The 115,343-nt window shown below is 54.8% G+C and carries 95 protein-coding genes, 3 tRNA genes and 1 rRNA gene (1 of these 99 running past the window's edge); 44 read left to right on the forward strand and 55 right to left on the reverse strand.

Going from position 1 to position 115,343, the window contains the following annotated elements:
* The 3 genes from VV869_RS17285 to VV869_RS17295 all read right to left on the reverse strand — a co-directional run.
* Positions 1 to 76, reverse strand: a 16S ribosomal RNA gene (locus tag VV869_RS17285); the annotation flags it as partial.
* Positions 77 to 577: 501 nt separating this feature from the next.
* A complete protein-coding gene (locus tag VV869_RS17290) occupies positions 578 to 805 on the reverse strand; it encodes a hypothetical protein (RefSeq protein WP_261600961.1) in 228 nt (75 codons plus the stop codon).
* Positions 806 to 905: 100 nt separating this feature from the next.
* Positions 906 to 2,345, reverse strand: a complete 1,440-nt coding sequence (locus tag VV869_RS17295; protein WP_337736170.1) for an aminotransferase-like domain-containing protein — start codon at positions 2,343 to 2,345, stop codon at positions 906 to 908.
* Positions 2,346 to 2,923: 578 nt separating this feature from the next.
* Here VV869_RS17295 and VV869_RS17300 point away from each other — a divergent pair.
* The 7 genes from VV869_RS17300 (at position 2,924) to VV869_RS17330 (ending at position 13,809) form a co-directional block, all read left to right on the forward strand.
* On the forward strand, positions 2,924 to 3,745 hold the full coding sequence (locus tag VV869_RS17300) for a hypothetical protein (protein WP_337736171.1): 822 nt from the start codon (positions 2,924 to 2,926) through the stop codon (positions 3,743 to 3,745).
* Positions 3,746 to 3,772: 27 nt separating this feature from the next.
* Positions 3,773 to 7,624 carry a zinc-dependent metalloprotease gene (locus tag VV869_RS17305; RefSeq protein WP_337736172.1) on the forward strand — a complete coding sequence of 1,284 codons (3,852 nt, stop codon included), beginning with the start codon at positions 3,773 to 3,775 and terminating at the stop codon, positions 7,622 to 7,624.
* 182 nt (positions 7,625 to 7,806) lie between these two features.
* On the forward strand, positions 7,807 to 8,826 hold the full coding sequence (locus VV869_RS17310) for an ABC transporter permease subunit (RefSeq protein WP_337736173.1): 1,020 nt from the start codon (positions 7,807 to 7,809) through the stop codon (positions 8,824 to 8,826).
* Positions 8,827 to 9,873 carry an ABC transporter permease gene (locus tag VV869_RS17315; protein WP_261600966.1) on the forward strand — a complete coding sequence of 349 codons (1,047 nt, stop codon included), beginning with the start codon at positions 8,827 to 8,829 and terminating at the stop codon, positions 9,871 to 9,873.
* Between the two features lie 135 nt (positions 9,874 to 10,008).
* Complete coding sequence (locus tag VV869_RS17320) at positions 10,009 to 11,817, forward strand: extracellular solute-binding protein (RefSeq protein ID WP_337736174.1); 1,809 nt, start codon at positions 10,009 to 10,011, stop codon at positions 11,815 to 11,817.
* 14 nt (positions 11,818 to 11,831) lie between these two features.
* Complete coding sequence (locus VV869_RS17325) at positions 11,832 to 12,830, forward strand: ABC transporter ATP-binding protein (protein WP_337736175.1); 999 nt, start codon at positions 11,832 to 11,834, stop codon at positions 12,828 to 12,830.
* Entirely contained in the window at positions 12,823 to 13,809 is a 987-nt protein-coding gene (locus VV869_RS17330) for an ABC transporter ATP-binding protein (RefSeq protein ID WP_337736176.1), read from the forward strand. Before VV869_RS17325 ends, VV869_RS17330 begins: the two co-directional genes overlap by 8 nt.
* Before the next feature lie 31 nt (positions 13,810 to 13,840).
* Here VV869_RS17330 and VV869_RS17335 read toward each other — a convergent pair whose 3' ends face one another.
* The 8 genes from VV869_RS17335 to VV869_RS17370 form a co-directional block, all read right to left on the reverse strand.
* Positions 13,841 to 14,641, reverse strand: coding sequence for a helix-turn-helix domain-containing protein (locus VV869_RS17335; protein ID WP_337736177.1), 801 nt, complete (start codon positions 14,639 to 14,641; stop codon positions 13,841 to 13,843).
* Positions 14,642 to 14,865: 224 nt separating this feature from the next.
* Positions 14,866 to 14,950, reverse strand: a tRNA-Leu gene (locus tag VV869_RS17340).
* A 67-nt stretch (positions 14,951 to 15,017) separates the two neighbouring features.
* Positions 15,018 to 16,031 (reverse strand): LacI family DNA-binding transcriptional regulator, encoded by a 1,014-nt coding sequence (locus tag VV869_RS17345; RefSeq protein ID WP_337736178.1) that lies wholly within the window; start codon positions 16,029 to 16,031, stop codon positions 15,018 to 15,020.
* Between the two features lie 226 nt (positions 16,032 to 16,257).
* Positions 16,258 to 16,995, reverse strand: a complete 738-nt coding sequence (gene chbG, locus VV869_RS17350) for a chitin disaccharide deacetylase (RefSeq protein WP_337736179.1) — start codon at positions 16,993 to 16,995, stop codon at positions 16,258 to 16,260.
* A gap of 58 nt (positions 16,996 to 17,053) precedes the next feature.
* Positions 17,054 to 18,367 carry a 6-phospho-beta-glucosidase gene (locus VV869_RS17355; RefSeq protein WP_337736261.1) on the reverse strand — a complete coding sequence of 438 codons (1,314 nt, stop codon included), beginning with the start codon at positions 18,365 to 18,367 and terminating at the stop codon, positions 17,054 to 17,056.
* A 12-nt stretch (positions 18,368 to 18,379) separates the two neighbouring features.
* Positions 18,380 to 18,688, reverse strand: a complete 309-nt coding sequence (locus tag VV869_RS17360; RefSeq protein WP_337736262.1) for a PTS lactose/cellobiose transporter subunit IIA — start codon at positions 18,686 to 18,688, stop codon at positions 18,380 to 18,382.
* A gap of 60 nt (positions 18,689 to 18,748) precedes the next feature.
* Positions 18,749 to 20,083: a PTS sugar transporter subunit IIC gene (locus tag VV869_RS17365; RefSeq protein WP_337736180.1), complete on the reverse strand. Its 1,335-nt coding sequence runs from the start codon at positions 20,081 to 20,083 to the stop codon at positions 18,749 to 18,751.
* A gap of 119 nt (positions 20,084 to 20,202) precedes the next feature.
* Complete coding sequence (locus VV869_RS17370; RefSeq protein WP_337736181.1) at positions 20,203 to 20,511, reverse strand: PTS sugar transporter subunit IIB; 309 nt, start codon at positions 20,509 to 20,511, stop codon at positions 20,203 to 20,205.
* A 413-nt stretch (positions 20,512 to 20,924) separates the two neighbouring features.
* Here VV869_RS17370 and VV869_RS17375 point away from each other — a divergent pair, with 413 nt between their 5' ends.
* Complete coding sequence (locus VV869_RS17375; RefSeq protein ID WP_337736182.1) at positions 20,925 to 22,217, forward strand: carbohydrate-binding protein; 1,293 nt, start codon at positions 20,925 to 20,927, stop codon at positions 22,215 to 22,217.
* A 223-nt stretch (positions 22,218 to 22,440) separates the two neighbouring features.
* Here VV869_RS17375 and VV869_RS17380 read toward each other — a convergent pair.
* Both VV869_RS17380 and VV869_RS17385 read right to left on the reverse strand, forming a co-directional pair.
* Positions 22,441 to 22,525 (reverse strand) — tRNA-Leu (locus tag VV869_RS17380).
* Positions 22,526 to 22,705: 180 nt separating this feature from the next.
* Positions 22,706 to 24,439, reverse strand: coding sequence for an AMP-binding protein (locus VV869_RS17385; RefSeq protein WP_337736183.1), 1,734 nt, complete (start codon positions 24,437 to 24,439; stop codon positions 22,706 to 22,708).
* A gap of 420 nt (positions 24,440 to 24,859) precedes the next feature.
* Between VV869_RS17385 and VV869_RS17390 the strand changes: the two genes are divergently transcribed.
* Complete coding sequence (locus VV869_RS17390) at positions 24,860 to 25,354, forward strand: RDD family protein (protein WP_337736184.1); 495 nt, start codon at positions 24,860 to 24,862, stop codon at positions 25,352 to 25,354.
* A 73-nt stretch (positions 25,355 to 25,427) separates the two neighbouring features.
* Here the strand turns inward: VV869_RS17390 and lptG are convergent, their stop codons facing one another.
* A complete protein-coding gene (lptG, locus tag VV869_RS17395; protein WP_337736185.1) occupies positions 25,428 to 26,498 on the reverse strand; it encodes an LPS export ABC transporter permease LptG in 1,071 nt (356 codons plus the stop codon).
* Positions 26,498 to 27,598, reverse strand: coding sequence for an LPS export ABC transporter permease LptF (gene lptF / locus VV869_RS17400; protein ID WP_337736186.1), 1,101 nt, complete (start codon positions 27,596 to 27,598; stop codon positions 26,498 to 26,500). The genes lptG and lptF overlap by 1 nt, the downstream gene beginning before the upstream one ends.
* A 193-nt stretch (positions 27,599 to 27,791) precedes the next feature.
* Between lptF and pepA the strand changes: the two genes are divergently transcribed.
* From pepA to VV869_RS17420, 4 genes are all read left to right on the forward strand, one after another.
* Positions 27,792 to 29,300 (forward strand): leucyl aminopeptidase, encoded by a 1,509-nt coding sequence (pepA, locus tag VV869_RS17405; protein WP_337736187.1) that lies wholly within the window; start codon positions 27,792 to 27,794, stop codon positions 29,298 to 29,300.
* A 50-nt stretch (positions 29,301 to 29,350) separates the two neighbouring features.
* The gene (locus VV869_RS17410) at positions 29,351 to 29,803 is read left to right on the forward strand and encodes a DNA polymerase III subunit chi (RefSeq protein ID WP_337736188.1); all 453 of its coding nucleotides are present in this window, start codon (positions 29,351 to 29,353) and stop codon (positions 29,801 to 29,803) included.
* 28 nt (positions 29,804 to 29,831) lie between these two features.
* On the forward strand, positions 29,832 to 32,693 hold the full coding sequence (locus tag VV869_RS17415; RefSeq protein WP_337736189.1) for a valine--tRNA ligase: 2,862 nt from the start codon (positions 29,832 to 29,834) through the stop codon (positions 32,691 to 32,693).
* 330 nt (positions 32,694 to 33,023) lie between these two features.
* Positions 33,024 to 33,425 (forward strand): DUF2061 domain-containing protein, encoded by a 402-nt coding sequence (locus VV869_RS17420; protein ID WP_337736190.1) that lies wholly within the window; start codon positions 33,024 to 33,026, stop codon positions 33,423 to 33,425.
* A 99-nt stretch (positions 33,426 to 33,524) separates the two neighbouring features.
* Here VV869_RS17420 and VV869_RS17425 read toward each other — a convergent pair whose 3' ends face one another.
* Both VV869_RS17425 and VV869_RS17430 read right to left on the reverse strand, forming a co-directional pair.
* The gene (locus VV869_RS17425; RefSeq protein WP_337736191.1) at positions 33,525 to 34,538 is read right to left on the reverse strand and encodes a M48 family metallopeptidase; all 1,014 of its coding nucleotides are present in this window, start codon (positions 34,536 to 34,538) and stop codon (positions 33,525 to 33,527) included.
* The gene (locus tag VV869_RS17430; protein ID WP_337736192.1) at positions 34,535 to 35,680 is read right to left on the reverse strand and encodes a YjgN family protein; all 1,146 of its coding nucleotides are present in this window, start codon (positions 35,678 to 35,680) and stop codon (positions 34,535 to 34,537) included. Before VV869_RS17430 ends, VV869_RS17425 begins: the two co-directional genes overlap by 4 nt.
* 241 nt (positions 35,681 to 35,921) lie before the next feature.
* Between VV869_RS17430 and VV869_RS17435 the strand changes: the two genes are divergently transcribed.
* On the forward strand, positions 35,922 to 36,827 hold the full coding sequence (locus VV869_RS17435; RefSeq protein WP_337736193.1) for a bifunctional helix-turn-helix transcriptional regulator/GNAT family N-acetyltransferase: 906 nt from the start codon (positions 35,922 to 35,924) through the stop codon (positions 36,825 to 36,827).
* Between the two features lie 80 nt (positions 36,828 to 36,907).
* Here VV869_RS17435 and rraB read toward each other — a convergent pair whose 3' ends face one another.
* Positions 36,908 to 37,306 carry a ribonuclease E inhibitor RraB gene (gene rraB / locus VV869_RS17440; protein WP_337736194.1) on the reverse strand — a complete coding sequence of 133 codons (399 nt, stop codon included), beginning with the start codon at positions 37,304 to 37,306 and terminating at the stop codon, positions 36,908 to 36,910.
* A gap of 884 nt (positions 37,307 to 38,190) precedes the next feature.
* Between rraB and VV869_RS17445 the strand changes: the two genes are divergently transcribed.
* The 9 genes from VV869_RS17445 (at position 38,191) to VV869_RS17485 (ending at position 47,948) form a co-directional block, all read left to right on the forward strand.
* Entirely contained in the window at positions 38,191 to 39,636 is a 1,446-nt protein-coding gene (locus VV869_RS17445) for a YfcC family protein (protein ID WP_337736195.1), read from the forward strand.
* Between the two features lie 698 nt (positions 39,637 to 40,334).
* Complete coding sequence (gene arcA / locus VV869_RS17450) at positions 40,335 to 41,555, forward strand: arginine deiminase (RefSeq protein WP_337736196.1); 1,221 nt, start codon at positions 40,335 to 40,337, stop codon at positions 41,553 to 41,555.
* Between the two features lie 145 nt (positions 41,556 to 41,700).
* Positions 41,701 to 42,612: a carbamate kinase gene (gene arcC, locus VV869_RS17455; protein WP_337736197.1), complete on the forward strand. Its 912-nt coding sequence runs from the start codon at positions 41,701 to 41,703 to the stop codon at positions 42,610 to 42,612.
* Between the two features lie 121 nt (positions 42,613 to 42,733).
* A complete protein-coding gene (locus tag VV869_RS17460) occupies positions 42,734 to 43,738 on the forward strand; it encodes an ornithine carbamoyltransferase (protein ID WP_337736198.1) in 1,005 nt (334 codons plus the stop codon).
* A 421-nt stretch (positions 43,739 to 44,159) separates the two neighbouring features.
* Positions 44,160 to 45,089: an aspartate carbamoyltransferase gene (gene pyrB, locus VV869_RS17465; RefSeq protein ID WP_261600994.1), complete on the forward strand. Its 930-nt coding sequence runs from the start codon at positions 44,160 to 44,162 to the stop codon at positions 45,087 to 45,089.
* Between the two features lie 16 nt (positions 45,090 to 45,105).
* Positions 45,106 to 45,570, forward strand: coding sequence for an aspartate carbamoyltransferase regulatory subunit (gene pyrI, locus VV869_RS17470; RefSeq protein ID WP_337736199.1), 465 nt, complete (start codon positions 45,106 to 45,108; stop codon positions 45,568 to 45,570).
* Between the two features lie 204 nt (positions 45,571 to 45,774).
* Complete coding sequence (locus VV869_RS17475) at positions 45,775 to 46,815, forward strand: hypothetical protein (RefSeq protein ID WP_337736200.1); 1,041 nt, start codon at positions 45,775 to 45,777, stop codon at positions 46,813 to 46,815.
* A 169-nt stretch (positions 46,816 to 46,984) separates the two neighbouring features.
* On the forward strand, positions 46,985 to 47,452 hold the full coding sequence (locus VV869_RS17480; protein WP_337736263.1) for an arginine repressor: 468 nt from the start codon (positions 46,985 to 46,987) through the stop codon (positions 47,450 to 47,452).
* 109 nt (positions 47,453 to 47,561) lie between these two features.
* Positions 47,562 to 47,948, forward strand: coding sequence for a RidA family protein (locus tag VV869_RS17485; RefSeq protein ID WP_337736201.1), 387 nt, complete (start codon positions 47,562 to 47,564; stop codon positions 47,946 to 47,948).
* Between the two features lie 87 nt (positions 47,949 to 48,035).
* On the opposite strand, the gene idi is transcribed toward VV869_RS17485, so the two are convergent.
* From idi to nudF, 8 genes are all read right to left on the reverse strand, one after another.
* Positions 48,036 to 48,563 (reverse strand): isopentenyl-diphosphate Delta-isomerase, encoded by a 528-nt coding sequence (gene idi, locus VV869_RS17490; RefSeq protein ID WP_337736202.1) that lies wholly within the window; start codon positions 48,561 to 48,563, stop codon positions 48,036 to 48,038.
* Between the two features lie 89 nt (positions 48,564 to 48,652).
* On the reverse strand, positions 48,653 to 49,381 hold the full coding sequence (locus VV869_RS17495) for a 1-acylglycerol-3-phosphate O-acyltransferase (RefSeq protein ID WP_337736203.1): 729 nt from the start codon (positions 49,379 to 49,381) through the stop codon (positions 48,653 to 48,655).
* Between the two features lie 145 nt (positions 49,382 to 49,526).
* A complete protein-coding gene (gene parC, locus VV869_RS17500; protein WP_337736204.1) occupies positions 49,527 to 51,791 on the reverse strand; it encodes a DNA topoisomerase IV subunit A in 2,265 nt (754 codons plus the stop codon).
* 125 nt (positions 51,792 to 51,916) lie between these two features.
* The gene (gene parE, locus VV869_RS17505) at positions 51,917 to 53,800 is read right to left on the reverse strand and encodes a DNA topoisomerase IV subunit B (protein ID WP_337736205.1); all 1,884 of its coding nucleotides are present in this window, start codon (positions 53,798 to 53,800) and stop codon (positions 51,917 to 51,919) included.
* Between the two features lie 141 nt (positions 53,801 to 53,941).
* Positions 53,942 to 54,523 carry an esterase YqiA gene (gene yqiA, locus VV869_RS17510; protein ID WP_337736206.1) on the reverse strand — a complete coding sequence of 194 codons (582 nt, stop codon included), beginning with the start codon at positions 54,521 to 54,523 and terminating at the stop codon, positions 53,942 to 53,944.
* Entirely contained in the window at positions 54,523 to 55,347 is an 825-nt protein-coding gene (gene cpdA / locus VV869_RS17515; protein WP_337736207.1) for a 3',5'-cyclic-AMP phosphodiesterase, read from the reverse strand. The genes yqiA and cpdA overlap by 1 nt, the downstream gene beginning before the upstream one ends.
* A gap of 30 nt (positions 55,348 to 55,377) precedes the next feature.
* On the reverse strand, positions 55,378 to 55,806 hold the full coding sequence (locus tag VV869_RS17520) for a DUF1249 family protein (protein ID WP_337736208.1): 429 nt from the start codon (positions 55,804 to 55,806) through the stop codon (positions 55,378 to 55,380).
* A 26-nt stretch (positions 55,807 to 55,832) separates the two neighbouring features.
* Positions 55,833 to 56,465 carry an ADP-ribose diphosphatase gene (gene nudF, locus VV869_RS17525; RefSeq protein ID WP_337736209.1) on the reverse strand — a complete coding sequence of 211 codons (633 nt, stop codon included), beginning with the start codon at positions 56,463 to 56,465 and terminating at the stop codon, positions 55,833 to 55,835.
* Positions 56,466 to 56,717: 252 nt separating this feature from the next.
* Between nudF and tolC the strand changes: the two genes are divergently transcribed.
* Positions 56,718 to 57,998, forward strand: a complete 1,281-nt coding sequence (gene tolC / locus VV869_RS17530) for an outer membrane channel protein TolC (protein WP_337736210.1) — start codon at positions 56,718 to 56,720, stop codon at positions 57,996 to 57,998.
* 138 nt (positions 57,999 to 58,136) lie between these two features.
* Here the strand turns inward: tolC and hldE are convergent, their stop codons facing one another.
* From hldE to VV869_RS17550, 4 genes are all read right to left on the reverse strand, one after another.
* Positions 58,137 to 59,567, reverse strand: coding sequence for a bifunctional D-glycero-beta-D-manno-heptose-7-phosphate kinase/D-glycero-beta-D-manno-heptose 1-phosphate adenylyltransferase HldE (gene hldE / locus VV869_RS17535; protein ID WP_337736211.1), 1,431 nt, complete (start codon positions 59,565 to 59,567; stop codon positions 58,137 to 58,139).
* Between the two features lie 45 nt (positions 59,568 to 59,612).
* The gene (glnE, locus tag VV869_RS17540; protein WP_337736212.1) at positions 59,613 to 62,474 is read right to left on the reverse strand and encodes a bifunctional [glutamate--ammonia ligase]-adenylyl-L-tyrosine phosphorylase/[glutamate--ammonia-ligase] adenylyltransferase; all 2,862 of its coding nucleotides are present in this window, start codon (positions 62,472 to 62,474) and stop codon (positions 59,613 to 59,615) included.
* A 139-nt stretch (positions 62,475 to 62,613) separates the two neighbouring features.
* Entirely contained in the window at positions 62,614 to 64,215 is a 1,602-nt protein-coding gene (locus tag VV869_RS17545; RefSeq protein WP_337736213.1) for a methyl-accepting chemotaxis protein, read from the reverse strand.
* Between the two features lie 334 nt (positions 64,216 to 64,549).
* Positions 64,550 to 66,067 (reverse strand): CYTH and CHAD domain-containing protein, encoded by a 1,518-nt coding sequence (locus VV869_RS17550; RefSeq protein ID WP_337736214.1) that lies wholly within the window; start codon positions 66,065 to 66,067, stop codon positions 64,550 to 64,552.
* 184 nt (positions 66,068 to 66,251) lie between these two features.
* On the opposite strand from VV869_RS17550, the gene VV869_RS17555 reads away from it, so the two are divergent.
* The 3 genes from VV869_RS17555 to VV869_RS17565 all read left to right on the forward strand — a co-directional run bounded on the left by VV869_RS17555 (position 66,252) and on the right by VV869_RS17565 (position 68,973).
* A complete protein-coding gene (locus VV869_RS17555) occupies positions 66,252 to 66,932 on the forward strand; it encodes a TIGR00153 family protein (protein ID WP_337736215.1) in 681 nt (226 codons plus the stop codon).
* A 32-nt stretch (positions 66,933 to 66,964) separates the two neighbouring features.
* Positions 66,965 to 68,236, forward strand: coding sequence for an inorganic phosphate transporter (locus VV869_RS17560; protein WP_337736216.1), 1,272 nt, complete (start codon positions 66,965 to 66,967; stop codon positions 68,234 to 68,236).
* A 137-nt stretch (positions 68,237 to 68,373) separates the two neighbouring features.
* The gene (locus VV869_RS17565; RefSeq protein ID WP_337736264.1) at positions 68,374 to 68,973 is read left to right on the forward strand and encodes a TIGR04211 family SH3 domain-containing protein; all 600 of its coding nucleotides are present in this window, start codon (positions 68,374 to 68,376) and stop codon (positions 68,971 to 68,973) included.
* 85 nt (positions 68,974 to 69,058) lie between these two features.
* On the opposite strand, the gene VV869_RS17570 is transcribed toward VV869_RS17565, so the two are convergent.
* Both VV869_RS17570 and VV869_RS17575 read right to left on the reverse strand, forming a co-directional pair.
* Positions 69,059 to 69,967, reverse strand: coding sequence for a general secretion pathway protein GspB (locus VV869_RS17570; protein ID WP_337736217.1), 909 nt, complete (start codon positions 69,965 to 69,967; stop codon positions 69,059 to 69,061).
* Complete coding sequence (locus VV869_RS17575) at positions 69,967 to 71,715, reverse strand: ExeA family protein (RefSeq protein ID WP_337736218.1); 1,749 nt, start codon at positions 71,713 to 71,715, stop codon at positions 69,967 to 69,969. The genes VV869_RS17570 and VV869_RS17575 overlap by 1 nt, the downstream gene beginning before the upstream one ends.
* 136 nt (positions 71,716 to 71,851) lie before the next feature.
* On the opposite strand from VV869_RS17575, the gene VV869_RS17580 reads away from it, so the two are divergent.
* Positions 71,852 to 73,078 (forward strand): multifunctional CCA addition/repair protein, encoded by a 1,227-nt coding sequence (locus tag VV869_RS17580; protein WP_337736219.1) that lies wholly within the window; start codon positions 71,852 to 71,854, stop codon positions 73,076 to 73,078.
* Positions 73,079 to 73,185: 107 nt separating this feature from the next.
* Here VV869_RS17580 and VV869_RS17585 read toward each other — a convergent pair whose 3' ends face one another.
* Genes VV869_RS17585 through folB form a run of 3 tightly spaced genes read right to left on the reverse strand, consistent with a single transcriptional unit; the run spans position 73,186 to position 74,845 of the window.
* Entirely contained in the window at positions 73,186 to 73,989 is an 804-nt protein-coding gene (locus tag VV869_RS17585; protein ID WP_337736220.1) for an undecaprenyl-diphosphate phosphatase, read from the reverse strand.
* A 20-nt stretch (positions 73,990 to 74,009) separates the two neighbouring features.
* The gene (gene folK / locus VV869_RS17590) at positions 74,010 to 74,495 is read right to left on the reverse strand and encodes a 2-amino-4-hydroxy-6-hydroxymethyldihydropteridine diphosphokinase (protein ID WP_337736221.1); all 486 of its coding nucleotides are present in this window, start codon (positions 74,493 to 74,495) and stop codon (positions 74,010 to 74,012) included.
* Positions 74,492 to 74,845, reverse strand: coding sequence for a dihydroneopterin aldolase (folB, locus tag VV869_RS17595; protein WP_261601018.1), 354 nt, complete (start codon positions 74,843 to 74,845; stop codon positions 74,492 to 74,494). The genes folK and folB overlap by 4 nt, the downstream gene beginning before the upstream one ends.
* 224 nt (positions 74,846 to 75,069) lie before the next feature.
* On the opposite strand from folB, the gene plsY reads away from it, so the two are divergent.
* On the forward strand, positions 75,070 to 75,693 hold the full coding sequence (gene plsY, locus VV869_RS17600) for a glycerol-3-phosphate 1-O-acyltransferase PlsY (RefSeq protein WP_337736222.1): 624 nt from the start codon (positions 75,070 to 75,072) through the stop codon (positions 75,691 to 75,693).
* Positions 75,694 to 75,780: 87 nt separating this feature from the next.
* Here plsY and tsaD read toward each other — a convergent pair whose 3' ends face one another.
* A complete protein-coding gene (gene tsaD, locus VV869_RS17605; protein WP_337736223.1) occupies positions 75,781 to 76,800 on the reverse strand; it encodes a tRNA (adenosine(37)-N6)-threonylcarbamoyltransferase complex transferase subunit TsaD in 1,020 nt (339 codons plus the stop codon).
* 183 nt (positions 76,801 to 76,983) lie between these two features.
* Here tsaD and rpsU point away from each other — a divergent pair, with 183 nt between their 5' ends.
* The 8 genes from rpsU (at position 76,984) to VV869_RS17645 (ending at position 83,916) form a co-directional block, all read left to right on the forward strand.
* Positions 76,984 to 77,199 (forward strand): 30S ribosomal protein S21, encoded by a 216-nt coding sequence (gene rpsU / locus VV869_RS17610; protein WP_005301411.1) that lies wholly within the window; start codon positions 76,984 to 76,986, stop codon positions 77,197 to 77,199.
* 28 nt (positions 77,200 to 77,227) lie between these two features.
* On the forward strand, positions 77,228 to 77,671 hold the full coding sequence (locus tag VV869_RS17615; RefSeq protein ID WP_337736224.1) for a GatB/YqeY domain-containing protein: 444 nt from the start codon (positions 77,228 to 77,230) through the stop codon (positions 77,669 to 77,671).
* Between the two features lie 120 nt (positions 77,672 to 77,791).
* Positions 77,792 to 79,546 carry a DNA primase gene (gene dnaG / locus VV869_RS17620; protein ID WP_337736225.1) on the forward strand — a complete coding sequence of 585 codons (1,755 nt, stop codon included), beginning with the start codon at positions 77,792 to 77,794 and terminating at the stop codon, positions 79,544 to 79,546.
* Between the two features lie 92 nt (positions 79,547 to 79,638).
* Entirely contained in the window at positions 79,639 to 81,483 is a 1,845-nt protein-coding gene (gene rpoD, locus VV869_RS17625) for an RNA polymerase sigma factor RpoD (protein WP_337736226.1), read from the forward strand.
* 198 nt (positions 81,484 to 81,681) lie between these two features.
* Positions 81,682 to 81,757: transfer RNA gene (locus VV869_RS17630), tRNA-Ile, on the forward strand.
* A 205-nt stretch (positions 81,758 to 81,962) separates the two neighbouring features.
* Positions 81,963 to 82,217 carry a hypothetical protein gene (locus VV869_RS17635; RefSeq protein ID WP_337736227.1) on the forward strand — a complete coding sequence of 85 codons (255 nt, stop codon included), beginning with the start codon at positions 81,963 to 81,965 and terminating at the stop codon, positions 82,215 to 82,217.
* Positions 82,218 to 82,321: 104 nt separating this feature from the next.
* Positions 82,322 to 83,335, forward strand: coding sequence for an HNH endonuclease domain-containing protein (locus tag VV869_RS17640; protein ID WP_337736228.1), 1,014 nt, complete (start codon positions 82,322 to 82,324; stop codon positions 83,333 to 83,335).
* Entirely contained in the window at positions 83,335 to 83,916 is a 582-nt protein-coding gene (locus VV869_RS17645; protein WP_337736229.1) for a class I SAM-dependent methyltransferase, read from the forward strand. Before VV869_RS17640 ends, VV869_RS17645 begins: the two co-directional genes overlap by 1 nt.
* Positions 83,917 to 83,942: 26 nt before the next feature.
* On the opposite strand, the gene VV869_RS17650 is transcribed toward VV869_RS17645, so the two are convergent.
* The 7 genes from VV869_RS17650 to VV869_RS17680 form a co-directional block, all read right to left on the reverse strand.
* Positions 83,943 to 85,499 carry a replication endonuclease gene (locus VV869_RS17650; RefSeq protein WP_337736230.1) on the reverse strand — a complete coding sequence of 519 codons (1,557 nt, stop codon included), beginning with the start codon at positions 85,497 to 85,499 and terminating at the stop codon, positions 83,943 to 83,945.
* Between the two features lie 240 nt (positions 85,500 to 85,739).
* Positions 85,740 to 85,982: a helix-turn-helix transcriptional regulator gene (locus tag VV869_RS17655; protein ID WP_207103353.1), complete on the reverse strand. Its 243-nt coding sequence runs from the start codon at positions 85,980 to 85,982 to the stop codon at positions 85,740 to 85,742.
* 83 nt (positions 85,983 to 86,065) lie between these two features.
* Positions 86,066 to 87,037, reverse strand: coding sequence for a hypothetical protein (locus VV869_RS17660; protein WP_337736231.1), 972 nt, complete (start codon positions 87,035 to 87,037; stop codon positions 86,066 to 86,068).
* 480 nt (positions 87,038 to 87,517) lie between these two features.
* Complete coding sequence (locus VV869_RS17665) at positions 87,518 to 88,333, reverse strand: macro domain-containing protein (protein WP_337736232.1); 816 nt, start codon at positions 88,331 to 88,333, stop codon at positions 87,518 to 87,520.
* A complete protein-coding gene (locus tag VV869_RS17670) occupies positions 88,317 to 89,333 on the reverse strand; it encodes a retron St85 family RNA-directed DNA polymerase (protein ID WP_337736233.1) in 1,017 nt (338 codons plus the stop codon). The genes VV869_RS17665 and VV869_RS17670 overlap by 17 nt, the downstream gene beginning before the upstream one ends.
* 1 nt (position 89,334) lies before the next feature.
* Positions 89,335 to 90,339 carry a retron St85 family effector protein gene (locus tag VV869_RS17675; protein ID WP_337736234.1) on the reverse strand — a complete coding sequence of 335 codons (1,005 nt, stop codon included), beginning with the start codon at positions 90,337 to 90,339 and terminating at the stop codon, positions 89,335 to 89,337.
* A gap of 452 nt (positions 90,340 to 90,791) precedes the next feature.
* A complete protein-coding gene (locus VV869_RS17680; protein WP_337736235.1) occupies positions 90,792 to 92,027 on the reverse strand; it encodes a site-specific integrase in 1,236 nt (411 codons plus the stop codon).
* 612 nt (positions 92,028 to 92,639) lie between these two features.
* Here VV869_RS17680 and nirK point away from each other — a divergent pair.
* Positions 92,640 to 93,815 carry a copper-containing nitrite reductase gene (gene nirK / locus VV869_RS17685; protein ID WP_337736236.1) on the forward strand — a complete coding sequence of 392 codons (1,176 nt, stop codon included), beginning with the start codon at positions 92,640 to 92,642 and terminating at the stop codon, positions 93,813 to 93,815.
* A 159-nt stretch (positions 93,816 to 93,974) separates the two neighbouring features.
* On the forward strand, positions 93,975 to 95,087 hold the full coding sequence (locus VV869_RS17690) for an alpha/beta hydrolase family protein (protein ID WP_337736237.1): 1,113 nt from the start codon (positions 93,975 to 93,977) through the stop codon (positions 95,085 to 95,087).
* A gap of 5 nt (positions 95,088 to 95,092) precedes the next feature.
* Here the strand turns inward: VV869_RS17690 and VV869_RS17695 are convergent, their stop codons facing one another.
* The 4 genes from VV869_RS17695 to VV869_RS17710 form a co-directional block, all read right to left on the reverse strand.
* Complete coding sequence (locus VV869_RS17695) at positions 95,093 to 96,217, reverse strand: helix-turn-helix domain-containing protein (protein ID WP_337736238.1); 1,125 nt, start codon at positions 96,215 to 96,217, stop codon at positions 95,093 to 95,095.
* A 148-nt stretch (positions 96,218 to 96,365) separates the two neighbouring features.
* Positions 96,366 to 97,379, reverse strand: coding sequence for a peroxiredoxin family protein (locus tag VV869_RS17700; protein ID WP_337736239.1), 1,014 nt, complete (start codon positions 97,377 to 97,379; stop codon positions 96,366 to 96,368).
* An 18-nt stretch (positions 97,380 to 97,397) separates the two neighbouring features.
* On the reverse strand, positions 97,398 to 97,931 hold the full coding sequence (locus VV869_RS17705; protein WP_337736240.1) for a TlpA family protein disulfide reductase: 534 nt from the start codon (positions 97,929 to 97,931) through the stop codon (positions 97,398 to 97,400).
* A 13-nt stretch (positions 97,932 to 97,944) separates the two neighbouring features.
* Positions 97,945 to 98,631 carry a cytochrome c biogenesis protein CcdA gene (locus VV869_RS17710; protein ID WP_337736241.1) on the reverse strand — a complete coding sequence of 229 codons (687 nt, stop codon included), beginning with the start codon at positions 98,629 to 98,631 and terminating at the stop codon, positions 97,945 to 97,947.
* A 220-nt stretch (positions 98,632 to 98,851) separates the two neighbouring features.
* On the opposite strand from VV869_RS17710, the gene VV869_RS17715 reads away from it, so the two are divergent.
* From VV869_RS17715 to VV869_RS17725, 3 genes are all read left to right on the forward strand, one after another.
* Positions 98,852 to 101,266: a winged helix-turn-helix domain-containing protein gene (locus tag VV869_RS17715; protein ID WP_337736242.1), complete on the forward strand. Its 2,415-nt coding sequence runs from the start codon at positions 98,852 to 98,854 to the stop codon at positions 101,264 to 101,266.
* A 638-nt stretch (positions 101,267 to 101,904) separates the two neighbouring features.
* A complete protein-coding gene (gene pykF / locus VV869_RS17720) occupies positions 101,905 to 103,317 on the forward strand; it encodes a pyruvate kinase PykF (RefSeq protein WP_337736243.1) in 1,413 nt (470 codons plus the stop codon).
* Positions 103,318 to 103,598: 281 nt separating this feature from the next.
* Positions 103,599 to 104,264, forward strand: coding sequence for a GntR family transcriptional regulator (locus tag VV869_RS17725; protein ID WP_337736244.1), 666 nt, complete (start codon positions 103,599 to 103,601; stop codon positions 104,262 to 104,264).
* A gap of 32 nt (positions 104,265 to 104,296) precedes the next feature.
* On the opposite strand, the gene VV869_RS17730 is transcribed toward VV869_RS17725, so the two are convergent.
* The 8 genes from VV869_RS17730 to VV869_RS17765 all read right to left on the reverse strand — a co-directional run bounded on the left by VV869_RS17730 (position 104,297) and on the right by VV869_RS17765 (position 113,310).
* Positions 104,297 to 104,425: a hypothetical protein gene (locus VV869_RS17730; protein WP_255388636.1), complete on the reverse strand. Its 129-nt coding sequence runs from the start codon at positions 104,423 to 104,425 to the stop codon at positions 104,297 to 104,299.
* A 221-nt stretch (positions 104,426 to 104,646) separates the two neighbouring features.
* Positions 104,647 to 105,144 (reverse strand): acetolactate synthase small subunit, encoded by a 498-nt coding sequence (gene ilvN, locus VV869_RS17735; protein WP_337736246.1) that lies wholly within the window; start codon positions 105,142 to 105,144, stop codon positions 104,647 to 104,649.
* The gene (locus tag VV869_RS17740; RefSeq protein WP_337736247.1) at positions 105,144 to 106,862 is read right to left on the reverse strand and encodes an acetolactate synthase 3 large subunit; all 1,719 of its coding nucleotides are present in this window, start codon (positions 106,860 to 106,862) and stop codon (positions 105,144 to 105,146) included. The genes ilvN and VV869_RS17740 overlap by 1 nt, the downstream gene beginning before the upstream one ends.
* 588 nt (positions 106,863 to 107,450) lie before the next feature.
* Positions 107,451 to 109,274: an AMP-dependent synthetase/ligase gene (locus tag VV869_RS17745; RefSeq protein ID WP_337736248.1), complete on the reverse strand. Its 1,824-nt coding sequence runs from the start codon at positions 109,272 to 109,274 to the stop codon at positions 107,451 to 107,453.
* Between the two features lie 335 nt (positions 109,275 to 109,609).
* Positions 109,610 to 110,566 (reverse strand): transcriptional regulator LeuO, encoded by a 957-nt coding sequence (leuO, locus tag VV869_RS17750; RefSeq protein ID WP_337736249.1) that lies wholly within the window; start codon positions 110,564 to 110,566, stop codon positions 109,610 to 109,612.
* 339 nt (positions 110,567 to 110,905) lie between these two features.
* Positions 110,906 to 112,018, reverse strand: a complete 1,113-nt coding sequence (locus VV869_RS17755; protein ID WP_337736250.1) for an MJ1255/VC2487 family glycosyltransferase — start codon at positions 112,016 to 112,018, stop codon at positions 110,906 to 110,908.
* The gene (locus VV869_RS17760; RefSeq protein WP_337736251.1) at positions 112,015 to 112,524 is read right to left on the reverse strand and encodes a phosphatase PAP2 family protein; all 510 of its coding nucleotides are present in this window, start codon (positions 112,522 to 112,524) and stop codon (positions 112,015 to 112,017) included. Before VV869_RS17760 ends, VV869_RS17755 begins: the two co-directional genes overlap by 4 nt.
* A gap of 126 nt (positions 112,525 to 112,650) precedes the next feature.
* Entirely contained in the window at positions 112,651 to 113,310 is a 660-nt protein-coding gene (locus VV869_RS17765; protein ID WP_337736252.1) for a TetR/AcrR family transcriptional regulator, read from the reverse strand.
* A gap of 475 nt (positions 113,311 to 113,785) precedes the next feature.
* Between VV869_RS17765 and leuA the strand changes: the two genes are divergently transcribed.
* Complete coding sequence (gene leuA, locus VV869_RS17770) at positions 113,786 to 115,336, forward strand: 2-isopropylmalate synthase (protein WP_261601040.1); 1,551 nt, start codon at positions 113,786 to 113,788, stop codon at positions 115,334 to 115,336.
* A 2-nt stretch (positions 115,337 to 115,338) separates the two neighbouring features.
* A protein-coding gene (gene leuB / locus VV869_RS17775) for a 3-isopropylmalate dehydrogenase (RefSeq protein ID WP_337736253.1) crosses the window boundary here: on the forward strand, positions 115,339 to 115,343 show its beginning. The gene runs 1,084 nt beyond the window's last position; 5 of the gene's 1,089 nt are visible here — the first part of the coding sequence; it begins with the start codon at positions 115,339 to 115,341; its stop codon lies beyond the right edge, outside the window.

A 115,343-nucleotide genomic window follows, 5' to 3' on the forward strand; every position in this document is an offset into this window, starting at 1 on the left:
GTCGCTGCCGCTCGACTTGCATGTGTTAGGCCTGCCGCCAGCGTTCAATCTGAGCCATGATCAAACTCTTCAATTAAAGTTTTGGTGTTTCCGAAGAAACGGCTCAGTGATTACTGATTTCTTGTCTCCGCTTTTTAAAAAAGCAGAAGCAAAAATAAATTGACTGTGCCGATATAGCCGAAGCTATGTCGTATTGGTCACTCAGTTCACTGATAAATCTTTTGACTATCATTTCACGAGTGCCCACACAGATTGCATGGTCAAATTGTTAAAGAACATTTCCTCATTCGCTTTTGCTCTGAGGAGGTGCGCGATTCTAAGGATTCAAAGGGAAGTGTCAAACACTTTTTGAAACTTTATGTTTAAGGCTTTCACCATCCCGACTCGCTGCTTGCTTTCTTGCTTTAAGAAGCCGCTCTCCGTGTCGGTGAGGCGGCATTATAGAGAGTTCAAATCGCATGGCAAGCCATTATTTAAAAAAAACATCCCCAACCGCCCCAACCGCTCATAAATAAAACAATACTGAACTTTTAGCTCAACAAACAAACGAATTCGTTGTCTGCTTTTCAACGTCTGCTCAATGTGCGTCGCCGTGTTCATTGGCTTCGTCCTTTGCCGCTGCATAACGAAACGACACCACACCAATGGCAAACAACGCAAAAGGGATCAACGCCGCGGTATATTCAACCCAAAGTTGTTCCGCCAAGCTTTTTGAAAGGATCAAATGACCAAATACCACCAAAGCCGCACAGATGATGGCGACGCCAATTAACTTCACTTGATCACGTTGAGGTTGCACTTTCATCGTTTCTCTCCTGGTTTTAAATAACCCGGTGATCAGAACACAGTCCTGAATGCTCGAAGTAGTACAGTTCTTCAGGAAATAACTTAGTACAGCCCCGCGATCAGTCTTTTTCGCATAATTCCGTTAAGTAAGCCGCCAATTGATATAAAGCCGCTTGATTTTTCTCATCCCAAGGATAGGCGCAATTAATCCGCATACAGTGCTGATAGCGCTGGTCAGCAGAGAACAATGTGCCCGGTGCAATACTGATCTGATACCGATCCAACAAATCTGCGAGAATTTCAGACGTGTTAATCTGTTTCGGCAGAACCACCCACAGGAAATAGCCGCCAGTCGGACGGGTGACCTGAGTCCCGGCCGGAAAACTCTGTTCGACCGCCCCCAGCATTTGTTGCTGCCGCTGCTCCAGGGTCCGTCGTAAGCGACGGAGATGGTTATCATAACCCCCATGTTGAAGGTACTGCGCCAGGGCCAGTTGATTGGGCGCCCCCACCGAAAGCGTGGACATAAACTGAAGCTCTTCAACTTGCCGGGCATAACGCCCCGCCGCGACCCAACCCACACGGAGGCCGGGCGCCAGGCACTTAGAAAATGACGAGCAATGTAAGACCAGTCCCCGATCATCCAACGCCTTCATCGGCATCGGCTTCTCTGTACCAAAATAGAGTTCGGCATACACATCATCTTCAATCACCGGAATATCATTCCTGGCCAGGACCTCATATAAGGCCTGTTGCCGACCCGCCGGGATCGTCGCCCCCAGCGGATTTTGAAACTTGCTCATTAACCAGCAAGCTTTCACATCATTTTCGACAATGGCTTGCTCAAGACCTTCCGGCGACATGCCTTCACGCGGATGTGTCGGGATTTCTACCGCTTTCAGTTTGAATCGTTCAATGGCTTGCAGGGCACCGTAAAACGCCGGCGACTCAATCGCCACACAGTCTCCCGGCTGGGTCACCGCCGCCAGACACAGCCCCAACGACTCCATCGCCCCCGAGGTAATGACGATATCATCCAGTGAAACATCGATCCCGTCTCTTAAGTAACGCTGGGCAATCGAGCGCCGAAGCTCCAGACTTCCCGGTGGCAGGTCGGAGATGGCGCTATGGGCCGGCATGCTTTTAATCGCCTGCCCCAGTAAGCGTCCGATGGTATGAATCGGAAATAGCGACGGATCCGGAAAAGCCGAGCCGAATGGCACCACATCCGGCCGTTTACAGGCCCGCAGCACTTCAAAGACATGCCGGTTGATTCGAATCGAGCGATTCACAACCTGAGGGATCACCTGCTCCGGCTCAGCCAGACGATTAAAATGCGCCGCAACAAAATATCCCGCTTTAGCCTTGGCATAGATCCACCCTTCGGCTTCCAAATGCTCATAAGCCTTCAACACGGTCATGACACTGACAGACTGCGCCTTACTCATCACTCGGACCGAGGGAATACGCTCGCCCGGCAGCCAAATCTTTTCTTTGATTTGCCGCTTCACCTGATCGACGATGCCGCCATAACGGCTATTGGGTACATGCGATGACAAGGAGCCCACTCTCTTATTGATTTTCAGATAGTTAGAATATTAACGGCTGAATCAAAACGGTCAGAGTAAGAAGGCCGGGTTTCTCTGCTAAGTGTGATAGAGGACAGAAAAAGAGGGCAGATCCATCCGCCAATCAGCCCAAGGCTGCGATGTTCCGTTCATGAAATTCCCTGTTTGCCCTGACATCACCCAGTGCGGCATCAGCGTCGAACCGTCCCTTATCCAGCGAAAAGCAGCCACCACGACAATTTTCTGCGGTTCACCAACATCAAACCCCGACATCAAGATGAAATACTAAAAAATAACCGATAAGCAGGGATACCCACTAGATGTAAAATCAGCACGCGATGAACTCCTGATTTTATGATTTTCATAGCATTCTGTGAGGTTGAGCACTCTGCGCCAGGTTTCATTATTCAGTACCCGACGAATTAACTGGTGATACTTTCTCAATAGCGATTTCTTGCTTTAAGCATGTCGATTAGTATTCCTGCTCTAATCATAACTAAAACAATACGATTCTCATGCGGCCATATGGAGTGCCGCAATGCATACACTCACAGGGAATAGAGCAAGTCATGAAGTACAACTTGGCAATCTATGCCATGGTGCCTGCTTTGCTATCGACAGGAATTTATGCGCAAGAGCCAGTTCAACCGTTGCCGCCCACGACAAAACAGTGGGGCGCAACCTTTGGAATGGACTACAGCAGAAATGCCTATGACAGTAACAGTTATCTGGCAGACCGTAATCTCACGGCATCCGCGACCATCACTTATAACCTGAGTCAATCCACCAAATTCTCTGCTCTCATCTCCGGCCGACACAGCTATGACGGTGAGCGGGGAGATTATTGGGATGATATCTGGCTGACTGCGACCCGGAGCAACCTCTGGTCACCGACGGACACCTTGTCGATGTCTGTCGGCGGACGTGTACTGCTCCCGATCTCAGACACCGCTTCGAAAACCGATCTGCAAACTGCGATTCGCGGCGATATTCAATTTTCCCTGACCCTGGATCATCTACTGCCGGGACTGGCGATTCACGACTCCGTTCGGTTGCAGAAAAACTTCCACCGATACACCACCGCTGGTGATCAGCCACTCGAGGAATATCGGCTCAGTAACCTGTTTGCACTCGAGTATGCCGTCGATAAATGGTTCTTCAGCACCAATTTTGTCAGTGCCGAATCCTGGAGCTATCGCGGCACCCGCCATTCGCCCGAGCTGACCCATGCGGCCGAAGTCGGGTATCAAATCACCGACGCCTTTAGTGCCGCGCTCGGCATGACCAATAGTGCGACCTACTACGACCCGGATCGAGGACCGAATCCGCTCAACGATTTGTTTGATCTGGAAAAGCCGACTTACTACATCACGCTGAATTACACCCTGTAATCAAAGAATAAAAAAGGTAAACACAACATGTATAAGAAATTAGCGATTGCAGCCATGGTGAGCATTGCGCTCTATGGCTGTGGTGCCGAAGAGCGGGGTTATGACACATTGCCTCGGGCTTCAGAGCAAATCACCAAAAATTCTCTGGATACCGAATCACTGTGGCTGTATATGCCATCCACCGGTGCAACCCCGCGTTATGCCGCCACTCAGCGTGGTTTCTTCCAGGGCACCCCGAAGCTGGTCAAGCTCCGTTTTGACAAACAAAACGGGATTGTCGCCGAGGAAGTCGACCGCGATACCATCAAGCCCGGCGAGGAAAGCCGCTACGCTGACGTGATCAACCAGGCTCCGGTCTTGAAAATTCCCGGCGTCTTCCAGCAATACCGCTGCGCCGAAGATAATTACGACGAGTGCACCAACAAGGAAGAGCTGAACGAAGACGCCGATCTGAACTGGGAAGAGACCACCCATTTCACTCCGGATTATGCCGGCATTGAATCTTTGGCCGTCGATACCCTGAATGCCTGGTTTACCGCTGACAACGTCGAAGAAACCGCTGATCCCCGCGTGATCCACTGGGAATATGATGCGGCCAACGGCACGATTAATGTCGAGGTGGAGCGCACCTTTACTGCCAGTGTGGATGACTTCTACCAGTTTGGCGATCAGTTCGAAGATTTGTCTTTCAAAACCCGTTTTTTCTACTCTTTGGTGAAATTAGACAAACTGGCCAGCAAAGATTACCAGACCGTCCACTACCCGGACCGGGACTCCATGCGCTTTGGTTTCTTCAAAGATACCAAGAATGAACGCTCCCTGATTGGCGAGAGTGACCGCCAGGGCCACAAGTTCAACCTGCTGAACCGATTCAACCCCAACAAAGCGTCAATCGACTACTACCTGAGCGACAGCTACTTCGAGCCAAAGAACAAGTTCTATCTTGATGTCACGCTTGAAACGATCGCGGAAATCAACACCACCCTGGCCGGGACCGGCGTACCGCCGATCAAGATTGTTAACCCGAGTGATAAAGCAGGGGTGCATACCGGCGACTTGCGCTACAACGTGCTGAACTTAATCACCGACCCGGTCGATAACGGCCTCCTGGGCTATGGCCCGTCGGCAACAAACCCGCTCACAGGGGAAATCGTTCATGCCCATGTCAACCAATATGCCGGGGTGATCCGCTCCACATCGCGTCGGATGTGGAACGAGCTGGCCAAATATTATAACCGCGGTGAAATCGAACGGCCGGATACCTTTGTGCCGCAAACCACTCCGGACCAGAACACATCCGCAACCTCGTCTGCATCCACTGCCGGTTTAACGGGGATGGGTGGCGTCGAAAATCGCCTGACGACCCAACTACTGGCAGAATCTCCGGCATCAACGGAGCCACAGGTTCAATACGAACCTCAGTTTATCAATGGCGCTCCGCGCTGGCTTTCTCCGGACGAGCAAGACCCGAAAAGCTTCAGCAAAGCACTGGCCAACCATCAGCATCAGCTCCATAAAATGGCTGAGCAGAACATGTATGCCGCTGAGTTTATGTGGGTGAGCACCCAGTCAAAAGGGCTAATCAAAGGCATTGACTATCTGGCCGGCAACTATTTCGACAATTCGGGACTCGACCAGAGTGCGCCGGACTATGCCGATCATGCCAACAAAACGCTGAAACGCTGGGATCAACTCAATGCGGACCAGCAACAGAAAGTCAGTGACGCCATCACCGAGCACATGTTCAAGTCAACATTGGTGCATGAGCTGGGCCACAACTTAGGCCTTCGCCACAACTTCATGGGCTCCGTCGACAAAGACAACTTCTACCACCAGGATGAAATTGCCAAATTCGGCTACGACAAAGTGCCGGCCTACAGCTCCATCATGGACTACGGCGCCTCAATTTTCGATGAGCTGCCCATCTACGGTAAATACGATATTGCCGCCCTGACATTTGGCTATAGCCGGAAAGTTGAAGTCAACCAGCCGGGGAATCCGGGCGAGTCGGCAACCACCAAGCAAGTCAGCCTGACACACATTGATGAAACCTTACGTCAGAACCAACAGGCCTACCCGTTGGGCGCGTTGAATCAGGTGCAAACCGAACTGGCATTCGGTGAAAAGATGAAACCTTATATCTTCTGTACCGACGAAAACGTAAAGAGCACAACGACCTGTAACCGCTTCGACGAAGGTACTAATATCCTGGAGGTGACGCGATTCCGGATCCAGAAATACTGGGATAATTACGAGCTGGTCAACCGCCGAGACGGCCGGGATGCGTTTTACGACGGTAAGCTGCAGGAATACACCTTTGGTCGCTGGAATCAGTTTAATGAAATCCGGGAAGTGGTCGAAGACCTCGGTGAAATTGACTATCAATTGGCGCAGTTACGTGGTGCCGAAGACAGTTACGGCCAGAATGTCGCCAACTACTACACCGACAACTGTACCCGCGCCTCAACCCGTAACAATTTGCCACAGGGCGCCCAGATGGTGTGTGACACCTTTGACGCAGCACTGGAAGCGGCAGACTTTTTCGTCAAAGTCATGAGCACGCCCGATCACGTCTGCGAGCTGGAAGTCACGCCTTCCGGCAGTCAGCCGATTTACCGGTTTGTGCCTCTGTCCGACCTCTGGAGCAGCTACGGACCGGGGATCCAGCATAAGACCGAGCTGCCGCGATCGTGTTTTGATCCGGATTTAGTCGCGGCCATGGCAAACGGGTACGATAAAATCACCGTGCTTTCCGAAACCCGGGACGGCCGCTCGCACGCCAATATGCGCGCCAACAACCCTTACCAGACCTCGGCCACAGCCGTCGATCTGCTCGGGATCTGGCCGGACAAACTTCTGGCTGCCCAGATGCTGGTCAAACGCAGTGATCATCAACGCAGCCGCGATAAGTCGAATATGGCCCTGTTGGATGTCTCCGATCCGCGCAGCGGCACCCAGGGCACCCCTCAGAAAGTCCAGTCATACCTCGGCTACCTTGGCTTTGACTACGACCAATACCCGACGCCGATTTTTGTCGACCGCGACGGCAACCGTAAGGCCACCATCACGCCGTACCGGCCGGATCTCAAACGGGCGATTGATGTGCCGCCATATCTGTCGTGGCTGAAGTATTACTTCCAGATGTCGCAAACGACGGTCACCCCGATGTATTCGGCCTTGATCCACAACCTGGTTGCGTTTGGCTACGCCGATGAATACGGCCTGTCCGACAGCTCCAAGTATCTGATCGACGCGATTACCCTCACGCAACCGGGCTACGGGGTCGATACGGAAAATGGCTATGAATTCAGCCTTAAAGCCAGGAACTATGTCGTGACGCGCCGCAACCGACTGGGATTCAACATGGCCGAAAAAGCGCTGTTGATCAACGGCAAGCAGGAGGAGCTGGTGAAACTGGAAAACGCCCATTCCACCACCAAGCAAAACCTGAAAGCAAACGGGATCCGCAACCTGAACGACTTCACCCTGTTTATGCTGCGCGATACCGAAGCGGTCAACCTGCTGCAGACGACACCGTATTTTGAGTCCCTGTTCAGAGGGCCCAAGTTTACCTACGACAAGGCCAATGACTGTTATTCACCGGCATCAAACAGCACCCGCTGTCATAAAAAAGATGACCTGCTGACTGCCTGGAATGCGATCCGCAGTTACAAGGATGAGGATCCGGCGTATCTGGAAATGTTGCTCGCCAGCGCGGATAACTATGCAGCATGGATTGCCGAAGCCATCGAGGCCCGGCCGGAAGAAGCCAAAGTCTACGATATCGACCCGGAAATCATCTGGTTGTGGAGCACCCGAGAATACATCCAGTATCGTTATGCGCTAGAGCAGCTACCGGTCCTTTCGACTTACTACTAAGTCACCCAACCCAGCCGGATATCTCAGATATCCGGCTTTTTGACTCATCTGCGGTACGCAACACACAGAGCCTGATTTCACCTGCAGGGTGGAACCAGCGCACGTCCCCGGATGAAACCGGCCCAGGGTACTCAACACCCGGTTGCCGGAAAGCCTGACGATAGGATGTAAAGGAGTCTGCTTTGCTTGCATATTTTAGCCGACGATTACTACTGATCATTCCCACCTTTATCGGCGTGACCCTGCTGGTCTTCGCCCTGACCCGGTTTGTCCCCGGCGGTCCGGTGGAACGAATGATTGCCCAGATGCAATCCCAATCCATGGAAAGCGGCGGCGGAAACCAACAGGGATCGCAAACGCTGTCTGAGGAGCAGATTGCCGAACTGAACGCCTTCTACGGGTTGGACAAACCGATGTTTGAAGCCTACACCGCATGGCTGGGCAAGCTGATCACCCTGGATCTGGGAGAATCCACCCGCTATTACGAGCCGGTGTGGGACATGATCAAAGAACGCCTGCCCGTCTCCCTGTTCTACGGCCTGCTGACGTTTCTGATCAGCTACCTGGTGTCGATTCCGCTCGGGATCCTCAAAGCCATGAAACACGGCTCCCGGTTTGACCATGTCAGCTCGGTGATGGTGTTTATCGGCTACGCCCTGCCCAACTATGTGGTCGGGGTCTTTCTGCTTTCTTTCTTCGCCTTTCACCTCGACTGGTTCCCGATGGGCGATTTTGTCAGTGATGATTTCGACGACCTGCTGTGGCCGGACAAAATTGCCGATCTGTTCGCGCATGCAGCCCTGCCCCTGCTGTGCTATATCATCGGCGATTTCGCCATTCTCACTATGACGATGAAAAATAACCTGCTGGAAAACCTGGCGGCAGATTATGTCAAAACCGCCATTGCCAAGGGGCTGCCCTTCCGGCAAGCCGTCCGCAAACACGCCCTGCGCAACAGCCTGATCCCGATTGCCAGTCATCTGGGGAACGTAGTTTCGGTCTTCGTTGCCGGCTCGTTTCTGATTGAGGTGGTATTCAATATCGACGGCATCGGCCTGCTGGGGTACGAGTCAATTATCGAGCGGGACTACCCGGTGGTGATGGGGATCCTGGCGATGTCATCCCTGCTGTTGATGCTGGGCAATATCCTCTCGGATCTGTGCGTTGCCTTGGTCGATCCACGGGTTAAATTCGGGAGTTAAATGATGGCGTTCAATCCACTGACCCTAAAAAAAATCAACCGCTTCCGCTCGATCAAACGAAGCTACTATTCTTTTGTACTCCTGACGGCCCTGATCCTGCTCTCCTGTGTCGCTGAGCTACTGGTCAACAGCCGGGCGCTGGTTGTCGCCTATGAAGGCGAACTGTTCTTTCCGACCTACACCGAAGTGAACACTGGAGAAACATTCGGCCTGAACTACGGCTACGAGGCCAATTATCGCGAACTGAAGCAACACTTTGCCGCACAAGGCAAAGGGAACTGGGTTCTAATGCCGGTGGTTCCCTGGAATCCTTACGAACAGGACTTTGACGGGACAAGCTATCCGCCGAATCCGCCGTCGCTGGACCGCCAGCATTATCTTGGTACCGATGAGTCCGGGCGCGATGTTCTGGCCCGGCTGTTCTACGGTTTCCGCATTGCCATCTGGTTCGCCATGCTGACCCTGATCCTGTGTTACACCATCGGCGTGTTGGTGGGGTCGCTGATGGGATACCTCGGCGGTAAATTCGACCTGGTGATGCAGCGCGTGATCGAGGTGTGGTCCATGGTGCCGTTTCTCTACGTCATCATGATCATGGTCTCCATTATCCAGCCCAGCTTTTTCCTGTTTGTCCTGATCAATGTGATGTTCGGCTGGATCAGTATCACCTGGTACATGCGAACCATGACCTACAAAGAAAAAGCCCGGGAATACGTCCTGGCTGCCCGGGCGCAGGGCGCCAGCCTGTGGCGGGTGATCGTCAGGCATATCCTGCCCAATACCATGGTGATGGTGATCACCCTGGCGCCATTCGGCATCGTTGCCAATATCACCACGCTAACGGCACTGGACTATCTCGGGCTGGGCCTGATGCCGCCGACCCCGAGCTGGGGCGATCTGCTGCAACAGGGGAAATCAAATCTGGATGCGTACTGGATCATCGGCTCGGTGGTGTTCGCTATTGTGTCGATCCTGACCATGGTGACCTTCATCGGCGAAGGGATCCGCGAAGCGTTCGATCCGAAGAAATATACCCGGTATGTCTGATACCAAAACCGCATGCGATGGATGGCGACACAGACATTAACCGAGACAAGCATTGGTAAACACTTCCCTTTATCAACACAACGACCGTGCAACGGTTGCAAGGCGCGACCGTTGACAGGTATGGATGGAATGAACATGAGACAATCTTTGATGGCCTTGCTGCTCACAGCCCTGACGGTGCTGTGCCAGAGCGGAGGGCTGGCCACAGAGCTCCCGCCGGGGCTCAAGTGGATATCCAATTCGGATCAGCCACTGTTTGCCGACAGCCGGGCCAAACCGGGCGGCACTTACCGGCTCCATATTTCAAGCTTTCCGCTGACCCTGCGCACCATCGGCCCCGATGCCAACGGCAGCTTTCGCCCCTTCCTGCTTGACGGCAACCCGACGCTGCTTCAGCAACAGCCCAATACCCGGGCGTTTCTGCCGGCAATTGCCAAACAGTGGGCCTTTGGTGACGATCACCAAACCCTTTATTTCCGGCTCGACGAACAGGCCCGCTGGAGCGACGGCGAGCCCATCACCAGCCGGGATTTTGCCTTTGTGTTCGACTACATGAGAAGCGAACATGCCAAGGCACCATGGTACAAGGAGTATTTCACCAACAAAGTGGCGGGGATCACCGTCTATGACCCATACACCTTTGCCCTCCACTCTGCCGATCCACTGGCGGACGATGAGTTGCTCATGCGGTTGAACCTGATGCCCAAACCGGCGCACTTCTATCCGGGCGGGCAACTGCCGAAAGACTTCGTCCGCCGTTACAACTGGAAAGCCGAGCCTGTGACCGGGCCATATTACGTGAGCAAAATCCGCAAAGGCCGGGCGATTCACCTGGAAAAAGTCGACAACTGGTGGGGCTATACCAACCGGTATTACCAGCACCGCTACAACGTCGACAAAATTATTCTCAAGGTGATCCGCGATACCGACATTGCGCTGAAATACTTTGAGCGCGGCAAACTGGACGCTTACAACATGATCTTTCCGTCGCTGTGGCATAACAAAGCCAAAGGGCCGCTCTATGATCAGGGCTACATCCACAAATCCTGGCTTTATAACCAGTCGCCGCAAGGCGCGGCCGGCGTGTGGCTGAATCTGCAAGCGCCTCTGATGGCCAATGACGCGATCCGTCACGGCATCGCCCATGCGCTGAATGTCCCGAAAATGATTGCGGTTGCGCTGCGCGGGGATTATGTCCACCAGCAAAGCTTCGGCTCCGGTTATGGTGACTACGATAACCCGGAGATCCAGGCGAAAGCCTTTGATCCGGCCCAGGCTGCCGAGTATTTCCGGCAAGCCGGGTTCAAGCACCTGGACAGCGACGGCATCCGCATCAACGATCAGGGAGAGCGCCTGAGCATCACCCTGACCTATCTCACCAAAATGCATACGGCACGGGTGGTGGTGCTGAAAGAGGAGGCCAAAAAAGCCGGACTGGAGATTGAACTCAAACTGGTGGATGGTGCCACCGGGTTCAAATCCCTGCTGGAGAAAAAGCATCAGGCGGCATTTCTGGGGATGGGGACGGGCGCCCTGCCGGTGTACTGGCAGTTCTTCCACTCCGCCAATGCCAAGCCGCAGACCAACAACTTTACCAACTACGCCGACCCGGACATGGACCGCCTGATAGAAGCATTTGACACTGAGTTCGATGTCCGCAAAAAAGCCGGGCTCTCGCGCCAAATCCTGCAAAAAATTGCCGATTGCGACTGCGTCATCCCGACCTATGCCGTGCCGTTTTCCCGCGGTGCCCACTGGCGTTATGTCAAATTGCCGCAAGGTCTGGGGACCGAATTGTCTCAGGATATCCTGGATGCCAACCGGATCGAACTCGGTCTGTTCTGGATCGACCTGGATGAGAAAAGGGCCACCAAGCAAGCGTTGGAGGATGAGCACACCTTTGAGCCCGTGACGACGACCGACCGACGATTTATCCAGGGATGAAGGAAGCCACCATCATGTGTGATACAGAAAACAATATCCTGACCATCAAGGATTTAGAAACCACCTTCACCACAGACGAAGGGGATATCAAAGTGCTGGACGGCGTCTCATTCACGGTCGCCCAAGGCAAAACCATCGGGGTGGTCGGTGAATCCGGCTGCGGCAAAAGTGTCACCGCAGCATCGATCATGGGGCTGCTGCCCCGCCCATACGGCCAAGTGACCGGTGGCTCTATCATGTATCAGGGCACTGACCTGGTCAGCATGGCTCCGGCCGATCTCTATCAGACCCGCGGCGCCAAGATCTCAATGATTTTCCAGGATCCGATGACCGCCCTGAACCCGGTCCACACCATCGGTCGCCAGCTCTGTGAAGTGTATGAACTGCACCGGCCGGAATTATTCAAAACCGAGCGCAAGCAAGCAGCCCTGTCGATGCTTGAGCAAGTCGGCATCCCGGCCGCTGCGCAACGCTTCCATGTCTACCCGCATGAGCTTTCCGGCGGGATGCGCCAGCGGGTCATGATTGCCATGGCCCTTGCCTGCAAACCGGATATTCTGATTGCCGATGAGCCGACCACCGCGCTTGATGTGACGGTTCAGGCCCAGATCCTGGCGTTGATGCGCACCATTCAGGCCGAAAACAATATGGCCATCATCTTCATCACCCACGATCTGGGCGTGGTCGCCGAAATGTGTGATGACGTCGTCGTGATGTATGCGGGCCGGGTGGTCGAACGCGCTGATGTGTTCACGCTGTTCGAATCCCCGCAGCATCCCTACACCCAGGGGCTGCTTCGCGCGATCCCCCGCCTTGAAGGCCAACCGAAAACCAAACTGGAAACCATCCCCGGCTCAGTGCCTTCACTGCAGGAAATGCCTTCCGGTTGCCGGTTCCGCAACCGTTGCCATGACCAAAATGAGCGCTGCGGCGAAACCGTCCCGCAGCCGCAGAGCGTCTCCCCGGGGCACGATGTGAGCTGCCTGATGATCAATGAGGTAAATCATGGCTGAAACAATTCTGAAGTTAGTCGATCTGAAACAGCACTATCCGGTCCGCGGCTCGCTGTTTGGGAAAGCCAAATCCGTCTATGCCGTCGATGGCGTGTCTTTCGAAGTCAACGCCGGGGAAACCCTGGGACTGGTCGGCGAATCCGGCTGCGGTAAAAGTTCGGTCGGGCGGACCCTGTTGAAACTGCACGAACCCACGGCCGGGCAGATCATCTACAACGGGCGGGATATCACCGGCCTGAGCGCCTCGGACATGGTTTCCCTGCGCAAAGAGATGCAAATTATCTTTCAGGATCCGATGGAGAGCCTCAACAGCCGCCACACCATCGGGACCATCCTCGCCGAGCCGTTCGAGATCCACGGCATCGGCCTGCCGGATGAGCGGGAAATCTGGGTTCAGGAGTTGCTGCAAAAAGTCGGGCTACCGGCTTCTGCGGCCAGCCGATATCCACATGAATTTTCCGGCGGCCAGCGCCAGCGGATCGGCATCGCCCGGGCTATTGCCCTGAATCCGAAGCTGATTGTCTGTGACGAGGCCGTATCGGCGCTCGATGTGTCGGTCCAGTCGCAAATCATCAATCTCCTGCTGGATCTGCAAAAGCAAATGAACCTGGCCTTGATTTTCATTGCCCACGACCTGTCGGTGGTGCGACATATCTCAGACCGGATTGCTGTGATGTATCTGGGGCGTATCGTCGAAATCAGCGATACCGAAACGCTGTTCCGTCATCCGCAACACCCTTATACCCAAGCACTCATCGCCGCGATCCCAATCCCGGATCCGCGCCAACGGGGCAAACGCGTCATGTTGCAAGGGGATGTGCCGTCACCAATGAACCCACCGCCCGGCTGCCATTTTGCTTCCCGGTGTACGCACGCCACCATACACTGTACCCAAAGCTACCCGGCACTCACGGAGTCGGCCCCGGCTGAAAACGGCACCCGGCATTTCGTGGCCTGCCACCTGGCCAAGCCCGCCTGAACCACGGAGAAGCCAACGACGCCGGGGGCCTTCACGTCCCCAGCGCTTCACACCGATCAATCGCAGTTTTCACGTCCTGAAGAAACGAATGGGGCAATGAGCCGATCCCTTCAGAGAACACCAACGGTTGGTGCTGGGTGACAAATAGCAGGACATTGCGCAGCAGATCCGCCTCCGTCTCACTGTTTTGCATATTTTCACTGTGGTACTTAAGGATCTCTTTGGCCAGCATTTGGTTCAGCTCTCCAAGCTGCGCCTCGGTTAAATACATTCGGGAGAACCCGACTCGGACACAATCCGGATTATCCAGGGCCTGCTCTTTGAGGATCGTCTTGTACTTGTGACTCAACTTGGAATTTTCGGAAAAGCGGTAGTAAAACGGCCCTACCAGCTGGATCTTGTTGTCTTCGGCCAGTTTCACCAGACCCAGCATTTCCAGAGCACGCAGGTAGCCGTAAGTCGAAGATTTGTTCAGACCATACTTCTTACGCATGTACGTATAGCTGTCCTGTTGCCGCAGGTGTCGCAACTCGCGATAAAAATCATATAGCTGGGGAAACTGGTAAAAAATTTCATCCTGGGTATGGCTGAAAAAACTGTCGTTATCATGCTGCAGCTTGATCGCCAGTTTCTGCAACTCGTCCAGGGTCGTTCCTACTTCCATGCAATAATCGAGCAACTTCTCCAGAGTAATATTCGGGCTGTACAAGTGACGCTTGAAGGTCGACAAGGGCACCCCGAGCCGTTCGGCCAGCTCTTTATAGGTGAGCCCCTTGGCCTTGATGATATTTCTCAGTGCCGCCAGTAGATACTCTGAATTTGCTGCGCGCATAAGACCCCAACTCCTTTATCATTATTTTGTGTGAGTGGCTTGTGATCGGTAAGAGATGTGACACTTTTGGCAGGCGTCGACGCAATTACCCTTCCAATAACCTACTTAATTACAATTGACAGAGTCAATAACACTGAAGATAAAAGCAGAAAAAGACGAAGCGGGAACCCGGAGCCAGAAACAACAAAGCCCCAGCTTTCGCTGAGGCTTTGTTGTTTGGAAAATGGTGCCCGAGGACGGACTTGAACCGTCACTCCCGAAGGAAACGGATTTTGAATCCGTCGTGTATACCAATTTCACCACTCGGGCAATGCAACGTATTATACGCAGCTCGATTTGAGATACAACGCTTCTCCTGTGGAACCGGACTGATTGATTAGAAACCGTCCGCTTTCAGCCTCGAATGGACACTGTCTCGCAATCGAAGCTCTGGCTGAAAATGGCAGCAAGTCGCACTGGGTTGTCCCTGAATTTGACTGATCAGCAACTCAACCGCTGATTGCGCCATTTCACGGATTGGAAAATGCACTTCCGAAATCGGCGGATACAGGCTGGCGCACAAGCCGACACTGTCAAAGCTGATCAAAGACAGCTGCTGGGGAATCGCAACATTATGCTGATGGAAAAACAGTAATGCCCCGAGTGTCATCTCTTCACTACAAGAAAAAACCGCGGTTATTTCCGGACAGGCGCGATAAATGGCCTGAGCTGCCCGATACCCGCTCTCGCGGCTGTAATCCCCCTCTTCAGCCCAGCCCGGATCCTGGATGATCCCGGCTTCCTGTAAGGCTTCAACGTATCCTTGATAGCGCTGAAAACTACTGGCTCGGCTCAAAGATCCGGAGATACAGGCAATTTTCCGGTGGCCTTGCTCGATGAGGCAACGCACCGCCTGTTTGGCAGCCAAGCGGTGGTCAAAGGTAATACAACGGGATTCCAGGCCGGATACCTGCCGATCCAGCAAGACAAACGGAATGGGCTCCTGCGCCAGTTCACGCAGTTCATCATCCGACAGGTAGCGACTGTTCAGGACATACCCGTCACAGCGTAAATGATGAAACCGCCGGATCGCCTCCCGCTCCCCCTCAGCAGACAGGTGCCCCTGCGCGGTGATCAGGAACTTACCGTGTTTATCCAACTCGGACTGAACCTGCTCCATCATCTCCCCGAAGAACCCACCGGTGTAATAGGTGACCAGGAGCCCAGCCATATTGGAGGAAGCGGTCGCCAAAGAGCGAGCGATGGCACTGGGGCGGTAGTTGAGCTCAGCCATAGCCAACTCAACCTTGCGTTTCGTATCCGCGCGGAACTTACCTTCACCATTGATGATCCGTGAGACGGTGGAGCGGTGCACTCCAGCCAGGGATGCAACATCTTGAATACTTGCCATATAAAGGGCTACCTTGGTCTGCCAACGCCGAAACATTCTCTCAGGGTATGAAAACACTGATTCCCCGACAAAATATCGGTATCGTCATCAATGAGCAACGAAAAAATAGCAGGCTGCCAGGTGATCGCCTAGTGACAGGGGGATAGGCGCTGGCAGCCGCTATTGGACTCGATTTATGGGCGCCCGGAACAACCCGAGGCGACAGGCGCTCCGTTTAAAACAGCGGTCAGCGAGCGAAGATTGAAAAGTCACTGACCCGGATATCCAGGATATCCAGAGCCTCCTTCAGAGCCGGATCGGTAAGAATCGCCAGCTCCTGCGCCCGCTCGACGTGATAGGAGCTGATATCGAGCAATGGCTGATCCACATAGGCCGGATGCGTCATGATTTCCAACACATCGCATTGTCCCTGATACGGTTTGATCAGAGACAGCAAGCGCTCGACACTCAGATCAGGGCCATAAAAATGATGGTCGAACTGATAGCGATATTCACTGCCCGTGCCGTCCAGATAACCCGTCGCCCGAAGCGGCACGGGGTAATCCTGCATCACTTCCGCCACAACCGGAAAAATTTCCGGGTGCGAATGGGCATGGTGGTGACTGTCCACGTGGCTGAGTTTCATGCCGCTGGCTTGAAATGCGTCGAGCTGGGCAATGACTTCGTCAGCGATGTCCCGGCTGGAAAACCCACGTCGATGCCAGAACTGATCAGGGCGATGAAATTGACCATCCTCCCCCACCAGGGATGACGCTGCCGTTAACGGGCGCCCTAAGGTAAAGCGCAAATGCAGTCCCACGTTCAGCGCCGATGTTTGCCGTGCCAGGGCCACAGCCTGAGGCTCCGCCGGCATCCCGACCATCATCGTCGTCGAACGCACCACCCCCTGGCGGCAAGCCTCAACGATTCCCAGATTGACGCCGGGTGTCAGACCATAATCATCTGCATTAAATATTACGTGCATAACCTTTCCAGATAGCTAAGCGGCAAATGCACAGGCCATTTGCCGCTGATACGTCCGCTTACTGATGAAACTGCGGTAGATAATCATGATTGGTTTTGAGGATCTCATCCAAGATCAACTTCGCCTTATGAATATCCGGAACCAGCGGGTTACTCACCAGCGCCATCAATCCTTTGTCATAATCACCATGAACTGCGGCTTCTACGGTCAGCTGCTCATAGGCTTTCACTTGGCTGATCAAGCCCAGAACCTGCGGCCCTAACCGGCCCACTGCAATCGGGCGAGCCCCCCAGCTGCCGACCACGGCGCTACACTCAATCACCACATCATCCGGAAGCGACGGAATAGTGCCGTTATTACGGATATTCACAACATGAATAGACTTCTGATCGTTATAAATCGCATCCACCAGGTTCAGTGAAGCATCCGAGTAATAAGCCCCACCTCGCTTCTCGAGCTGCTCCGGCTTCTCCGCCAGAGACTCATTCTGATAAAGTTCAAACAGTTCCTGCTCCGTCTTCATCACCTGCTCAGCACGGGTGCCTTCCTTCTGAGCCGTGGCTTTCTCCTCGGCCAGCATCACCTCGGTCTGATAGAAGTAGCGGTGATAGGGGCAAGGGATCGCGCCTAGGGCATTCAGGAAGTCCGGGTCCCAAGGCTCTTCACTGATATTTTTCATGCTGTAGCTGGCGCCGTCTCCGACCTTCTTCAGCACTTCCGCCGTAATATCCCGGCCATGTAACCAAGCCCGGTGCGCCCAAACCAAATGATTCAGCCCTGCACATTCCAGCGTCAGCTCATGTGGCTGGCAGTCCATCATCTCGGCAATCATCATTTTCATGGAAACCGGCACATTACATAGCCCGATGGTCTTCACCCGGGTATATTTCTGTACCGCTTCCGTCACCAGACCTGCCGGATTGGTAAAGTTCAGCATCCAGGCATTGGGCGCCAACTCTTCAATATCTTTACAGATGTCCAAAATGACCGGGATGGTCCTGAGTGCCTTGGCAAAACCACCCGGCCCAGTTGTTTCCTGGCCAATCACATCATATTTCAGTGGGATCCGCTCATCATTGGCTCGGGCCTGGAGCCCCCCCACACGAAATTGCGTCATTACGAAATCAGCACCTTGGATCGCAGCCCGGCGATCCATGGACGCAGTCACGGTAATATCCGCCCCTGCTTTGTCCACCATACGCCGAGTCAGTGCCTCAATCACAGCCAGCTTCTCTTTCCCCGCTTCCACATCAACGAAATGCATCTCTTTCACCGGGATCCGATCGAGCCGTTTTAAAACGCCTTCAACCAACTCAGGGGTATAACTACTGCCACCTCCGATAATGGCGAGTTTCAGCGGAGATTTAGTCATCATATGTCCCTATTATTTCGCCAGGTTTTCGTACATACCAACCATCTCGGTCACCAGTTCATGGGCCAGAATCGTGGTCATCAGGTGATCTTGTGCATGCACCATCACCAAGGTCATCGGCACTTTCCCTTCGCCCTGATCGGCTTCAATCAGCAGGGTTTGGGTCAGGTGAGCTTTATTCAGGCATGCTTTTGCTTGCTTCAGTAAATCACGAGCCTGATCCAACTCATGCTTTTTCGCCTTGCCCAACGCTTCGTAACACAGACTGCGCGCTTCACCGGCATTGACGATAATTTCCATTACAACGGCTTCTTGATCCATCATTTCTCTCCTCAAATGGCTAAAATGGGGCTACGGATGAACCCGTAGCCCAAAACTAAATTATGCGGTTGCCGGCGTACCTTCCGCGGCATCCTGTTGCTCTTGCTCTGCAGCAACTTTCTTCTCATCTTCAAGCAATTGTTTTTCGAACATCTTGAAGAATGGTAGGTAAATCAGCAGGTCAATAATGAGCAGGCCAACAACCAGTAACACAGGGGCAAATGTCCAACCTGTACCCCAAGAGGCACCGATGATCGCAGGTGTCGTCCATGGTGTTGTAGCAACACCCATACCAACAAAGCCCATCTTCACGGCGGTGAATGCAATGACTGCGTTGACGATCGGAGCGAATACGAAAGGAACAAATAGCATTGGGTTCATCACGATTGGCGCACCAAAAATAATTGGCTCGTTAATCTGGAAGAAACCAGGCACTGCACTCATTCGACCCAGGCTACGTAGATGAACAGAACGACTGAACACCATCAGAATCGCCAGGGCTAAGGTTGCACCCGAACCACCAATGAAGATGTAGAAATCCCAGAATGGCTGAGTAAAGATATTTGGAATCGGCTCACCCGCAACGAAGGCCGCAGTGTTCGCACCAATGTTAGTCAGGAAGATTGGTGACAGCAGACCAACAACGATCGCGGCACCGTGAATCCCTGCAAACCAGAGTAACTGTGACAACAATAGTGCACCGATGATTGCCGGTAGAGTATTAGACGCAGAGACAAGCGGTCTGAACAGATCCATCACCACATCAGGGATCAGCATGCCAGACTGGCTTTGGACGAACAGGCTGAGTGGGTACAGCGTCATGAAGATAATTAAAACCGGGATCAACATCTCGAAACAACGCGCAATCGCAGGGGGTACCTGCTCTGGCATTTTAATCGTGATATTGTGTTTTTGCAGGAAGCGAACCAGTTCAACAGCAAAGAAAGCACTCAATACCGCAGTAAAAATCCCGGTTCCGCCCATGTGGTTCGCTGGTAAGGCACCATCCGTCACAGGCGCACAAATCAGAAGGAAACTCATCAGCGACAAACAGGCACACGTAATGCCGTCCATCATATAGGCACGTGCTAAACTATAAGCCACCCCCAGGGACACAAAGATCGTCATAATGCCCATTGACATATTGTAAGGCATCATGATGGCGTCAAAGTTTTCTGTGGCAAAGTCTAACCAAGCGCGGCCAAAGGCATTCGTTGTATCTTCCGCAAACGGCGGAAAAGCAAATATCAGAATAAAACTACCGACAATAATAAATGGCATTGCGGTAATAAAACCATCACGCATAGCACGCACATGTATTTGAGAACCCACCTTCGCCGCCATAGGGGCGACTTTGGTTTCTACGACATGCATTAACTTATCGTAAAGCTTCATAATCATTAATCCTTTGATTTAAAGATAAAGAACCCCGCCCCGCATTGAGTAATGCAGAGTCAAAATAAATCTGTCCTTAAATTTAATTGAGCCGAATATGATTCGGCTCAAGGCATGGGTTACTTATTCATGAGCGACAAGGCCTGATCGAGCACCTCTTCTCCCTTCATCATGCCGTAAGCCATCGGTGAAATGGCATCCACTTGTTTCCCATGCAGGCTCGCGGTTTTTCGCAAGTCTTCAAGCTGGAAGCGGACCTGAGGCCCGAGCAAGCATACATCATACTGCTGAATTTTCTCTTCAAACGTCGCCACCGGATGGGCTTCAATCTGGCATTCCATCCCACGCGCTTCCGCGGCTTTCACCATTTTCTGCACCAACATACTGGTCGACATACCGGCACTACAACACAAAAGAATCTTTTTCATCCCACTCTCCACTTTTTAATTATTCCGCTTTTTTAGCGACGTAAAAATTGTAACCAAATTAGAGAGAAGTAAAAAGCGCAACCGGTTGCATTAACGTGAAGAAGTTCTCAAATCACAAAATAATTAATATTTCAAAAAAGAATAGGTGCACGAAAAACACAGAGTTCAAAAGAACTGAATTAGCAAGAAATCCGAAAACTTAAATCAAAAAATGCGAAGTGAATCCAAACAATTTTGCAAATGAAATTTTCAATTTAAATACATTGTTTTATAACGCGCATATCAATTATACCGCTGTAGATCTCCCTCATCCCTTCTTGAGCTAATGATAGACAACAGTGGATATCCACTTCGACTCGGATACCGTCTCCACACCAAAATGTTGAACCCTCTATCCAAATAGGAATATAGCCATGAAGAAAACTTTACTTTCTGTTTTATGCTCAGGCACCTTGCTTGCTGCTGCCATGTCAGCGCAAGCGGCCCCGAAAGGCACCATCTATCTGACCTTTGACGATGGCCCGGTCAATGCCACCATTCCAATGGTGAAGGTCATGAATGATGCCGGCGTGAAGGGGACCTTCTATATTAATGCCTGGCACCTGGACGGTATTGGTGATGAGAATGAAGACCAGGCATTAGAAGCCCTGAAGTACCTGCTGGATACCGGCCATGTTGTCGCCAACCACAGTTATGATCACATGGTCCATAACTGCCTGGGTGAAAACGGCGAGAATACCGCTGCCGCATGTAACGTAACCGGGAACCACCAAATCGACTCCTATCAGGATCCGGTCTATGACGCCTCCATGTTTGATAAAAACCTGACTGTCATCGAGTCCTATATTCCAAGTGTTCATTCTTACCCGAATTACAAGGGTGACAGCCTGGCGCGTCTGCCATACACCAATGGCTGGCGCGTTGCGAAGAACTTCAAAGGAGATGGCTTGTGCGCAACTTCTGACGATCTGAAACCTTGGGAGCCGGGCTATGTTTGTGATCCGGCAAACCCATCTGACAGTGTCAAAGCCTCCATCCAGGTAGCAGATATCCTGACCAACAAGAATTATCAATTGCATGGCTGGGATGTAGACTGGGCACCGGAGAACTGGGGGATCCCAATGCCGGCCAACAGTCTGACCGAAGCAGACGTCTTCCTGGGTTATGTTGATGCCGCCATCAACGCCTGTGCGCCAACCACCATCGAGCCGATCAACTCGAAGACCCAAACTTTCCCGTGCGGTACCTCCCTGCATGCCGACAAGGTGATCGTCCTGACCCACGATTTCCTGTTTGAAGATGGCAAGCGGGGCATGGGCGCGACCCAAAACCTGCCGAAACTGGCGAAGTTTATTAAGATCGCAAAAGAAGCGGGCTATGTCTTCGATACCATTGACAACTATTCACCACAATGGACTGTCGGGACCGCCTATGCTGAAGGGGATTACGTCCGTCACGATGACATCCTGTACAAAGCCGTCACCGCGCATACAGCGCAGGCCGACTGGGCACCGTCATCAGCTTCCAGCCTGTGGGTGAACAGCATGCCTGCAATCGTCTGGCGTACCAATGTCAGCTATGAAGTCGGTGATGTCGTCACCTATAAAGGTGAGCGCTACAGTGTCGAATCTGCACATATTTCGCAAGCGACCTGGACGCCAGATACAGAGCCGACATTGTTTACCAAACTCCCGGCGATGTTCTAACCCGACTGAACAACGTGGGAGCCACGTCGCTCCCACGGGATGACGTCAACATGAAAAGAGGAAGCCGCCCTGGCTTCCTCTTCGTGATACTGAATTTCCCATTTGCGAAAAAAACCATCTCCGACCGGGATCATCACGCCAGTATTCCAATCCCCAGGCCGGGTTTCCGGGCCGCAGAAACAACAAAGCCCCGACCGAAGTCGAGGCTTTATTATATAAGATATGGTGCCCGAGGACGGACTTGAACCGTCACTCCCGAAGGAAACGGATTTTGAATCCGTCGTGTATACCAATTTCACCACTCGGGCAGGTGCTGGCCATTATACGGATACGGGGTTGATATACAATCATTTTTATCACGCCTGGCGACAATTCGCTGTCGAGTGATGAAAGTTTATCCAACTTGGCATTCCCATCCCATCAAGTGTTGCAAAAGCAAGCCCCGGCGACTTGCCGGGGCGATGGGCAATAGATGGATGAGAACCCGATCAGGTCGCTGCCTGAGCCGTGGCGGCTTGCTCCTGCCGTTCCTGCTCAATTTCCAGATCCCGCATTTTGAACTTCTGCAGCTTACCGGTGACCGTCATTGGAAAATGTTCGACAAACCGGATCACTTTGGGAATTTTAAAGTGGGCCAGTTCATCCTGACAGAACGCCTGCAACTCCTCGGCACTCATCTCTTCCCCGGGGTGTAGTTGAACCCAGGCCACCACTTCTTCCCCATAGAACGGCTGCGGAACCCCGAACACGGCTACCTGCTGAATTTTCTCATTGGAATACAGGAACTCTTCAATTTCCCGCGGATAAATATTTTCACCGCCGCGAATAATCATTTCTTTAATGCGTCCGGTGATCCGCACATATCCGTCTTCATCCATAACGCCAAGATCCCCGGAATGCAGCCAGCCTTGCGGGTCGATCGCTTCCCGGGTCGCCTCCTCATTGCCATAGTATCCCCGCATCAGGTTATAACCGCGAAAACAGATTTCCCCCGGTTGTCCCAACGGCACTGTCGCCCCCGTTTCAATGTTGACAACTTTCACTTCCTGGTGCGGCAGATTCTTACCCACCGTTTCAGTGCGGCGCTCCAGTGAATCATCAATCTCGGTTAAATGGCTCAGCGGCGCCGCTTCCGTCTGGCCATAGCCGATCAGGATCTCCCGGCAGTTTAACTCTTCCATCACCCGCAGCATCAATGCCGGCGGGCAGGTCGCCCCGGCCATGATCCCGGTCCGTAATGAACTGACATCAAAGTGCTTGAACTCAGGATGATCCAACTCGGCAATAAACATGGTCGGTACCCCGTGCAAGGCGGTACATTTTTCCTGATCAACGGCTTTCAGCACGGAAAGCGGATGGAAGTGTTCGGCCGGGATCACGATGCAGGCCCCGACCGACAAACATAGCAGGTTCGCCAGTACCATACCGAAGCAGTGATAAAACGGCACCGGCACACATAAGCGATCATGTTCGGTAAAGTGCATCGCCTGCGCCGAGAAGTAGGCATCGTTGAGGATATTCAAATGACTGAGCACCACGGCTTTGGGAAACCCGGTCGTGCCCGAGGTGTACTGAATATTGATGGGATCGTCGCAATCGAGGGCATCGCTCACCGCATCCAGCTGGGCATCTGAAATGCTGCGCCCGGCTTCGATCACATCCCCCCACACCGCAAATCCCGGTGCCGGTCGCTCCGTTTGCATCGGTTGCTGCGGATCATAGACCACCACATGGCGCAAGAAAGGAAACTCCGCATGCACCGGCGGAGAAGCCAAATCAAAGGTGTCCCGTTGCAGCGCCGGTAATAACTCGGTCAGAATGTCGAGATAACTGCTGTCCCGGAACGACGGGATCACAAACATCCCCTGAACTTCAGAGCATTGCAGCGCATAGGCCAGCTCTCGTTTGCGGTACGCCGGATTGATGTTGACCAACACAATCCCGACTCGGGCTGTGGCCATTTGCAACAGGATCCACTCCAGATTATTGGTCGACCAGACTCCGACCCGATCCCCTTTGCTAAATCCGGCGGCCAGCAGCCCCTTCGCCAGCAGATCAATTTCATCGGCCAGTTCACGGTAGGTGAGGCGACGCTGTTGTGGTATCGCCACTACGGCCTCCTGATCCGGAAATGCCTCGGCAATTTCAGCAAATTGCTGCGAAATTGTTTTTCCAAGCAACGGCTGGGTGCCGCCTCGATGAAAATAACTCTTAGCTGCCATATGATCTCCCTATTCCCTTTATTGGTAGGCACATTGTCAGAGTGTTCCTGTGCGAAGACTGCATCACCAAGGGCTGCTCTCCCCTCAGTGTTTAATGCGGTGCAACTGATCAGGCCTGATTCTGCGCGATACCTTTCCCCGCCCCCAGCCATCGGATGGAATATGGACGGTGGCAGAGCCACGGAAAAACAGCAGGCATTCGCAAAGCCGTATAGAGAACATAGCCAGCTTCTCGGCGACCGGGCGGACAACTCCGGCGGGGAATTCCGAAAATACGAACTGGATAGCAAAGCCATTATTTTCACAGGAAAATTAAAGAAAACCAGCTACCTCTCATTTCCCACGGCCCGGCCATTTCCCGGCCCAGGAGAAATTGCTACACTGCGCCCAGCCTCATGTGATTAACTTTTGGACACTCCCGTGAAAAAGACCAAACAACAGGACGTTTCTTCTGCCAAAGTCTATCCCGGCCTGCTGCGCCGCTTAGGTGCCTGGCTCTATGATCTGCTCGTCGTGGCAGCCATTCTGATGCTGGCCGGCGGTGTGGCCACAGCGCTGGTCGCCACCCTGCTCCACTTGGGTGTGATCAGCCTCGGCCCGTACGAAGATGCCAGCGCCTATATGAGCCAGCATCCGATCGTCAGCGTGATTTATTCGATTTACCTGGCTGTGGTGATCGCCGGATTTTATGCTTTTTTCTGGTGCCGCGGCGGCCAGACGCTGGGGATGCGCGCCTGGAAACTCCGGGTACAAAACAAAGACGGCTCAAATATTCGCCTGACCCAAGCGCTCATCCGCATGGCCACGTCTGCCTTTGGTTTAGGCAATCTGTGGGCCCCGTTCAACCAAGAGAAACAATCGCTGCAGGATCTGATGGCCAACAGCGAAATGATTGTCCTGCCCAAGCCTAATTAATACTGTGGGCAACCCATAAAGAAAAAGGAGCTCGAAAGCTCCTTTTTTGTATCCGTGCGCTGTTAGGGGGCGGTTACAACTTACGCCGCAGTAAATACAGGGTGATAAACAGAAAAACCAGACTCGGTCCCAACGCGCCGACAATCGGGTGCAGGCGATAGACAATACTGAGCGGGCCGAACACTTCGTTGGAAATATAGAACGCAAACCCGAAGATCACTCCGGACAGGACCCGAGCCCCCATGGTCACCGAGCGCAACGGCCCGAATACAAAGGACAGTGCCAGCAGCATCATCACGGCAATCGACACCGGCTGCAGCGCCTTGCGCCAGAAAGCCAGCTCATAGCGCGACGCATCCTGCTGCGATTCCTTCAGATACGACACATAGTTATACACCCCGGACAACGCCAGCTCTTCCGGCTTCACGGTCACCACCGCCAGCTTGTCCGGCGTCAGCGTGGTCTGCCAGGCCAGGGTTGGATATTCCTGGTTCGACTGCTGGATGTCATCAATATCAGTCACCGTGGCATCTTCCAGCATCCAGCCCTGCACCGCATCATAAGAGGCACTGCGGGCAAACACGGTCTGCGCCAGTTTATCCTGCTCATCAAACTGCCAGACATTGATCGCATCGAGCTGGTTTTGTTCATGGACCCGGCCGATATAGATAAAGTCATTGCCGTCTTTGGCCCACACCCCGCGTTGTACCGACAGCATGTTCCCGCCGGACGTCCACAGCGCCCGCAGCTCACGCGCAGCCTTCTGTGCTTCCGGCGCGCCCCACTGGCCCAGCAGGGTCACAATCAACATCAGGGGGACCGCCGTCTTCAGTACCGACAGCCCGATATCCAGTTTGGAAAAACCGGCCGCCTGCATCACCACCAGCTCCGAGCTGGAGGCCAGAGCGCCCAGGCCAATCAAGGCGCCCAGTAGCACCGCCATCGGGAAGAACATCTCAATATCACGCGGCACGCTCAGCAATACGAACGCCAGCGCTTTCCACAAGTCGTAGGTGCCTTCCCCGACCTTACGCAGCTGCTCGACATATTTAATGATCGCCGACAGTCCCACCAAAGTCGACAGCGTCAGGCTGGTGGTTGCGATAATCGTTCGGCCAATGTACCAGTCCAGAATCTTAAACATCAGCCGCGTCTCCGTAATTTTTCTCTCAGCTGCCGCACCGGTAACGTATCCCAGGTATTGAGGGCCACCGCAATCAACAGGATGGCGAGGTTGATCCCCCACAACCCGATTTCCGACGGCAGCGCACCGTCTTCAACGCTGGACTTGGCAGCACTGATCGCCAGGAAATAGGCCAGGTACAGCAATACGGCCGGCACCAGCTTGGCAAAACGACCCTGACGCGGATTCACCGCCGACAGCGGCACCACGACCATGGTCAGCAACGGAATACAGAGCACCAGCGACATCCGCCACTGGAACTCGGCCTTCGCCGCCAGCTCCGGACGCTGCATCAATTCCAGCGTCGGCAGCGCATCCCAGTCACGGCTCTTTTCGCGCACGGCCCGCTGGCCGATCAACGCCTGATAGCCGTCAAATTCAGTGATGGCATAGTCGAGCCGGGTCGGGATCCCTTCATAACGGGTCCCCTCCTGCAGATCCAGCACCTGGCGGCCATCGGCCAGCTCGCTGACATAGCCCCGTTCAGAGACCAGCACGCTCGGGCGCAACGCATCTCGGGCTGTCAGCTGCGCCACAAAGACATTGTGCAGCTTGGTGCCACCATCGGTAATGTCATCGACAAAGACCACCCCTTTCCCGTCCGGCGCGGCCTGAAATTGCCCCTTCACCAGCAAATCGAGACCGGAGTCGGCTTCCACCTGCTCCATCACCCGGGTCTCCTGCTCTGCACTCCACGGTGCCAGCCACAGGGCATTGAAGCCGGCAACCGAGCCGGTAATCACCGCCAGCCACAACGCGGCGCGGATCAGGAATTTATTGCCGATCCCGGTGGCATTCATCACCGTGATTTCACTCTCGGCATACAGGCGGCCGAAGGTCAGCAGAATCCCGATATACAAACTCAGCGGCAGCATCAGCAATGCCATCGACGGCATGTACAGACCCATCAGGGTCAGGATCAGCTCTGTGGGGATCGACCCTTCGGTGGCCGAGGCCAGCACTCGAATAAATTTTTGGCTGATAAAGACAAGAAAGAGCACCAAAAGAACCGCAAATTGGCTCTTTAATGTCTCACGTGTCAAATACCGAACAATAATCACGCGTTATACACCCATAGAAAACTTGTTTTTTTGCTGGAATCACTATAGTTTTTCGGTTAAGTAGTTATTTTTTAATCTTTCGGCTAATCGTTAGCCTGCACTTTGATCCTATACCGAAATCACGGTCCAACAAGTAAGTGCGGCATTATCTAACATTTAGCTTTAATTGTCTTTATAGGATGTAGGAGTACGCATGGAGTTCAGTGTAAAAAGTGGTAGCCCGGAGAAACAGCGCAGTGCCTGTATCGTCGTCGGCGTCTTCGAACCACGCCGCCTCTCTCCAATTGCTGAGCAACTTGATAAAATCAGTGACGGCTATATCAGCTCGCTACTGCGCCGTGGCGACCTGGAAGGTAAGCCGGGCCAAATGCTGCTGCTTCACCATGTACCCAATGTATTATCTGAGCGTGTATTACTGGTTGGTTGTGGGAAAGAGCGTGAACTGGACGAACGCCAGTACAAGCAGATCATCAAGAAGACTATCAGCACCCTCAACGAAACCGGCTCAATGGAAGCGGTGTGTTTCCTGACCGAGCTGCACGTGAAAGGCCGCGATACCTACTGGAAAGTCCGCCAAGCCGTTGAAACCACCAAAGACAGCCTGTACACCTTCAACCAATTCAAGAGCAGCAAGCCGGAAACCCGCCGTCCGCTGCGCAAGCTGGTATTCAATGTGCCGACCCGTCGTGAGCTGTCACTGGGCGAGCGTGCGATCTCGCACGGCCTGGCCGTGGCCTCCGGGGTGAAAGCCGGGAAAGATCTGGGCAACATGCCGCCAAACGTGGCCAACCCGGCTTACCTGGCCTCCCAGGCCCGCCGCCTGGCCGACGATTTCGAAACCGTCAGCACCAAAATCATCGGCGAGCAGGAGATGCAAGCGCTGGGCATGACCTCTTACCTGGCTGTCGGTCAGGGCTCGAAAAACGAAGCCATGATGTCAGTCATTGAGTACAAAGGCAGCCCGGATCCGGACGCGAAACCTGTGGTTCTGATCGGGAAGGGCCTGACCTTCGACTCCGGCGGTATCTCCATCAAGCCGTCCGCCAACATGGATGAGATGAAATACGACATGTGCGGCGCGGCGACTGTATTCGGTGCCATGAAGTCACTGGCCAAGCTGAACCTGCCGATCAACGTTGTCGGCATCCTGGCCGGTTGTGAAAACATGCCAGGTGGCAATGCCTACCGTCCGGGCGATATCCTGACCACCATGTCCGGCCAGACGGTCGAAGTCCTGAACACCGACGCCGAAGGCCGCCTGGTGCTGTGTGACGCGCTGACCTATGCCGAACGCTTCGAACCTGACTGCGTCGTTGACGTCGCCACCCTGACCGGTGCCTGCGTGGTGGCGCTGGGCAACCACATCAGCGGCCTGATCGCCAACCACAACCCACTGGCGCACGAGCTGATCAACGCCTCTGAGCAAGCCGGTGACCGTGCATGGCGCCTGCCGATGAGCGATGAGTACCAGGATCAGCTGGCGAGCCCGTTTGCCGATATGGCGAACCTGGGGACGCCGGGTGCCGGCACCATCACCGCCGGTTGTTTCCTGTCCCGCTTTACGAAAAAGTACAACTGGGCGCACCTGGATATTGCCGGAACAGCCTGGAAAGGCGGGAAAGAGAAAGGCGCGACGGGCCGTCCGGTCCCGCTGCTGGTCCAGTTCCTGCTTAACCGTGCCGGCCAGGATAACGTCGAATAAGATGACACCCAGGGGCCGATACGGCCCCTTTCTTTTTGAGAGCAACCGCGATGACTCATGCTACTTTTTATATAATCGATGACAGCCAAACCGCAGCCGATCGCGACTATCCGCTGCATTTTGCCTGCCATCAGGCAGCATTGAGTTATCAACAGGGGCACAAGGTTTACCTGCTGGCCGCCTCTAAAGCGCAGGCCGAGCAAATCGATGAGTATCTGTGGCAGCAAGAGCCGGATAACTTCGTCCCGCATAACCTGGTGGGTGAAGGCCCGCGCGGCGGATCGCCGGTAGAAATCGGCTGGCCGGGGTTACGCCACAGCGGACGAAGGAGCGTGCTGATAAATTTGAGTCAGGATGCACCAAATTTTGCTGTTACCTTCTCACAAGTGATAGACTTCGTTCCTTGCGATGAAAAACTCAAGCAGCAGGCCCGCGAACGCTATAAGGCCTACCGGCTTGCCGGTATTCAGCTTCAGACCGCCGCTGCCCCTGAGACGCCCTAATTCCCATATAGATCCTTCTAAGAGCGCTATGGAAAAGACATACAACCCACAATCAATTGAAAAAGCGCTGTATCAGCGCTGGGAAGAGGCTGGCTACTTCAAGCCTCACGGTGATACGACTAAAGATGCCTACAGCATCATGATCCCACCGCCAAACGTCACGGGCAGCCTGCACATGGGCCACGCGTTCCAGGATACCATCATGGATACCCTGATCCGCTGTGAGCGTATGAAAGGCAAAAACACCCTGTGGCAGGTCGGTACCGACCACGCCGGTATCGCCACCCAAATGGTTGTGGAGCGTAAAATTGCCGCCGAAGAAGGCAAAACCAAGCACGACTACGGCCGTGATGCCTTCATCGACAAAATCTGGGAATGGAAAGGCGAGTCTGGTGGCACCATCACCAAACAGCTGCGTCGCCTGGGTGCCTCGGTCGATTGGGATCGCGAGCGCTTCACCATGGATGACGGCCTGTCGAACGCCGTTCAGGAAGTTTTCGTACGCCTGTACGAAGAAGACCTGATCTACCGCGGCAAGCGTCTGGTGAACTGGGATCCGAAACTGCACACCGCGATTTCCGATCTGGAAGTTGAGAACAAAGACAAGAAAGGCCACATGTGGCACTTCCGCTATCCGCTGGCCGACGGCGTGAAAACCGCGGAAGGCAAAGACTACATCGTGGTTGCGACAACGCGTCCGGAAACCATGCTGGGCGATACCGGCGTGGCCGTGAACCCGGAAGATCCGCGCTATAAAGATCTGATCGGCAAAGAAATCATCCTGCCAATCGTCGATCGTCGCATCCCGATCGTGGGTGACGAGCACGCGGACATGGATAAAGGCACCGGCTGTGTGAAAATCACCCCGGCGCACGATTTCAACGACTACGAAGTCGGTAAGCGCCACAGCCTGCCGATGATCAACATCCTGACTCTGGATGCCAACATTCGCGATACCGCGGAAGTCTTCACCACCAATGGTGAGCCAAGCGATGCCTACAGCGCAGCGCTGCCGGCCAATTACCACGGCATGGAGCGTTTTGCCGCGCGTAAAGCCATCGTGGCAGAGTTTGATACGCTGGGCCTGTTGGACGAAATTAAAGATCACGACCTGACCGTGCCTTACGGCGACCGTGGCGGTGTGGTGATCGAGCCGATGCTGACCGATCAGTGGTACGTCCGCACAGCGCCGCTGGCGAAGCCTGCAGTTGAAGCGGTCGAGAACGGCGACATCCAGTTCGTACCGAAGCAGTATGAAAACATGTACTTCGCGTGGATGCGTGACGTGCAAGACTGGTGTATTTCCCGTCAGCTGTGGTGGGGCCACCGGATCCCGGCCTGGTACGATAACGACGGCAACGTCTACGTGGGTCGCACCGAAGAAGAAGTCCGTGAGCAAAACAACCTGGCACCGGTTGTGGTGCTGCGTCAGGACGATGACGTGCTGGATACCTGGTTCTCGTCTGCACTGTGGACCTTCGGCACCCAAGGCTGGCCGGAAGACACCGAAGCCCTGAAAACCTTCCATCCGTCGGATGTGCTGGTTTCTGGTTTCGACATCATCTTCTTCTGGGTTGCGCGCATGATCATGATGACGCTGCACTTCGTGAAAGATGAAAACGGCAAACCTCAGGTACCGTTTAAGACCGTTTACATGACCGGTCTGATCCGTGATGAAAACGGCGACAAAATGTCGAAATCCAAGGGTAACGTTCTTGACCCAATCGACATGATCGACGGCATCGATCTGGAATCACTGGTCGAAAAACGCACTGGCAACATGATGCAGCCGCAGCTGGCCGCGAAGATCGAGAAGAACACCCGTCAGACTTTCGAGAACGGCATCGAACCTTATGGCACCGACGCCCTGCGTTTCACGCTGGCAGCCATGGCTTCGACCGGTCGTGACATCAACTGGGACATGAAGCGCCTGGAAGGTTACCGTAACTTCTGTAACAAGCTGTGGAACGCCAGCCGCTACGTGCTGATGAACACCGAAGATCAGGATTGCGGCTTCGCCGAAGGCGCCGAGCTGGAATACTCACTGGCAGACCAGTGGATCGAATCTCAGTTCGAGCTGGCCGCGAAAGATTTCAATGCCCACATTGAAAACTTCCGTCTGGATATGGCGGCGAACACCATCTATGAGTTCATCTGGAACCAGTTCTGTGACTGGTACCTGGAGCTGACCAAGCCGGTCCTGTGGAAAGGCAGCGAAGCACAGCAACGTGCGACCCGCCGTACTCTGATCACCGTGCTGGAGAAGACCCTGCGTCTGGCCCACCCGGTGATCCCGTACATCACTGAAACCATCTGGCAGAGCGTCAAGCCGCTGGTCGATGGTGTTGAGGGTGACACCATTATGCTGCAGGCGCTGCCGCAGTACGACGAAGCCAACTTCAATGCCGAGGCTCTGGCTGACATTGAGTGGGTGAAGAGCTTCATCACCAGCATCCGTAACCTGCGTGCCGAGTACGACATCGCGCCGAGCAAGCCGCTGGATGTGATGATGAAAGCCACAGACGAAAAAGACGCGGCGCGTCTGGAAGCCAACAAGGCCGTACTGGTGTCTCTGGCGAAGCTGGAAGACATCCGCGTGCTGGCCGCCGGCGAAGAGACCCCGGCCTGTGCCACTGCGCTGGTTGGCAAGTCTGAGCTGATGATCCCGATGGCCGGTCTGATTGACAAAGACGCTGAGCTTGACCGCCTGGCGAAAGAAATCCAGAAGACCGAAGGCGAGATCAAACGCATCGAAGGGAAACTGGGCAATGAAGGTTTCGTTGCCAAAGCGCCGGAAGCCGTTGTTGCCAAAGAGCGTGAGAAGCTGGACGGCTACAAAGAAACACTGGTGAAACTGGCAGAGCAGCAGGCGACCATCGCGGCGCTGTAAGCTCTCTCGGACTGACCCGCCGGTTCGCAGGCGGGTCTTACCAAACCGATCAAGGCTGACGAGGATTCGTCAGCCTTTTCTTTATGTCGGCTCCGCTGCTGAGATGTTCAGTCCCGCTTCTGCATCCTGGTCGCCATTCCATCACGGCCAGTCCCTCACAGCCATGCCTTCACTGCGATTCCCTCACTGCGATGCCTTCACGGCCATTCCCTGACTGTGATTCCTCCACAAACAAAAGATAGCTTTAAACTATCAATTTAATAGTAACAATCAAATTTAACTATTGATAATCATTCGCAATACTCAGGGTATCCAAACGAGGAAGCCGTGATGAAAAAGACCCTGAGTTTTGCCGCGATTCATTTTACTGTTGCATTGAGTGCCGCCTACCTACTGACCGGCGATCTCATTCTCGGCAGCCTGATGGCAATGATCGAGCCGATGGTCAACACCGTTGCCTTCTACTTTCACGAAAAAGTCTGGCAATGGGCGCCGCTGAAACGCTCACAGTTCAGCAACCCGGGGCGTAAAACCCTCAGCTTCGCCGCGGTTCACTTCAGTGTCGCCTTCACCGTAGTCTACCTGCTGACCGGTGATGTGCTGATCGGCAGCCTGATGGCGATGATCGAACCAGCTATCAATACCCTAGCCTACTACGCCCATGAGCGTCTGTGGCAGCGCCGGGAAGCCCGGCAAGTCCACCTATTCAATAGCTTGGCCTGCCATCACTAGCTCAGTGATGCCTCGCCCATCCCCAAAAAAATAAAAGGCCGGCCTGCAATTCACGGGCCGGCCTTATCCGGCATCATCGTTGCGCCGCTGGTAACAGTGCTATTGCGCCTCAGCAGCCGCAGCAATCGCTTCAAGGCGGTGCTGCATGCCAGGATGAGTACTGAGCCATTCCGGACCATCCTTCCCTGCTGTCGCCGCTTCCAGACGCTCAAACATCTGCTGCATCGGCATCACGCTGCCATACACACGCTGCATCTGCGCCAGCGCATAGGCATCAGCCTCGGCCTCATCCGCCCGCGAATAGCCCTGAGTCAGGATAAACACCCCGCCGCCCAGAAAGTTATCCGCCAGTCCGGTACTTTCACCCGTCATCAGCGCCACAGCGGTGGAGATCAGTGCCGAGCGCACCAGAGAGGTCATCACATGCTGGTATTCCAGATGGCCCAGCTCATGCAGCAAAATACTGTTGAGTTGTGCCGGCGTCTCTGCCAGTTCCACCAGCGAGTCCATCACCACAATCGTCCCGTCGCTCAGCGCCAGCGCATTCGGTCCGGCCTCCCAGCGCCGGAGCTGCAACCGGGGCAGCACCGGGGTCGGCGGCACCTGTGCCACCAGCCTGACAAACTGCTGGTGCAGCTCATGCTGGCGTGCCTCACTGAGCGCCGTCGGCTGGAGCAGATGTTCATCCAGCGCCGCCAGCGTCTGCTCCCCGACATGGGCAGCCACCTCTTCCGGCAGCAGGTGGACCAGAGCACGGCTCAGTCCCGGCAGGCCATGGCTGAACATCAACACCATCAACAAGGCCACGGTCAGTACACTGCCGCCGATGGCCAGCCAATGTCGCTCCCACCAATGCAGCCGGGTGCCGCGCCGGGCCCCTTTCAGAGCCGCAGCCAGCGCCTGGCTGTCCTGTGGAATAAACTGGTGCCCGTCAGGGAACGTCAGGGTCAGCGGCAACCGGCCGAGCGAAGGCGTCATGTTGACCCGGGAGATGGGCCAATCCCAACTCCCGGCATCGCAGCACAGACGGATCTGCTGCTGCGGCAACAGCGTCAGCTCGGCATCAAGCTTGCTGGCACTGTTCGGCGGATGGCAAAAGCCGCGCCAACTCATCCGATCCCGACGCCAAGATCAAAGGCATTCGCCACTTCATCGGCAATTGCAGCACCTTGTGCCATCTCTTCGCCTTCCGCCTGCAACAGCGCCAGATCGCCGATGACAGAAGTCACCCCGGCCAGGTAACGCGCGGTTCTCACTTTGACCCAAGGCCGGGCCAGACCCAGCGTGACGATCAACAACAGAACGTTGCTCAGGATCAGACCAACCAACCCGGCCACGGTCATCCGCGACGCCAGCTGATACGCAGGCTCCCCCTCAATGGTCACCTGGCCGAACAGGTAATTGCGGATCCGGGCCCGGATAAAGCCATTGACGATCATTGCTGCCAGCGCCATCAGGCCATAGATGACAAAAATCATCACCTGCCACTGCGACATCCCGCCATCCAGCGCTTCCGGATCCTGGAACGTCGCCAGGGAATTGATCCCGAAGGCCAGCGAAGTGATCAGCAACAGCACCGCAGTCATCCCGACCCAGAGCAATCCGGCCAGCAAGTAGGTCTTGATATACGCCTTGAGTTCAACTTCGGCGCGGAACTCCCGGTTGCCGTAGCGGTAGCCGTTCAGATAGTAGGCCGCAATCTGTGACGCCACCCAGGCATAAATCACAAAGGCCAGCACGAAGGTCAGCAGGAACAGCAATCCGCCGATCACCGGGCTGTTCACCACCACCGAGAAAGAAAGGAAGAGTGCCCCGCCCACCAGCAGGTAACACAGGATCGGCCAGCCCAGGAACACCCCATACGCGGCTTTCAGCGTCCCGGCGAAATTGAAGCGCACATTGCGGTAGCTGGTCATGCGGGCATCAAAGCGCGCATTGTTGCGCAGCAGCCAGGGCATCAGGACAAACCCCACCAACATCAGCACCATCGCGACCGGCGGGAAGAACTGGCTGGCGACCATCCAGATCAGGACACAGATCATCGCAATGATCCGCCCGATCAAAATCTGTTTTGGGGTGGCGTGATAATCAAACCGATCGCCGGCCAACTCGGTGTTGCCGTAAAAATATTGATTCGTACGAACGGTTGCCCAGGCTGAATAAATCCCGAGCGTGACCACCGACAGCAATACATTGACGATCCAGATGCCAAAGAACTCTTTGCCCTGGCCGTGAAACCTAACCTGATTTTCCATTCTTATGATCTCTACCTGTGAACAAAAAAGATTGGATACCGCCCAATTCGGTACCAATCTAACCGGCAGAAATTATCACACAACGAGCGCAACAATGCTCATATTGATATTGGAAAATACAGGGATAAGAGTCACTTGCGTACGCAGATCACCAAGAGTGCCCTGAGGTCGCTTGATCTGATTGCGGCACACAACTAAAATAAGTTGCAAATCACAACCAAATGATCCCATGAGGTACTGAATGGACGCAAACACTCTGAGACAACTCTCCCGCCAGCTGGTCCGTCAGTTGGGCATGCTGGACGGCCAGTGCGGCAATATGGCCTTAACGCCGGTCCAGGCCCACACCCTGATCGAGCTGGCCAACCAACCCGCCACGGTCAACGAAATGGCCACCCGGCTGCAAGTGGATAAATCGAACGCCAGTCGCAATCTGGCAGTCCTGCTCAACCAGCAATGGGCCGAAACCCGGCCTAACCCGCAAGACGGACGCAGCCAGATCTACCAGTTGACGCCGCAGGGCGCGCAGCAGCTTGAGCAACTGCACGGCGTACTTAATCGCCAGGTGGATGCATGGCTGACGCAAATGGATACCGATGAAGTGGCGCAGCTGGGCCGGAGCCTGGCACGTTACAGCAAATCAATTCAGGCAGCGGCGAAACAGGCCGGCTATCAGATCCGCCCCATCACCGCGCTGGACAATGCCGCAGTGGCAGCGGTCATTCGCCGGGTCTCGGCGGAATACGGCCTGACCGCCGACAAGGGATATGGGGTCGCCGATCCCACCTTAGATCAAATGAGCGACGTTTATCAGGGCGACGGCTGTGCTTACTGGGTGATCGAGCATCAACATCGGATCCTCGGTGGCGGCGGCATTGCCCCGCTGGCCGGGGAAGCGACGCTGTGTGAGCTGCAAAAAATGTACTTCCTGCCCGAGCTGCGCGGCCGGGGGCTGGCCCGCAAGCTGGCGGTCCAGGCCCTGCGTTTTGCCCGGACACAAGGCTATCGCGGCTGCTATCTGGAAACCACCGCCAATCTGAGCGAAGCCATCGCGCTCTATGAATCCCTTGGCTTTGTCCGGATCCCGCAAGCGCTGGGCAACACCGGCCATGACGCCTGTGAAGTGCGGATGCTGAAAACGTTCTAGGCCGCCAGCGCTGAGCCGCGCGATCAAAAAAAGCTGGCCTGGGCCAGCTTTTTGACATTCAGAGATGATCGCCCGGAAGCTTACTCGTCGTCGTCTTCCGCGTCTTCATCTTCTTCGCCCGACTCGAAGTAAGTCCCCCAGCCATCGTAATCAATCTCGTATTTTTCAGCCAGTTGGATCAGCTTTTCCGCCTGCTCATCGATCAGCTCCGCATTCAGGGCAGATTCCATCACAGCATCAAAACAAACCACTTTGCCGCCACCGTCTTCCGGGGCCAGCTCCAGCTCTTCGGCTTCCATCACTTCAAAGCCCATTTTGAACGCTTCAGCCGCTGCGGCTTCCAGCTCTTCAAACGTATCGGCTGAAAAATGGTGCTCAATAGAATACAGGGCATCCGGATCACTGCCATCTTCCAGCAGGGCCGCAATAATATCGCGGGTTTCTTCCTTCTGCTCTTCAATCAATTCAGCATAAGTCATGGGTTCACTCCAGCTAGGCATAAAAATTTCCGCAAATATGGCACGGATTGCCGCCAATTACCATGCTGACAGGCAAATTTGATATGTATCAAACAAAGACCGGATTTTCCGCCTCCGGCATCGGGCCGCCAAACTGCATAATATTCCCGGCGACCATTTTCCCGTCCGGCGTGCTCCCCCATCTTTACCCATCAAAACGGCATAGCCAGATCCCAGCGCATCACCGATCGGGGCGCATCGTCTACCCCGGTAGCATTCAACACCCGGGCCGGTTGCATAAAACCAACCTCAACACTCATTCCCAAACAGCATAATCAAGCACAACGGCCCTCAAAATACCCTCACCGTCGCAATCGGGGATTCTTTGGTAGCATTCGCCCGGCAAAAAAGTGTGAAGCCCTCCAAAGTTAAACCCGATCAGTCGGCTTAAAATCATCGCAGATAACAAAAAAATCAGACTCGCCGTTCAGCGGTGAGCAGTGAAACAAAAGAGAGATACGATCATGCGAAAATTCCATTCAGGCCCCGGACGCCGAAGGCGCTCCTTACCGCGCCGTCTCCGCTGCGCACTGACACCGACCTCGACCAGCCCGCTCAATTGCCAGGGCGACAACCTGGCAGCATCGCGGCGCAGCGAACGGCTCCCGTCAGCGTAGAGACGCGACTTCAACCGCAACCATCCGTCTCGGCTTACGCTCAGCCCCATCGCTGAAGCCGCCACCGGATCCCTTGCCTGACCCGCACCGGGCGCAGGCAAACCGCACCCCCAATCTGTACTGGGCCAAACCCGCTTTGGCATCCAGAGAGCACTGTCATGCCGGTCAACGGGCCGGCGCACAACAGAACCAGAGGTGTGCCGCGGCACACCCGGTAAGGAGATGACAATGACGACGCAAACCGTACACAAAGAAGAAAAAGGCGGCTTCTTTGCCAACTTCAAGTTCCCCTCCGCCTACACCATTCTGTTCGCCCTGATTGCCCTGGTGGCCCTGATGACCTGGATTGTCCCGGCCGGGCAATACGAGCGGGTGATGAACGAAGAGCTGGGCAAACAAGTGCCGGTCACCGGAACCTACCAACCGGTCGACAGTAACCCGCAAGGGGTGGTCGATGTCCTGCTCGCCCCGATTGACGGCTTCTACGACCACAACAGCTACGAAGCCGCCGCCATCGATGTCTCCCTGTTTATCCTGGTGATAGGTGGATTTTTGGGCCTGGTAACCAAAACCGGCGCCATTGATGCCGGGATCGAACGCGTCACCGCCCGCCTCAAAGGCCGGGAAGAGCTGATGATCCCAATCCTGATGGCCTTGTTTGCCGCCGGCGGGACGATCTACGGCATGGCGGAAGAATCCCTGCCCTTCTATACCCTGCTGGTTCCGGTCATGATGGCTGCCCGGTTTGACCCGCTGGTCGCCGCAGCCACGGTCCTGCTGGGCGCCGGGATCGGCACCCTGGGCTCCACCATCAACCCGTTTGCCACGGTGATCGCGGCCAACGCGGCCGGGATCCCGTTCACCGATGGCATTCTGCTGCGCGTCGCCATCCTCGCCATCGGCTGGCTGATCTGCGTCTGGTACGTGATGCGCTACGCCAAAATGGTCCGCGCCGATCAAAGCAAATCCATCGTCTATGACAAGTTCGAAGAAAACCGGACCCATTTCCTCGGTAACCAAAGCGAAGAAATGCTCGAGTTCACTCCCACCCGCAAAGTGATCCTGACCATCTTTGCCGCATCGTTCGGCATCATGATCTACGGGGTGGCCGTGGCTGGCTGGTGGATGGCGGAGATCTCCGGCATGTTCCTCGCGTCCACTATCATCATCGGCCTGATTGCCCGCATGAGTGAGGAAGAATTTACCTCGAGCTTCATCGATGGGGCCCGCGACCTGCTGGGCGTTGCCCTAATCATCGGGATTGCCCGCGGTATCGTGGTGATTATGGACCGGGGGATGATCACCGACACCATCCTGAACTCGGCCGAGCATGCCGTTACCGGCCTCTCCTCGGTGATCTTCATCAATGTGATGTACTGGCTGGAGATCCTGCTGTCCTTCCTGGTGCCCTCTTCATCCGGCCTGGCCGTCCTGACCATGCCGATCATGGCACCCCTGGCTGATTTCGCCGGCGTCGGGCGGGAACTGGTGGTCACGGCGTATCAGTCTGCCTCCGGCATCGTCAACCTGATGACCCCGACCTCCGCAGTCGTCATGGGGGGGCTGGCCATCGCCCGGGTGCCTTATGTCCGCTGGGTTAAATGGGTGGCACCGCTGCTGGGGATCCTCACTATCCTTATCATGGCGATGCTCAGTGTCGGGGCGATGCTCTAACCCTGAATATTAATTTGCTAAAAACCGCCTGCGGGCGGTTTTTTTATGTCCCTTACGCCCTGCCTGAAATATCATGAAACTTTCATATCCAATATAAATGGAATGAAGGAAAACTCACCAAGACCATATTTTCAACCCCAATAAACCATCCTCAACAACATCAACAGCTTGTTATTTTAAAAATAATCAACCATATATCCATGGAATTAAAATCACATTCTCACGCATGTATTAAAACTACAAAAACAATTGATATAAAGTTAAAAGGAAAAATATTTGTTATCAGAAGAGAAATATTCAGCCCGGGTTAATATAGCTAGCTAAAAAAAGTGCATAAGTTCATCCCTCCTATCACTCCTACTTGTGATTTCTGAGTGAATAAATTGCCAGCCACAACAAAGAAAAACATAGAAGTCCAATAAAAACATCATCATGCGAACATCTCCACATTTAAATATTAACGATTCGACCATAAATACCCAGCCATTGAAACTCAATAACACCTGCATAGATAATGTTAATGGAATCTATTTCAAGCCACTTCAAACAATAATTAAACTGTGACCAACCTCTAAGACCCCAAGGTTTGAAAGCGTAGAATGAATGTCAGAAACAAAGCGGAACAATAATAAAAACCGCAAAATAAAACTCCTACAAATAAACCAGTAATCCTGGATAAATAATAGAGAGAGACGATCATGAGTAAATTCTACGTAGGTTCTGAAATTGGTCAATTACGTCGCGTTCTTGTTCATCGTCCGGAACGAGCCCTCACGCATTTAACCCCGTCGAACTGTCATGAATTATTATTTGATGATGTCCTGGCTGTGGAACGTGCCGGCGAAGAACATGATGCCTTTGCCCGAACCCTGCGCGATCAAGGCGTCGAAGTCTTCCTGCTGAGCAATCTGCTGGCTGAAACCCTGGCCGTCCCGGAAGCCAAAGACTGGCTGCTGAGCACACAGGTTTCCGACCTTCGCCTGGGCCCGCGTTTTGCCAATGACGTCCGCTGCTTCCTGGCCGATCTGCCGCATCAGGAACTGGCTTCCATTCTGCTGGGCGGCCTGAGCTATGCAGAGCTTCCAATTCAGTCCTCTTCGATGATGCAAAGCATGTACGATGCACATGACTTCATTATCAAGCCCCTGCCAAATCATTTGTTTACCCGCGACACTTCCTGCTGGGTGTATGGCGGTGTCTCCATTAACCCGATGGCGAAACCAGCCCGCCAGCGCGAAACCAACCACCTGCGGGCCATTTACCGCTGGCACCCAACGTTCGCCGGACAAGACTTCATCAAATACTTCGGCGATGAAGAAAAGAGCTACGACAAATCCACCATCGAAGGCGGCGACGTGCTGGTGATCGGTAAGGGTGCGGTCCTGATTGGGATGTCTGAGCGCACCACCCCGCAAGGCGTCGAGCAACTGGCGTCCAGCCTGTTCAAACACGGCCAGGCCAAGCAAGTCATCGCCATGGAGCTGCCGAAACACCGCTCCTGCATGCACTTAGACACTGTCATGACTCATATGCGGGAAGACACTTTCTCGGTCTACCCGGAAGTGGTGCGCAAAGACGTGAAATGCTGGAGCCTGACCGGTGATGCCAGCGGCGCCGTGAATGTGAAAGAAGAGGGCTACTTCGTCCATGCCATTGAGAAAGCCCTGGGCGTCGGTCAGTTGAATCTGATCACCACCGGCGGTGACAGCTACGAAGCCGAACGCGAGCAGTGGAACGATGCCAACAACGTGCTGACTGTCAAACCGGGCGTGGTCATTGGCTACGAGCGTAACGTCTACACCAACGAGAAATACGACAAGGCCGGTATTACTGTCCTGCCAATCCCGGGGGATGAACTGGGCCGCGGCCGCGGCGGCGCCCGCTGCATGAGTTGCCCAATCGAGCGTGACGGTATTTAAGCGCGGGAGTATTGAAACACATGAGGATTGAAACGTGACAGGCGCCAACCTGACACGTAGTCAACCCAAAAACAGTCAACCCGAAAAAAAGATGGCCGGCACCACGTCTGCCGGCCCTGACCAAACGATGAAGAGAGACGATCCCATGACCAAACAAACCGTCGTTGTCGCCCTCGGTGGGAATGCCCTGCTCCGCCGCGGCGAGCCACTGGAAGCTGATATCCAACGGCAGAATATTGCGACCGCCGCCAAAGCGATTGCCGATATCGCCACCGAATATAATGTCGTACTGGTTCACGGCAATGGTCCGCAAGTCGGCCTGCTGGCCCTGCAAGGACTGGAATACAAGCAGGTGAATCCTTATCCGCTGGATGTACTGGGCTCCGAAACCCAGGGGATGATCGGCTATATGCTGATGCAAGAGCTGAAGAACCTGCTGCCGGATCAGCAAATCTCCTGCATGCTGACCCAGATGAGCGTCGATCCGAACGATCCGGCGTTTGCCAATCCGACCAAGCCGATCGGTCCGGTCTATGACGAAGCCGAAGCCCGGACATTGGCAGAAAAATACCACTGGACCGTGAAACCGGATGGCCCTTACTTCCGCCGCGTGGTGCCGAGCCCGCTGCCAACCGGCATCATCGAAGATGAGGCCATTACCGCACTGATTAACCAAAACCATCTGGTGATCTGCACCGGTGGCGGCGGGATCCCGGTCAAAGCAGAAAACGGCAAGCTGGTCGGGGTGGAGGCGGTGATCGACAAAGACATGTCGGCTGCTTTCCTGGCCAAGCAGCTCGGGGCCGATGCCCTGCTGATCCTGACCGACGCCGATGCCGTCTACCTCGACTGGGGCCAGCCAACCCAGAAAGCACTGCGCAGCACCACCCCGGCTGAACTGGCGCAATACCAGTTCGACGCCGGCTCCATGGGACCGAAAATCGAGGCTTCCTGCGAATTTATTCGCCAGGGCGGCAAGCTGGTCGGCATCGGCTCGCTGGAAGACGGCCTGAATATCCTGAAAGGTGAAGCCGGAACAAATATTATTTCAGAATAACAGAATAGTTATTCACAAAGTCACCCAAATACGTTACACATGACACAGACGCACCGGCCAGGCTTGAGACTGATCGCCATGGCCGGGACAGAGAGATACCGATTATTGAGAGGAATACACCATGGCTTTTAATCTTCGCAACCGTAACTTCCTGAAACTACTCGACTTCACACCACGCGAAATTCAACATCTGCTTGAGCTGTCTGCCGAGCTGAAAAAAGCCAAGTACAACGGGTATGAGCAGCCACGCCTGACCGGCAAGAACATTGCGCTGATCTTTGAAAAAACCTCCACCCGTACCCGCTGCGCATTTGAAGTTGCCGCCTTCGACCAGGGTGCCCAGGTTTCTTACCTTGGCCCATCCGGTTCGCAAATCGGCCACAAAGAATCGATGAAAGACACCGCCCGCGTCTTAGGCCGCATGTATGACGGCATCGAATACCGCGGCTTTGGCCAGGAAATCGTCGAAGAGCTGGGCCAGTACGCTGGCGTGCCGGTCTGGAACGGCCTGACGGATGAATTCCACCCGACCCAGATTCTGGCCGACTTCCTGACCATGCAAGAGCACGGCCGCGGCAAGCAACTGCACGAAATCACCTTCGCCTACCTGGGTGATGCCCGCAACAACATGGGGAACTCCCTGATGGTCGGCGCCGCGAAAATGGGGATGGATATCCGTCTGGTGGCTCCGAAAGCCTTCTGGCCGGAAGACGCTCTGGTCGCGCAGTGCCGCGAGATTGCCGCGCAGACCGGTGCCAAGATCACCCTGACCGAAGATGTGCAGGAAGGCGTGCAAGGCTGTGACTTCCTCTACACCGACGTCTGGGTCTCCATGGGTGAATCGAAAGAAGCCTGGGAGGAGCGGGTGAAACTGATGACCCCGTATCAGGTGAATATGGATGTCATCAAAGCCACCGGCAACCCGCATGTGAAATTCATGCACTGCCTGCCGGCGTTCCACAACGACGAAACCACCGTCGGGAAGGAAATTGCAGAGAAATACGGCATGGCCGGCCTGGAAGTCACCGAAGAGGTGTTTGAGTCTGAGCATTCCATCGTCTTCGATGAGGCCGAAAACCGCATGCACACCATCAAAGCGGTCATGGTGGCAACTCTAGGCAACTAAGCGCCCCGCCACCGTCCATGCACCCGCCGTCCCCCGATCCGGCGGGTGCATTTTTCTTCACACCCCCAAAGAACAAAACCGCGTTAACCACCTGAATATCAAGCCGTTAAGGCCAATTATCATGTGCCTTCCTCCCCCACCAAAATGCATAAATTTCCGCCCGGTGAATAGTTTTGGCAAACGCTTGCGCTCACAAAAAATGGGCGTATAATCCTCCGCAATTTGTCAAAAGGGCACGGAAAAATGAACCACGTTTCGCAGTACAACCTGACGCGAGTCCGCCGAATCTCGGCGCTGGTCCCGTTTTTCTGTTTTTGCCATTTTGAAAAAAGAGCCTCCTGATTTTAGGGGGCTTTTTTTTGTCTGCAGCCAGCATCAGTGCAGAATCGTGTTCAGTAATTAATCATAGGGAATAGCAGCCATGGCGAATACGTTGTTTCAAAAACACATCATCTCCATTCCGGAACTCAGCCGAAGTGAACTTGAACTTATTGTGGAAACCGCAGGGCAACTGAAAGCAACGCCAAATCCAGAGCTGCTGAAAAACAAAGTCGTCGCCAGCTGCTTTTTCGAGCCGTCGACCCGCACCCGCCTGTCTTTCGAAACGGCCATCCAGCGCCTCGGCGGCTCCGTAATCGGCTTTGATAACGGCGGCAACACCTCGCTGGCGAAAAAGGGCGAAACCCTGGCCGACTCGGTTCAGGTCATCTCCTCCTACGTCGACGCCTTTGTCATGCGCCACCCGCAGGAAGGGGCCGCCCGCCTGGCATCCGAGTTTTCCAACGGCGTGCCGGTGATTAACGGCGGTGACGGCGCCAACCAGCACCCGACCCAGACCCTGCTGGACCTGTTCAGCATCTACGAAACTCAGGGCCGCCTGGATAACCTCAACGTTGCCTTTGTCGGCGACCTCAAATACGGCCGCACGGTTCACTCCCTGACCCAGGCACTGTCGAAGTTCAACAACATTAACTTCTTCTTCATCGCCCCGGAAGTACTGGCAATGCCGGACTACATCTGCGAAGAGCTGGACGAAGCCGGGATCAGCTACAGCCTGCACAGCAGCATGGAAGAAGTGATCCCGCAGCTCGATGTGCTGTACATGACCCGGGTCCAGAAAGAGCGTTTCGACGAGTCTGAATACGCCCACATGAAAGCGGCCTATATCCTGACCGCCGACATGCTTCAGGAAGCCCGCGACAACCTGAAAGTGCTGCACCCGCTGCCACGGGTCGATGAAATCACCGTGGATGTCGACAAGACCCCGTATGCCTACTATTTCCAGCAAGCCGAAAACGGCGTGTATGCCCGCCAAGCCCTACTGGCCCTGGTACTGAACGAAGCAATTTAAGCAGGAGATGAACATCATGACCAAAGAAACCCAACTGCAGGTTGAAGCGATCAAAAACGGTTCTGTGATCGACCATATTCCGGCCAACGTAGGCATCAAGGTGCTCAAGCTGTTCAAAATGGACAGCACCAACCAGCGTGTCACCGTCGGCCTGAACCTGCCGTCTTCTGCCCTGGGCGCCAAAGATCTGATCAAGATTGAAAACACCTTCCTCAGCGAAGAGCAGGCCAACCAGCTGGCGCTGTATGCGCCGCAGGCCACCGTCAACCAGATCGAAAACTACGAAGTGGTGAAAAAGCTGACCCTGGCACTGCCGGAGCACATCCACGGCGTGTTTAAGTGCCCGAACACCAACTGCATCACCCACGGTGAGCCGGTTGACAGCAGCTTCATCGTGCGGACCAAGAAAGAAGACGTCCAGCTCAAGTGTAAGTACTGCGAAAAAGTCTTCTCCCGCGAAATCGTGACCGAGTGTAACTAACCGGCCCGATTTCCCCGGAACTTTGTCAATAAGATAAGAAAACCGGCTCACCCGTGAGCCGGTTTTTTCATTCTCATTTCTAACGCGAAGCCCCGCTGTCTCCCCCGCTACCTTTGTACCTGATATCTCCGAAAATCAGTGGCGCAGATGCGCCTGTTCCCCCGGCCTGACACGACCGGCCCCAGAGATTCAGAGGAACGTGGCATGACGTTGTTGGCACACCTGAACCGGTTTCACCTCCCCCCTCACACCGGGCCCCTGTGCCTGAGCGCCCTGTTACTGACCAGCTGCGTCATGAGTAACGGACCGGTGAGCCCGGCCAGCCCCCATCAGGCCAACCAAATGGTGGTGGTCGGCATCCCGCTGCTGCTGGGCGGATTCGGCTCTGCAGTCCCCGTCAATGACCAGTACATGATCACCGCCAAGCATGTCGCCAGGCTGTCGTGGGATTTCGAGGTGATCCACCATCCCTTCTGTGATCTGTCACTGATCCGCCGCCGCGCGGATTTTATTCCGACCTGGGGGCTGATCTACCCGGATCAACCCGTCTCGCACCACGGTCATTCGTTGCTCGGCAACAGCATCAAGGGCAAGGGGAAATATCTCCAGGATGTGATTGACACCAATACGAGCTGCCTCTACTCCCTCAGCGACGCCCCGGTTATGTCAGGCATGAGCGGCGGCCCGGTATTCAACCAGTACGGGGATATCGTCGGGATCACCGTCGCGATCGTCAACAACCCCGATGACCTGCGCAACCTGCGCCCCGCCCGGCGCTATAGCCAGTTTGTCCCGGCGACCCTGATCTTTGACTGGCTCGATGCGCTCGGTATCGACACCACCGCCGCCAGTCCGGAGCTGGCAGCAATCCAGGTTTCCCCGTATGTACACCGACTCAACCGACCGGGACTGACCCAAACGGAACAGGCCCAAACGGCGCTGGCCCGCGCCGACGGCTTAACTCCCGCCCTATCCGACGGCGCCGCAGATCCGCACACCCCGGCCCCGGCGCACCGCAAACCACGGACCACCCCGCAAACCGGCAGCCGGATCCCGGTTGCCCCGGCCTACCTGCCCCCGGGCAAGCCCAGCACGCCAGCCAGTGATGCCGAAGCCCTGTCCGGACTCCGGCCGCAGCCTGAGAACGACACCCAGCAGGCTGCCAAACCTTCGGTGGCGCCGGCTTCGCAGCCATTCAAGCGTCGGTTTTTATTTGGCGGTTTGGAATATAATGCCGATCAGTAAGGCTCATTCTGGAATATTATTTTGGTGACAGGGGTCAAGAAACCCCGTTTTTATTATTGATATGATGCCTATGCAAAGTCATGCAACCTGAGCATACCTGAGACGATCCCTGTTCCTGAAATGAATGAGAGAGGAGTTGCCCGTGATTGGAGCCCATTCGCACGGCGCGATGAATGCATTTCCCCCTGATGAAAATATCGCTGCGGCCTGTAAGCGCCTGCTTCAACAACAAAGCTTTACCACCCAGGATGACATCCGCCAGCGGCTGATCGACCTGGGCTATGACGATGTCAGCCAGTCGACGGTCTCACGACTGCTCTCCCGGCTGGGCGTGGCCAAAGTCCCGAATGCCTACGGCAAAAAGGTGTACTGCCTGACGGTCGAAAGCGAGCCGGTGCAGGTCAGCTCATCCATTGCCTCGCAAATCGAATTCATTACCCACAACCAGCTGGTGGTGGTGGTCAAAACCCATCCAGGCAGTGCCCAGCTCGTGGCCCGGCTCATCGATATCCAGCCCCATGCCGAAATTCTCGGCACGGTCGGCGGCAACGATACCGTGATGGTTGCGCCGAAAGACATCAACCGGATCGAGCAATGTGAGCTGGTCGTCAAGGCCCGGTTAGGTATCCCGAGCTAGCATAAAAAATCCTGCGTCGGTCACAGGAAAATACTTTGACCTCAACCGGTTTGAGCTGCACACTAAAGCCCTCTCAAATTCGTTGTAACTGACTGAGTAAGGACAACCAATGACTCAAGTACTACACACCGATCAGGCACCGGCAGCGATCGGCCCTTACGTTCAGGGCGTTGATCTGGGCAACATGATCCTGACTTCCGGCCAGATCCCGGTCAACCCGGCCACCGGCGAAGTCTCTGAGGATATCGCCGAGCAAGCGCGCCAGTCTCTGGAAAACGTGAAAGCCGTGGTTGAATCATCGGGCCTGAAAGTCGCCGACATCGTGAAGATGACTGTCTTTGTCAAAGACCTGAACGACTTCGGCATCGTGAACGAGGTGTACGGGAACTTCTTTGACGAGCACAACGCGCCGTATCCGGCCCGCTCTTGTGTGGAAGTCGCACGTCTGCCGAAAGACGTCAAAATTGAAATCGAAGCGATTGCGGTACGCAAATAAGCAAGCGCCCGGTTCTGAAAAAACGCGATAGAACGCGATCAAAAAAGCTGTCTTCGGACAGCTTTTTTTGTTTATGTCTTCGGACGCTCAGTGCGCCTGCACATAGGCCAGCACCTGCGGGAACCAGGCGGTGAATTGCTCCGGCGTCTCGGCCACCGCCTGCACCAGTTCTTTTTCCGACCACCAGCGATGCGCCATCACCTCGTCCGGGTTCGGGGCCACCGTCAGCGAAGCAACACACGCCACCAGTACATGATCCAGCTCATGCTCAATCAGCTGGTTGTCCAACTCGGCGCGGTAGACAAAATGGGCGATATCTTCCAGCTGCGCCACTTCGGTGATCCCCATCTCTTCCGCCAGACGGCGGATCCCGGCCTGAGCCAGGGTTTCTTCCTGCCTCGGGTGGGAACAACAGGTATTGGTCCACAATCCCCCGCTGTGATACTTGTCCAGCGCGCGCTGCTGCATCAGATACGCCCGCCCGTGCGGCGTCTCACGATACAGCAATACCGAAAATGCCAGGTGCAGGGCCCCATCCCGGTGAGCCTGCATTTTTTCCTGAGATCCCAACACCCGTCCCTGCGGATCAACTAATACGACCTGCTCCAGAATCATTGTTTTTCTCGGACCCGTTCATAAACAAAAAGAACACGCCCAGCATGTCCTTTTGTAATTTCGCTGTTGCCAATTAAGAAGCTTAGCGGTTACTTGTTGGCTGCACGCTGAACCGCTTCGGCATTGAGGGCTTCCAGCTTGGCGGCCATCATCTCGCGACAGGTATTCGACAGCTGGCGAACATCTTCTTTGGTGTAGCCTTGTGTGGAAACCGGCGGCATCACTTCCACAATCACTACCCCGTTATCCCAGCGGTTCATCTTCACGTGCTCCGTCGAGCTGCAGACAATCGGCACCACCGGTACCCCGGCGCCAATCGCCGCATGGAACGCTCCGGTTTTAAACGGCAGCAGGCCACGGCCGCGCGAGCGGGTTCCTTCCGGGAACATCCACACCGACACGTTGCGCTGTTTAATTTTCTCAACCACCTGGCCGATGGTCCCGGCCGCTTTGCTGCGGTTGGCACGGTCAATCAGGATGTTGCCGCTCAGCCAGTACAGCTGGCCGAATAGCGGCGTCCAGGCCAGGCTTTTCTTGCCCACCGTGACCGTGCGCGGCATCACCGCGCCGGAGACCGTGAACAAATCAAAATTGTTCTGATGGTTCGCCACATAGACGCTCGGCCCGACCTGATCGGCCCCGTCAGCGTAGCGGATTTCCAGCTTGATCCCAAACACCCGGGACATCTTGCTGAACAGACGGCCGAAGGTGTGCACATGCTTCGGGTTCCGTGGGCTGAGCAGGCAATAGCCACAGCCAAAAACAAACATCACTACGGCAAACACAGCAACCGCAATCATTCGCAAGACAAAAATCATGTAACTCTCCTCAGCGTACAAGCGTTCGCTAGTATACTCAGAGAGCAGGAAATTACACCTCTTTCGTGGATAATTTACGCACGGCTGGCATTCGGGCACAAAAAAGCCCTCCGGAGAGGGCTTTAAGAATCATCGTGCTGCGGATTTAGGCCTCGTCACTGCCACCGGGCAGATCGATATCCATCCGGGTCACCCGCTGCAAACCGCGGGGCAACATGGTGCCCCGACGACCGCGCTCACCGCGGAAGTTGTCCAAATCGGACGCTTTCAGCCCCAGCTTGCGCTTGCCTGCATAAAGCGTAATGGTTGCATTGGCCGGCAACACGGCCAGTTGCGACAAATACTCCTCACGGGCCTTGGATCGGGCTGCCGGAATATTGATGATCTTATTCCCCTTGCCCTTGCCCAGCTGCGGCAGCTCTTTGATCGGGAACAACAGCATCCGGCCTTCATTGGTGATCGCCAGGATTTCATCCTGCTCGATATCCCCAATCGGCTGCGGCGGCATCACCTCAGCGCTTTCCGGCACCGTCAGCAGGGCTTTCCCGCTCTTGTTCTTCGAGACCATTTCGGCGGTCTTACAGATAAAGCCATAGCCGGCATCCGAGCCCATCAGCCACATCTGGTTCTCTTCAGCCATCAGCACCTGACGCATACTGGTGCCCGGCGACAGATTGAGGCGGCCGGTGATCGGCTCGCCCTGACTCCGGGCCGAAGGCAGGGTGTGCGACTCCAGCGCGTAGCTGCGACCGTCGGTCGCCAGGAAAATTGCCGCTTGGTTGCTCTTGCCCCGGGCGTGGGCCAGATAACCATCCCCGGACTTGTAGCTCAGGGTGGTCGGATCCACATCATGGCCTTTGGCGTGACGGATCCAGCCTTTTTCCGACAACACCACAGTGATCGGCTCACTCGGCACCAGATCACGCTCGGTCAGCGCCTTGGCTTCTTCCCGCTCCACCAGCGGCGAGCGGCGATCATCACCGTACTTCTCGGCATCCGCCAACAGCTCTTTTTTGATCAGCGTATTGAGGCGACGCTCAGAGCCCAGCAGTTTCTCCAGCTTGTCACGCTCTTGCGACAACTCGTCCTGCTCACCGCGGATCTTGATCTCTTCCAGCTTCGCCAACTGACGCAACTTGATTTCGAGGATCGCATCGGCCTGGATCTCCGTGAGACCGAACCGGGCCATCAGCTCGGCTTTCGGATCATCCTCGGTCCGGATAATCTCAATCACCTCATCAATGTTGAGGTAAGCGACCAGCAAACCTTCCAGGATATGCAGGCGGGCATTGACTTTATCCAGACGGTACTGCAAGCGGCGGCGCACCGTTTCACGACGGAAGATCAGCCACTCGCCGAGAATCTCCATCAGGCCTTTCACCTGCGGGCGGCCATCGAGCCCCAGCATATTGAGGTTCACCCGGTAGCTCTTTTCCAGATCGGTCGAGGCAAACAGGTGGTTCATCAGCTGCTCGCAATCGACGCGGTTGGAACGCGGGACAATCACGATCCGGGTCGGGTTCTCATGGTCCGACTCATCGCGCAGATCTTCGACCATCGGCAGCTTCTTAGCCCGCATCTGGTTGGCGATCTGCTCCAGCAGCTTGGCGCCGGAAACCTGGTGCGGCAGAGCCGTCACCACGATGTCGCCGTTGTCCTTGTGCCAGACCGCGCGCATTTTGATGCTGCCGCGGCCGGTGCGATACACTTTTTTCAGCTCGCTTTTCGGGGTGATGATTTCCGCTTCAGTCGGGTAGTCCGGGCCCTGAACGAAGCTCATCAGCTCATCCAAATCCGCCTTCGGATTGTCAATCAGGTGCACCACGGCCTCGGTGACTTCACGGGCGTTGTGCGGCGGGATATCCGTTGCCATCCCCACGGCAATCCCGGTCACGCCGTTGAGCAGGATATGCGGCAGGCGGGCCGGCAGCATTTTCGGCTCTTTCATGGTACCGTCAAAGTTCGACACCCAGTCCACGGTGCCCTGACCCAGCTCGCTGAGCAGCACTTCCGAGAAACGGGACAGGCGTGATTCGGTATAACGCATCGCCGCGAAAGATTTCGGGTCATCCGGCGCCCCCCAGTTCCCCTGGCCGTCCACCAGCGGGTAACGGTAGGAAAATGGCTGCGCCATCAGCACCATGGCTTCGTAACAGGCGGAATCACCGTGCGGGTGATATTTACCGAGTACGTCACCGACGGTCCGGGCCGATTTCTTATACTTGGCCGTAGCCGACAACCCCAGCTCGGACATCGCGTAGACGATCCGCCGCTGCACCGGCTTGAGGCCGTCACCGATAAACGGCAGGGCACGATCCATGATCACGTACATGGAGTAATTGAGGTAGGCGTCTTCGGTAAACTTCCGCAGCGGAAGCTGTTCAACGCCATCCATTGAGACATCAGTCATCGTGGGATATTCCGTTCAATCATTCTTGGTGCGCCGCCGGTACCAGGTACCGACAGCGTATATCTTGGGTCCGCAGGCGTAATGGCAACCGTTGCGGGATCGCCCCCGAAACCGGGGCCATCCGCTTACACTTCGGCCATGTCTCCTTTCGACTGCAGCCAGTGGCGGCGATCTTCCGCCCGCTTCTTGCCTAGCAGCATATCCATCATTTCCGTCGTCTGCTGATCGTCATCAATCGTCAGCTGGACCAGGCGGCGGGTATTGGGGTCCATGGTGGTTTCGCGCAGCTGCAACGGGTTCATCTCACCCAGACCTTTAAAGCGCTGCACGTTGATCTTGCCGCGCTTGCCGCTCAGACGCTCCAGCACGCCTTCTTTCTCGGCTTCATCCAGTGCGTAGTAAACCTCTTTACCCTGATCGATCCGGTACAGCGGCGGCATGGCAATAAACACGTGGCCGGCACGCACCAGCGCCTGGAAGTGCTTCATAAACAGTGCGCACAGCAGGGTTGCGATATGCAGTCCATCGGAGTCCGCATCCGCCAGCACACAGATTTTGCCGTAGCGCAGACCGCTCAGGTCGTCGCTGTCCGGGTCAATCCCCAGTGCCACGGAAATATCATGCACTTCCTGTGAGGCCAGCACCTGATCAGCCGAGACTTCCCAAGTATTCAGAATTTTACCACGCAGCGGCATAATGGCCTGGAATTCGCGATCCCTCGCCTGCTTGGCAGAGCCGCCCGCCGAGTCCCCCTCGACCAGGAACAGTTCGGTGCGGCTGAGATCCTGCTGCGAACAGTCGGCCAGTTTGCCCGGCAGCGCCGGACCGGAGGCGATTTTCTTGCGCACCACCTTCTTGCTGGCACGCATCCGGCGCTGGGCGTTGGCAATACACACTTCGGCCAGTTGCTCGGCCAGCTGCGGGCGCTCGTTGAGCCACAGGCTGAAGGCATCTTTCACCACCCCGGAGACAAAGGCGGCGCACTGACGGGACGACAGGCGCTCTTTGGTCTGGCCGGCAAACTGCGGGTCCTGCATTTTCACCGACAGCACATAGGCACAGCGATCCCAGATATCATCGGCGGTCAGCTTGATCCCGCGCGGCAGCATATTGCGAAATTCACAGAATTCGCGCATGGCATCGAGCAGGCCCTGACGCAGGCCGTTGACATGGGTCCCGCCCTGGGCGGTCGGGATCAGGTTAACGTAACTTTCCGTCAGCAGCTCGCCGCCTTCCGGCAGCCACAGCAAGGCCCAGTCGGCCGCTTCAGTCTGGCCGCTGAACGCGCCGGTAAACGGATCTTCCGGCAGCAGGGTGTACCCCTTGACGCCTTCGGCCAGATAGTCTTTCAGACCGTCTTCATAGCACCAGCTCAGGATTTCATCATTGACCTTGTCGGTGAAGACGATCTCCAGCCCCGGACACAGGACCGCTTTGGCCTTGAGCACGCTTTTCAGGCGGGAGACGGAGAATTTCGGGCTGTCGAAGTATTTGGCATCCGGCCAAAAATGAACCCGGGTTCCTTTGGCCCGGCGGCCACAGGTGCCGATCACTTCCAGCTCGGAGACCTTGTCCCCGTGCTCAAAAGCAATCTGGTAGATCTGACCATCGCGTTTGACGGTCACTTCCACCCGGTTCGACAGAGCATTGACCACCGAGATCCCTACCCCGTGCAGACCGCCGGAGAACTGGTAGTTCTTCCCGGAGAATTTACCACCGGCATGCAGCTTACACAGGATCAGTTCAACACCGGACACCCCTTCTTCCGGGTGAATGTCCACCGGCATCCCCCGGCCGTCGTCAATCACCTCAAGGGACTGGTCGGCATGGAGGATCACTTCGACTTTGCGGGCATGGCCAGCCAGCGCCTCATCGACACTGTTATCAATAACCTCTTGACCGAGGTGGTTCGGCCGTGCCGTATCCGTGTACATACCGGGACGACGTCGTACGGGCTCAAGGCCATTGAGAACCTCAATGGCGCCAGCGTTATAGCTCTGATCTGTCATATTTACGGAAGTTTACGAGAAAATTTTTGCCACAATACTCAGTAACCCCAGCCCGGTTGTCAAGCTGAGGGTATAGATAAGGGCCACAATTGTGAGTCGCGCTCCACCCGCCGGGCCGCTCTCAGCACCGGTCAGGTCAGGTTATAACCCGAGGAACGCAATGATGTCTGAAGGAAAACGCTCGAATCCGACGAAACTGTGGTCGCCACCCGGCTCCACGGTCTGTTTGCAAGCGGCATATTTGGCCACCGCCTGGCGATAGTCCAGCACTTCGTCGCCTTCCTGCTGCAATAGCCAAAAATGAGCGGGCGTGGCCAGATCAGCCACATCCAGCTGCCGGAGTTCATCCATATGCTGCGGTTGCAGCACATAGCGCTCGCCGGTATACGGGTTTTCCTGCTCGCCCAGATAATCGACCAGCAACTCATACGGTTTCACGGCCGGGTTCACCAGCACCGCCGGCAAGTCATAACGCTGGCTGAGCCAGGTCGCGAGATAACCGCCGAGCGAGCTGCCCACCAGACCAATCCGGTAGTTCGGCAAAGCAGACGCGACCAGCTGGTCGATCAACTCAGCTGCCGCTGCCGGGTAACACGGCAGTTGCGGGATCTCGACCCGGATATCCGGCCGGTGCAGACGGCAGTAGTCCGCCATCTGCTGCGCTTTCAGCGACTGCGGCGAGCTGTTAAATCCATGCAAATACAGGAGCAGGGACGGTTTCATCAGTAGCCTCCGGCGTCAAACTGCGGTTGAAACTGTTCGCCCGCGATCCGGGAAACCTGGGTGATCACCTCGCCCTGATTGGTCAGCTCCAGATAGCGCCAGCCCGGATTTTGCGGATCCAGCGCAAAGTCGTGCGAATCAGGTAAAAACTGAATACAGGTCGACGGTGTCGCCAACACCCGCACCCCGCGGCACAAACGGTCCAGCTCCTGGTGAATATGGCCGCACAAAATGGCCTTCACCTGCGGGTACTTGTCCACCACCAGCCAGAATGCCTCGGCATTGTGCAGTTTGTGCTGATCTAACCAGGCGCTGCCGGCTTCCAGCGGATGATGGTGCAGCAGCACCAGCGTATGGCGCTCCGGATGGGCGGCCAGCGCCTGATCCAGCATGCTGAGCTGAGCCGGGCTGAGTTCGCCGTGCGGCACGCCCTGAACCTGACTGTCGAGCAGGATCACCTGCCAGTGCACTCCGGCCAGCACCTGCTGACACGGCTTGATCTGCGGCGACGGCAGCACGGCCGTCATACTCGGCTGATAGTCATGGTTACCCGGCAGCCAGAAACACGGCTGGGACCAGCGGGCAATCCCGTCACAAAAACGCTGATACGACTGCTGGGAGTGATCTTGCGAGATATCACCCGTGGCCACGACCGCATCAAACGGCCGGGCAGCCGTGTCCACAGCATCCAGCACCGCGTGGAAACTGTCCCGGGTTGCGACACCCAGCAGACTACCTGCCGCATCGGCAAATAAATGGGTATCGGTGATTTGGAGGAGAACCACGCTGTCGGGGTTCGTCTGCGGCAGAGAATACGTCTGCAAAACGTCAAAAACCTTGTTTATTTAATACTGTTAACAAACCGATTGTTTGCTGATCCCATGCTTGAGGCAATAGGCCAGCCAGTCTCCCAGAAAGCGATTAACCTGATGCTTTTCATCTTGTTGATGCATTCGCAAATTGGGGTAATCATACCGCGGCTTCAGCCGGGAAATCTGCTGGGCGGTACACACTTCTGCGACTCTGGCATCATGGTATAGCCTGACCGTCAGCCGGGGGATCAGGTACAGCGGCAGCTCCCCGTCCGAGCGCTGCCACAGCTCAACCAGCGTGGTATAACGGGTTGATTCGGTGATCGTCAGTTGGTACTCCAGGTCACAAACCTGGTAGACGCACACGTCTCCTACCTGATCACTTTTAGGCAGTAATGGGAGCAGCTTCGCATAGTTGGTTTCATACAGTCGCATGATACCAGCGAGATCCACGGTGTATCGTTTATTCAATCGGAGTCCTTAAGCCTGTGGACTGGTTACTGAGATTTTGCCTGCAAGTCTAAATAGTTTAGTTGCAACCATTGTAGCGCAATGATTGAGGCGGCATTTTCAATTTTACCAGATTCTACCCACTGGTAGGCTTGCTGACGGGAGACCACGCGGACCCGGATATCTTCTCCCTCATGGGCCAGACCATGGATCCCTGCGGCCTTGCTGCTGTCGACCCGGCCGACAAAAATGTCCAGCGTTTCCGAGCAGCCACCGGAGCTGGACAGGTAGCGGGTAATTTTTTTCAGCCCGCTGACCGTCACCCCGGCTTCTTCGACCGCTTCCCGGCTGACCACTGCTTCGGCGTTCTCGCCCGGCTCGATGATCCCGGCGACAATTTCCAGCTGCCACGGGGCACAATCTGCGGCCAGGGCTCCCACCCGGAACTGCTCGAGCAGCACCACGGTGTCAGCCACCGGATCATAGGGCAGCAGCGCCGCGGCCTGGCCGCGCTCAAACAGCTCCCGCTCCAACGGCGCGCTCCAGCCCCCGGCGAACAATTTATGGCGCAGACGATATTTCACCATCCGGAAAAATCCCTGATACGCCGTCTCGGTGGACAACACCTCGACATCCGCCTTGCTGAAGCCGTCCTGGCCTGTAGATTGCTTATGAGTCATGCGGTTATCTCCCTTTGCCTTATATCTTTTCATTCATAGCCGCCGTCAGCAATGGTTTAATTCAACATTTATGACAAATATTATGATTTTTTTTAAGTCCAATTTTAGAGTTGGATAGATTACAATCACCTATGAGAAAATGCATCAGGTTAAATTCAAGTAAAATATGAGCGATGATCAGTTTCAGGCAAGGTTCCTGGGTGTAGACTGACTATCTTTGCACTGTTTTTGTCAGGATCAGGAAAGGCATCAATGAAAAAATTGCTTCCGCTTATTATTAGCGTCGCGCTTGGCGGCTTGAGCCAAGCTGCTCTGGCAGATAATCTCGCCGAGATCTACCAACAAGCCAAACAGAATGACCCTCAGCTGCTTCGTGCTGCTGCCGATAGAGATGCTGCGTTTGAAGCGATTAATTCATCCCGCAGCCAGCTACTCCCACAAATCAACCTCGGTGCTGGCTACAACATGGCCCGCATGGACGGTGACGATGAGGGCTTCAACGGTGGTCTGACCCTGAGCCAGTCCCTCTACAACCGTTCCAGTTGGGTCAACCTGGACATCAGCGAGAAGCAGGCCCGCCAGAGTGATGCCTCTTATGCGGTCTCCCAACAAACCCTGATCCTCCGGGTTGCCAATGCCTATTTCGACGTGCTGCGTGCGATGGACAACCTGGAGTTTGTCCGGGCGGAGAAAGCCGCGGTCGGCCGCCAGCTGGAGCAGACCAAGCAACGCTTCGAAGTCGGTCTGTCTGCCATCACGGACGTGCATGATGCCCAGGCCCAATACGACAGCGTACTGGCCGATGAGATTCTGGCAGAAAACAGCCTGACCAACAGCTACGAAGGGCTGCGTGAGATTACCGGCCAGGCCCACACGGACCTGAGCATTCTCGACACCAACCGCTTTTCGGCCAGCGGCCCGAAAGCGCGGGTCGATCAGCTGATCAAAGATGCGGAAACCGAGAACCTGAGCCTGCTGACCGCGCGCATTACCCAGGATGTAGCCCGCGATCGGATTTCCCTGGCAGAAACCGGCCACCTGCCGACCCTGTCGTTTGACGCCGGCTACGAATACAACGAGCTGAAAAACTCAGATGACGGCACCCTGAGCGCCGGGATCAACCTGCAGCTGCCGCTGTATACCGGTGGCCGCGTGACTTCTGAAGTGAAACAGGCACAGTTCGCCTACGTCTCGGCCAGTGAGGGCCTGGAAGGCTCCTACCGCACCGTGGTGAAGGACGTCCGCGCGTTCTACAACAACATTAATGCCTCAATCGGCGCCCTGCGTGCTTACCAGCAGTCTGTGGTATCTGCCCGCTCCGCACTGGAAGCCACCGAAGCCGGTTTCGATGTCGGGACCCGGACCATTGTGGATGTACTGGATGCAACCCGCCGTCTGTATGATGCCAACCGTCAGCTGGCCAATGCCCGCTACGATTACATCATCAGCCAGCTTCAGCTGAAGCAAGCGGTCGGGACCCTGAGCGAGCAGGACATCCTCGACGTCAATGCCGGTCTGACCCAAGGGAAATAATCCCGTCTTCCGACCTCCCGGTTTAACGCTGGGGAAAACAGCCGGAAAAAGCAGCCGAAAAAAAAAAGCGCCATCAGTGATGGCGCTTTTTTGTTGCCCGCAATCTCAGAGTCGCGGGACGGGATCCAACGGAGCCGCTTAGCCGCGTCCGCCGCGGATCGCTTCGATGATTTCCGTCGTCGAACAGCCGTCTTCAAAGTTCAGGACTTTGACTTCGCCACCGGCAGCAATCACTTCCTGGCCACCGGCAATTGCTTCCGGCTTGTAATCCCCACCTTTCACCAACAGGCTCGGCAGAATTTCACTGATCAGGCGCTGCGGGGTTTCCTCGCTGAACGGTACGACCCAATCAACAGCCCCCAGCCCGGCCAGCACGGCCATACGGCGATCTTCCGGATTCACCGGACGTCCCGGACCTTTCAGCTTCTGCACCGAGCTGTCAGAGTTCACCGCCACAATCAGGCGATCGCCCAGCTTGGCCGCTTCATTGAGGTACGCCACGTGACCGGCATGCAGAATGTCGAAACAACCATTGGTCATCACCACTTTCTCGCCCCGGGCACGCGCGGCTTTCACCGCCTGCTTGAGCTGCGCTTCGCTGATCACGCCGTAGCCGCTGTCCTGGCTGCCGTGAATCGCATCCGTCAGCTCGATGGTCGACAGCGTCGACGTCCCCAGTTTACCGACCACAACACCGGCGGCAGCATTGGCCAGCTTACAGGCATCCGACAGCGATTTACCGGCCGCCAGCGACGCCGCCAGCACCGAAATCACAGTATCACCGGCACCGGTGACATCGTAAACTTCCTTCGCCTGAGTCGGCATGTGCAGCGGCTCCTGACCTTTCTGCAACAGAGTCATCCCGTGCTCACTGCGCGTGACCAGCAGGGCTTCAAAGTCAAACCGCTCGATCAGCCCCAGGCCTTTGGCCACCAGGTCGTCATCGCTGGTCACTTTCCCGACCACCGCTTCGAACTCAGACAGGTTCGGCGTCAGCAGAGTCGCACCTCGATAGCGCTCAAACTCGGTCCCTTTCGGATCCACCATCACCGGCACACCGGCCTGGCGGGACAGCTGGATCATCGCCTGAACGTGTTCCAGCGCACCTTTGGCATAATCCGACAGGATCACCGCTTTCACATGCGGCAGGGACTGCTGCAGACGCGGCAGGATCAGATCGGCATTCACATCGTGAAAACCTTCTTCAAAATCCAGACGGATCAACTGCTGGCCGCGGCTCATGACCCGCAGCTTGGTGATCGTCGGGTAGTCCGGCAACGACACGAAATCACAGCGCACGTCCAGAGATGATAACTTTTCGGTCAACGCCTTGGCCGCTTCATCAATGCCGGTCAGACCGACCAGACGGGCGTGACCACCCAGGGCTGCGATATTCATCGCGACGTTGGCCGCGCCGCCCGGACGCTCTTCGATCTGATCGACCTTTACCACAGGCACCGGTGCTTCCGGCGAAATACGCCCGGTCGGGCCGTACCAGTAGCGGTCCAGCATCACATCACCCACCACCAGCACACCTGCTTGATCATAATCAGGAAGTGTCAGTTTCATTATTATCTCCGGGATAGAAAAAACGGAAAAATACTACCACAAGCCCTAACCGTCTGCATCTGACGGAAAGCACTGCTGCCAAATCTGCGCCACCGTATCACGCTCGGCCCGGAACTGCTCCTCCGACACATAAGCCGGCAACCCCAGCAGGTTGAGACGGTGGATCTCATCACGCTGGCGGCAATAGGCCTGCTTTAAGGCCGCCGCCTGCGCCGGGCTGAGGATGTCATAGTCGGCCATGGTTTCAAAAATCCGGATATTGTCCGACCAGCGAGTCAGTGCCCGCTCACCGCTGGCATGGCGCAAAACCAGATACTGCGCGATAAATTCGATGTCGGTAATACCGCCGACATCCTGTTTCAGACCAAACATCCCCGGCTTTTTGCTGCCGAGGTGATCGCGCATTTTATGGCGCATCGCCACCACCTCAGCCTGCAAGGCCTCCGCCTCGCGCGGTTGCATCAGTGTCACCTGGCGCACCTTGGCAAAGGCCTGCTGCAACGGTTGATCGCCGTACACCATGCGCGCCCGAACCAGAGCCTGATGCTCCCAGGTCCAGGCATCCTGCTGCTGATACGCAGAAAAAGCATCCATGGTGCTGACCAGCAAGCCGGATGCTCCGGACGGACGCAGGCGGACATCCACTTCATACAGCACCCCGGACGCCGTCCGGGTCGAGAACAGGTGGACGATTCGCTGGGCCAGGCGCAGATAGAACTGACGACCGTCGATCTCCTTCGGTCCGTTGGTATAGATATGTTCCGGGCAGTCATGAAGGAACACCAAATCCAGATCCGAGCCGTAACCGAGCTCCCAACCGCCAATCTTACCGTAGCCCAGGACACCGAATCCTTTGCCGTCCCGATCCTGCAGGTGGGTCGGCTCGCCGTATTTCTCCACCATCTGCAGCCAGGCCTGATTGACGACAGCGGCAATAATGGCTTCTGCCAGATAAGTTAAGTGATCACTCACTTTCATCAAGGGCAATGCCCCGGCAATATCTGCCGCCGCAATGCGCAGGAGCTGAGCCTGCTTGAACTGGCGGATGGCTTCCATCTGCTGCTCCATATCCTCTTCCGGGATCCGGGCCAGGTACTCACGCAGCTCATCCTGATACTGATCCAGCGGCGTCGGATGATACAAATGCTGCGGGTCGAGCAGTTCATCGAGCAGGATCGGGTACTGAGTCAGCTGCTCGGCCACCATCGGGCTGGCCGCACACAACCGCACCAGCTGGTCCAGCGCCGCCGGGTGCTCGCTCAGCAGCTCCAGGTAGGTAGTCCGGGTTGCCACCCGAACGATCAACTTGGTGACCCGTCCCAGAACATGAACGGCATCAGGGCGGGTGGTGATCCGCGCCAGCACCTCCGGCATCAGCTTGGCCAGCACCTCACGCCCGCGCGGGCCGAGGGTTCGCTTGGACAGCTCGGCCTTCATGCCCAGCAGGATACTGGTCTGGCTGGCCCCGTCCGGCGCCGCCAGCTCGTCAAATATACTCAGCAGCACCTCTTCATTTTTCACCATCGCCCACATTTCGTGGAACCGGACGTCAATCGCGGCCTGCTCTTCATCTTCTTCGCTGCCGATGATGTGCTCAAACACCTGGTGGATTGCCGCCATATGGCTGCTGATGGCCTGGTGCAGGGCTGCCCAGTCTTCATAGCCGAGCGCCGCGGCCAGCCGCAGCTGATCCAGCGGCTTGTCCGGCAGGGTCTGGGTTTGCTTGTCATCAATGGCCTGCAGCAGGTTCTCAACCCGGCGCAGGAAGCTGTATCCTTCAACCAGGGCATCCACCTGCACCGGCGGCAGCAAGGCCAGCTCCCGGACCGTGGCCAGTGTCTCAAACAGCCCCCGATGGCGCAGACCCGGCTCGCGTCCGCCACGGATCAACTGAAAGGACTGGGCGATAAATTCCACTTCCCGGATCCCCCCGGCCCCGAGCTTGATATTGTTGCTCAGGCCCCGGCGCCGGACTTCACTGCTGATCATCGATTTCATCCGCCGCAGCGACTGAATGGCACTGAAATCAATGTAACGGCGGAACACAAACGGCCGCAGCATCTGGCGCAACGCCTGGTAATGGCTGATACTCTCGCGCCCCATCACCCGGGCTTTGATCATCGCGTAACGCTCCCAGTCGCGCCCCTGCTCCTGATAGTAATCTTCCAGCGCCGCAAAGCTCATCACCAGCGGGCCGCTGTCTCCGAACGGGCGCAGCCGCATGTCGACCCGGTAGCAAAAGCCGTCAAACGTCTGCTGGTCGAGCACCTTGATCAGCCGCTGGCCGAGCCGGGTAAAGAACTGTGCATTAGCCAGGCTGCGCCGCCCGCCCTGGGTTTCACCGTTTTCGGGATACGTGAAAATCAGATCAATATCCGATGAGAAGTTCAGCTCGCCGCCGCCCAATTTACCCATCCCGAGGATCAGCATCGGCTGGGCCACACCGTTGTCATCGGTAGGGGTGCCCCATTCTTGACTGCACTGGCGGTACAGCCAGAGGTACGCTTCCATGATCAGCGCTTCGGCCAGTTGGGACAGATGCGCCAGGCTCTGTGTGAGCGTGGCTTTGCCGGTAAAATCGCGCCAGGCAATCCAGACCATTTCCTGGTGCCGGAACTGGCGTAACAGGCGCATCAGGTTGTTTTCATCGGTTGCCGCCGCGAGCCGTTCGGCCAATGTTTCCCGGTAGGCCGAGGCATGGTCGTCATCCTCAAGATGCTGCGCCAGCCAGGGAAGCAGGCTGCCGTCCCGGACAATCGACGCGGCCACAAAATCACTGTACCCCAGCACCTGATGCAACTCGGCCTGGCGCTCGGCCGGCCAGGTCGCCAATAACGCCGGATGGGCGTGCTCGATGTTGTGAAGTGCCTTGTCAGCGGCAGCAAGTAATAGATCAGGCTGGGTCATTGCGATTCCTTTATTCTGATTCCCGGCAACGCGGTCAACTGGTCCTAAGGGTTTACCATACTATAACGCCCGCTGAGGAGCGGGCGTTAGGCTTATCACGATTTCCTGGCCCCGTCGGGGCCACCGGCGGGTGGCCGGGTCAGATCCGAAACGCCTGGATCTTGGCTTCCAGATCCGTGGCATGGTTCTGCATGGTTTCCGAGGTTTCGGACAGCTCAGAAACCACGACGACAGACGCTTCCACCAGCTCACGCACATTGGTCAGGTTCTGGTTCATCTCATCGGCGACCGCACTTTGCTGCTCGGCAGCCGAGGCTATCTGGAAGTTCATGTCATTGAGACGGGTGACCTGCTCAACAATCTTATCCAGCTCCCCGCCGGCGCTGGTGACCTGCTCAACCCCTTCCGCGGCTTCGACCACCGACTGCTCCATCAGCCCGACTGCCTGCTGGGCACTGTTTTGCAGCAGGGTGATCATGTCCTGAATTTCCACCGTCGCCTGCTGGGTCCGCTGAGCCAGATTACGCACTTCATCCGCCACCACGGCAAACCCGCGACCGGCCTCACCGGCCCGTGCCGCTTCAATCGCCGCGTTCAGGGCCAGCAGGTTGGTCTGCTCGGAAATCCCCTGAATGGTGACAATCACGCTGCCGATTTGTACCACCCGCTCTTCCACCTGGTTCACCGCGTTGGCCGACTGACTGATGTCTTGCGACAGCTGGTTGATGGTTTGAATGGTCTGGGATACAAACTGCTGGCCCTGAGAGGCCTGAGCCGAGGTACCTTCGGTGGCGTTGGACGCTTCCCGGGCGTGATCAGCCACCGTCTGCACCGTGGAGCTCATCTCGCTCATTGCAGACGCCAGTTGGTCGATCTCATTGAACTCTTCCTGCGCCGACTCCTTGGTTTCCATCATGCTGATCGACAGCACTTCCGCCAGTCCGGACAGCTCCGACGCTGCATCGCGCTGGTTATGGATCACTTCATTGAGCTGAACCCGGGTTTTCTCCAGTTCGCGAGCCAGATCGCCATACTCATCGCGGCAATCCATTTCAATCGGCTGCGACAGGTCCCGGGCCGCCAACAGCTGGATGCTGTCCGCCAGATAGCGGGTCTGACGCAGCATGACACTGGATCCACCCAGCAGGATCACCACAAACGCGATGATCATCATCCCGGTCTGCCAAGCCACCTGAACCAGATATTCATTATAATGGGCATCGGCTTCAGAAGCGGGTTGTGAAGCCACGACCAGCCAGTTCCAGTGCGGCAACTCAACCGCATACTCAAAACGCCCCGGCTGCTGCAGCACCAGCGCGCCGCTGCCCGACAGGGTACTGAGTTTCCCGGCCAGACCGCTGCCGCCCGTCAGGGTTGCCGATAAATCGCGCAGGGTACTGGCCTGCGGATGGCCCAGCACCTTGCCGCTGTCCCGCTCGACCAGGTACAGGAAAGCGCCTTCATCCCAGCTGCCTACCTGGGCAAGAATGGCCTGCTCGGCCAGTGTTTTTCCGGACTCGCCCTGTTCATGCAGCTTGCCCAGCAAGGCCGCACTGGCCTGCGCTTGCTCCTGCGCCCGGTCTTGTTGAATTTCAATGACGGACTGATAAAAGGTACTCGCATCCCACAGTTGCTTTCCGATCAGCAACACCGTACTGAACACCATCAGCAGCACCAACTTCGGCACCAACCGAATATTGGTCAGCCCTTTCTCCCATGGTTTGAATACCATCTTCGCCATTTGGAATCTCCATTTATATTCGATGCGTTCCCGACAGCGCTGCTTACAACCAAAGCGCGAGCGACAGCCGGTTATCATGGCCAGAGCCCGTCATCACGAGCAATATCCCCCCGAGAGCCACGATGCATCATCGGTTTCGATATTCTATAGGTCGGCAGCAAATAGCGGAAATTTAATGATAAAAAATATCGATGCCGTCAAACATAAGCCAGATCACATCCGGCCCGGCCACTCGGGGGAAGAGCATACATCAGCGGGATAAAAAAACGTCCTGCACGGGCAGGACGTTCATGGATGGACACATTCAAGTGCGGCAGCCGGAAACTGCGGCCACTCAAGGCCAGTACGGCGCCTGTTCGATGCCGATCTGACGGCTTTGATCCATGGCATGGATCAGCGACTCTTCTTTGCGTTGCAGCCATTTGGCAACCTGACGCCGATCTTCTTCGTCTTCCTGCAGCTCCTGCAGGGCGCGGATTGGCTCTAACTGACGCAGGTCCTCGATCCCCTGCAACAGATCCAGCCAAGGCAGGCGGAAACTGGCACGCCGCTCTTCTTCATACAGACCGGCCAGACAAATGCCGCTGAGCAGGTTGCGTTGCAGGCGGGGCTGCTGATCCAGGTAATCGGCACGGCTGAGCTGGCGTGCCTGCGGGAAGGACTCTTCCAGCTCCTGCCAGGATTTCGCCAGTACCGTATCGGCGAAGCCTTTGACACTCCCGGCCAGACGCTCACGCGCCTTGTCATCCAGGAACGGCTGCCAGCCACGGCTTAAGATCCAGCGACTCAGATCCAGTAACAGGCCGCAATAGCGGGAGGATTCCAACAGTGTCATCACCGCCTCATCTTCCGGCAACTCGTCTTTGCGGGCTTTGAGCTGTTTCACTATCGCTTTGCGGGCATTGAGTTTTTTCAGCGCGTAGCCTTTATCGGCCAGCAGGCGCTCAATGCTGAGGTACTCGTCAATCCAGTCCAGCTCCCCTTCCAGCCAGTTCAGCTCCTGACGAAGCAGGGCACTGGCACGGCGCGGGATCATGCTGCCAAACAGAGACAGCGTCTGACGGATCAGACACAGGGCCTGATAAATTTCCTGCAATGCCGGCAGCTCCAGCCGCTCGGCAAATATCTGCTCATGGTAATGCCAGTGGTCCAGGGCATGCTCCAGGGTTCGCACGAACAGGGATTCAATCGAATCACTCTCCTGCACCGGGACAAAGCCGAGCGGTTTAACGGCATCGCCCAGATAACCGGCTGCCAGGCGGTAGCCACGGGCCGCCTTGCTCAGGTTTCCCAGTCGCATACCGCCGTCGCTGCACAGATCCCGGGCCAGGGTAAACAAGGCGTCCGTCTGGCCGGATTTCAGCTCCAGCTCCACTTCGCAAATCGGGTTGCTCTGATCGTTGGCGCTGACTTCACCCTGATCAAATGCCAGTTCGATCTGGCTGCCGTCAGGCATTGCAATCAGCCATTGCTGACGTTCAAAATCAGTCGAAAATAGCGGGGTCAGTTGCTGCTGGACTGCGGCAACATCAACGGTTTCCGGCCAGGCATCTGCCGGATGCAGCGAAAGATCGGGAGCGGTGCCTGAGATTTCCGCGTTATATTCGGGGCGCTGGTGTAAACCGGCAACCACCCGTCCTGCGGTTTTCAGGGTCTGAACAAACACATCATCATAACGACGGACCCGCAGTCCGATATCGTGCTGGCGAAGAATTTGGTCTGGTGTGTCGAAATAGACATTGCCTAATTGTCGACGACTTTGTTGCAGAATTTTCGCGTCGGCAATTTTGCGTAATAATTGACTCGAAAATTCCGGTGAGACGAAAAACTTCAGTTCTATCTCGGTTTCCATAGTTATACCTATAAACAGTGGCAAACCAAGGATATTTCCAATCTTGCTCCGGGGCAAGCAGGAAATATCGACAAAACCTTGATCAAAATTAGTTCCCCTGTACTAACTTATACGTTAACATGCGCGCCTCTGTGACCATCGCTCAAGAATTAGCCTTTTTAGGCGCTCTTTAGGTTGATCGGCTATGCCAGTAAATACAATTATGGGGCTCTTTGCTAAATCCCCAATCAAACCGCTGCAACGTCACGTTACTCGGGTAACTGAATGTTGCGAACTGCTTGTGCCATTTTTCGAGGCGTGTCACGCCGGGGATTGGGATAAAGCAGCCACCTTACGCGAACAGATCTCGCAACTTGAAAAAGATGCCGATGTCCTCAAGCGTGAGATCCGCCTCAAACTTCCACGTGGTCTGTTCATGCCTGTCGACCGGACTGACATGCTCGGCCTTCTTACCCAGCAGGATAAACTTGCTAACCTGTCCAAAGATATCGCCGGCCGCGTTCTGGGCCGTAAGCTTCAAATCCCTGTCGAAATGTACCCCGACTTTATTGCCTATGTTCAGCGTTGTCTGGATGCAGCCAATCAAGCCAGCCGGGTGATTAACGAACTGGATGAGTTGCTGGAAACCGGCTTTAAAGGTCGTGAAGTCACCCTGGTGGCTGAAATGATCAATCAATTGGACGTGATCGAAGACGATACGGACTCTATGCAGATCCAACTGCGTCAGCAGCTCATGTCCATTGAAGATCAACACAACCCGGTTGATGTCATGTTCCTGTACAAAATTCTGGAGTGGGTTGGCGCCATCGCCGATCAGGCACAACGTGTCGGCTCACGCCTGGAAATCATGCTATCGCGCTCATAAGCGAGAAATTGTAACAAAAACAAGGTTTTACAATGGAAATCCTGGCTAATTACGGCACCATGATTATCGTGGTGGCGGCTTTATTCGGCTTTTTAATGGCCATTGGTATTGGTGCCAATGATGTTGCCAACGCCATGGGCACCTCTGTGGGCTCCAAAGCGCTAACCGTGAAACAGGCGATCATCATTGCGATGATTTTCGAATTTGCCGGCGCCTACCTGGCTGGCGGTGAAGTGACCGATACCATCCGTAAAGGGGTGATCGAGACCTCGCACTACGCCGACCAACCGGAAGTGCTGGTTTACGGCATGATGTCAGCCCTGCTGGCCGCCGGTACCTGGCTGCTGCTGGCTTCTTACATGGGCTGGCCGGTCTCGACCACGCACTCCATTATCGGTGCCATCATCGGTTTTGCCTGCGTCTCTGTCGGCACCGAAGCCGTCGACTGGGGCTCAGTTCAGGGCATTGTCGGCAGCTGGATTATCACGCCGCTGATCTCCGGCTTCTTTGCCTACGCGATCTTTATCAGTGCCCAGCGCCTGATCTTTGATACCGATAACCCGCTGGTGAATGCGAAGCGCTTTGTCCCGGTGTACATGTTCATCACTGCGATGGTCATTGCTCTGGTCACCATCAAGAAAGGCCTGAAGCACGTCGGTCTGCACCTGTCGACCACTGAAGCCTGGCTCGCCTCGATCGCAGTTTCGGCATTGGTGATGCTGCTGGGTTACCTCTACATCAGCCGCAAGTATTCTGATGATGACGGCCAGTCCATTGATAACAACGGCTATGCCGGTGTTGAGCGTGTGTTCAGCGTGCTGATGGTCGTAACGGCCTGTGCCATGGCATTCGCCCACGGCTCCAACGATGTGGCCAATGCGATTGGTCCGCTGTCTGCCGTCGTCTCCACCGTTGAGCACCTGGGTCAAATCACAGAGAAATCTGCGATTGCCTGGTGGATCCTGCCGTTGGGTGGCTTCGGGATTGTGGTGGGTCTGGCAACGCTGGGTCACAAAGTGATGGCGACCGTCGGCACCGGGATCACCGAGCTGACGCCAAGCCGTGGCTTCGCTGCGCAGCTGGCAACCGCTTCAACCGTGGTTCTGGCCTCAGGCACGGGTCTGCCGATCTCGACCACGCAAACCCTGGTGGGCGCGGTACTGGGTGTAGGCTTTGCCCGCGGCATTGCAGCCCTGAACCTGGGTGTGGTCCGTAACATCGTTGCTTCCTGGGTCGTCACCCTGCCAGCCGGTGCGCTCCTGGCTGTCATTTTCTTCTACGTGATGCAAGCGGTCTTTGGTTAAAACCCGGCACAACTTCAAAAGAGGGAGGCATTGCCTCCCTCTTTTCTTGCACCCGAGACGCAAAATTTTTAGTATTTGGGTTCTTTGAATACACAGACAGGCTCCTCAAGGATCATATTGTGAAGCATCTTATCCACATCGTATTACTCGTTTGTGCCGTGGTTGCAGGCCAGGCGCAGGCCGAGCAGGTTCGCTACATTTCTGACGACCTGTTCACTTATATGCACCGGGGTCCGAGTACGCAATTTCGTATTATGGGCAGTATCAATACCGGGACGAAAGTGACGCTCCTTGAAACCAACAAGGAAAACGGCTTTAGCCGGATTACGGACGACCGCGGCCGGAGCGGCTGGGTGAAGACAGAATACCTGTCGCCACAGGTTGGCCTGAAAGCCCGTTTCCCGGTGCTCCAGAAAGAGCTGGCGGAAGTGAAAGAAGCCCTGGCTCATGCCAAGGAATCGGAAGAAGCCAAAACTGCAGGTCTGCAGAACTCCCTGAAGATGCGCAATGAGCAAATCGCCGAGCTGGAGTCCCAGAACAGCCAGCTGAACGAGCAGCTCATGACCTCTCAGAGCGAGATCCGCGAGCTGCGTGCCAAGCTGGATACGCAGAAAGACGATCTGCTGATGAAGTGGTTCACTTATGGCGGTATGGTCGCCGGTGGCGGTCTGCTGTTTGGCCTGGTCCTGCCGCATATGATCCCGCGCCGTCGCCGCAATAACAACGGCTGGGCATAAGCCCGACGGGTTTTCCCGCCGATCACAACGCACGATCAAAAATGGCAGCCCGCGGGCTGCCATTTTTAGTTTCAGGCGATCGTGCCTACCACTCCGACAGGGCCGGCATCGCCACCAGGTAAGATTCAAAATCAAACACCACCTGACGCGGCTCGATCCGGCGCAGGATCACGCCCGGCGCAATCTCATCCCCTTCAAACGCTTCACGACCGTTCACCTTCACCCAGCGACTGTTCGCCGAAGAAGAATAGATATGGGTCTGAAAGTTCAGCGCCGGGATCCGGCTCTGGACCGCAGCCGGCAACTCGCCTAAGGCGATCGTCGACAGTTCCGGTTCAGCGCTCTGGGCCGGGACCGCCGGCAGTGGCTTCGGCGCTTCATCCGTCGCGGCAATGGCCGACTTCAGCTGGGCCGCCAACTGCGGCGACACCTCGGAATAATCCAGCCCTTCCAGCCCCCACGCGGCGGCTTCTGTCGCTTCGGGCTCCCCGCTCACCGGGATCACCGCAGCCGGCTCGGCAGCCAGAGCCGGCCTACCCCGCCCGGAGGCCGCCGGTTCAACGGCCAGCAACGCGCCGGCAACAGGCAGCGGCTCGGTGTGCAGTTCCGGGTACGGTAAGAACCGAACCCCGCCGACAGCGTCCGCCGATACATTCGTCGAACGCGATGCCACGACCGGCATCTCACGATGAACCTGAGCCGCCTGAACCTGAGCCGCCTGAACCTGAGCCATTTGGGGCTGAACCACCGGTCCCTGAACCATCCGGGACTGCGGCGTCACCACCGGAGCCATCTCCCCCGAGGCGTTGAGCAAGCGGCTGTACGCCAGCGTGGCAGCCACCGGCGTGAGCATCAACAACGCCGGCGCGAGCCAGGACGGCCAGCGCCGGGACGCATCCGCGGGTGAAGTCCGGCGATATCGGGCAGGCGTCGGCTGCTGCTGGTGCTGTTGTTGTTGCTCCGACTGGGCGATCGCCTTTAACAAATTAGACATTAACTTTTCTCCGGATGCAGGGTTGGCCCCGGCAGGTTTAACGCTGAGTCGATCACCATCAGGGTCTGCGGCCCGGCAATGCCGTCAGCCGCCAGATCCTGTGCCCGCTGGAACCGGCGCAGCCGCTCCAGCAAGACCTGGTCAAACCGATCGCTGCGGGTCGGACTTTCCCCCAGCAGAAGGCTCAGGTGCTGATCCAGCCAGCGAACCCGTTCACCACGCTGGCCGTAACGAATGGTCGACTCCTCGCCCAGCGGCGGCCGCCATAACAAGGTATAACCCGGCTGCCAACGCTGTTGCAGCCAGTCATAGCCCACGGCAATCCGCTCGCCGCCGAGCAGCAACTCGACATGCTCAGGCGCCAGGGTGTACACCACCGCGTAATACGGCGGCTGGCCCGGCTCCTGCAACGTCACCAGAACCGGCCGGTTGATGATCCGCAACTGCTCCAGCGCTGCCGTCTTGCCCTGATAGCAACTCAGTGCCACCCGCTGGCTGGTTTCACAGTTGGCCTGGCTCAGGCGGGTTTCATATCCCCACAGGCGATACAAGGTTTGCATCGCCTGACGCTCGGAACGGCTTTGGGTCATCACCGCATGCCAGCGTTGCGCCGGATCGGGCTGCGGCGTCGGCGGGGAAATGGCAGGTTGCTCCGGCGGCAACACCAGATTCGGGACCGAAGTCTGCACCACCAGTTCAGGCTCCGGCGCAGGATGCACCGCCACCACCGAGCTCATCGCCACCGCTTGTCCGTCGTTCGCAGCCGTGTCCGTCAGCGCCAAACGCTGTCCGAGCTGCGACAGCCAATCCGACGGCTGCACCGCCTGATAAATGATCCCGCCAGAGAGCACGCCTCCGGCCAGTAACGCCCCCCCCAGGACCAGCGCCCGACGGCGTCGCGCCGGTTCCGCACCGGCCGCTGCCCCGTTCGTCGCAGGCAACTGCCAGCTCAGCACCTCATCACAGGCCTGGCTGACTATCGCCTTGCTCGCCTTGTGACTGGCCTGCTGGCAAGCCAGCAGCATCGCTTTGTCGCAGACCAGGTTGATCAGACGCGGGATCCCGCCGGTCGCCCGGGCGATCTGCCGGGTCTGTGCCGGCTCAAAGACCTTGTGCAGACACTCCACCGCCTGCAGGCGATAGTGGATATACTCCTCCACTTCACTGTCTGTCAGCGGCAGCAGGTGATAACGGGAGGTGATCCGCTGTGCCAGCTGGCGCAGGCGCTCTTGTTGCAACAGCTGCTGCAATTCCGGCTGCCCGACCAGCACCACCTTCAACAGCTTGATGCTGTCGGTCTCCAGGTTGGTCAGCAGTCGCAACTGCTCCAGCACATCCGGCATCAGGTGCTGGGCTTCATCCACCAACAGCAGGGTCTGCTTGCCTGCGCTGTGATTGGCCAGCAGGTGGCGATAAATACAGTCGGTCAGCACCTTGTAGCTGGCGTCCTGCGGGTAGCCGACCCCCAGCTCATCACAGATGGTGGCCAGCAGCTCCTGGGCCGACAGCGCCGGGTTCAGCACCATCGCCACCTGGGTTTCCTGCGGCAGGCGGGCCACCAGCGCCCGCAACACCGTGGTTTTTCCGGTCCCGACCTCCCCGGTCAGCAGCCCGAACCCGCCCCCGCCCGACAGGCTGGCCAGCATATGGGTTAAGGCTTCCCGGTGCCGCTCACTGAGGTAGAGAAAGCGGGCACTGGGCACAATTGAGAATGGGGACTCGGTGATCCCGAAGAAATCCTTGTACATGCCGTCTACTCTTGGTCCTGTTTCGAATTAAATTACCTTTGCTGGTCAATATTGTATACCCTGAACCGGTATTGAAGCGATCGATGGCACACCTGCCGTCGTATTAAGCCTGAAAGTGGTAATAAAGGAGTTGAGTGTGCAGACCTATCTGGTGGGCGGCGCCGTACGCGATGCGCTGCTGGGACTGGCGGTAACCGACAAAGACTGGGTGGTGGTCGGGGCCACGCCGGAGCAGATGCTGGATCTCGGTTATACCCAGGTCGGCAGTGACTTTCCGGTGTTCCTGCATCCCAAAACCAAGCAAGAATTTGCCCTGGCCCGGACCGAGCGCAAATCCGGTCAGGGATATACCGGATTCATCTGCCATTTTGACCCGGAGGTCACGCTGGAGCAAGATCTTCAGCGCCGGGATCTCACCATCAATGCCATCGCCCAGACCGCCGACGGGGTGCTGGTTGATCCTTATCACGGCCAGCAGGATCTGGAGAACCGCCTGCTGCGCCACGTCTCCCCGGCCTTTGTCGAAGATCCGCTGCGGGTGCTGCGGGTCGCGCGCTTTGCCGCCCGTTTTGCCCATCTGGGATTTACCGTGGCCCCGGAAACCCTGGCCCTGATGCAGGAAATGGTGGTTACCGGCGAACTGGCCGCCCTGACCCCGGAGCGGGTATGGAAAGAGTGGGAAAAATCCCTCTCGTCGGCCAACCCGGAAGTGTTTCTCAAAGTGCTGCGCCAGTGTGGCGCACTCGGCGTGGTGATGCCGGAGATCGACGCCCTGTTCGGCGTCCCGCAGCCGGAAAAATGGCATCCGGAAATCGACACCGGCATCCATACCATGATGGTCGCAGCGCAAGCTGCCCGGCTCAGTTCGGATCTCACGATCCGCTTTGCCGCCCAGGTGCACGATCTCGGCAAGGCCCTGACGCCCGAAGCCGAATGGCCGAGCCACAAGCTGCATTGCCAGAGCGGACTAGGGGCCATCCGGCAGTTGTGCCAGCGCCTGCGAGTACCGAATGAATACCGCGATATCGCCCTGATGGTTTGTGCCCAGCACACCAAAGTCCACCATGCCGCTGAGCTGCGTCCGGCAACCTTCGTCAAGATCTTCGATGAAATTGATGCCTGGCGTAAACCAGTGCGGGTGCACCAGCTGGCGCTGTGCTGCCGGGCTGATGTGCGCGGCCGGACCGGCTTTGAAGATGACCCTTATCCGCAAGCCGATCGCCTCGAGGCCGCATTTGCCGCCGCCCAGGCGGTGGCCGTCAAGCCGATTGTCGAGGCCGGCTATCAGGGCAAGGCCATCAAGGAGCAACTGGCCCTACGTCGCTGTGAAGCCGTCAAAACTTGCCTCGAGCACCTGCGCTAGCCGCGGTTGAACGGTGAATGTCCTTCCGCACAAAAAGAAAAGCCTGACATCATGTCAGGCTTTTTTGTCTGCGATTTTCTCTGTGCGAGGGCACGATGATAAGCGTTCTACTGACTCAGCAGGAAGGCAATCAGCCCGACGCCAAGCAACAGGCGGTAAATCACAAACGGCAGCATCCCCAGCCGAGTGACCAGCTTGAGGAACACATGGATACAGGCATAGGCACTGACAAAGGACACCGCCAGACCAATCCCCAAACCACCGAACTCAATCGGTGCGCCGCTGGTGACCAGCTTCATTCCCAGGTAGCTGCCGGCCAGCACAATCACCGGGATCGACATCAGAAACGAGAATCGTGCTGCTGCTTCGCGGGTAAAACCCAGGTGCAGGGCCGCAGTCATGGTCGCACCGGAACGAGAGGTCCCCGGGATCATCGCCGCCGCCTGCGCCAAACCGATAAACAGCGAGCTTTTCCAGTTCGCCTGATATTCATCGTCCTGCTGGGTCGCCCGGCGGTCGACCCACCACAGCAACAGACCGAAAATAATGGTCGTCGCGGCAATCACCCAGGCCGAGCGCAGGTAAAGCTCAATAATATCTTTCATGAAAAAGCCGAACACACAGGCCGGGATCGTCGCCAGCACGATCATCCATGCCAGCTTGGCTTCGCCACAGCGACGGCCGTTGAAAATCGAACCGAACCAGGCGCCAAGCAGGGCCGTAACTTCCTTGCGGAAATACAGCACCACAGCCGCCAGGGTGCCGAGGTGAACCGCAACATCAAACGCCAGTCCCTGATCGGCCCAACCGAATATTTGCGACGGCAAAATCAGGTGGGCAGAGCTGGAGATCGGCAAAAATTCCGTCAGTCCCTGGATCAGGGCCAACGCAAAGGCTTCAAAATGACTCATGGCTTCTATTCTTTCTATCCTTAACTGACAGCACACTCAACCGGCCACAAGGCCTGCGAGTTCTCAAACCCATGCCAGACCTGGGCAATGGTCCGGCCATCCCCCGGGATCACCAGATCCGGAGACAGCGCCATCATGGGCAATAACACAAATGCAAATTTAAACAGATCCGAACGAGGCAACACCGGACCGGTCGGACGCACCTCGTCACCAAACAGCAGAATATCGAGATCCAGCGTACGATCCTGATGCTTCCGCGCATCCGGCGCGCGCCCGTATTTCAGCTCCAGCTGCTTCAGGGTCTGTTGCAACATCGAAAGCGACAGGGGCGTTTTAATGACAACAACACAGTTGTAAAAGTTCGGCCCGTGAAAGCCAACCGGCTCCGCTTCATACAGCGGCGACACCCGGCACTCATTGCCAAGTCGCTTCAGCTCCCGGATCGCAGCCCGGATATGGTATTCCCGCTCAATGTTCGACCCCAGGCTGATATAGGCCGTGGTCACTTGCTGCCTCGTTCAATGAGCACCCCGACCCCGCGGGCATTGGCGACCGCGCCCGGCTTAGTCACCCGAACCCGGATCCAAGGCACCGAAAATTGCGTCATGATGAGCGTCGCGACTTCCTCGGCGACCCGCTCAACCAGCAGGAACCGGCCGTTCTGGATATGCTCAGTCACCGCCGTACTGACGGCCGCATAGTCTAAGGCATAGGCCACATCATCGCTGTCGGCGGCGGGGCGGTTATCGTGCGCCATTTCCAAATCCAGCACGAGTTTCTGCTTAATGGTCTGCTCCCAGTCATACACACCGATCGTGGCGATGACTTCGAGATGTTCGATAAATACTGAATCCATGTTCAATCGCTAATTTTGTTAGAGGTCGGATACCTAATTTGAGCAAAAACGCGTATTATCAGGGCGTAATCGTCAAAATTAATGACATTCATTCCTTGCTCGGCGACAAGCCTGTGAGCCGGATGTGCAAAGCACTATACCACACACATTGTGCCAAAGCGGAATGTAAAGTCAGGGGTCGTACCGGAATACGGCCTTGTATCCACCAGCAGTTGGAATTTTGCATGACACCACTCGCGCTTCTGATCATTATCGCCGCTTATCTGCTTGGCTCCGTGTCGAGCGCCGTCCTGATTTGCCGGCTGTTCGGGCTGCCGGATCCTCGCGATTACGGTTCCGGAAATCCGGGGGCGACCAATGTCCTGCGTCTCGGCGGACGCGGTGCGGCGGCACTGGTACTGCTGTGCGATATGCTCAAAGGGATGCTGCCGGTGTGGCTGAGCTACTTCATCGGGATCAACCCCTTCCTGCTCGGGGTCATCGGGATTGCCGCCTGCCTCGGGCATATTTATCCGATCTTCTTTCATTTTCGCGGCGGGAAAGGTGTAGCGACGGCACTCGGTGCCCTGGCCCCCATCGGCTGGGATCTCAGCGGGATGCTCATCGGGACTTGGCTGCTGACGGTGCTGATCTCGGGCTATTCCTCCCTCGGGGCACTGGTCACCGCACTGGCGGCGCCCTTCTTTACCTGGCTGATCAAGCCCGAGTACACCATGCCGGTGGCAATGCTGGCCTGCCTGATCCTCTTTCGTCACCACGACAACATCCGTCGCCTGAGTGAAGGCAAAGAGCACAAGATTTGGAATAAATTCGGCCGCAACAACAAGCAACCCGGCAACCATTCTTAAGACGTTATCTTAAGACGCGATGCGGTAAACATCGCCTTGCGGTGCCGGCTGCCCGCTGCGGCGGCCGTATATAGTAAACGCTGCGGATTAGCCGTTGATCGGCTTGAGTGTATCGATCGGCCAGCGCGGATGGGCCTTCACGCCCAAATCCATGGTTTCCTGGTTTTTCAGGCGCTGCATCCCGGCATAAGCAATCATTGCCCCGTTATCGGTACAAAACTCCGTCCGCGGATAGAACACTTCGCCATTCATCTTCGCCATCATGGCTTCCAGTTGCGCGCGCAGATGCTTGTTGGCGCTGACGCCACCGGCAATGACCAGGCGCTTGAAGCCGGTTTGCTTCAGGGCGCGCTTACATTTGATCGCCAGGGTATCGACCACGGCATCCTGGAACGCGTAGGCAATATCGGCACGAGTCTGCTCGTCATCGCCATTGGCACGGATAGTATTGGCGGCAAAGGTTTTCAGGCCAGAGAAGCTGAAATCCAGCCCCGGACGGTCAGTCATCGGACGCGGGAACGTAAAGCGCCCCGGCGTGCCTTTTTCTGCCAGCCGCGACAGCAGCGGGCCACCCGGATAATCCAGCCCCATCAGCTTGGCGGTTTTATCAAACGCCTCACCTGCAGCATCATCGACCGACTCACCCAGGATCTTATATTCACCAATCCCGCGCACTTCCACCATCATGGTATGTCCGCCGGAGACCAGCAGTGCAACGAACGGAAATTCCGGCGGATTGTCTTCCAGCATCGGGGCCAGCAGATGACCTTCCATGTGGTGCACCGCCACGGCCGGTAAATCCCATGCGTATGCCAGGCTGCGACCAATCGTCGCCCCGACCAGCAGCGCGCCCACCAGGCCCGGACCGGCGGTATAGGCCACGCCATCCAGGTCTGCAGGGGTCAGTCCGGCATCGGCCAGCGCCTGCTTGATCAGCGGAATAGTCTTCTTCACATGATCCCGCGAAGCCAGCTCGGGCACCACGCCGCCATAGTCAGCATGCAGCTTAACCTGACTGTAAAGCTCATGAGCCAAAAGGCCTTTTTCATCATCGAAAATAGCAACGCCTGTTTCGTCACAGGAGGTTTCGATGCCCAGTATACGCATAACAACCTCTATACTTATGGTAATCGGGGAGCAATACTACCGTCGTTGACAGAAATTAACCAGTTCGGGGTTGCAGAATGCTTTACAAATGCCCCCGGATCAGATTAGAATTTCGCACCATTTTTAATCAGCTGACACTTTTGAACGTCAGCGTTAACCGAATCACTCTGAGGTGAGTATTACATGCCAGTAATCAAAGTACGTGAAAACGAACCGTTTGACGTAGCACTACGTCGTTTCAAGCGCTCTTGCGAAAAAGCAGGTATCCTTTCTGAAGTTCGTCGTCGTGAGCACTTCGAAAAGCCTACTACTGTACGTAAGCGCGCTAAAGCAGCGGCTGTTAAGCGTCACCTGAAGAAATTGGCTCGCGAAAACGCGCGTCGCGTTCGTCTGTACTAATCGTCCCGATTAACAGAAGGAACGTGTTATGACTCTGATTGAACGTCTGAAAGACGAACAAAAAGTGGCGATGAAGGCGAAGGACAAACCTCGTCTTGGTACCATCCGTCTTGCTCTGGCTGCCATTAAGCAACGTGAAGTTGACGAAAAGATCACTCTTTCCGATGACGACGTGCTGGCAGTACTGACCAAGATGGTCAAGCAACGCCGTGATTCTGCAGCGCAATACGCAGCTGCAGAACGTCAGGATCTTGCTGATGCCGAGCTTGCTGAAATTAAAGTACTGGAAGAGTTTATGCCACAACCGCTGAGCGAAGACGAAGTCGTTGCTCTGCTGGATGCGGCCATTGCTGAAACCGGTGCTGCCAGCATGCAGGACATGGGCAAACTGATGGCGGTGCTGAAGCCTCAGGTTCAGGGTCGTGCCGATATGGGGAAAGTTAGCCAGCTCGTGAAAGCGAAACTCGGCTAAAACTCACCCAATTCTGCAGCAAGCCGTGCTTTCCAAGTTGATTGGAGTGCGCGGCTTGTTTGTATTCAAGCGTCAGATTTTTTACACTCTTACTCCGTTTTCTCAGGTAACACACACTCTATGGCAGGAAGAATCCCTCGTTCTTTTATCGATGATCTGATCTCACGCCATGACATCGTGGACGTGGTTGATGCCCGAGTGAAGCTCAAAAAGCAAGGCAAGAACTTTGGTGCCTGCTGCCCGTTCCACAACGAGAAAACCCCCTCTTTTTCCGTCAGCCAGGAAAAACAGTTCTACCACTGCTTCGGATGCGGCGCCCACGGCAACGTGCTCGATTTTGTGATGGAATTCGACCGGCTGGAATTTGTCGACGCGATTGAAGAGCTGGCCTCACAGCTCGGCCTCGAAATCCCGCGCGAACAAGGCAGCGGCGGCGGCCAATCCGGCACCCGCAGCAAAGAAAAACTCGGCCTGTACGAAATGATGGGCCAGATTGCCCAGTTCTACCAATCTCAGCTCCGCACCCCGGACGGACAAACCGCCGTGGACTACCTCAAAGGCCGCGGCCTGTCCGGCGAAGTGGTGAAGAAATTCGGTATCGGTTTTATTCCGGACCAATGGGATCTGGTCAGAAACCGCTTCGGTCGGGATCCTGAATCGCAAATGTCCCTGGTCACTGCCGGGATGCTGATTGAAAACGACAACGGTCGCCGCTACGACCGGTTCCGGGGCCGGGTCATGTTCCCGATCCACGACCGCCGCGGGCGGGTGATCGGTTTTGGCGGCCGGGTTCTGGGCGACGGCACCCCGAAATACCTCAACTCCCCGGAAACCCCGATCTTCCACAAAGGACGGGAGCTCTACGGGCTGTATGAAGTGCTGCAAACCTACCGCGAGCCAGAGCAGCTTCTGGTGGTGGAAGGCTATATGGACGTGGTTGCCCTGGCCCAGTTCGGCGTTGATTACGCCGTGGCCTCGCTCGGCACCTCGACCACCGGCGACCATATCCAGACCCTGTTTCGCCAGACCGGCACCGTAGTATGCTGCTACGACGGCGACCGGGCCGGCCGTGATGCCGCGTGGCGGGCGATGGAGCAAGCCCTGCCGTACCTGACCGACGGCCGCCAGCTTAAATTCATGTTCCTGCCCGACGGCGAAGACCCGGATACCTACATCCGCCAGTACGGCAAAGACGGCTTCGAGGCACAGATCGAGCAAGCGATGTCGCTGTCGGAGTTTATGTTCAATTCCTTAGTGGCCCAGGTAGATATGAGCAGCCGGGAAGGCAAGGCCAAACTCAAGACCCTGGCCAAGCCGTTGCTGGAAAAAGTAGCCGGAGAGACACTTCGTGAGTACCTGCTCAACACTTTGGGCTATAATTTAGGGTTGCCACCCGATCAAATCCGGATTGAGCTCAAACGGGATGAAACCCAGCGACCTCAGCAGCAACAACAAAATATCAAACGCACCCCGATGCGGGATGTGATCGCCCTGCTGTTACAGCACCCGGGCTTTGTCGACAGCCTGGCATTTGATATGGCGGCATTTGAAGGGATAGAGATCCCTGGACTAAATTTATTGATATCAATAGTTGATAAATGCCGGGCCAACCCCAATATCACTACAGGCCAGTTACTAGAGTCCTGGCGTGGCAGAAAGAACGAGCAAATGATGGCTCGCCTGGCAGCATGGGAACTCCCGCTGGCTAAGGACGAAGACAACACTCTAGATGTATTTTTAGACGCGATGGATAAAGTTATCGATCAGTGCGTCAAACAACAAATCGAAAAGTTGCAGGCTAAATCGAACACCGTCGGCTTATCAGTCGAAGAAAAGCGGGAATTGCAGTTACTGATACTCAACCGTCCCGGCTAATTTGTAGTCAACAATTGGAAAGTTTGTTATATTAACAGGTTTGCATCTCTGCATACTAAACTCTCACTCAGACCCGAAGTTGGATATCGTCTATGGAGCAAAATCCGCAGTCTCAGCTGAAGTTACTTGTCGCGAAAGGCAAGGAGCAAGGCTATCTGACCTACGCCGAAGTAAATGACCACTTACCGGAAGATATTGTTGATTCCGATCAGGTGGAAGACATTATTCAGATGATTAATGACATGGGTATTAAGGTGGTCGAAACCGCCCCTGATGCCGATGATCTGATGATGACTGAAGATAATGCAGACGAAGATGCGATTGAAGCCGCTGCCCAGGCGCTTTCCAGTGTTGAGAGCGAAATTGGCCGTACCACGGACCCGGTTCGCATGTACATGCGTGAAATGGGGACCGTTGAGCTGCTGACGCGCGAAGGCGAAATCGACATCGCGAAACGTATTGAAGATGGTATCAACCAGGTTCAGTGCTCAGTGGCCGAGTACCCGACCGCAATCGCTCACCTGCTTGAACAGTTCGATAAAGTAGAAGCGGACGAGCTGCGCCTGACCGACATTATCTCAGGCTTCGTTGATCCGAACGAAGAAGAGACCTCAGCGCCGACCGCGACCCACATTGGCTCAGAACTCAGTGAAGCCGATCTGGAAGATGAAGACAAAGATCTCGAAGAAGACGAAGACGACACCGAAGAAAGCGAAGAAGATTCAGGTATTGATCCGGAAGTTGCGCGCGAGAAGTTCGAAGAGCTGCGTGTTACTTACGAAAAAATGGCCCTGGCGATCAACACCTACGGCCGTAACGATGCCAAAACCGTACAAGCGGTTGAAGAGCTGTCTGATGTCTTCAAGCAATTCCGTCTGATCCCAAAACAGTTCGACAAGCTGGTTGGCTCGTTGCGCGACGCCATGGATAAAGTGCGCACCAATGAGCGCCTGATCATGCGCATGTGTGTCGACAACAGCAAAATGCCGAAGAAAACCTTCGTCACCCTGTTTGCCGGCAACGAAGCCTCGAGCGAGTGGCTCGACGAAGCGCTGAACTCTGGCAAGCCTTATGCGGAACGTCTGAAAACATACGAAGAAGAGCTGCGTCGCTGCTGTACCAAACTGCGCATGCTGGAAGATGAAACCGGCCTGTCTGTTGAGCGGATCAAAGACATCAGCCGCCGCATGTCGATTGGTGAAGCCAAAGCTCGCCGTGCGAAGAAAGAGATGGTTGAGGCCAACCTGCGTCTGGTTATTTCGATTGCCAAGAAATACACCAACCGCGGCCTGCAGTTCCTGGATCTGATCCAGGAAGGGAACATCGGTCTGATGAAAGCGGTTGACAAGTTCGAATACCGTCGTGGTTACAAGTTCTCGACCTACGCCACCTGGTGGATCCGTCAGGCGATCACCCGTTCGATTGCTGACCAGGCCCGGACCATCCGGATTCCGGTTCACATGATCGAAACCATCAACAAACTGAACCGCATCTCACGTCAGATGCTGCAGGAGATGGGCCGTGAGCCGCTGCCGGAAGAGCTGGCCGAGCGCATGCAAATGCCGGAAGACAAGATCCGTAAGGTACTGAAGATCGCCAAAGAGCCAATCTCGATGGAAACCCCAATCGGTGATGATGAAGATTCACATCTGGGCGATTTCATTGAAGATACCACGCTTCAGCTGCCAATGGATGCTGCCACGGCAACCAACCTGCGCATGGCGACCAACGAAGTGCTGGCCGGCCTGACGCCGCGTGAAGCGAAAGTCCTGCGGATGCGTTTCGGGATTGACATGAACACCGACCATACGCTGGAAGAAGTGGGTAAGCAGTTTGACGTCACCCGTGAGCGGATCCGTCAGATTGAAGCCAAAGCCCTGCGTAAACTGCGCCACCCAAGCCGTTCCGACGTGCTGCGCAGCTTCCTGGACGAGTAAGCGACACCCACACAAAAAAACCACCAAAAAACGGGCCACTGGCCCGTTTTTTTATACCCGCGCATCACGAAAAAATTCAAGCACTTACATCATCCCCTTCCCCGCCAGCACCGGTCCCTAACTGCCGAAAAAGCAAGCAAAACAACCACTTTATTCGCTAGACAAGATCAGATGCATCCCATATAATTTCACCCGCTTGGCCCCTTAGCTCAGTGGTTAGAGCAGGCGACTCATAATCGCTTGGTCGACAGTTCAAGTCTGTCAGGGGCCACCAGATACAGAAAAGCCTGAGAGGTTAGTAACCACTCAGGCTTTTTGCTTTTCAAAACGCTGTGTAGCATATATGTAGCAGTTTAATAGCAACCAAACTGCCGATTTACGCCAAACTTCCCCTCTCGTCGAAACTCCCGATACATCCACTGCCAACGCATCCCAGATTGTGGTGAAGTAGAACCTTACTCAACGTAAGGGGGAATTACATGCCAAAACGTAACGATCACCTTCTCACACTGCTCATGGCCGAATCATGGTGGGTCAGCGTAATATTCGCCGCTGTTGTTTATATCGCATTTGCCTATATCGCGCCGATTTTGTTGGTAGAAATTAATGTGCTTGGTGAAGGGCTGGCTCAGACCTCAGTAACTATTGCCCCTTACTTTGGCTCAATATTCCTTATTCCCGCCGCTCTATCCTTGCTTCGCTGCTTACTCACGAAGAGATCAAACACTCGGTGACTTTACAGCTTAACTTGCATGGCCAAGAGAATGTGTTTAAATAGACGGCACTGTATACATATACACACCATAGTTATTCCAAGTAATAAGAGGCCATCGCAAGCATGGAGTTTTATCAGGTTGACCCGTCTCTCTCCAACTATTGGCGAGCCATAATCCTGTTTGGCAGAAATGTAGCTTCTTACAAATTTGCGTTGGCAAAATCACTCTACGAACTCAAAGCCAAACCAAACGATTTGGTTACACTGGAAGAACTCGCAGAGCCTTTTAGCCGTAACCTATGCGAACATTTAACCCACTCCCCAAAGCAGATAACCTCGTCATCAAGTAAGTTTCTGGATGCCTGCAACCGATTTAATGCTGGCGAAATTGAGCAAAGCTCTCTCATAGCGATAACAACAAAACTCGGTTTTGCGAACGTTATCGACGCCTTCCACAACGTAAACAATGAAGAGATAGCAGAGCGATTTTTCCTCGATGAAAGGAGAGCCAACAAGGGAATCAGGTTAACCGAAAACTTTTTTAAGCTGGCTGATACAGCCCAGTTTGAAAACTTCGAACACGAAACTGAAGCCAGATGGCGACTGGTTGAGGAAGGGTGGCGCATGGGCGTTTCTCGCAGCCTCATTACCGTTGAATATGACAACGACTTACAAACGCTTTTCTCGTCAGATAAAAAGCGCAGAGTAGACATTACAAGCTGTAGAGACAGCCTCAATGGATACCAGAAAGGGCATTGCTTCTACTGTCATGACACTATCAGCGTTAACAAAAACTCGCCCAATCTCGCCGATGTTGATCACTTCCTGCCTTGGATGCTCAGTGATTCGATATCCAACGTGAATGGTGTTTGGAATCTGGTATTAGCTTGTAAGGAATGCAACAGAGGTGAAGACGGCAAATTCGCCAAAGTACCGAATCTCGAGCTTTTAAAACGGCTACACAAGCGAAACGAATACTTTATCAACAGCCATTTACCATTGAGGGAAACCCTCATTCAGCAGACTGGAAGATCAGAAGCACAGCGTCGCGATTTCCTACAAACACAGTATGCTTTGGCCAAAACAACCGCCATTCATGAATGGACACCGAAACAACGAGGTCACATCGTCTTCTAATGACTATTGAATTTTACCAGGCAAACGCCGAGGCATTTTTTAACGACACTGTTGGTGTCGATATGCACAGCCTTTACCAGCCTTTTGTAGCGGCACTACCAGCGAAAGCTTGCATTCTGGATGCTGGCTGTGGTTCAGGCAGGGATAGCAAAGCGTTTCTTGATATGGGATTCAACGTAGAAGCATTCGACGCATCAAGCGAAATGGTTCAACGCGCATCTGCTCATACAGGTTTGAGTGTATCACTTTGCTCATTCACTGATTTCGATAAACCCACACACTTCGATGCTATTTGGGCTTGTGCCTCATTACTTCATGTTGACGAGAACGAACTTCCAGCAGCGATATCAGCGCTAATCAATTCACTAAAATATGGTGGCCTTTTCTATATGTCCTTCAAATATGGCAATAGCCAACGAGTCAAGGACGGCCGCACTTTTACCGACATGAACGAAGACCGTTTTTCTTCCCTCATCAGCCAATTTCCAGAATTAACCATTCATCAACTTTGGCTAACAGAGGACAAACGGCCAAACAGAAACGAAAGATGGTTGAATATTATCGTTATGAAAAATCACTAAAATACAGTTATTCACAGAACTCCAAGTTAAGGCGCGCATGGCACCTGAAACGCTATGCGCCACTCATGCAAACGAGTGATGATGGCCTTACCCGCAATCGTGACACCTTTGAGTGTCCTCACAAGCTCGCTCTCACAATATTGGCTGGTTTTCACCACGCCAGTATCAGTATCAAATGACAGCTCATAGTGGGGCTGGAAAGCCTGTTCCTTGCGCTTGCAGAACACACCGCCCATTAGCCGGGTAAACGACTTCCAATCACTGTTATCGGCTGCATTGGTGATCTTCTCAGCCAACTCACCCTCACCGAGCAGTGACTTCAAGCGCCGCAATTCACGCCATACCGTGACCGAACAACCGCCGAGTTGCTGGAACTGACGGATACCCCAGCACGCAGCCCACGCATCAACACGGGCTGCGGCACTTTTAGGGTCTTCTCCATAAACGCCGGATTCCAAATCCTCACCGTCGATATTCTTGGCTATGTACTTGGCGATATAACCTGTGGCTGAACCTTTGCTCTCATCAATCTTCACTTCGGTAAAGCGGTGCTGATCGGCCCCCTTCTCCTGGCTATCTTCCCGCATGACGTAATTACGCATCACCTCTATCATGCGCGGGTAATGCTCTGGCTCGACGAAAAACAACATGTGCCAGTGAGGTGTTCCGTCATGCTGAGGCTCTGCCACCCGGAAACCATAAAAACGCACACCTTCGCGATGCAGCTTGGAACGTATCAAGGTCCACAATTGCGTCAGGTACTGTTGCCCATCCCACGGGGTGTAACCTTCCCAGTTCGGGTTTTCCATACCAGATTTTGAATAACTGCGATGATACTTGGACGGGCAAGTAATGGTGATAAAGGTTGCTTCATGGCCTAGCTCTTTCGCCAACTCTTCAAAGCCCCGTGCCCTCACCATCAGCTCCGCTTTGCGGATTTTAGGATCAGCCACGCCTTTCTGGGACAGCTCCAGCAAGGAAAAGCTTTCCCCGACTTGGTTAATGGCAATGGTGTTCGCCAAATACTCTTGCTGGAAATGCTTCTGATTAAGCCTGGCCTTTAAAGTGGGATTCGAGCAGTAAATTCCCTTGATTCGGTTTACCTGATTGAGATGGTGGTAAACCACCTCAACATTTCGGATGTGCGCCTTACGAAGCTTACGCAGCCACCATTTATCGTCACAAAGGCGGCCTGTTATCCCCGCTACTGAATAACTCTCCCGACTTGGTGGTTGTACCCCCTGCAAGGTAGTGAACTGCTCAAGCTGGGTTAGCATCTCATCCAGCGAGTGAAGAAGATGAAAGCGGCGTAGCGCCAAGCAGGCTTTTGCATTGCGCTTAGCATCGGCACGCAGCCCATCTTCTGATACATTTAGCTTCAGTTTATGAAGAGGAATCGAAATTTTTTCGGTCAGTGAATCCGTTGTTTCGCGGAGGAAGCTATTTCGTTCTCGCTTAGAGCTAATCGATAAATAGCGATTAAATAGCTGACGCTGAACTTGATCAGGAAAAGGCCGCAAGCGGCCCTTCACAAACTCTTTGTCATCCCAATCAACCAAGGAGAGGTCTAACACTTCGAACATACTGCTTCCCTCCCCTTCAATGTGATACTGAATCGATCCCAGCGAACACCATAGCGTTGCACGGCTTGATACTTAATCAGCCCCTCGCGACACAACTTATAGACGGTACGATTGATAATCTTTGGGACTTTCGGGCATGTCGGAATGATCTTGCCCTGGTCCGGGCAATACTCGGAACAAACATCAAAGGTATTGCCCTCTTTCAGCCACAGCAGAACGTTCACCTGCTCTTGGGTAAGGTTATACAAGCGCACCTCCTTCATGAGGTAGCTGATGCATTTTCCGGTGGCTATCCAGCCATTGGTCGAGATCTTCTTTGAGGTAGCGAACCGCGCGGCCAATTTTGATGAAAGGCGGCGCTTGGGTCCGGTTCTTCCGTAAGCCTTCCATACGGGACTGGCGCAGAAATGAACGGCTCATGCCAATGTAGTGTGAGGTTTCTTGCTCGGTGAATACGCGTTTATCTTGTGTTGCTGACTGCATGTTTGTGTCTCCCGTTGTGTACTGAGAGACACCGTAGCGTTCCTTAACTTCCCGGGAAGCTAACAAGGAAGCCAGCCGGGAAGTTAAGTTATTAACCGCTGTTTGCGTACTGCTGAGAGTTGATTTTGGAAAGTCTTGTAAGCCATGACAAATTCGGCATCTCTACCACGGCCAAACCAAATGATTTGGTCTTGGCTTATCTCATCAATAACCTGCTCGGTATCATAGCGCCGCGCTGTTTGTTTAACGTCTTGGCGCAGTACATTCCAAAGCTTATCTGATCGGGCTGTGGGGTAATCATCAAGGAGAGCCCCCATAATCACCTTAATGGGATTGGTCTCCACATTCGGTTCAATTGGGTTAGATGTTTGGTTTACGGTTGGGTTTGAAGGCATAACCGTTTGGCTTTCTATTTGGTTTGCAAACCCAAATCGTTCGGGTTGTTTTAGGCATTCAGGGCCAAAGTGTTCGGCTAATTTTCGGATATCAAACCGCAACTGCTCTGGTTTGATTTCTATAGGTTGAATACCAAGCTGTTTGACGGGAGCATTAACAAACAATGACATCCAATCACCAAGAAGGTCCACCTTCTCACCATCAACCAAAGCCCGCTGTTGTTTATTCTTCACGTAAGTTAATGAAGCGCTTTGGTCAGTTATCAGCCCTACAGGCCCACACGCAACAAATGGCCCCGTAGGAACAATACTCTGGTATAGGATTTTTGAAAAAGTTGGATTAGGCAAATCAGCGAACCGTTCTCGGCAATCAATAATCGCCTTGATTCGCTCAGGCTCTTGGATTAGAAACCGTCCGAGCCGAATGCTGTTGCCTTCACAAAGCAGCGCTTGGGATTGCTGTTGGGTTAGGCTAACCGTACCGTTGTAGTTAAATAAGCCTAGTAAGGCATTTGTTTTGCTTATCAAACCAAAGTCTTTGCCTTCCAGCCATACACATAAGGCGAACTCTTGGCGTTCGATGGCATTGAGTAAGTCGCCTTCTGATAGATAACTCACAGTCGCTAGTTCAGCTAGTCGGTAGTAGTTTCGGTTAAGCATACGCACTCAGTATCAAAGTAAATGCATGTACCATATCGAACAAGGAGATTTACTTAAAATACTGAGGAGATAGTCGTTAAGTGACTCGCATAACGGTCCGACTACCAACGCACTTGCTCCCGAAAATGAGCATCACCTTCTAGCTTAGATTTGGACAGAACTGAGTCAGCAATTTGACTAATTTGGTCAACCATGGATAAGCTCAGGTATGGCAAATCATTACTAAAACTAATTTGCCTATACGCTGTATAAAGTAGATTTATTTCGATGGCAGGTATTGAAGGAATTTCCTGACTTTTATGATACTAACAATGCGAAAAACTTGATGCACAATAATCGTTGCCTAATACCTTATTAAGGTGAATCACTCAATAATTAAACAGCCAAATCGTATCGTAAAAACCTAACCTTCTGAAAAATAACAGAAGGCAGTATAATTCTAGATAATGAAAAAGCCAAACAGTCTTGTTTTTTTTGCAACTAACTCGTTATATCATAATAATATTTTATTAATTTCAAACTAATTTCTTTCTTGAGGCGCTTAGCCAAAACTATATTAATTCCGTTAACGAGGGTTAAATTGTCTTTTATTTTTAGCGAAAAAATCAAGAACTCAAGCAATCGTTGTTTTGACGCTTTGACTCCTGAATGACCAGAGCCAAGCAAGGGCATGTTAACAAGATAACCATTTGAATTATTTTCAATAAAATCAATGAGTTTTATCACGGCCTCTTGGTACTCTAAGTTCGTTAGCTGAGCTCTGTTGTTTTCATCAAACCTAGTAAAAGCGACAAGAAAAAATACTTGGTCATCTCTTTGGATCTTTACGGTCGTACCTAGAGGGTATCTTACTTTATTACCATACTGTCTATTAAGAACAGGTTCACCTGTATATTTCCCTAATTGACTCTCAATTTCAGAATTCAAGAATAAAATATCATCTGAAAAATATTTCTCTATTAACTTTCCGTGTAAAGTATTTCTTGAAATTATTTCATCATCGACCTCAACATCAAAAAAATCATTTACAGGTATAACGATAATACCTTTTTCTTCAAAAATATCACCATATTTAACATTTAACTCAACCCTATCAGTTACTTTAACTATTATACTGTTTCTTTCTCTTGTTATACACAAAGAGATAATAAAGCTAATGACAGCAATACCTATATAAGTTTCTACTACATATCCAGTATAGTAATTTGAAAACTTATCATTAACAGAGCTAAGAATCGTCAATAGAGCACTGATCACCCCTATCACATAAAATAAAGATCTAAAAAACAATATCATCCCAGTCATCCTTATCCATATTTTTCATTTCCGCCCGCTCTTCCTTTTCTTTATATTTCAACTTGGAAATATTAAAGGATTCCCTTGCTAGTTTTTTAAAAATAGCGTCACCATACTTATCTCGAAGAGAGATGTAATAGTTCTCTTCAATGCTTTTTATATATGATAATGTACCATGCAAAAATGGTATATCCTTATCATTCAGCTTACTATTTTTATATAAATGAAGCATCGCTCTTATTTTCTTTCGCTTATATCTTCCTACGGATAGTTGATTCTCATGAGTGATAACTACCCCAGTTACCCTTTTTGACTTATTCCCACCGATAAGCACACGTTTTTTTTCATTCAAAACTAATAGTGGTGCTTGTGTTTCTTCGACAAGTAATTTTAACTCTTTTTCAGCCTCTAGCAAACATTTCTTGGAGCTGGCTGATAAGGTTAAATCGTCCGCATATCGAGTGTAAATAACATTATACTTGGAGCAGATATCGCATACACTTTCGTCAAAATTGTACATGATGATATTAGAAACAATCGGTGAAGAAGGCGCCCCAATGCTCAGCTTGAGTTTTCTGTCAGCTTTATCCATCCAGAATAAGTAGTGATTTAAAATATCAATCTCTATACTAGAAATGCCTTTATTTGTTTCTGATAAAAAAGATTTAAGATGCTCAGGTCTTATTGAATGAAAGAAATTTTTAAAATCTAACTTAAGAATCCACGCTGAATCTTTATGAGGTAAAGCATTATGATAAATTGACCTTCCATCTCTATATGCAGTAGCAGAGTCATGGATTAATAGATTGTTAAGAATAATTTCTATAATTGCATACTGATAAATTTTGACATCATTTGAAGGTTGAGCGATATTTCTAAAACCACCACTTCTTTTTCGTATTTTAAATTCTTTATACTTCCTAGGTGCGGTTAGATAATCAGATATTACTTCTTCAATATCTTTTCCAGTATAATCTGAAATCTCTAATAATATTTTCATATCAACGACCAACCCCCATAGCAAACAGCCTTTCTTTATCACCTTTTAAATACAGAGAAAGCAACGCGGATTTTACTGAACTAACAGAAAGATTTAGCTCATTTTCAGATGTTTTTCTAAAGTGATATTTAACAAATCCTTGATTCTTGTCTGTAGGTAAAAAGTACTTTGCTCCAGCATTTTTCTCTTTTATTAGCCCTAAATTTTTCAAAGAATACAAGTACTCTTTTAGAACTTTCTCTTCAAGCTCTATTTTCAAGTGGTTATTTATATACGATTTAATCTCCCTCAACTTAAGCGCAGAAAAAACGTATATTAAGTCAGCTACTAGCAGACACATGTCAGAAGGATTGTCTTTCGAAAAGGTGGAGGTCTGCTTGCTCTTTTCTTGAATATCAGTTGCTAGCTGATAGCCAATGAGATCTACCAGCGACTGGAAATCATTATCATTTTCAATAACTTGAGATATCTTATTGTCTTCTACTTGATAGCTAACCCCCCACTCATGTCTTAGAACCGTTTTCTCATTTTTTTCGAGAAACTTGATTGGGCCCCATTCTATAAATGTCCTTTGACCATCACTAACATCATTTGTGTTATAGATTGTTATTAGCTTAGAGGATATTTGTGGCATAACGCTAAATGCCCCGAGCTCAGCATGAGCTCCTGGCCCTTCGACAACGAGTACAACTGCTGCGGCAAGACCTGCTAATAAGACTTCAAAATCAATAAGGTTGTTTATATTAGCATCTTCTAACCAATCGTGGAATTTTTCTGCAAGAATAACATCTTGATATAATTCCTTTTCTTTACTGCTAAGGTAGTGTAACACCGCGCTGCGTAAAGATTTGACTTGCTCTTCTTGATCCTTGCCTATCTTTGACAAGTCGTCACCATTCAGTCCTCCACCACAGAAGAAGACGTAGTTTGGGAGGTTTTTTAGGCTAATTTTTTCTACTTCTACATTAGTAAGGAATGCAGAGGTAAGCTCTTTAATATCTTCCATACGACCAACACTAACAAAAACGGCCTCATAATGAGGCCGTTTGTAATCTTTACCTAGATGGGCACGGTTGCGACAACAAATCGCGAAGCGATTTTTGTCGTGACCGTGGTCAAAATATAAACAATCAAATGTTCTGGTGATGCACCAGATGAAGTCAAAAACGCTTCTAACGCGTAAAGATTAATTACAATTGTTATTATAAACTAAGGACTTGTCAAGACTTTAAACTCAAATCTCATGTTTACTTCACGTAAAATATATTTGCTTCTGATCGTTAAACGAAAGTAATAGAGCTCCTCAAGAAACTAAAGCTTAGCCTTTTATCTCTGATTATTTTTTTAATGAAAAATACAATAATCAGGATGAGTGAGAGCTTCCACTCTAACTACCTTTGGGGCAAAAATGTGTTAGCTGATATTGGTTCTCTTGATGAAGAACAGAAGCCAAGCCCCTCACCCAATCAACCCCACCGCAGCCGCCTTGTGCTCTGGTGCAAGATGGGCATACCGCAGAGTCATGTTCAAATCGGCATGCCCAAGCAACTCGCGAACCGTGTTGAGATCGACACCAGCCATCACCAGCTTGCTGGCAAAGTGGTGGCGCAAGTCATGAAACTTGAAGTCATCGATAAAAGCCTCTTCCAGTACCAATGCCCATGGCTTTTTCACATCCGTGAGTGGCAGGCCTGATTTTCCCTCATATATATAGAGGGAATCGGGATTTTGCTGCCGCCAGCTTGCCAATGCCGAAAACGCTTCTTTATTAAGGGGCACGGTTCGCCCTTCTTTGGATTTGGCATTGCTGGCACGAACCGTCAGGTATTTACCCGTCAGGGAAATGTCAGCCCAGGCTAAGCCCAACAACTCCCCGCGACGCAACCCGGTATTCATCGCTACCAGCACCAAAGGCTCAAGATAATCGACAAACGCGACCTCTTCCAAACTGGCGTATGGTTCTTGGTGTCGTTTTACCCGGTGCTCGTTAGCAGACTGACGAGCGAGGCGAATTTTGCAATCCCGCTCTTTGAGTGCATGGCGTAGTCGCTTCTCTTCCATCTCGGTCAGGTAGCGCACCCGGGTATTGTCACTTTTGATCGCTTTAACCTTGGTCAAGTCATGGCGTTCAATCAGCCCCCATTCGACCGCCCGGGACAATGCCCCTTTTAAGGTGTTAACGGTGTAGTTAATCGTCGCAGGAGCTTTGCCGAGTTTGCGCTGTTCGCTGCGCCACTTCTCGATTTCCCATGCGGTAATTTGGTCGAGATCTTTATCGAGCAGGAAATCAAACCGGGAGCGGAGGTGGTTAACGGTGCGGCTGGCGGTTTTCGGGTTACGGGTGTGCAAGAAAGGCAGGTAACGCTCTTCAAGGAAAATAGAGAGCTTGAGGTGTTTGCGGCGCAGGCTCTCTTCCCGCGTTTGCTTCTTTACTGCATGAACATCATTACCCTTGGCAACCTCGCCCATTTTCTCCCGGGCCAAGTCGCGGGCTTGTGCCGGAGTCAGATCACTGGCCGGGCCGAGCTTCAAATTGACCTGCTTGCCATCCAAACGGTAATAGAGGTAGTAAACGATCCGGCCTGAGCTGGAAATCCGGGCATGGAAACCGGGGATCTCGGTATCGTTCAGCCGCTTCTCTTCGATAGTCAGTTGCTTGATGGTGGACGCTGAAATCTTCTTCTTGATGGCCATAGTCGAGCGTATCTCTCCGCAGGGCCACGCTGTATATGTAGCATATATGTAGCAAATGGCCGATATTTCCATGTATTACAGTAAACACCAAAAAACAAAGAACCCCAAATAAACCATTGAATATATTTGGATTTATTTCACACTACTGTTCATCATTGTTCACTGAAATACACTAAAAATACGACTCATAATCGCTTGGTCGACAGTTCAAGTCTGTCAGGGGCCACCAAAATTCGATAAGGCGCATGGAGAAATCCAGGCGCCTTTTTTTGTTCTCCCTGATGGCGGTTGCTCATTACCAATTCTCACTTCCATAAGCCACTGTCACAACGACACTTGCGTGTCGAATTCACATACTTTTTACCTGTCAATTCGACAGCACTTTTTTGCTGCGTAGGCGAGAACCCGCAATCTATCAAGTAATCATTTCGTGGCATATTCCTTGCTATAGTATTTCTGCTTACCTTTGTTGATGCCGACAAGCATAAGTGCAGGATATTTGAGACAAAGAGCATGCTGATATTCCACCGAATAACGAAGCTGCCACATTCTGTACAACACGAACAAACCCATGCCGGCATCTTGATGATCCTCACAATGGAGTCTGTGACTATGTCTGAAAAAATTGCTACTCGCCCGGAACAACTCGAAAGTGCCACCCGCCGTGATTTCTTTAAAGGCGCAACCGCCGCGGCCGTCGGTGCTGCTACCATTGCCGCATTTGGCAGCGTGTCGGCCCAGGCGTCTTCCTCGGCAGCCTTCAAGCCTATTCCGGATGTCGACATCGCGTCTTTACAGCGTGTGAAGCAAAAACTGGTCCAGCCGCCGTTTGTTCCTGAGCATGATCAGGTGGCCACCGGCAAGCCCAAAGTGATCGAAGTCCGGATGGAAGTGGAAGAGAAGCTGATTGAAGTTGATCAGGGCGCGAAAGTCTGGGCCTGTACCTTCAACGGCAGCGTACCGGGTCCCCTCATTGTCTGCCACCAGGATGACTATATTGAACTGACGCTGGTCAACCCGGCGACCAACCAGCTGCAACACAACATTGATTTCCACGCCAGTACCGGTGCAATGGGCGGCGGCGCGCTGACCGAAGTCATGCCCGGCGAAGAAGTGGTGTTTCGCTTCCGGGCCACCAAGGCCGGTACCTTCGTCTATCACTGCGCCCCGGGCGGCCCGATGATCCCGTTCCATGTTGTCTCCGGGATGAACGGCGCCATTATGGTGCTGCCGCGCGACGGCCTGAAAGATGAAAACGGCAACCCCGTTCGCTACGATCACGCCTATTACGTCGGTGAGCAGGACTTCTACCTGCCAAAACACAGCAACGGCACCTACAAGCAGTATGACTCGTTGCTACACGGCATGACCGATATGCTGGAAGTGATGAAAACCCTTACCCCGAGCCATGTAGTGTTCAACGGTGCGGTCGGGGCCCTGACCGGCAAGAATGCGCTGAAAGCCAAAGTGGGGGAATCCGTGCTGATCATTCACTCCCAGGCCAACCGCGATACCCGGCCTCACCTGATCGGAGGTCATGGGGATTTGGTCTGGACCGCCGGCTCTTTCACCGACCGTCCGTCCACCAACCTTGAAACCTGGCATATCCCGGGTGGCGCGGCAGCCGCAGCGCTGTATACGTTCCACCAGCCCGGCCTGTATGCCTATGTGAACCACAACCTGATCGAGGCCATTTTGCTCGGTGCCGCTGCGCACTTCCAGGTCGAGGGGGACTGGAACGATAACCTGATGACCCAGGTGCGGAAACCGGGACCAATCACGGCATAACCCAGAATAGAATTCATTGAAAACCTACCCCGCCGGGACCGGGTTCCGGCGGCCATGCGGACTAAAACAGGATTCAGGACGTCCTGAATCCTGTTTCAGGTCTCTTCAAATCCATCAATTCGGATAATGACCTCACATTCATCAACTCTGAGGTCACCCATGCAACAACTCTGGATCACCCTGATTGCACTCCTGCTTCTCAGCGGCCCTACTGCGGCGTCAACTGAAGCTGCGTCAACTGAAGCGTCCGCAGCGGATCACGCCCACCCCCCAAAAACACGCGAAGCCACGGAAAGCGACATCGGCTTCCGTCAAATCCGCCTGCAAGATGACCAAACGCAGCGGCCGCTGACCGTCAGCCTCTGGTATCCGGCCCAACGCCAAACCGGCACGCCCACCCGGCTGGGGGACAACCCGGTGTTCCACGGCGTCCCGGTGCTGAAAGAAGCCCGGCTCTCAGCCCCCAAACCGCTGCCGCTGATCCTGATGTCGCACGGTTACCGGGGCAACTGGCGTAACCTGAACTGGCTGGCGGCCACCTTAGCCCGGCAAGGCTATCTGGTTGCCGCCCCCGATCATCCGGGTACCACAACCTTCGACACCGATCCGGCGCAGGCTGCCCAATGGTGGCAACGTCCGAAGGATCTCTCGCGCACCCTGGACGGGCTGCTCGCCAATCAGACATACGGCAGCCACATCGATCCCCGCCGCATCGGTGCCCTCGGCCACTCCCAGGGCGGCTGGACGGTTGTCAGCCTTGTCGGCGGTCAAGTCAGCAGCACGCACCTGGCCCGCCAGTGCCGGGAGCCCGGGCTCAGTAATGGCTGTAGCTTAGTCAAGGAGTTAGGATTGATGCAAGATAGTGACTCACAAGGGCGAAGCCATAATCTCGGGCTGCACGACCCGCGAATTACCGCCATCATCAGTCTGGATCTGGGCCTTGCCAACAGTTTCACGCCGCAAAGCCTGGCCGCCATCACGGTGCCGACGATGATCCTTGCCGCCGGGGTCAATAACCACAACCTGCCGCAAGCGCTGGAGTCCGGCTATTTGGCCAAATATTTAGATCCGCGCCTCACCGATTACCTGGTATTGGCCAACGCCACCCACTCCACCTTTATGGGCCGCTGCAAACCCGGCGGCAAAGCGATTGTCGAGGAAGAATCCCCCGGCGATGGCAAAGTGTGCCACTCCGTGCCGGGCACCACCCGGGCGATCGAGCATCAGGCCATTGCGCGCCACGTGACGGATTTCCTTGCCCGACACCTGTAAGGCCCTCAATCTGCCAAGCGACGATAGGCGCTCGGCGTCATTGCCGTAATGCGGGAAAATTCGCGGTTAAAGTTGGACTTGGTGTTAAACCCGGCCATACCGTAAATCTCAGTAATGCTGAAATCGGTCTCTTTCAGCAATTGCCGGGCTTTTTCAATCCGGTACTGGTTAATCAGCTGCGAGACATTGAGCCCGGTTTGCCGGTTCACCGCGGCAGAGAGCTGCCGGGCCGGGATCCCGGTTTTTCGGGCCAGCACGGCCAGGGTCAAATTCGGGTCCAGATAGAGGGCCTGCTCCTGCAGCAGCGTCGTCAGGGCCTGCATGGCCCGGGCGTCTTGCACCTCCGAGTGGTGAGCCACATCGTCTGGTGAGTCAGCGGCCCCTGCAGCGGGTATAGAAACAGGCGCCGCAGCAGACATCGAGGCAGACGCAGCTGCCTGCGTGTCAGGGACTGGGGTTAGGTCGGGAGTCAAGGCCGAAGCCTGCGTCGCGGGCAGCGCAGCCCCGCTGGTGATCCGGCTAATGGCAACCACGGCATAACTCAGCCCGGTGACAACCAGGCATTGCGATATCGTCAGGATCCAGATGAGTGACTGCCCCTGGCGCAGCCAGGCATCCAGAGCGATCGCGAGATCGGTCACCACCGAAAACAACAAAAATAACCCGGCCCCGAGGCACAGCCGCGGCACAACATGGGACTGGCTGAACATCACCTGAGAAAAATCATCGCTTGAACGGCGGGAGAGCCGAAACAGCAGCGCGGCATGGCCGAGATAGCTGAGACTGATCAGCACATCCAGTCCTTGTCGCCAATCGACCGGACCAAACATCAGCACCGGCACCAGCCCCACCGGCAGCCAGCTGAGCAGCCGACCGGGCGCGGCATAGCCAATGGTTCGGGTAAAACAGAGCCACAGCAGCGAAGGCAGTAACACGGCCAGCATGGGTTGAATCATCGCCATCACAGGCCACTGATAATGCCAGCGCAGCCCGACGCAGGAGACCGATAAGGCACAGAAACTCAAAAAGGCGACGGCCAGCCGGGCCGACTTTCCCCGTTCACGGGGCAACTGCGCGGCCAGGAGGATCAGGAGCAGCGCGATGACAAAAGGTAGCGGGATCGCAGGCATCTCGTTCTTATCTTTCCCTTGATATCAATCAGGTTGCAATCATAAGCAATCTGACAGGGACCGCCAAGGTGAGACGCTGCAAAATCAGAGCCGCCGGAGCAATCCAAGATCGCCCCGGCTTAGCTTATCGTTTCAAAGATAGCTTCGACTATCGGATCTGCTCGCTTCGCGAGACCAAGGTACCATCTGCGCCAATATCGATTTGATACGGCGAGGCATGCACCCCGTATTGCTGGAAGAGCTGGTTGTCGACATCAAACACCACCGGCACATCAAGCGTATGCTTCTCGGCAAATGCCCGGGCAATCGACTCATCGATATAAAAGCCGCTGATCACCCCGACCCACTGTCGGGTCGGAGACGCCTGAACCAGCGCGCGCCACTCCGCCAGCTTCGCCTCACAATCCGGAAATTGCGGCATCGGACACAACGCATCCATAAACAGCAAGCTCACCGGCTGACCACCCACGGCCGGGTTCAGTAACCCTGCCAGGGAAAGCCGCTCACCCGACAGGGTCTCGACCGTAAAAGACGGCGCGGATTCGCCGGGCTTCGGCACATGGTAAACCGTCTTGTCGACCGAAGGAGCCGATCCCTGATCCTGGGTCTGTTCTTGGTCCTTAACCTGAGCCTGGAGCGACGCAGACGGCTCAGGCCGAACATCCTGATTCAGATAGCGCAGCAGCGCCGTATTGTCGCCCTGAAACACCACCTTTCCTTCTTCAACCAACACATGAGATGGGGTTTGCCAGAACTGAAACTGCCGCAGCAACTGCTGAGACCGATCCAGCACCAGCGGGGCAACCATCGGATAATAGCCCTGAAATTCTTTCAACTGTGCAGTTGTGACATTGATCTCCGGCTGGATCCAAATCTGCTGGCTCTGTGCCAGGAATTCTTCCGGCAGGGCCGCGATAAACTGCTCGGCGCCCTGCCCGGCATAGCTGTTCCAGATATCCATAAACACCAGGTGCGCGGTTTTATGCGCCGGCAGCGTCAGGGACCGGCCATGAATGGTCGACTTCCCGGCCAGCAATTGTGCCACATCCGGAGACGGCGCCACAGCCTGAGCATTCACTTCCGACGGCGAAGCCATGGCCAGCGGCGCAGGCGCGATCGTCAGCAAGGCAATCCCCGCCAGCACATTCAGTTTCATCTTCATCAACAACACTCCTTATGGTTAATGGGCGGTTTCGGCAGCCGTTTGGCCCCACGACGCCACCAGCGCATCCAGCTGATCGGTGGCCAGGAAGGTCTGGTAGGCAATTTTGCCCTGCTTGTCGATCAACACATGGTAGGGGGTGCCCACCACCTGATACTTGCGAGTCAGCTCGCCTTGTTGATCAAACACCGTAGGCAACTGATATCCGTGCTGCTGATAGAACTGTTGAATGTTGGCCTTTGAATCATTGAGCCCGATATTGACCGTCAGGATTTCAATCGCATCACCATATTGCTGAGCAATGGCATCCAGGTGCGGCATCTCCGCTTTGCAGTAACTGCACCAGGTGGCCCAGAATTTCAGGTACACCGGCTTGTTGCCGCGATAGTCCTGCAGATCAAACGTCCGCCCGTCCATGGTGGTGGCCTGGAATGTCGGTGCCTGTTGCCCTGCGGCCAGAGGCTCGGCCATCCCCTGCCAGCTACAGCCCAGCAAGCAGGCAGAGAACACCCAACGGCCCAGTGGCTTGCGTGCAAACATCATCATATTCATCGTATCTCCTTGTTTATAGAGCCAAATAGAAAAAATAGAGCCCGGAACCAGCCATCAGGGACGCCATCAGCCACTTCACCCCATTCATCCAGGGGCCAGAGCGCGGCATGATCGTCAGTGCGCCGCTGAGGCAACCGGCCAGCACCAGCAAAGCGCTCATCCCGATGGCAAACACGAACATCAGCAGCGCCGCCCAGTACGGATCGCCGGCCGATGCCACATACATCAGCAACATTCCCAGCACCGGCGAAGTACAGGGAGCCATCACCAGCCCGGAGCAGGCCCCGGCAACAAAGGTGCCCAGCAGGGGATGGCGGATTGCGGATCCGCTCGGGATCCCCAAATCAAGCTGCGGCAGGCGGATCCAGCCCAGCATCCACCCCGCCATCAACAGGCAAAGCAGGGCAACGCCCATTAAGGTCAGCGGATGGCTGGCAACCACGCCGAACAGCTGGCCGGTACTGGCCGCCAGCATCCCCAACAGGGCGTAAATCAGAGACAAGCCGAGCACATAAGCCGACGACAATACCGCCGCCTGGGCCTGACTTTTCGCCTGGCTGCCGACCACAGAGACCGTGATCGGTAACATGGGATACACGCAAGGCGTCAGGCTGGTGAGGAGCCCGGCCAGAAATACCGTCCCCACCACCCACATCCCGTATTGCTGAGTCATCAGCGCTTGTTGAATAACCATTTCCATTGCCAACATCCGTCCTATGCAGAAAATCTGGAGCCAGTTATACGCAACGCCGGACGGGCAAATATGAAATCGGGATAAAATCGAGGTAAAATCGAGATGAAATGAAAACAATCACTTTAAAAACATATACTTAATAAAAGCCGGAATCCACGAAAAATATTGAATTACGAGCATCGCACCGTAGAATATGAACTCATTCTTCTTGACGCATGGACGCCGGATGACCCGTTATCACTTCGCTTCATTTGTTTTTGACCCCACTTCAGGCGCACTGAGCCAATGTCCCCCGTCGGGGGAGGCGGAAACGGTTTACCTGCGTCATAAGGTCAGCCAGCTGCTGGCCTACCTGCTCGCCCATGCCGGGGAAGTGATCAGCAAAGACGCCTTACTGGATGCGCTGTGGCAACATGGTGAGTTTCGGGAAAACTCCCTGACCCAAAGCGTCCGGGAGCTGCGCAAGGCACTGGGCGACAGTGCCCAGTCCCCCCAGTTCATCAAAACGCACCCGCAACGGGGGTATCAGTGGATCTGCCCGGTGTCCGAGCCGCCGGCCCCGACCGAAGCCGAAATGGCTTCCTCTACGGCCCCATTAGAATCGACCCCAGCAGAATCGCCGCCATCAGAATCGGCCTCACCAAACACGACGGCACCCGACAAGATCCGTCGCCGCAAACGCGCCTTTTGGGCCGTGGCTACCAGTGTCCTGATATGTCTGGTGATCGCGGTGGCGGCCTGGCGCCTGTATCCGGTGTCTCAACCCGAGCCCTCCGAACAGGCATCCGCTTTGCTGGTATTGCCGCTCACCAATGAAACCGGCGATCCCCAGTTTGACTGGATGGCCCTAGGGTTGGCCGACATGCTCGGCGTGAGCCTCGGCCAACAAGGCCATCAGCCAATCACACCACCGGCGATGGCAAATCTGTGGCTGCTGGACAATGAACTGCACTGGCCTGCATTGCCGGGACAAATCCGAACCTTGTTGCAGCAGAAACACCACCGGGTCGCCTTATCCGGCAGTGTCCGGCTACACAACGGCCAGCAGGTGCTGGATTTTCAGCTGATCTATGCCGACGGCACCATTCAGCAAGGCAGTATTGCCTATCCGTCTCTGGCGGCGGCGACCCAGGCGATCAGCCGTCAGTTACAACTGATGCTCAACCCACAGCACGCGCCCGCATCGCCGCCGGTTGATGAATCCACCATGCTGATCCAAACCCTGGCACAGGGGCGCCACCTGCTGCAGACGGCTGGGGCATACAAAGCACGAAAATATTTCGAAGCCGCGTTGGTCCTGCAACCGGAAGATGACTGGGCCCGTCTTCAGCTCGCCCAGGTTGACCTGCTGTTAGGCGATTGGGACCGGGCCCGCGCGCACCTCTCCGCCTTGTCAGACACCCGGCTGCAGCACGATCACGCCCTGCGCGCGGCATACGCCTACTGGCTCAGCGAACTCAGCTACCGAAGCGGGGAAGCAAATGCGGCGGGCCTCACCGAAGAGGCCATCGTCGCGGCAGAGTTGGCAGACAACCCGATGCTGAAGGCCCGGGCCTACCAACTGAGTGCCCAGTTGGCCTGGAACCGAATGGACTGGGATCGGCACCAGCAGGACACCGTCCGGAGCATCGCTTTGCTGGGCGACAGCCATGCCTTGCGTCAGGATGCGGACAAACAGTTCTATCTGGGTAATCCGGCCAATGAAGGATTGGAAAAGAGCCCCACCGTGGATCTGCGCGCTAATCAGCCGCGCCTGCGCAAAGCCCTCAACTTTTACCGCCAGCTCCATGATCAACCCAAACTGGCGGCGACCCAACTGGCCATTGCGCAAAACTATACGTTCCCGCTGGATCAGCGGGAGGCCGCGCTGTCAGATGCCATCGCGCGCTACCGCCAGCTCCAACAACCCTATGAGCTGGCTCAGGCGCTGCTTTATCAGGGCTTTTACCTGATGCAGCTGCATCAGGGGAAAGAGGCCGATCGCTATTTCAAAGAGGCCAGCCAGATTGCTACCGGCCTGGGCGCCCGAACACTCCTGCAAGACAGCCAGTTTTACCGCGCCTTTGCCGCCATGGACCAAGGACTGGATCAACGGGAGCGCGGCGGGCACGGCCCGGACCTGGCGCAACTGAGCCGGGCCACCGACGCTTTCCACACCCTGCTGGCGCAGAATCCGCCACCCCAGATGCAGGCCAACATCCACCTGTTCCTCGGCTGGATCCTGACCCAGCAGGCAACGTACGATGCGGCGAACGCCGCACTTCAGCACGCCGAACGTCTGGCCAGCCAACAAAACATGACCACAACCCTGGCCTATATCCACTACTCCATGATGCGGGTTGCGCTGGCACAACAAGACTACGATGCGGTGATCGCGATGGCTCAGTATCCCGTCATCACCCGCCTCCAGGCGGTGTATCTGGCCCGGGCTTACTTTGAAACCGGTCAGGCCAAGATGGCCGTTCAGGTTCTGGATCAGTTTCGCCGCCAGCGGCCCGAGCAATGGCAGCCGGACGATCAGCGCCGCCGGGTCCACTACCAATTAGCCGGACAAGGCCAGCCCATCACCCTGGCTGCTGAGCCGAACGCCCATCTGGTGTATTGTGAAACAGACTGGCTCACGAACAGCACGCCGCTGTGATGCACCAGATAATCACTCACCCGCGCATTCTTGCCAGAGCAGCTCGACCACAGCGCCGTCGCTGGCAATGAAAAACAGGCATCAGGGGCGCTCGTCCGCCCCCGAGTTTCGCCACTAGGGGTAAACACTGTATTTACAGACAGAAACAAAGTGATAACCTCGCCTTGTTTTCCGACCATAAATAAGCCAACTATTGATACACAACAAGAAAAATCTGTGAAATACGTAGATAATTTCGACGCTGACTGAAATGGGTAAAAAAGCTTGCTCATTATCACAAGGTGATAAAAGAACCGGGCTATGCTATGATGACGAGCTTGTTTCTTAGCCTGATTTATGGCTGGTGAACATCATCTCGTCACAATGATATGCGAGTCTCCTCCCGGTCAACAGGGCGATATACCGCGTTGGCCAGCCAGACAGGAGCCGCCTTATCAAAGCAAGTCGATGCTTTCATAAGGCTATATTTTTTGTAAAAAATTTGTTTTGCCACTGCGTTCTGAGGACTGAAAGTTAAAAAATTTTGAACTCCGCCACAGTTTGTAGGCGATATTCAACATAAATGAACTTTCATTTTCAGGTATAAATCAGTGAATCAAATTTCCCTTGGGTAAAAGTTTGTCCGGAGACATTCCTCAATGAAAAAGACTAAGATCGTATGTACGATTGGACCGAAAACAGAATCAAAAGAGATGCTGACCAAACTGGCTGACGCCGGCATGAACGTGATGCGTCTGAACTTCTCGCACGGCGACTTCGCTGAGCACGGCCAGCGTATCCAAAACCTGCGTGACGTGATGGCGGAAACCGGCAAGCAACTGGCGATTCTTCTGGACACCAAAGGCCCGGAAATCCGCACCATCAAGCTGGAAAACGGTCAAGACTTCTCACTGGTTGCCGGCCAGGAGTTCACGTTCACCACTGACACCACAGTGATTGGTAACCAGGACCGCGTTGCCGTCACCTACCCAGGCTTTGCCCAAGACCTGGCGAAAGGCAACACCATCCTGGTTGACGACGGCCTGATCGAAATGGAAGTGCTGGAAACCACCGACACGGAAGTGAAATGTAAAGTCCTGAACAACGGCGACCTGGGCGAGAACAAAGGTGTGAACCTGCCAGGCGTTTCCGTCAAACTGCCAGCACTGGCAGAGAAAGACAAAGCCGACCTGAAATTCGGTTGTGAGCAAGGCGTTGACTTCGTTGCGGCTTCTTTCATCCGTAAAGCCGATGACGTGAAAGAAATCCGTGAACTGCTGAACGCCAATGGCGGCGAAAACATTCACATCATCTCGAAAATCGAGAACCAGGAAGGCGTCGATAACTTCGACGAAATCCTGGAAGTTTCTGACGGCATCATGGTTGCTCGTGGTGACCTGGGTGTTGAAATCCCGGTTGAAGAAGTGATCTTCGCGCAGAAGATGATGATCGAGAAATGTAACCGTGCCCGCAAAGTTGTCATCACGGCAACCCAGATGCTGGACTCGATGATCAAGAACCCACGTCCGACCCGCGCCGAAGCCGGTGACGTGGCCAACGCCATCATGGACGGTACCGATGCCGTGATGCTGTCTGGTGAGTCTGCGAAGGGTAAATACCCTATCGAAGCTGTGACTATCATGGCACAAATCTGTAACCGTACCGATGGTGCCCTGAAAGCAGAGCTGGGCTCTCGCCTGGACAGCCCTCGCCTGCGCATCACCGAAGCTGTTTGTAAAGGCGCGGTTGACACGTCTGAAAAACTGAATGCACCGCTGATTGTTGTGGCGACTGAAGCCGGTAAGTCTGCTCGTTCTGTACGTAAGTACTTCCCGACAGCAAACATCCTGGCTGTGACCACCAATCCGAAGACCGCTGCTCAGCTGACGCTGACCAAAGGGGTGACACCGGTTGTGGTTGATTCTATCGACAACACGGATGCTTTCTACGCTCGCGGTAAAGAGCTGGCTCTGGAAACAGGTCTGGGCGCCAAAGGCGATATCGTCGTGATGGTCTCCGGCGCTCTGGTTCCTTCAGGCACCACCAACACTGCGTCTGTTCACGTCCTGTAATTTCAGTGCACGCGAACCTGTACCAATGATCACGGGAGCCCAAGTGGCTCCCGTTTTTTATGCCCCGGCAACAGCTCCTACCTGTACCCGAACGTTCACAGAACGCCGCTTTATCTATCGCCCTGTCAATCTATCCTCTGTATACTCGAGCTGTAGCAAAATTCCCCAAAGGTATAGGAAATCGCTGACATCCTCCCCGATATCGGTGCCGGACTATCGACCTTTTTTGCTACCTGTACCCTCTCCAGGCATGAACTGCCCGGGGCACCATAACGAAAACAATGAGGATACACGTGTCTAGCCCGACGTTAACCAATAAAGTCATGGAGATGATCCGGCAAGATATTTTGCTCGGCGAGCTTGCGCCCGGCCAAAAGCTTGTCGTGGCAGAATTGAAAGCACGATACGACGTCGGAGCCTCGCCGATCCGGGAAGCCCTGGTCCAACTGTCGTGGAAGAAGTATGTCATCTTTGCGCCGCAAAAAGGCTGCTGGGTCGCACCGGTTTCTGTTGCCGAGCTGGAAGAGCTGTTCGAAGCCAGCCAGTTGCTGTCTCAAACCCTGCTGTCCCAGGCCATCGACCAAGGCGGCGAAGAGTGGGAACTGAACATTCTGACCAGCTTCCATAAACTCAGCCGCCTCAACCCGGCGGATCAGGATATTGATTTCAATGAGTGGGAGCAGCGGCACAGCGACTTCCATCTCGCCCTGCTGGACGGCAGCCAGTCCAACGTGATGCTGGCGCTGTATCGTGAGGTCTACGAGCAGATCGAACGCTACCGACACATCTGGGTCAGCCGCACGCGTCGCTTTGAGGAGCGCTACCATGATCACGGCGAGCACGAAGCCATGATGAAGGCGGTGCTGAACCGGGATACGGCAACCGCCCTGAAACTGCTGACCAACCACTCGCTGCGGGCCATGGAGATGATCAAAACCTACCTCTGAGCCCCCCGCTCACGGGCCCACCATCAGGGAACTTACCAGAAAATTTCCTTATGGTGGGTGTTGAGCAGCAGCACCGCCAACAGAAAGTACAACGCACTGACCTGAAATCCCAGCAAGAACAACCCCAGCGTTGTCAGCCGGACCAGAAACTTATTCACCATGACTGCACACCTTTCCTGCACACGCACTTGCCCCCGGAACGACGGCACACCCCAAGGTGCAGCGACCGTCGTTCGGGTCAGACACTATTAGACTTTAGTCGAATATGGCGACGCTTTCCGGTGCAAAATTCAGACGCGGATCTGACGGGATTCCGAGATCAAAACAGCCCGACTCAGATCTCCCTGAGCCGGGCTGTTCAATCAATAAGGGTGCCTTGCGATCAGGCTTTCAGCGCGCGCTCCCCGCGAGCAATCCCCACCACTCCGCTGCGGGCAACTTCGATAATATCAGTTGCCTCAGCCACTGCGGCGATAAAAGCATCGAGTTTGTCACTGGTGCCGGCCAGCTGAATGGTGTAGATCTGGGCGGTCACATCGACAATCTGGCCGCGGAAGATATCCGCCGTGCGTTTCACTTCCGCCCGGGCAAAGCCGCTGGCTTTGACTTTCACCAGCATCAGCTCCCGCTCGACATGATCGGTTTCCGTCACATTGCTGACCTTGAGAATATCGATCAGCTTATGCAGCTGCTTCTCGATCTGCTCCAGGGCAGCATCGTCATCCACATGAGTGGTGATATTCAACCGCGACAGCGTCGGATCATCGGTCGGCGCCACCGTCAGCGATTCAATGTTATAACCGCGCTGAGAGAACAGGCCAACCACCCGTGACAATGCGCCCGATTCGTTTTCCAGTAAGACCGATACAATTCTGCGCATTAGGTTCTCTCCGTTTTACTTAACCACATTTCACTCATTGAGCCCCCCCGGATCAGCATCGGGTACACGTGCTCAGTTTCATCCACACTGATATCGATAAAGACCAGCTTGTCTTTCATCGCCAGGGCTTTTTCCAGCTCGCTTTCCAGCTTGGTCGGATCGGAAATCCGCACCCCGACATGGCCGTAGGCCTCGGCAATCGCGGCAAAGTCCGGCACCGAATCCATGTAAGAATGGGAATGACGGCCCTGATAAATCATGTCCTGCCACTGTTTCACCATTCCCAGGAACCGGTTGTTCAGGTTGATGATCTTCACCGGAATATCGTACTGCAATGCCGTGGACAGTTCCTGAATATTCATCTGGATACTGCCGTCCCCGGTCACACACACCACCTCGGCATCCGGCAGGGCAAACTTCACCCCCATCGCTGCCGGCAGGCCGAAGCCCATGGTGCCGAGACCACCGGAGTTGATCCAGCGACGCGGTTTATCAAACGGATAATACAGCGCGGCAAACATCTGGTGCTGACCGACATCCGACGCCACGTAAGCATCCCCGTGGGTCAGTTTATACAGCACTTCGATCACCTGCTGCGGTTTAATTCGCTCACTGTCGGTGGCATAACTCAGACACTTGCGGGCACGCCAGGATTCGATTTCGCTCCACCAGCTGTCGATCGCCTGGGCATCATTGCTACCGTCCTGATCATCGAGCATCTTCAGCATGCTATTCAGCACGGTTTCGGCCGAGCCGACAATCGGAATATCCGCGGCGATCGTTTTCGAAATCGAAGACGGGTCGATATCGATGTGCATCACCGTGGCATCCGGACAATACTTGGCAACGTTATTGGTGGTCCGGTCATCAAAGCGCACCCCGACCCCGAAGATCAGATCCGAGTTGTGCATGGTCATATTGGCTTCGTAGGTACCGTGCATCCCCAGCATGCCCAGACTATTGTGATGGGTGCCCGGGAAAGCGCCCAGCCCCATCAGGGTACTGACCACCGGCAGGTTCAGCCGTTCGGCCAATTGCAGCAGCTGCTCGCCGCACTCGGACATAATCGCGCCGCCGCCGACATACAGCACCGGCTTTTTGGCCGCCAGCAGAGCTCGCAGCCCGCGCTTGATCTGCCCTTTGTGGCCTTGCGTCGTCGGATTATACGAGCGCATCGCAATCGACTCGGGATATTTGTACGGGTACTTTTCGGCCGGGTTGAGCATATCTTTCGGGATATCAATCACCACCGGGCCAGGGCGGCCGCTGGATGCGATATAAAAGGCTTTTTTGACAATGTTCGGAATGTCTTCCGGATTCTGAACCAGGAAGCTGTGTTTCACGACCGGGCGGGAGATCCCCACCATGTCACACTCCTGGAAGGCATCATTCCCAATCAGGTTACTCATGACCTGACCGGAGAACACCACCATCGGAATGGAGTCCATGTACGCGGTAGCAATCCCGGTGACCGCATTGGTCGCCCCGGGCCCTGAGGTCACCAGGACCACCCCGACATCGCCGGTTGCCCGGGCGTAGCCGTCTGCCATGTGGACTGCCGCTTGTTCGTGGCGAACAAGCACGTGTTCGATATCACTCTTCTCATGCAGTGCGTCGTAAATATCCAGCACTGAACCGCCAGGGTATCCGAAGATATGTTTTACGCCTTGATCGATCATGGACCGCACGATCATCTCGGCGCCGGACAACATTTCCATATTTTCTGCCTCCAGGTCGCGTATATCATCCCATATAGCTAATTCTTCCGGTCCGTTTCCCGGGACGTTCCTGCTCAGTGCGGGCAAGCCGGAGGGGCGAGGCTGACCGACATGTCACAGTTCGATAGAACCACCGCAAGTTGCGGCCGGAGAAAATACCGGGCTGACGTGCAAAGTCATCCCCACGGTATTTTTTCAATTAGCTATACGGGCTGATATCACATAGTTAGGGCTTATTTTTAGCCTAAGTTGAAATCATTTTCGTCTCTCTATGTTCGCCGGCGTCAGTCATAACAAACGCCGGTAACCCGAAACAACTGTAACGTTTTTTTATCAATCAAGTCTATCGGTCAAAACCAGTTCACAGTATTCCTCTGCAACATGATGAATTCCGACCAATTCCTTCGGCAGGGTTCGCACTGAACAAAGATCATACACTGCGAATGAAACGATATTGAGAGAATCGCGCTGTGAGCCAGCGGCGCAGGGAAGCAAAAACGAAAGAATGCCGGGCGGGGCAAGAGCTCAGGTGCGGCACGCACAGAAAAGCCGGGCAAGGGCCCGGCTGTTTTTAAGGTGAGCGAGGGTTTAATGCGGACGTGGCGAGCGCTTATGGCTCTCTTCGTACATTTTCTCGATCTCCTGATGGTAGCGATCCTGAATCACCTTACGGCGCAGCTTCTGGGTCGGGGTCAGCTCACCCTGATCCATCGAGAACGCCTTCGGCAGCAGGGTGAACTTCTTCACCTGCTCGAACCGGGCCAGATCTTTTTGCAGCTCCACCACCCGCTTCTCAATCAGCTCAATGATCTGATTATGCTTGATCAGCTCCAGGCGATCCTGGTACTTGATATTCAGCTCACGGGCATGGGCTTCCAGCGTTTCAAAACACGGGACAATCAGGGCCGAAACAAACTTGCGGGTATCGGCGATCACCGCAATTTGCTCAATGAAGTGATCTTTACCAATCGCCCCTTCGATGACCTGCGGCGCGATATATTTCCCGCCCGACGTTTTCATCAGCTCTTTGATCCGGTCGGTGATAAACAGGTTGCCGTGCTCGTCGAAATGACCGGCATCACCGGTTTTGAGAAAGCCGTCTTCGGTGAAGTTGTTGGCGGTTTCTTCCGGCATATTGTAGTAACCGCGCATCACCATCGGCCCGCGCACCAGAATTTCGTTATTCTCGCCGATCTTCACTTCCGCGCCCGGCATCGGCATGCCGATAGAATCCGGATTAAAGCACTGATCGTCCCAGCAGGACACGGTCGCCGTGGTTTCGGTCATCCCGTACCCCAGCTTGACGTTGATCCCGATGGCATGGAAGAAACGGCCGATGCTTTCATCCAGCTTGGCCCCGCCACACGGCATAAACTTGATGTTTCCGCCCAGCAGATCCCGCAACTTGCTCAGCACCAGCTTGTCGGCCAGCGCATAGCTTTGTTGCAGCAACCAGGACGGCTGGCGACATTCCTGACGCGCCAGCGCCATCCGCGCCCCCATATTGACCGCCCAGGTAAACATCACCTTGCGATGGAACGGCGCCCGGGACACTTTGTCATGCACCGCCGAGTAGATTTTCTCATACACCCGCGGCACTGCCGACATCACATTCGGCTTCACCTCGGCCAGCGCGTCTTTCAGCAGATTGGTATCCGACAGGTAACAGTTCACACCGCCGCGATGGAGAACGTAAAACGTCCAGGCGCGCTCGAACACGTGCGAGAGCGGCAGGAAGCACAGCGAAACATCGCCCTCTTCCAGCGCCAGCTTCTGGTCGTGTCCTTCGATCTGTGAGGCAATGTTGGCATAATCCAGCATCACGCCCTTCGGCGTGCCCGTAGTGCCCGAGGTATAGATCAGGGTCAGCAAATCATCCATGCAGGTCTGAGACAGACGCTGTTCCAGGGTCTCGGTATCGGCCTGGCTCACGGCTTGCGTGACAAAATCCTGATACCGGCAAACCAGCGGGTGATCGGCCAGTACCACAGTGTCGTCCATCACCACAATGCGCTCGAGCTGCGGACAGTCGGCAGCCAGGGCCAGCGCGGCATCATGCTGCGCCTGCTCGCCGACAAACAACACCCGGACATCGGCATCATTGAGGATATAAGCGGCTTGCTGCGGGGTATTGGTCGGATAAATCGGCACCGTGACACAACGGTTGTACAGGGTGGCGAAATCCGCGATGGTCCAGCGCGGCATGTTGTTGGAGAAGATCCCGACCTTGTCCTGAACCTTCAGTCCCTGCCCGGCCAGCGCCAGTGCCAGCTGGTGGATCTGCGCGCCAAACTCGCGCCAGCTGATCTCCTGCCACTGACCGGCGACCGGATGACGCAATGCAACCCGATCGCCCAACCGGGCAATCTGGGCTCGAATTCGATTGACGATATGAAAATCAAGTTTAGCCATAACTACATTCTGTTACTTTAGCTTACACCTGTAAGCTCATTAGAGATGCGCAGTCTACAGCCGAGAGCAGAAAAGGCAATCAATAACCGTCGACAGGTCGCGGTTATGCTGGTCTGATCTCAGTCCAGTCCAGAAAAACCGTCCGATTGGTACAAAGTTGCGCCGCCTTTGCCGCTGAGCGGCAGAACATCGGGGAAATGAGGGGGAAAATCGGGAGGATCTTGCAGGCCGCACAGAGCCGCAGGGGAACCCGGTGCGAGTCCGGTCCGACCCCGGGCAAAAGCCCAATCACGGGCGTGCCAGTGCGCGCCCGTCACGTCGCAGGTTCAGACCCTTCAGGCTGTGGTGTCCCCGCAGACCGCCATCAGTTGATCGCGCATCCAGATATGGCCTTTGTCTTTTTCAGACGATTCATGCCAGCTCAAGTAACCGCTGATCCGGTCATGCTCAAACGGCAGGCTCATGATCTTCAGCTGCAACGCCTCCTGCGTCGATTCCGCCAACCAGCGCGGCACCACCGCAATCAAATCAGACTGACCGACCACGTACATCATATTGCTCAGGCTGGCGCCCTGATAGGCTTCATGGAAATGGGTCGGCTGGGTATAAATCCGATCGGCAAACAGCTTCACCCCCGGCACAGGCTTGAGCACCGCATGTTTTTCCGCGGCAAACTCCGCCGCACTGATGGTGTCATCCAGGCGCGGGTGGTTGTTGGCCGTGATCACCACCAGCTCGTCGCTGAACAGCTCAGTGCTGCTAAAGCCCGGCTCGTCAAAGCGAACGTAGTCGATCACAAAATCAATTTCCTGATAGCGCATTTTCTGCGACAGCTCAGCATCAAACTCAGCTTCCAGGTGAATTCGCAGATTCGGTGCCTGCGCGGCGATCTGGCTTAAAATCCGTGGGGCAAACCGAATATCGGACGGGCTGCACACAGCCAACTTGAACGCGCGGTTGGAGGTTTCCGGGTCAAAAATGGACGACGGCAGCTCATTGCGAACCAGTTGGAGCGCCTGACGGATCGGACCGAAGATCTGCTTGGCCCGCAGCGTTGGCTGAATGCCGCGGCCATGACGAATGAACAGCTCATCACTAAACATCACTTTCAGCCGGGCCACCGCGTTGCTGACCGCAGGCTGGGACATCCCCAGGTTCTGTGCCGCACGGGTGATGTTTTGCTCTTGCATCACCGCATCAAATACCGTCAGCAAATTCAGATCCACGCCCCGTAGCGTTGACTCTGTACCAAAACTATCCGTCGGATGAATAGGTGAACTTCTTCGCGTCATTGGTTGCCTCTACTTCAATACCTTCCGGGGCAAGATCCATTGTGCCGCCGCTAAAATGGAAAGAGCTGCTCCTCAGCCCTCGAGCAACAGACTCATGCTCGGCGTGCGGCCAAGTATTATTGAAATAGATTGACGAAACCAATGGCCGAATGTGAGCAAATGTAAAGGCACCTCAAAAAGAGACAAAGAAACCCACCAAAAATCATGAAAAACAATTAATTACAAAACTTCTAAAATGTTCTAAATCTTTCTTAAACCACCTGAGCCGCTGCAAAACGGGGCAATTTTCCGCCGAAAATCGCCCCGAAAAACACGGTACACCACCAGGTTCGTAGCAGATCAATAACTCCCGCTGATTGAAAAAAGCGGGCTGTTCGCCTGCGCCGGCGGGTCAAATTCTGCCATGGCTTCCCGCACCAGCTCCGGGAATTCCACCTGCTGCCAGAGCTGTTGCCATAATTCATCAGACTGATGCCATTCCCCGGCCAGCACCCAACGGGCAACCGCCAGCGCCACATCCGGCAGCACCACCGCCCCGGCAGCCTCGCTGTCGAGCCACTGGCGCACCGCGGACGGATCCAGATAAGCCATCGACATCGCCAGGCCCATCTGCTCCAGCGTTGCCACGTTGCTCTGCTGCTCATACTGGCCGTGCAGCGGCTTGAGCAACAACTTTTTCCCCAGCACAATCGCCTCGGAAGGGAGTTCAAAACCGCCATTGGCAATCACCCCGGCACAGCGGTGCAACCGGTGATGAAAGCTGTCCCGGTTGAGTGCGCGGATACTGATATTTTCCAGCTCCTGATCCTGCTTGACCGCCGGGTGATAGCAGTAAAAATGGATTTGGGAGAAACGGGTCAGCAGGGCCAGGACCTTGCCCAGCTCTTCAAACGGCAGGTAGACCAAAATACTGCCGTCGCTGTCGGGTATGAGCCCCTGGGTCGGCGGCACGATCGGCGGCAGGATCAAATGCCCGAAGTGGTGCCAGTGCAGTCCGAGTTGCTGGGACGTCGGGGCGAAATAGCGGGTGATCAACCGATCCACGGCCGTCTCGGCTTTTTTCGGCACCGGGTGGAGGAAAGCATTCTGGTGGCTGATCCCGATGCTGTGCACCTTCTGCCGCTTCGCCGCCCAGGCCGACACCGGCTCAAAGTCGTTGAGCACCACATCATAATCACGGAGATCCAGCTGACGCACATCGTGCAGAAACGCTCCCGGCCGGTTATGAGTCAGGGTTTTCCATTGGTTCAGCTGGCCATTTTCCGTCACAAAGGTCAGGCCGCGGCGGGTCTGGAAATCCCCGAAGCAGGCCATATCGAAATATTGCGCCGCGGGGCGGCCGGAAAACAGGTAGTCCACCTCGACGCCAAGCTGGCGAAAGGCGCGGGCCATTTCCCGCGCCCGCGAAATATGGCCGTTGCCGGTTCCCTGGATCCCGTACAGTATTTTCATAGCGCCCCCAACACGAGCTCAAAGCACACCAGACCGAGCACAGCGCCGGCAATAATATCGGTAATAAAATGAACCCCGAGCAGCACCCGGGACAACCCGACCATCACCGCCCAGGGCCAGACGATCCAGGCGGCAGCGGGATAAAAGGTCGTAATGAGCGAAGCCATAATGAAGGCGGCAGCCGTATGGCCGGAGGGCAGGCTGTACTTGTCAGACGGTTGGATAAAACTGGGCAGTTCGCGGGGACGTTCCCGTTTAAACATATTTTTCAGCACCAGGTACACCGGCAGCTCCAGCAGGAAGGCCAGCAACCCGAGCGTCAGCACCTGGGCGCCCTGCTGCTTGTCAAACAGCCAGGCCACCAGGCCGAAGGCCACATAGAGCGGCCCATCCCCGGAGCGTGACACCGCGCGACTGAAGGTCGCAACCTGGCGGTTAAACCGGTGGCACAGACAAAGACTCGAAAACGCGGTATCAAAACGCTGTATCGGTGCAAGAACGGTCATGTTCAAACCCTTCGCTGACTCAATTATCCTCAGCCTAAAAAAGGGATGTGACAGGGCCGTGACGTTTTCAAGGAGCCTCAATGACAAATGCCGCCCGGCCTCTCCGGTGCCCGACCGGGGCAGACATCAGGCGGATTTTTTGGCGGCGGCCTCCGCGATCGACGGTGCCAGTACCCCCTGCATCAGCACGTTGACATTGTGCTCCGCCAGGTCATTGAGCCAATCCTCATCCATGGTGATCCCATGGAGTCCCAGCAAAGACGGCGGCGCCAGAAACGGAAACACCATCATGCTGATCATCGTCATCTTGGCCATTTCCGGCTCAACATCGGCCCGCAGTAATCCCTGGTCCTGCACCTGATCCAACATCAATGACTGGGCCAGCGGCGCGATGTCGCGAAAGATGGCCTCGATGGCCTGACGCTGAACATCTCCGGGCGCCAGCATCATGGCACGCACAATCAGCTTCGGCAGATCCGGATTCGGGATCATGATCCGATAGTAGGTGCGCATCAGCTCGCCGATACAATGGATATTCCCGGCTTTGATCATTTTATTGAGTTGAGTCTGGATCGGCGCGATCGACTCCCGCAACATGGCTTCAAACAAACCGCCCTTGTTGCCGAAATAGTACCGGATCAAAGCGACATTCACTTCCGCCCGATTGGCGACCATCCGGGTCGAGACCTTGGCGTAAGGCAAGGCCACAAACAGTTGCCGGGCGGCTTCGATCAGCCGCGCCCTGGCATCGGATCCCCCCACCGGGCGACCTGCTTTTCCTGTCATCTGCACACTCCGTAAATTAATCACATGATGAATAACATACGTGAACTCCCTGCCGGCGTCGCCCCCCTTTAATTCAACAGCAAGGCTGCAATGATGAATTTTTCAAAAAAATCGAACGCCACTGGCCGGGCAACAGGGAGCCGCCATGGGGGCAACCCCGCCCCTCACCACAAATGCCCTATTTATCAGCACATTAATTATATCTGCTAAATATTTATTCAATTTATGGTTGACGGTGAACCTGTCTATTTGGTATTCATTTGTTAATCAACTTTGTGGATATTATTGAAAACATGCAAACACGTTTTTCCCTACTCATTAGCCTCCTCCTTATCGTGAACAATCGCGCGGGTAGCTGATGGGTGGAAAACACCACGAAGAATTCAAGAAACCCGCGCAATAGCGCGGGTTTTTTATATCAAAAGCCGGCGCAGCGGATGCAAACACACCAGGCAGGCAACAAAAGGAAGCAGCCATGAATGATCAGGTCATAATTTTCGACACCACCTTACGCGACGGCGAGCAAGCGCTGTCCGCCAGCTTAACGGTCAAAGAAAAACTGCAAATCGCCTATGCATTGGAGCGATTGGGCGTCGATGTGATTGAGGCCGGTTTCCCTGTCTCCTCGCCGGGTGATTTTGAATCGGTCCAGACCATCGCCCGGCACATCAAAAACAGCCGGGTCTGTGCCTTGTCCCGCGCGGTAGCCAAAGACATTGATGTCGCTGCCGAATCCCTGAAAGTTGCCGAAGCCTTCCGTATCCACACCTTTATCTCTACCTCGACCATCCATGTTCAGGACAAACTGCGCCGCAGCTATGACGACGTGATCGAGATGGGCGTTGCCGCGGTCAAACGTGCCCGCCAGTACACCGATGATGTCGAGTTCTCCTGTGAAGATGCCGGACGTACCCCGATTGACAACCTGTGCCGGATGGTCGAAGCCGCGATCAACGCCGGGGCGACCACGGTCAACATCCCGGACACCGTCGGCTACACCCTGCCGAGCGAGTTCGGCGGCATCATCACCCAGCTGTTCAACCGGGTACCGAACATTGATAAAGCCGTGATTTCCGTCCACTGCCACGACGATTTGGGCATGTCGGTCGCCAACTCCATGGCCGCAATTCAGGCCGGGGCCCGTCAGGTCGAAGGCACCATCAATGGTATCGGCGAGCGGGCCGGGAACTGCGCCCTGGAAGAGATCGCGATGATCATCAAAACCCGCGCCGAGCTGCTGGGTGTCCACACCGGATTGAAGTATGAGGAAATCTCTCGCACCAGCAAGCTGGTCAGCCAGTTGTGCAACATGCCGATCCAGGCCAACAAGGCGATTGTCGGTGCCAATGCCTTCAGCCATTCCTCCGGCATTCACCAGGACGGCATGCTGAAGAACAAGAACACTTACGAGATCATGACCCCGGAATCGATCGGCCTGAAGAATCAGGCGCTGAACCTGACCTCACGCTCCGGCCGCGCCGCAGTGAAGAGCCACATGGACACCATGGGCTACAGCGAGAACGAGTACGACTTGGATACCCTGTATGCCGACTTCCTGAAGCTGGCCGACCGCAAGGGCCAGGTGTTCGACTACGACCTGGAAGCGCTGATGTATTTCGCCAACCTGCGCGACGAGGACGATTACTACAAGCTGAATTACCTGAGCGTGCAGTCCGGCAGCGTGATGGCCACCACCAGCATCAAGCTGCAATGTGGTGAGGAAGAAAAATGCGAAGCGGCAGTCGGCAACGGCCCGGTCGACGCCCTGTACCAGTGCATCTACCGTTTGACCGGCTACGACATCGTGCTGGATAAATTCGACCTGACCGCCAAGGGCGAAGGCGAAGACGGATTGGGTCAGGCCGATATCATTGCCAACTATAAAGGCCGCAAATACCACGGCACCGGCCTGGCGACCGACATTGTCGAAGCCTCCGGCCAGGCGCTATTGCACGTGATCAACAGTATTCACCGTGCCGATCAGATTGAGCAAATTAAACAAAAATCCCATATGGAGACCGTATAACCATGGC

It is taken from the genome of Photobacterium sp. MCCC 1A19761 (genome assembly GCF_037389125.1).
In the GTDB taxonomy this organism is placed as follows: domain Bacteria; phylum Pseudomonadota; class Gammaproteobacteria; order Enterobacterales; family Vibrionaceae; genus Photobacterium.

Bases quoted from the DNA above. Each gene is read 5' to 3' on its own strand.
- VV869_RS17290 (WP_261600961.1), bottom strand. From the start codon at position 805: ATGAAAGTGCAACCTCAACGTGATCAAGTGAAGTTAATTGGCGTCGCC.
- VV869_RS17300 (WP_337736171.1), top strand. From the start codon at position 2,924: ATGAAGTACAACTTGGCAATCTATGCCATGGTGCCTGCTTTGCTATCG.
- VV869_RS17305 (WP_337736172.1), top strand. From the start codon at position 3,773: ATGTATAAGAAATTAGCGATTGCAGCCATGGTGAGCATTGCGCTCTAT.
- VV869_RS17315 (WP_261600966.1), top strand. From the start codon at position 8,827: ATGATGGCGTTCAATCCACTGACCCTAAAAAAAATCAACCGCTTCCGC.
- VV869_RS17320 (WP_337736174.1), top strand. From the start codon at position 10,009: ATGAGACAATCTTTGATGGCCTTGCTGCTCACAGCCCTGACGGTGCTG.
- VV869_RS17325 (WP_337736175.1), top strand. From the start codon at position 11,832: ATGTGTGATACAGAAAACAATATCCTGACCATCAAGGATTTAGAAACC.
- VV869_RS17330 (WP_337736176.1), top strand. From the start codon at position 12,823: ATGGCTGAAACAATTCTGAAGTTAGTCGATCTGAAACAGCACTATCCG.
- VV869_RS17335 (WP_337736177.1), bottom strand. From the start codon at position 14,641: ATGCGCGCAGCAAATTCAGAGTATCTACTGGCGGCACTGAGAAATATC.
- VV869_RS17345 (WP_337736178.1), bottom strand. From the start codon at position 16,031: ATGGCAAGTATTCAAGATGTTGCATCCCTGGCTGGAGTGCACCGCTCC.
- chbG (WP_337736179.1), bottom strand. From the start codon at position 16,995: ATGCACGTAATATTTAATGCAGATGATTATGGTCTGACACCCGGCGTC.
- VV869_RS17355 (WP_337736261.1), bottom strand. From the start codon at position 18,367: ATGACTAAATCTCCGCTGAAACTCGCCATTATCGGAGGTGGCAGTAGT.
- VV869_RS17360 (WP_337736262.1), bottom strand. From the start codon at position 18,688: ATGGATCAAGAAGCCGTTGTAATGGAAATTATCGTCAATGCCGGTGAA.
- VV869_RS17365 (WP_337736180.1), bottom strand. From the start codon at position 20,083: ATGAAGCTTTACGATAAGTTAATGCATGTCGTAGAAACCAAAGTCGCC.
- VV869_RS17370 (WP_337736181.1), bottom strand. From the start codon at position 20,511: ATGAAAAAGATTCTTTTGTGTTGTAGTGCCGGTATGTCGACCAGTATG.
- VV869_RS17375 (WP_337736182.1), top strand. From the start codon at position 20,925: ATGAAGAAAACTTTACTTTCTGTTTTATGCTCAGGCACCTTGCTTGCT.
- VV869_RS17385 (WP_337736183.1), bottom strand. From the start codon at position 24,439: ATGGCAGCTAAGAGTTATTTTCATCGAGGCGGCACCCAGCCGTTGCTT.
- lptG (WP_337736185.1), bottom strand. From the start codon at position 26,498: ATGTTTAAGATTCTGGACTGGTACATTGGCCGAACGATTATCGCAACC.
- pepA (WP_337736187.1), top strand. From the start codon at position 27,792: ATGGAGTTCAGTGTAAAAAGTGGTAGCCCGGAGAAACAGCGCAGTGCC.
- VV869_RS17410 (WP_337736188.1), top strand. From the start codon at position 29,351: ATGACTCATGCTACTTTTTATATAATCGATGACAGCCAAACCGCAGCC.
- VV869_RS17415 (WP_337736189.1), top strand. From the start codon at position 29,832: ATGGAAAAGACATACAACCCACAATCAATTGAAAAAGCGCTGTATCAG.
- VV869_RS17420 (WP_337736190.1), top strand. From the start codon at position 33,024: ATGAAAAAGACCCTGAGTTTTGCCGCGATTCATTTTACTGTTGCATTG.
- VV869_RS17425 (WP_337736191.1), bottom strand. From the start codon at position 34,538: ATGAGTTGGCGCGGCTTTTGCCATCCGCCGAACAGTGCCAGCAAGCTT.
- VV869_RS17430 (WP_337736192.1), bottom strand. From the start codon at position 35,680: ATGGAAAATCAGGTTAGGTTTCACGGCCAGGGCAAAGAGTTCTTTGGC.
- VV869_RS17435 (WP_337736193.1), top strand. From the start codon at position 35,922: ATGGACGCAAACACTCTGAGACAACTCTCCCGCCAGCTGGTCCGTCAG.
- rraB (WP_337736194.1), bottom strand. From the start codon at position 37,306: ATGACTTATGCTGAATTGATTGAAGAGCAGAAGGAAGAAACCCGCGAT.
- VV869_RS17445 (WP_337736195.1), top strand. From the start codon at position 38,191: ATGACGACGCAAACCGTACACAAAGAAGAAAAAGGCGGCTTCTTTGCC.
- arcA (WP_337736196.1), top strand. From the start codon at position 40,335: ATGAGTAAATTCTACGTAGGTTCTGAAATTGGTCAATTACGTCGCGTT.
- arcC (WP_337736197.1), top strand. From the start codon at position 41,701: ATGACCAAACAAACCGTCGTTGTCGCCCTCGGTGGGAATGCCCTGCTC.
- VV869_RS17460 (WP_337736198.1), top strand. From the start codon at position 42,734: ATGGCTTTTAATCTTCGCAACCGTAACTTCCTGAAACTACTCGACTTC.
- pyrB (WP_261600994.1), top strand. From the start codon at position 44,160: ATGGCGAATACGTTGTTTCAAAAACACATCATCTCCATTCCGGAACTC.
- pyrI (WP_337736199.1), top strand. From the start codon at position 45,106: ATGACCAAAGAAACCCAACTGCAGGTTGAAGCGATCAAAAACGGTTCT.
- VV869_RS17475 (WP_337736200.1), top strand. From the start codon at position 45,775: ATGACGTTGTTGGCACACCTGAACCGGTTTCACCTCCCCCCTCACACC.
- VV869_RS17480 (WP_337736263.1), top strand. From the start codon at position 46,985: ATGAATGCATTTCCCCCTGATGAAAATATCGCTGCGGCCTGTAAGCGC.
- VV869_RS17485 (WP_337736201.1), top strand. From the start codon at position 47,562: ATGACTCAAGTACTACACACCGATCAGGCACCGGCAGCGATCGGCCCT.
- idi (WP_337736202.1), bottom strand. From the start codon at position 48,563: ATGATTCTGGAGCAGGTCGTATTAGTTGATCCGCAGGGACGGGTGTTG.
- VV869_RS17495 (WP_337736203.1), bottom strand. From the start codon at position 49,381: ATGATTTTTGTCTTGCGAATGATTGCGGTTGCTGTGTTTGCCGTAGTG.
- parC (WP_337736204.1), bottom strand. From the start codon at position 51,791: ATGACTGATGTCTCAATGGATGGCGTTGAACAGCTTCCGCTGCGGAAG.
- parE (WP_337736205.1), bottom strand. From the start codon at position 53,800: ATGACAGATCAGAGCTATAACGCTGGCGCCATTGAGGTTCTCAATGGC.
- yqiA (WP_337736206.1), bottom strand. From the start codon at position 54,523: ATGAAACCGTCCCTGCTCCTGTATTTGCATGGATTTAACAGCTCGCCG.
- nudF (WP_337736209.1), bottom strand. From the start codon at position 56,465: ATGACTCATAAGCAATCTACAGGCCAGGACGGCTTCAGCAAGGCGGAT.
- tolC (WP_337736210.1), top strand. From the start codon at position 56,718: ATGAAAAAATTGCTTCCGCTTATTATTAGCGTCGCGCTTGGCGGCTTG.
- hldE (WP_337736211.1), bottom strand. From the start codon at position 59,567: ATGAAACTGACACTTCCTGATTATGATCAAGCAGGTGTGCTGGTGGTG.
- glnE (WP_337736212.1), bottom strand. From the start codon at position 62,474: ATGACCCAGCCTGATCTATTACTTGCTGCCGCTGACAAGGCACTTCAC.
- VV869_RS17545 (WP_337736213.1), bottom strand. From the start codon at position 64,215: ATGGCGAAGATGGTATTCAAACCATGGGAGAAAGGGCTGACCAATATT.
- VV869_RS17550 (WP_337736214.1), bottom strand. From the start codon at position 66,067: ATGGAAACCGAGATAGAACTGAAGTTTTTCGTCTCACCGGAATTTTCG.
- VV869_RS17555 (WP_337736215.1), top strand. From the start codon at position 66,252: ATGCCAGTAAATACAATTATGGGGCTCTTTGCTAAATCCCCAATCAAA.
- VV869_RS17560 (WP_337736216.1), top strand. From the start codon at position 66,965: ATGGAAATCCTGGCTAATTACGGCACCATGATTATCGTGGTGGCGGCT.
- VV869_RS17570 (WP_337736217.1), bottom strand. From the start codon at position 69,967: ATGTCTAATTTGTTAAAGGCGATCGCCCAGTCGGAGCAACAACAACAG.
- VV869_RS17575 (WP_337736218.1), bottom strand. From the start codon at position 71,715: ATGTACAAGGATTTCTTCGGGATCACCGAGTCCCCATTCTCAATTGTG.
- VV869_RS17585 (WP_337736220.1), bottom strand. From the start codon at position 73,989: ATGAGTCATTTTGAAGCCTTTGCGTTGGCCCTGATCCAGGGACTGACG.
- folB (WP_261601018.1), bottom strand. From the start codon at position 74,845: ATGGATTCAGTATTTATCGAACATCTCGAAGTCATCGCCACGATCGGT.
- plsY (WP_337736222.1), top strand. From the start codon at position 75,070: ATGACACCACTCGCGCTTCTGATCATTATCGCCGCTTATCTGCTTGGC.
- tsaD (WP_337736223.1), bottom strand. From the start codon at position 76,800: ATGCGTATACTGGGCATCGAAACCTCCTGTGACGAAACAGGCGTTGCT.
- rpsU (WP_005301411.1), top strand. From the start codon at position 76,984: ATGCCAGTAATCAAAGTACGTGAAAACGAACCGTTTGACGTAGCACTA.
- VV869_RS17615 (WP_337736224.1), top strand. From the start codon at position 77,228: ATGACTCTGATTGAACGTCTGAAAGACGAACAAAAAGTGGCGATGAAG.
- dnaG (WP_337736225.1), top strand. From the start codon at position 77,792: ATGGCAGGAAGAATCCCTCGTTCTTTTATCGATGATCTGATCTCACGC.
- rpoD (WP_337736226.1), top strand. From the start codon at position 79,639: ATGGAGCAAAATCCGCAGTCTCAGCTGAAGTTACTTGTCGCGAAAGGC.
- VV869_RS17635 (WP_337736227.1), top strand. From the start codon at position 81,963: ATGCCAAAACGTAACGATCACCTTCTCACACTGCTCATGGCCGAATCA.
- VV869_RS17640 (WP_337736228.1), top strand. From the start codon at position 82,322: ATGGAGTTTTATCAGGTTGACCCGTCTCTCTCCAACTATTGGCGAGCC.
- VV869_RS17645 (WP_337736229.1), top strand. From the start codon at position 83,335: ATGACTATTGAATTTTACCAGGCAAACGCCGAGGCATTTTTTAACGAC.
- VV869_RS17650 (WP_337736230.1), bottom strand. From the start codon at position 85,499: ATGTTCGAAGTGTTAGACCTCTCCTTGGTTGATTGGGATGACAAAGAG.
- VV869_RS17655 (WP_207103353.1), bottom strand. From the start codon at position 85,982: ATGCAGTCAGCAACACAAGATAAACGCGTATTCACCGAGCAAGAAACC.
- VV869_RS17660 (WP_337736231.1), bottom strand. From the start codon at position 87,037: ATGCTTAACCGAAACTACTACCGACTAGCTGAACTAGCGACTGTGAGT.
- VV869_RS17665 (WP_337736232.1), bottom strand. From the start codon at position 88,333: ATGATATTGTTTTTTAGATCTTTATTTTATGTGATAGGGGTGATCAGT.
- VV869_RS17670 (WP_337736233.1), bottom strand. From the start codon at position 89,333: ATGAAAATATTATTAGAGATTTCAGATTATACTGGAAAAGATATTGAA.
- VV869_RS17675 (WP_337736234.1), bottom strand. From the start codon at position 90,339: ATGGAAGATATTAAAGAGCTTACCTCTGCATTCCTTACTAATGTAGAA.
- VV869_RS17680 (WP_337736235.1), bottom strand. From the start codon at position 92,027: ATGGCCATCAAGAAGAAGATTTCAGCGTCCACCATCAAGCAACTGACT.
- nirK (WP_337736236.1), top strand. From the start codon at position 92,640: ATGTCTGAAAAAATTGCTACTCGCCCGGAACAACTCGAAAGTGCCACC.
- VV869_RS17690 (WP_337736237.1), top strand. From the start codon at position 93,975: ATGCAACAACTCTGGATCACCCTGATTGCACTCCTGCTTCTCAGCGGC.
- VV869_RS17695 (WP_337736238.1), bottom strand. From the start codon at position 96,217: ATGCCTGCGATCCCGCTACCTTTTGTCATCGCGCTGCTCCTGATCCTC.
- VV869_RS17700 (WP_337736239.1), bottom strand. From the start codon at position 97,379: ATGAAGATGAAACTGAATGTGCTGGCGGGGATTGCCTTGCTGACGATC.
- VV869_RS17705 (WP_337736240.1), bottom strand. From the start codon at position 97,931: ATGAATATGATGATGTTTGCACGCAAGCCACTGGGCCGTTGGGTGTTC.
- VV869_RS17710 (WP_337736241.1), bottom strand. From the start codon at position 98,631: ATGGAAATGGTTATTCAACAAGCGCTGATGACTCAGCAATACGGGATG.
- VV869_RS17715 (WP_337736242.1), top strand. From the start codon at position 98,852: ATGACCCGTTATCACTTCGCTTCATTTGTTTTTGACCCCACTTCAGGC.
- pykF (WP_337736243.1), top strand. From the start codon at position 101,905: ATGAAAAAGACTAAGATCGTATGTACGATTGGACCGAAAACAGAATCA.
- VV869_RS17725 (WP_337736244.1), top strand. From the start codon at position 103,599: ATGAGGATACACGTGTCTAGCCCGACGTTAACCAATAAAGTCATGGAG.
- VV869_RS17730 (WP_255388636.1), bottom strand. From the start codon at position 104,425: ATGGTGAATAAGTTTCTGGTCCGGCTGACAACGCTGGGGTTGTTCTTG.
- ilvN (WP_337736246.1), bottom strand. From the start codon at position 105,144: ATGCGCAGAATTGTATCGGTCTTACTGGAAAACGAATCGGGCGCATTG.
- VV869_RS17740 (WP_337736247.1), bottom strand. From the start codon at position 106,862: ATGGAAATGTTGTCCGGCGCCGAGATGATCGTGCGGTCCATGATCGAT.
- VV869_RS17745 (WP_337736248.1), bottom strand. From the start codon at position 109,274: ATGGCTAAACTTGATTTTCATATCGTCAATCGAATTCGAGCCCAGATT.
- leuO (WP_337736249.1), bottom strand. From the start codon at position 110,566: ATGACGCGAAGAAGTTCACCTATTCATCCGACGGATAGTTTTGGTACA.
- VV869_RS17755 (WP_337736250.1), bottom strand. From the start codon at position 112,018: ATGAAAATACTGTACGGGATCCAGGGAACCGGCAACGGCCATATTTCG.
- VV869_RS17760 (WP_337736251.1), bottom strand. From the start codon at position 112,524: ATGACCGTTCTTGCACCGATACAGCGTTTTGATACCGCGTTTTCGAGT.
- VV869_RS17765 (WP_337736252.1), bottom strand. From the start codon at position 113,310: ATGACAGGAAAAGCAGGTCGCCCGGTGGGGGGATCCGATGCCAGGGCG.
- leuA (WP_261601040.1), top strand. From the start codon at position 113,786: ATGAATGATCAGGTCATAATTTTCGACACCACCTTACGCGACGGCGAG.